General features: G+C 73.2%; 93 protein-coding genes, 2 tRNA genes and 1 pseudogene (1 of these 96 running past the window's edge). 34 read left to right on the top strand and 62 right to left on the bottom strand.

Translation table 11 applies throughout. From position 1 onward, the window contains the following. The 7 genes from K304_RS0110970 to ppdK form a co-directional block, all read right to left on the bottom strand. Positions 1 to 510, bottom strand: partial view of a restriction system modified-DNA reader domain-containing protein gene (locus K304_RS0110970; RefSeq protein ID WP_158687328.1) — the 5' portion only. It extends 177 nt beyond the left edge of the window; 510 of the gene's 687 nt are visible here — the first part of the coding sequence; the start codon lies at positions 508 to 510; its stop codon lies beyond the left edge, outside the window. A 792-nt stretch (positions 511 to 1,302) separates the two neighbouring features. Continuing rightward, a complete protein-coding gene (locus K304_RS28440) occupies positions 1,303 to 4,458 on the bottom strand; it encodes an RHS repeat-associated core domain-containing protein (RefSeq protein WP_051308266.1) in 3,156 nt (1,051 codons plus the stop codon). A gap of 221 nt (positions 4,459 to 4,679) precedes the next feature. Next, the gene (locus K304_RS0110960; protein WP_027763784.1) at positions 4,680 to 5,180 is read right to left on the bottom strand and encodes a hypothetical protein; all 501 of its coding nucleotides are present in this window, start codon (positions 5,178 to 5,180) and stop codon (positions 4,680 to 4,682) included. 652 nt (positions 5,181 to 5,832) lie between these two features. Next, the gene (locus tag K304_RS0110955) at positions 5,833 to 6,828 is read right to left on the bottom strand and encodes an ArsA family ATPase (protein WP_027763783.1); all 996 of its coding nucleotides are present in this window, start codon (positions 6,826 to 6,828) and stop codon (positions 5,833 to 5,835) included. Continuing rightward, the gene (locus K304_RS0110950) at positions 6,819 to 7,103 is read right to left on the bottom strand and encodes a cory-CC-star protein (protein WP_027763782.1); all 285 of its coding nucleotides are present in this window, start codon (positions 7,101 to 7,103) and stop codon (positions 6,819 to 6,821) included. Before K304_RS0110950 ends, K304_RS0110955 begins: the two co-directional genes overlap by 10 nt. Beyond that, entirely contained in the window at positions 7,100 to 8,800 is a 1,701-nt protein-coding gene (locus tag K304_RS0110945; RefSeq protein WP_027763781.1) for a carbon starvation CstA family protein, read from the bottom strand. The genes K304_RS0110950 and K304_RS0110945 overlap by 4 nt, the downstream gene beginning before the upstream one ends. A gap of 502 nt (positions 8,801 to 9,302) precedes the next feature. Continuing rightward, entirely contained in the window at positions 9,303 to 12,074 is a 2,772-nt protein-coding gene (gene ppdK, locus K304_RS0110940) for a pyruvate, phosphate dikinase (protein WP_486591631.1), read from the bottom strand. Between the two features lie 471 nt (positions 12,075 to 12,545). Here ppdK and K304_RS0110935 point away from each other — a divergent pair, with 471 nt between their 5' ends. Beyond that, positions 12,546 to 13,346, top strand: coding sequence for a hypothetical protein (locus K304_RS0110935; RefSeq protein ID WP_027763779.1), 801 nt, complete (start codon positions 12,546 to 12,548; stop codon positions 13,344 to 13,346). 67 nt (positions 13,347 to 13,413) lie between these two features. Here K304_RS0110935 and K304_RS0110930 read toward each other — a convergent pair whose 3' ends face one another. The 5 genes from K304_RS0110930 to K304_RS0110910 all read right to left on the bottom strand — a co-directional run bounded on the left by K304_RS0110930 (position 13,414) and on the right by K304_RS0110910 (position 18,944). Further along, the gene (locus tag K304_RS0110930; RefSeq protein WP_027763778.1) at positions 13,414 to 14,325 is read right to left on the bottom strand and encodes a Gfo/Idh/MocA family protein; all 912 of its coding nucleotides are present in this window, start codon (positions 14,323 to 14,325) and stop codon (positions 13,414 to 13,416) included. Positions 14,326 to 14,337: 12 nt separating this feature from the next. After that, complete coding sequence (locus K304_RS0110925) at positions 14,338 to 15,570, bottom strand: ROK family protein (protein ID WP_027763777.1); 1,233 nt, start codon at positions 15,568 to 15,570, stop codon at positions 14,338 to 14,340. A gap of 91 nt (positions 15,571 to 15,661) precedes the next feature. Further along, entirely contained in the window at positions 15,662 to 16,528 is an 867-nt protein-coding gene (locus tag K304_RS0110920; protein WP_027763776.1) for a carbohydrate ABC transporter permease, read from the bottom strand. Continuing rightward, positions 16,525 to 17,526, bottom strand: coding sequence for a carbohydrate ABC transporter permease (locus tag K304_RS0110915; protein WP_027763775.1), 1,002 nt, complete (start codon positions 17,524 to 17,526; stop codon positions 16,525 to 16,527). Before K304_RS0110915 ends, K304_RS0110920 begins: the two co-directional genes overlap by 4 nt. A gap of 20 nt (positions 17,527 to 17,546) precedes the next feature. Further along, positions 17,547 to 18,944 carry an extracellular solute-binding protein gene (locus K304_RS0110910; RefSeq protein WP_027763774.1) on the bottom strand — a complete coding sequence of 466 codons (1,398 nt, stop codon included), beginning with the start codon at positions 18,942 to 18,944 and terminating at the stop codon, positions 17,547 to 17,549. 139 nt (positions 18,945 to 19,083) lie between these two features. Between K304_RS0110910 and K304_RS0110905 the strand changes: the two genes are divergently transcribed. From K304_RS0110905 to K304_RS0110885, 5 genes are all read left to right on the top strand, one after another. After that, complete coding sequence (locus K304_RS0110905; protein WP_027763773.1) at positions 19,084 to 20,130, top strand: zinc-dependent alcohol dehydrogenase; 1,047 nt, start codon at positions 19,084 to 19,086, stop codon at positions 20,128 to 20,130. 73 nt (positions 20,131 to 20,203) lie between these two features. After that, positions 20,204 to 21,037: a sugar phosphate isomerase/epimerase family protein gene (locus K304_RS28435; protein WP_051308264.1), complete on the top strand. Its 834-nt coding sequence runs from the start codon at positions 20,204 to 20,206 to the stop codon at positions 21,035 to 21,037. Next, positions 21,034 to 22,446 (top strand): MGH1-like glycoside hydrolase domain-containing protein, encoded by a 1,413-nt coding sequence (locus K304_RS0110895; RefSeq protein ID WP_027763772.1) that lies wholly within the window; start codon positions 21,034 to 21,036, stop codon positions 22,444 to 22,446. The genes K304_RS28435 and K304_RS0110895 overlap by 4 nt, the downstream gene beginning before the upstream one ends. Next, entirely contained in the window at positions 22,443 to 24,422 is a 1,980-nt protein-coding gene (locus K304_RS0110890) for a glycogen debranching N-terminal domain-containing protein (protein ID WP_027763771.1), read from the top strand. Before K304_RS0110895 ends, K304_RS0110890 begins: the two co-directional genes overlap by 4 nt. A 176-nt stretch (positions 24,423 to 24,598) precedes the next feature. Beyond that, positions 24,599 to 25,054, top strand: a complete 456-nt coding sequence (locus tag K304_RS0110885) for a PaaI family thioesterase (RefSeq protein WP_027763770.1) — start codon at positions 24,599 to 24,601, stop codon at positions 25,052 to 25,054. A gap of 20 nt (positions 25,055 to 25,074) precedes the next feature. Here K304_RS0110885 and K304_RS0110880 read toward each other — a convergent pair whose 3' ends face one another. Both K304_RS0110880 and K304_RS0110875 read right to left on the bottom strand, forming a co-directional pair. Next, the gene (locus tag K304_RS0110880) at positions 25,075 to 25,452 is read right to left on the bottom strand and encodes a nuclear transport factor 2 family protein (RefSeq protein ID WP_027763769.1); all 378 of its coding nucleotides are present in this window, start codon (positions 25,450 to 25,452) and stop codon (positions 25,075 to 25,077) included. Then, a complete protein-coding gene (locus K304_RS0110875) occupies positions 25,449 to 26,282 on the bottom strand; it encodes a GNAT family N-acetyltransferase (protein WP_027763768.1) in 834 nt (277 codons plus the stop codon). Before K304_RS0110875 ends, K304_RS0110880 begins: the two co-directional genes overlap by 4 nt. A gap of 113 nt (positions 26,283 to 26,395) precedes the next feature. Here K304_RS0110875 and K304_RS0110870 point away from each other — a divergent pair, with 113 nt between their 5' ends. Further along, positions 26,396 to 26,623: a dodecin gene (locus K304_RS0110870; RefSeq protein WP_027763767.1), complete on the top strand. Its 228-nt coding sequence runs from the start codon at positions 26,396 to 26,398 to the stop codon at positions 26,621 to 26,623. A gap of 19 nt (positions 26,624 to 26,642) precedes the next feature. Here the strand turns inward: K304_RS0110870 and dusB are convergent, their stop codons facing one another. Next, positions 26,643 to 27,794 carry a tRNA dihydrouridine synthase DusB gene (gene dusB / locus K304_RS0110865; protein WP_027763766.1) on the bottom strand — a complete coding sequence of 384 codons (1,152 nt, stop codon included), beginning with the start codon at positions 27,792 to 27,794 and terminating at the stop codon, positions 26,643 to 26,645. A 106-nt stretch (positions 27,795 to 27,900) separates the two neighbouring features. Here dusB and K304_RS0110860 point away from each other — a divergent pair, with 106 nt between their 5' ends. Beyond that, the gene (locus tag K304_RS0110860) at positions 27,901 to 28,410 is read left to right on the top strand and encodes a metallophosphoesterase family protein (RefSeq protein ID WP_027763765.1); all 510 of its coding nucleotides are present in this window, start codon (positions 27,901 to 27,903) and stop codon (positions 28,408 to 28,410) included. 237 nt (positions 28,411 to 28,647) lie between these two features. After that, positions 28,648 to 29,571: a carbohydrate kinase family protein gene (locus K304_RS0110855; RefSeq protein ID WP_027763764.1), complete on the top strand. Its 924-nt coding sequence runs from the start codon at positions 28,648 to 28,650 to the stop codon at positions 29,569 to 29,571. 87 nt (positions 29,572 to 29,658) lie between these two features. On the opposite strand, the gene K304_RS0110850 is transcribed toward K304_RS0110855, so the two are convergent. From K304_RS0110850 to K304_RS0110840, 3 genes are all read right to left on the bottom strand, one after another. Continuing rightward, positions 29,659 to 32,073 (bottom strand): SpoIIE family protein phosphatase, encoded by a 2,415-nt coding sequence (locus K304_RS0110850; protein ID WP_037789979.1) that lies wholly within the window; start codon positions 32,071 to 32,073, stop codon positions 29,659 to 29,661. Between the two features lie 132 nt (positions 32,074 to 32,205). Continuing rightward, positions 32,206 to 33,420 carry an MBL fold metallo-hydrolase gene (locus K304_RS28430; RefSeq protein WP_051308261.1) on the bottom strand — a complete coding sequence of 405 codons (1,215 nt, stop codon included), beginning with the start codon at positions 33,418 to 33,420 and terminating at the stop codon, positions 32,206 to 32,208. 145 nt (positions 33,421 to 33,565) lie between these two features. Further along, the gene (locus tag K304_RS0110840) at positions 33,566 to 34,948 is read right to left on the bottom strand and encodes a glycine--tRNA ligase (RefSeq protein WP_027763762.1); all 1,383 of its coding nucleotides are present in this window, start codon (positions 34,946 to 34,948) and stop codon (positions 33,566 to 33,568) included. A 163-nt stretch (positions 34,949 to 35,111) separates the two neighbouring features. On the opposite strand from K304_RS0110840, the gene K304_RS0110835 reads away from it, so the two are divergent. The 5 genes from K304_RS0110835 to K304_RS0110815 all read left to right on the top strand — a co-directional run bounded on the left by K304_RS0110835 (position 35,112) and on the right by K304_RS0110815 (position 39,412). Continuing rightward, positions 35,112 to 36,152 (top strand): metal ABC transporter substrate-binding protein, encoded by a 1,041-nt coding sequence (locus K304_RS0110835; RefSeq protein WP_078528904.1) that lies wholly within the window; start codon positions 35,112 to 35,114, stop codon positions 36,150 to 36,152. A gap of 44 nt (positions 36,153 to 36,196) precedes the next feature. Further along, positions 36,197 to 36,961, top strand: coding sequence for a metal ABC transporter ATP-binding protein (locus K304_RS0110830; RefSeq protein ID WP_027763760.1), 765 nt, complete (start codon positions 36,197 to 36,199; stop codon positions 36,959 to 36,961). Next, positions 36,958 to 37,842: a metal ABC transporter permease gene (locus K304_RS0110825; protein ID WP_027763759.1), complete on the top strand. Its 885-nt coding sequence runs from the start codon at positions 36,958 to 36,960 to the stop codon at positions 37,840 to 37,842. The genes K304_RS0110830 and K304_RS0110825 overlap by 4 nt, the downstream gene beginning before the upstream one ends. Positions 37,843 to 37,924: 82 nt before the next feature. Beyond that, complete coding sequence (locus K304_RS0110820; protein WP_027763758.1) at positions 37,925 to 38,335, top strand: Fur family transcriptional regulator; 411 nt, start codon at positions 37,925 to 37,927, stop codon at positions 38,333 to 38,335. Positions 38,336 to 38,533: 198 nt separating this feature from the next. Further along, positions 38,534 to 39,412 carry an aldo/keto reductase gene (locus K304_RS0110815; protein WP_027763757.1) on the top strand — a complete coding sequence of 293 codons (879 nt, stop codon included), beginning with the start codon at positions 38,534 to 38,536 and terminating at the stop codon, positions 39,410 to 39,412. Between the two features lie 31 nt (positions 39,413 to 39,443). Here K304_RS0110815 and K304_RS0110810 read toward each other — a convergent pair whose 3' ends face one another. From K304_RS0110810 to K304_RS0110795, 3 genes are all read right to left on the bottom strand, one after another. Further along, positions 39,444 to 40,280 (bottom strand): isoprenyl transferase, encoded by an 837-nt coding sequence (locus tag K304_RS0110810; protein WP_027763756.1) that lies wholly within the window; start codon positions 40,278 to 40,280, stop codon positions 39,444 to 39,446. A 66-nt stretch (positions 40,281 to 40,346) separates the two neighbouring features. Continuing rightward, positions 40,347 to 41,105 carry a DNA repair protein RecO gene (gene recO, locus K304_RS0110805; protein WP_027763755.1) on the bottom strand — a complete coding sequence of 253 codons (759 nt, stop codon included), beginning with the start codon at positions 41,103 to 41,105 and terminating at the stop codon, positions 40,347 to 40,349. A gap of 131 nt (positions 41,106 to 41,236) precedes the next feature. Further along, positions 41,237 to 41,953, bottom strand: coding sequence for a TerB family tellurite resistance protein (locus tag K304_RS0110795; protein WP_027763754.1), 717 nt, complete (start codon positions 41,951 to 41,953; stop codon positions 41,237 to 41,239). 338 nt (positions 41,954 to 42,291) lie between these two features. On the opposite strand from K304_RS0110795, the gene K304_RS0110790 reads away from it, so the two are divergent. Then, a complete protein-coding gene (locus tag K304_RS0110790) occupies positions 42,292 to 42,501 on the top strand; it encodes a hypothetical protein (protein WP_027763753.1) in 210 nt (69 codons plus the stop codon). Positions 42,502 to 42,615: 114 nt separating this feature from the next. After that, on the top strand, positions 42,616 to 43,107 hold the full coding sequence (locus tag K304_RS0110785; protein ID WP_027763752.1) for a general stress protein: 492 nt from the start codon (positions 42,616 to 42,618) through the stop codon (positions 43,105 to 43,107). A gap of 100 nt (positions 43,108 to 43,207) precedes the next feature. Here the strand turns inward: K304_RS0110785 and leuA are convergent, their stop codons facing one another. Next, positions 43,208 to 44,998, bottom strand: a complete 1,791-nt coding sequence (leuA, locus tag K304_RS0110780; protein WP_027763751.1) for a 2-isopropylmalate synthase — start codon at positions 44,996 to 44,998, stop codon at positions 43,208 to 43,210. 287 nt (positions 44,999 to 45,285) lie between these two features. Between leuA and K304_RS0110775 the strand changes: the two genes are divergently transcribed. Next, a complete protein-coding gene (locus K304_RS0110775; RefSeq protein WP_027763750.1) occupies positions 45,286 to 46,368 on the top strand; it encodes a M4 family metallopeptidase in 1,083 nt (360 codons plus the stop codon). A 98-nt stretch (positions 46,369 to 46,466) separates the two neighbouring features. On the opposite strand, the gene K304_RS0110770 is transcribed toward K304_RS0110775, so the two are convergent. After that, a complete protein-coding gene (locus K304_RS0110770; RefSeq protein ID WP_051308299.1) occupies positions 46,467 to 47,297 on the bottom strand; it encodes a lysophospholipid acyltransferase family protein in 831 nt (276 codons plus the stop codon). A gap of 334 nt (positions 47,298 to 47,631) precedes the next feature. On the opposite strand from K304_RS0110770, the gene K304_RS0110765 reads away from it, so the two are divergent. Beyond that, positions 47,632 to 47,901 (top strand): protealysin inhibitor emfourin, encoded by a 270-nt coding sequence (locus tag K304_RS0110765; RefSeq protein WP_027763748.1) that lies wholly within the window; start codon positions 47,632 to 47,634, stop codon positions 47,899 to 47,901. A gap of 89 nt (positions 47,902 to 47,990) precedes the next feature. Here K304_RS0110765 and K304_RS0110760 read toward each other — a convergent pair whose 3' ends face one another. After that, entirely contained in the window at positions 47,991 to 49,331 is a 1,341-nt protein-coding gene (locus K304_RS0110760; RefSeq protein ID WP_027763747.1) for a family 4 glycosyl hydrolase, read from the bottom strand. Between the two features lie 223 nt (positions 49,332 to 49,554). On the opposite strand from K304_RS0110760, the gene K304_RS0110755 reads away from it, so the two are divergent. The 6 genes from K304_RS0110755 to era all read left to right on the top strand — a co-directional run bounded on the left by K304_RS0110755 (position 49,555) and on the right by era (position 55,188). Beyond that, complete coding sequence (locus tag K304_RS0110755; RefSeq protein WP_027763746.1) at positions 49,555 to 50,658, top strand: PfkB family carbohydrate kinase; 1,104 nt, start codon at positions 49,555 to 49,557, stop codon at positions 50,656 to 50,658. 129 nt (positions 50,659 to 50,787) lie between these two features. After that, entirely contained in the window at positions 50,788 to 51,876 is a 1,089-nt protein-coding gene (locus K304_RS28425) for a PhoH family protein (protein WP_051308257.1), read from the top strand. 9 nt (positions 51,877 to 51,885) lie between these two features. Next, positions 51,886 to 52,386: an rRNA maturation RNase YbeY gene (ybeY, locus tag K304_RS0110745; RefSeq protein WP_027763745.1), complete on the top strand. Its 501-nt coding sequence runs from the start codon at positions 51,886 to 51,888 to the stop codon at positions 52,384 to 52,386. Beyond that, entirely contained in the window at positions 52,383 to 53,750 is a 1,368-nt protein-coding gene (locus K304_RS28420; RefSeq protein WP_051308255.1) for a hemolysin family protein, read from the top strand. Before ybeY ends, K304_RS28420 begins: the two co-directional genes overlap by 4 nt. 18 nt (positions 53,751 to 53,768) lie before the next feature. Then, entirely contained in the window at positions 53,769 to 54,152 is a 384-nt protein-coding gene (locus K304_RS0110735) for a cytidine/deoxycytidylate deaminase family protein (RefSeq protein ID WP_199779597.1), read from the top strand. Between the two features lie 73 nt (positions 54,153 to 54,225). Beyond that, positions 54,226 to 55,188, top strand: a complete 963-nt coding sequence (era, locus tag K304_RS0110730; protein ID WP_027763743.1) for a GTPase Era — start codon at positions 54,226 to 54,228, stop codon at positions 55,186 to 55,188. A 75-nt stretch (positions 55,189 to 55,263) separates the two neighbouring features. Here the strand turns inward: era and K304_RS0110725 are convergent, their stop codons facing one another. The 7 genes from K304_RS0110725 to hrcA all read right to left on the bottom strand — a co-directional run bounded on the left by K304_RS0110725 (position 55,264) and on the right by hrcA (position 61,625). Then, positions 55,264 to 56,178 carry a ribonuclease Z gene (locus tag K304_RS0110725; protein WP_027763742.1) on the bottom strand — a complete coding sequence of 305 codons (915 nt, stop codon included), beginning with the start codon at positions 56,176 to 56,178 and terminating at the stop codon, positions 55,264 to 55,266. 68 nt (positions 56,179 to 56,246) lie between these two features. Continuing rightward, positions 56,247 to 56,624, bottom strand: a complete 378-nt coding sequence (locus K304_RS0110720; protein WP_027763741.1) for a histidine triad nucleotide-binding protein — start codon at positions 56,622 to 56,624, stop codon at positions 56,247 to 56,249. Positions 56,625 to 56,793: 169 nt separating this feature from the next. Continuing rightward, a complete protein-coding gene (locus K304_RS0110715; RefSeq protein WP_027763740.1) occupies positions 56,794 to 57,315 on the bottom strand; it encodes a pyridoxamine 5'-phosphate oxidase family protein in 522 nt (173 codons plus the stop codon). Positions 57,316 to 57,398: 83 nt separating this feature from the next. Next, on the bottom strand, positions 57,399 to 58,148 hold the full coding sequence (locus K304_RS0110710) for a 16S rRNA (uracil(1498)-N(3))-methyltransferase (protein ID WP_027763739.1): 750 nt from the start codon (positions 58,146 to 58,148) through the stop codon (positions 57,399 to 57,401). Next, positions 58,145 to 59,230: a nitronate monooxygenase gene (locus tag K304_RS0110705; RefSeq protein ID WP_027763738.1), complete on the bottom strand. Its 1,086-nt coding sequence runs from the start codon at positions 59,228 to 59,230 to the stop codon at positions 58,145 to 58,147. Before K304_RS0110705 ends, K304_RS0110710 begins: the two co-directional genes overlap by 4 nt. Before the next feature lie 247 nt (positions 59,231 to 59,477). Continuing rightward, positions 59,478 to 60,608, bottom strand: coding sequence for a molecular chaperone DnaJ (dnaJ, locus tag K304_RS0110695; RefSeq protein WP_027763736.1), 1,131 nt, complete (start codon positions 60,606 to 60,608; stop codon positions 59,478 to 59,480). Then, positions 60,609 to 61,625, bottom strand: coding sequence for a heat-inducible transcriptional repressor HrcA (gene hrcA / locus K304_RS0110690; RefSeq protein ID WP_027763735.1), 1,017 nt, complete (start codon positions 61,623 to 61,625; stop codon positions 60,609 to 60,611). 215 nt (positions 61,626 to 61,840) lie between these two features. On the opposite strand from hrcA, the gene K304_RS0110685 reads away from it, so the two are divergent. After that, positions 61,841 to 62,560 carry an MBL fold metallo-hydrolase gene (locus tag K304_RS0110685; protein ID WP_027763734.1) on the top strand — a complete coding sequence of 240 codons (720 nt, stop codon included), beginning with the start codon at positions 61,841 to 61,843 and terminating at the stop codon, positions 62,558 to 62,560. 22 nt (positions 62,561 to 62,582) lie between these two features. Then, complete coding sequence (locus K304_RS0110680) at positions 62,583 to 63,443, top strand: DUF3097 domain-containing protein (RefSeq protein WP_027763733.1); 861 nt, start codon at positions 62,583 to 62,585, stop codon at positions 63,441 to 63,443. Between the two features lie 139 nt (positions 63,444 to 63,582). Here K304_RS0110680 and K304_RS0110675 read toward each other — a convergent pair whose 3' ends face one another. From K304_RS0110675 to lepA, 4 genes are all read right to left on the bottom strand, one after another. After that, the gene (locus K304_RS0110675; protein WP_051308253.1) at positions 63,583 to 65,181 is read right to left on the bottom strand and encodes an MFS transporter; all 1,599 of its coding nucleotides are present in this window, start codon (positions 65,179 to 65,181) and stop codon (positions 63,583 to 63,585) included. A gap of 233 nt (positions 65,182 to 65,414) precedes the next feature. Next, positions 65,415 to 66,647 carry a radical SAM family heme chaperone HemW gene (gene hemW, locus K304_RS0110670; RefSeq protein ID WP_027763731.1) on the bottom strand — a complete coding sequence of 411 codons (1,233 nt, stop codon included), beginning with the start codon at positions 66,645 to 66,647 and terminating at the stop codon, positions 65,415 to 65,417. 70 nt (positions 66,648 to 66,717) lie between these two features. Then, positions 66,718 to 68,607, bottom strand: coding sequence for an AMP-dependent synthetase/ligase (locus tag K304_RS0110665; protein ID WP_027763730.1), 1,890 nt, complete (start codon positions 68,605 to 68,607; stop codon positions 66,718 to 66,720). Between the two features lie 257 nt (positions 68,608 to 68,864). Beyond that, positions 68,865 to 70,739: a translation elongation factor 4 gene (lepA, locus tag K304_RS0110660; RefSeq protein ID WP_027763729.1), complete on the bottom strand. Its 1,875-nt coding sequence runs from the start codon at positions 70,737 to 70,739 to the stop codon at positions 68,865 to 68,867. A 258-nt stretch (positions 70,740 to 70,997) separates the two neighbouring features. Here lepA and rpsT point away from each other — a divergent pair, with 258 nt between their 5' ends. Beyond that, positions 70,998 to 71,264, top strand: a complete 267-nt coding sequence (gene rpsT, locus K304_RS0110655) for a 30S ribosomal protein S20 (protein WP_027763728.1) — start codon at positions 70,998 to 71,000, stop codon at positions 71,262 to 71,264. Positions 71,265 to 71,518: 254 nt separating this feature from the next. Here the strand turns inward: rpsT and holA are convergent, their stop codons facing one another. After that, entirely contained in the window at positions 71,519 to 72,508 is a 990-nt protein-coding gene (gene holA / locus K304_RS0110650) for a DNA polymerase III subunit delta (protein ID WP_037789973.1), read from the bottom strand. Between the two features lie 79 nt (positions 72,509 to 72,587). Here holA and K304_RS0110645 point away from each other — a divergent pair, with 79 nt between their 5' ends. Together K304_RS0110645 and K304_RS33990 are read left to right on the top strand one after the other, a co-directional pair. Next, on the top strand, positions 72,588 to 72,839 hold the full coding sequence (locus K304_RS0110645; protein WP_027763726.1) for a hypothetical protein: 252 nt from the start codon (positions 72,588 to 72,590) through the stop codon (positions 72,837 to 72,839). 72 nt (positions 72,840 to 72,911) lie between these two features. Further along, positions 72,912 to 73,391, top strand: a complete 480-nt coding sequence (locus K304_RS33990) for a pyridoxamine 5'-phosphate oxidase family protein (protein ID WP_486591630.1) — start codon at positions 72,912 to 72,914, stop codon at positions 73,389 to 73,391. Positions 73,392 to 73,670: 279 nt separating this feature from the next. Here the strand turns inward: K304_RS33990 and K304_RS33985 are convergent. The 6 genes and pseudogenes from K304_RS33985 to K304_RS0110615 all read right to left on the bottom strand — a co-directional run. Then, a pseudogene (locus K304_RS33985) lies at positions 73,671 to 75,320 on the bottom strand (ComEC/Rec2 family competence protein); the annotation flags it as partial. Positions 75,321 to 75,943: 623 nt separating this feature from the next. Continuing rightward, the gene (locus K304_RS0110635; protein WP_486591629.1) at positions 75,944 to 76,831 is read right to left on the bottom strand and encodes a ComEA family DNA-binding protein; all 888 of its coding nucleotides are present in this window, start codon (positions 76,829 to 76,831) and stop codon (positions 75,944 to 75,946) included. 562 nt (positions 76,832 to 77,393) lie between these two features. After that, positions 77,394 to 78,245, bottom strand: a complete 852-nt coding sequence (locus K304_RS0110630; RefSeq protein WP_027763724.1) for a DegV family protein — start codon at positions 78,243 to 78,245, stop codon at positions 77,394 to 77,396. Between the two features lie 80 nt (positions 78,246 to 78,325). Next, a complete protein-coding gene (locus tag K304_RS28410; protein ID WP_486591628.1) occupies positions 78,326 to 79,108 on the bottom strand; it encodes a hypothetical protein in 783 nt (260 codons plus the stop codon). Positions 79,109 to 79,303: 195 nt separating this feature from the next. Then, a complete protein-coding gene (locus K304_RS0110620) occupies positions 79,304 to 82,216 on the bottom strand; it encodes a leucine--tRNA ligase (RefSeq protein ID WP_027763723.1) in 2,913 nt (970 codons plus the stop codon). A 293-nt stretch (positions 82,217 to 82,509) separates the two neighbouring features. Next, positions 82,510 to 82,582: transfer RNA gene (locus K304_RS0110615), tRNA-Ala, on the bottom strand. 158 nt (positions 82,583 to 82,740) lie between these two features. Here K304_RS0110615 and K304_RS28405 point away from each other — a divergent pair. Beyond that, positions 82,741 to 84,102, top strand: coding sequence for a glycosyltransferase 87 family protein (locus K304_RS28405; RefSeq protein WP_486591627.1), 1,362 nt, complete (start codon positions 82,741 to 82,743; stop codon positions 84,100 to 84,102). On the opposite strand, the gene K304_RS0110605 is transcribed toward K304_RS28405, so the two are convergent. The 7 genes from K304_RS0110605 to K304_RS33610 all read right to left on the bottom strand — a co-directional run bounded on the left by K304_RS0110605 (position 84,081) and on the right by K304_RS33610 (position 88,815). Further along, positions 84,081 to 84,314, bottom strand: coding sequence for a hypothetical protein (locus K304_RS0110605; protein ID WP_027763722.1), 234 nt, complete (start codon positions 84,312 to 84,314; stop codon positions 84,081 to 84,083). The genes K304_RS28405 and K304_RS0110605 overlap by 22 nt on opposite strands. Before the next feature lie 249 nt (positions 84,315 to 84,563). Next, positions 84,564 to 84,636 (bottom strand) — tRNA-Ala (locus K304_RS0110600). A gap of 82 nt (positions 84,637 to 84,718) precedes the next feature. Further along, positions 84,719 to 85,333 (bottom strand): histidine phosphatase family protein, encoded by a 615-nt coding sequence (locus tag K304_RS0110595; RefSeq protein ID WP_051308295.1) that lies wholly within the window; start codon positions 85,331 to 85,333, stop codon positions 84,719 to 84,721. 74 nt (positions 85,334 to 85,407) lie between these two features. Beyond that, positions 85,408 to 85,821 (bottom strand): ribosome silencing factor, encoded by a 414-nt coding sequence (gene rsfS, locus K304_RS0110590; RefSeq protein WP_027763720.1) that lies wholly within the window; start codon positions 85,819 to 85,821, stop codon positions 85,408 to 85,410. Positions 85,822 to 85,983: 162 nt separating this feature from the next. Continuing rightward, positions 85,984 to 87,870, bottom strand: a complete 1,887-nt coding sequence (locus K304_RS0110585; protein ID WP_027763719.1) for a LytR C-terminal domain-containing protein — start codon at positions 87,868 to 87,870, stop codon at positions 85,984 to 85,986. Continuing rightward, complete coding sequence (gene nadD, locus K304_RS0110580; protein WP_027763718.1) at positions 87,867 to 88,502, bottom strand: nicotinate-nucleotide adenylyltransferase; 636 nt, start codon at positions 88,500 to 88,502, stop codon at positions 87,867 to 87,869. The genes K304_RS0110585 and nadD overlap by 4 nt, the downstream gene beginning before the upstream one ends. A 136-nt stretch (positions 88,503 to 88,638) precedes the next feature. Then, positions 88,639 to 88,815 (bottom strand): hypothetical protein, encoded by a 177-nt coding sequence (locus K304_RS33610; RefSeq protein WP_037789969.1) that lies wholly within the window; start codon positions 88,813 to 88,815, stop codon positions 88,639 to 88,641. 236 nt (positions 88,816 to 89,051) lie between these two features. On the opposite strand from K304_RS33610, the gene K304_RS28395 reads away from it, so the two are divergent. After that, positions 89,052 to 90,137 (top strand): M48 family metallopeptidase, encoded by a 1,086-nt coding sequence (locus K304_RS28395; RefSeq protein WP_037789967.1) that lies wholly within the window; start codon positions 89,052 to 89,054, stop codon positions 90,135 to 90,137. A 55-nt stretch (positions 90,138 to 90,192) separates the two neighbouring features. On the opposite strand, the gene K304_RS0110565 is transcribed toward K304_RS28395, so the two are convergent. The 5 genes from K304_RS0110565 to proB all read right to left on the bottom strand — a co-directional run bounded on the left by K304_RS0110565 (position 90,193) and on the right by proB (position 95,322). Beyond that, positions 90,193 to 91,287 (bottom strand): SCO2583 family membrane protein, encoded by a 1,095-nt coding sequence (locus tag K304_RS0110565; protein WP_027763717.1) that lies wholly within the window; start codon positions 91,285 to 91,287, stop codon positions 90,193 to 90,195. 129 nt (positions 91,288 to 91,416) lie between these two features. Then, positions 91,417 to 92,037, bottom strand: a complete 621-nt coding sequence (locus K304_RS28390; protein ID WP_051308251.1) for an SCO2584 family spore wall biosynthesis protein — start codon at positions 92,035 to 92,037, stop codon at positions 91,417 to 91,419. Positions 92,038 to 92,128: 91 nt separating this feature from the next. Next, a complete protein-coding gene (locus K304_RS0110555) occupies positions 92,129 to 93,421 on the bottom strand; it encodes a glutamate-5-semialdehyde dehydrogenase (protein WP_027763716.1) in 1,293 nt (430 codons plus the stop codon). 130 nt (positions 93,422 to 93,551) lie between these two features. Then, positions 93,552 to 94,067 carry a hypothetical protein gene (locus K304_RS0110550; protein ID WP_106965570.1) on the bottom strand — a complete coding sequence of 172 codons (516 nt, stop codon included), beginning with the start codon at positions 94,065 to 94,067 and terminating at the stop codon, positions 93,552 to 93,554. A gap of 127 nt (positions 94,068 to 94,194) precedes the next feature. Further along, complete coding sequence (gene proB / locus K304_RS0110545; RefSeq protein WP_027763714.1) at positions 94,195 to 95,322, bottom strand: glutamate 5-kinase; 1,128 nt, start codon at positions 95,320 to 95,322, stop codon at positions 94,195 to 94,197. Between the two features lie 306 nt (positions 95,323 to 95,628). On the opposite strand from proB, the gene K304_RS28385 reads away from it, so the two are divergent. Next, entirely contained in the window at positions 95,629 to 97,860 is a 2,232-nt protein-coding gene (locus K304_RS28385; protein ID WP_486591626.1) for a hypothetical protein, read from the top strand. Positions 97,861 to 97,872: 12 nt separating this feature from the next. Here K304_RS28385 and selB read toward each other — a convergent pair whose 3' ends face one another. Beyond that, the gene (gene selB, locus K304_RS33605; protein WP_486591625.1) at positions 97,873 to 99,753 is read right to left on the bottom strand and encodes a selenocysteine-specific translation elongation factor; all 1,881 of its coding nucleotides are present in this window, start codon (positions 99,751 to 99,753) and stop codon (positions 97,873 to 97,875) included. Between the two features lie 11 nt (positions 99,754 to 99,764). Continuing rightward, positions 99,765 to 101,108, bottom strand: coding sequence for an L-seryl-tRNA(Sec) selenium transferase (selA, locus tag K304_RS33600; protein ID WP_037789964.1), 1,344 nt, complete (start codon positions 101,106 to 101,108; stop codon positions 99,765 to 99,767). Between the two features lie 171 nt (positions 101,109 to 101,279). Here selA and htpG point away from each other — a divergent pair, with 171 nt between their 5' ends. Next, positions 101,280 to 103,220: a molecular chaperone HtpG gene (gene htpG, locus K304_RS0110525; RefSeq protein WP_027763711.1), complete on the top strand. Its 1,941-nt coding sequence runs from the start codon at positions 101,280 to 101,282 to the stop codon at positions 103,218 to 103,220. A 543-nt stretch (positions 103,221 to 103,763) separates the two neighbouring features. Beyond that, positions 103,764 to 104,579: an SGNH/GDSL hydrolase family protein gene (locus tag K304_RS0110520; RefSeq protein WP_027763710.1), complete on the top strand. Its 816-nt coding sequence runs from the start codon at positions 103,764 to 103,766 to the stop codon at positions 104,577 to 104,579. Between the two features lie 102 nt (positions 104,580 to 104,681). Here the strand turns inward: K304_RS0110520 and K304_RS28380 are convergent, their stop codons facing one another. The 6 genes from K304_RS28380 to K304_RS0110490 form a co-directional block, all read right to left on the bottom strand. Further along, positions 104,682 to 106,592, bottom strand: coding sequence for an ABC transporter ATP-binding protein (locus K304_RS28380; protein ID WP_078528922.1), 1,911 nt, complete (start codon positions 106,590 to 106,592; stop codon positions 104,682 to 104,684). 38 nt (positions 106,593 to 106,630) lie between these two features. Beyond that, entirely contained in the window at positions 106,631 to 107,815 is a 1,185-nt protein-coding gene (locus K304_RS0110510; protein ID WP_027763709.1) for a glycosyltransferase, read from the bottom strand. Continuing rightward, positions 107,812 to 108,624 (bottom strand): alpha/beta fold hydrolase, encoded by an 813-nt coding sequence (locus K304_RS0110505; protein WP_027763708.1) that lies wholly within the window; start codon positions 108,622 to 108,624, stop codon positions 107,812 to 107,814. Before K304_RS0110505 ends, K304_RS0110510 begins: the two co-directional genes overlap by 4 nt. A 3-nt stretch (positions 108,625 to 108,627) precedes the next feature. Continuing rightward, positions 108,628 to 108,879: a phosphopantetheine-binding protein gene (locus tag K304_RS0110500; RefSeq protein WP_051308291.1), complete on the bottom strand. Its 252-nt coding sequence runs from the start codon at positions 108,877 to 108,879 to the stop codon at positions 108,628 to 108,630. Positions 108,880 to 108,964: 85 nt separating this feature from the next. Next, positions 108,965 to 113,599 carry a type I polyketide synthase gene (locus K304_RS28375; RefSeq protein ID WP_078528897.1) on the bottom strand — a complete coding sequence of 1,545 codons (4,635 nt, stop codon included), beginning with the start codon at positions 113,597 to 113,599 and terminating at the stop codon, positions 108,965 to 108,967. Then, positions 113,593 to 115,343: SDR family NAD(P)-dependent oxidoreductase (locus K304_RS0110490; protein ID WP_037789961.1), on the bottom strand; the 1,751-nt coding region annotated here is incomplete at its 5' end. The genes K304_RS28375 and K304_RS0110490, both read right to left, overlap by 7 nt.

The following is a 115,343-nucleotide window of genomic DNA, read 5'->3' as shown; positions in this document are numbered from 1 at the left end:
CTCGATGGTGCCGTCGGCAAGCAGCTCGGCGGTGTACGTCTCTCCCTTATACCTGCCGGTCAACGGGCCGGGGACAAGTCGGTCGGCTGCCATCAGGTCGCGGATGGTGAGCTTTGCCTCGATCTCGGAGACCGACCGGTAGGTGGTGGGGCGTGACCGGCGCTGGACACTCCCGGTGCCTGAGGTCCGGGAACCGGCGGACCTGGCGGGCGCAGGCGAGGCTGACCGTGGAGAAGCAGCGGCCCCCTGCCGTTCGAAGGAGATGTGCAGTCGCAGTCTCGACAAGGCGCCCCGCAGCTCGGCGGGGGCCAGGTCCGGCAGCAGTGACCTCAGCAGCGCTTCCAGCTCGTGGGCGACCGGCCCGTTCGTGTCGAAAAGCCTGTGGAGACCCTCTCCCAGTTGCCTGTCGGCTCGCTCGCTCCGTCGGAGTTCCTGCAGAGTGCCCGCCCGGAGAGCGTCCTTGGCGAGAAGGAGCAGCACCTCCGCGGCGCTCTCCTCGTCATCGCTCACGCTGACCACCCGGTACAGACGGTCCTTCCCGGGCTCCGTCGCATGAGCGTCGTACCAGCGCGACCGCGTCCCGCTTGAACTCAGCGGAGTATCGCTTAGTCATGTTGCTCTTGCTCACTGCCTGGCACTGCTTCCTCCGAGACCATCGGTCCCAGTATCAGGCTGTCCAGCTCAGCAGGAGAACTTCAACAGCAGCCTTCACCACCGCATGGCACCACGCGACGAAGCTTTCCGCCGTCACCTGACGGCCGGACCCCGACCCGACGAAGGCCAGACAGGAGGAGCCGCATCACCCCTCGGGCCCGTGGAACCCGACGCCCCCGCAGCGCATGCGACGGCCCCCCGTCCGCACCGGCGAGACGAACCAGGGCAAACCACCGGATCAACTCAAACAGTCAGACCGCAGAATAATCGAGGTGAAAGCCCGAGTAGCGCCCCTACCGAGCCCCGTACGCTGTGGCTCCACGTCGAGGAGCTCCTCCTCCGTCAAGCACGCCGGTATGCCGTGGGCAGGCTTTCGACTTCGAGGCTTCATCACTTTCTCGTATTTCCACGTTGGTGAAATTTGAGGATACCCAGAAGCAAGAGCGCCAAGGTCGTCACCGCCACGCAAAACCACCAGACAACTGGGAGATCAAGCGCGTTGGGCGACGTCGCAATGAGTGCGACTGTTGAGATAGATGCGATGAGAGCGAGGACGCCTACCCAACTTTTCTCCGTCATGGACTCCTTCTTTCCACGCCCTGTTAGGTGGTGTCGGCGACAAAGTCGCCGACACCACCCTCTTGAAAATCAGCAAGCGTTGTCGTCGTAAACTCCGCATGCCACAGCCCCGACAAATGCCGCTTGAGAAACAGCCAGGCTGATTCCTCCCATGATGGTGAGAGAGGCGCCTCCAGTCGGTATCGCCGTAATCAACGCCACTGCCGCGAAGGCCGTTGCCACCGTGTCCCAAGATGTCCACAACCCAGCGGGGTCGGTGAAGTTGGTGGGATCGCCCGCGGCGTAGAGGTAGGGGTTGGTTTCCTGGCCCGAGGGGTCGGGCTGGGTGAACCGGCTGATGTGGGGGTCGTAGTAGCGGGCTCCCATCTTGTAGAGGCCCGTGGGGTCGAGGTACGCGCCGGCGTAGCGGTAGGGCTGCGGCTCCTGTTCGACGGGGGTGAAGCGGTTCTGACCGGTGGGGCTGTAGCCGTACTGATGGGTGTGGTAGCCGCCACCGTCGACCAGGCCGACGACAGAACCGACCGCGTCGGTGAGGTACCAGTACTGCTTCCCGTCCACCTTCACGGAGTTGAGTGTGCCCGAGGGCTCCCGGATGAACCGGGTGGTCTCACCGCCGGTCTGGGTGGCCGTCAGGCCGAGAGCCGTGTGCTCGAAGGTGGTGCCGCCCAGGCGGGTGCGCTCGGCGTTGGTGGTGCCGGCGTAGTCGGCGGAGTACGTGCTGCCGCCTTCCGCGAGGGAGGTGAGCTGGCCGAAGTCGGAGTATGCCTCCGCAGTGCGGGCGTTGCCGGAATCGGCCGCAGTCTCGTTGCCGGCCTTGTCGTAGGACCAGCCGGAGCCGTCGCCGTTCATGGCGGTCAGCTGTGAGGCGTGGTTGTAGGTGAAGGAGTCTCCGGCCGGGCAGTCGGAGGCGGTGCCGGACTTGCGGAGGAGGTTGCCGGCCGGCTCGAAGCACTGCAGCCAGGACGCGGTGCGCTGTCCGTCCTCGGTCTCCTCGGCGTAGGTCATGCGGCCGGCGGAGTCGTAGGTGTAGGCGAGGGCCTTGCCGGTGACGTGGTCGGTGCGCTCGCGAATCTTCGTGCCGTCCACGGTCTCGCCGTCGACGGTGTAGGAGTAGTCGTAGGCCAGGTCGACCAGCGTGTCGTTGCCGGAGGTGGCGGTGATGCGGGTGGGGCGTCCGGAGTCGTCCAGCTCCACGTCCTGGGTCACGTTGCCCGGGTAAGTGGTCTTGGTGCGCTGGTCGTTGGCGTTGTACTCGAACGTGGTCGCGGTCGGCCCGGTGAGCTTCGTCAACCGGTTCGCGGCGTCATAGGTGTAGTCGGTCTTGCCGCCGGCGTCCTGGAAGTAGTCGACGTTGCCGTTCGCGGTGTAGGCCAGCACGGTCTGGGAGCCGTCTTGGAGGGTGCGCACCGTCTCCCGGCCCAGGTCGTCGTAGGTGTATCCGGTAGTACCGGTGACGTCGGTGCGGGAGGTGCGATTGCCGTCGTGGTCCCAGGTGAAGACGACGGGGGCGCCGTTCTCCGGGTCCACCTTGGTGACGCGGTCGCGGTCGTCGTAGCTGTAAGTGAGCGTCTTCCCGCGGCCGTCGGTGACGGTCTTCGTCCGGCCCAGAGCGTCGTACGTGGAGGTCGTGTCACCCTTGGGGTCCGGGGGATCGACCTTGGTCAAGTCACCGGAGTCGTTGTAGGTGAAGTGTGTGGTCGGGGCGGACTCGCCCTCCTTGTGGGGCTGTTCGGCACTGCAGCGCTTACCGTCGAAGCCACCGCAGTCGGTTCCGTCGCCCTGGTAGGTGTAGGTGCGGGTGCCGCCCTCGGCGCCGGTGACGGCGACGGAGAGGGTGTTGCCCTTCGCGTCGTACGCGTAGTCCGTCTTCTGCCCGTCGGGGCTGGTGAGCGTGCCGGGGCGGTCGGCGCCGGCGATGGTCTGGTACTCGGTCAACGAGGCGGTGGCGCCCGTGGGCAGTTCGGCGGTGGTCAGCGCACCACGGCTGGTCCAGCCGAAGGTGGTGGCGTTCCCCGGGTCGGAACCGGTACCCATCGCGTCGGTGGCGGTCACCACGCTGTTGTCCGCGTTCCACTCCCGGCTGCGCTCGTGGCCGAGGGGGTCCTCGGTCTTACGGGTCCGCCAGCGGGTGTCGACCGTCTTCAGGGTGTGTTCCCCGCGGGGGTCGGTGATGCGCACGACGCCTTCAGCGCTGGCCCCGGACTGGGGCAGTATCCAGCGGAAGGCGGTCGTCGGGCCGGTGCCCTCGGCCTCGTCGGTGACGCGCGTGATCGAGGCGACGCGGTCGGCGTCCCAGGTGAAGGTCGTCTGCCGGCCCTCGGGGGTGGTCACCTTCGTCAGCCGGTGGGAGGCGTCGTAGCCGAACCGCGTGGTCTGCCCCGCGACGTCGGTGAACGAGGCCAGTTCGTGCCCGTTCCAGTCGTACGTTGCCTCGCGCCCAGTGTGGTCGGTCGCCTTCACCAGACGCCCGTCCTCGTGGGTGAAGGTCAGCTTGCGACCCGAGACGCCGGTCATGGTGCGGGTGAGTGCACCGTCGTAGGTGAACGTGGTCGCATTGCCGTTGCGGTCCTCGATCTTCGACACCCGCGCGTCACCACTGGTACCTGGGCGGGTGAACGTGGTCTTCTCCCCGGTACGGCGGTCGGTGAGGGTGAAGGACGTGCCGTCCTCTGCCTCGGTGAGGTCCTGCTTGTAGCCACGGGCGGGGGTGAAGCCGTCCCCGTCCCGCTCGAACACGGCGATCGTCGACGTGGGGCCCTGCACATACACGGCGTCGGGCGTCGCCTCGTCGACCAGGTAGTCCGCGCCCGTGTTCGCCGTCCACCTCGACGTGAGTCCGTTGTAGGCGTGGCCGAACTTCAGGCCGCTGCCCGGTCCCGGATCGGCGATGTCGAAGGCGGTGAGGGTGACCAGGAGGTTGCCGCTGCCCAGGTTGGCCTGCGCCGACACCGCATCGGACAACTGCGCCTGGTGGAACTCCGACCAGGGCACCTTGCCGACGCCACGCGCTCGGATGATGGACTGCTGCGCACCGGCGAGCTCGATCGGCTTCTTCGGCCCGGGAGCAGCGGTCGGCGTGCTCTGCCGCGGCTTCGTCTTTCCTGCCGGCACCTGCGGAGGGTCCACGGTGAAAACGGAATCCGCCGGCGAGGTGTCGGCGGCACGATCGGCCGCGGTGGCGGGTACCAGTGCGGCGAGGGTGGCGGTCGCTGCGGTGACCGCCACGGCAGCCAGTCGTACCCGGCGTCTGGGCCGCCGGAGGGTGGGCATGCCCACGTGCATGAGAGGTTCCCCCAAGTACGTCGCGAATGAAGTGGATCAGGACTGTGCGCTTCTCACAGGCGGCGCCCCGTCGGCGCCGCCCGCAGGCGGAGGCGCGGAGCGGGCGAGCCGTCATCGGCTCGCACCCGCCCAGCCGCGCCCGGGTCTCCGGCGGTGAGGCGGCGTCAGCAGCGCTGGGACGAACGCCCCACGTAGTCGACCGGCTCACTGGGCACGGTCAGAACGCCTTCCGCGGAGGTGCACTCGGACGCCGTGTCGGTCCCCGCGCTCCAGAACTCCTGCTCGTGCGTACCGGCGGTGGTCTGTGCGCCGACCACGTACTCCCGCTCGTAGGACCACACGCCCACCGTCAGGTCGAAGGTGATGTCCTTGTCGAGGAAGGACTTCCACACCCACACGTAGCCGTAGTTCTCGTTGCACTCCGGTGAGTAGAACTGCTTCACCGAAGCGATCTCCTCGCCCTGGCGGTAGGCGTAGGACGTCGTGCCGATCTGGTAGGCGTCCGCACACACCCCCGTCGCCTGCGCCCGGACGCTCGCCGGGTTTCCCGCCTCGGTCGCGGCCGACCCCGACGCCGGAGGCTGCTCGGGCTCCGGGCCCGAACCCGCCAGCGCGACGCCGCCGCCCATCAGGGACAGCACCGCGCCCGCGGCGACCGCGGACACGGCCCTCCCCCACGGCAGCGGCCTCCGCCGACGCGGGACCCCGGGGCCACCACCGGCGAACCCCCGCATGCTCGCGGCGCGGGCATGCCGAACAGACGTGCTCAAGGCACGTGTACGCATACGCTTCCCCCCATGGAAGTGTCAGTCGACGGCCTCCCCTGACCGCCTGACCCGCACAACATTCCACACCTCTGCACACCGCGCGCCGCATATACGGCGCCCCAGGCTCGAACGTGCGAGAACAAGCCCCGCCGGGGGACGTCCTCTGCCTGCACTGATTGCCGGGAGGCAATGGTTGCCCGGCGCCACAACGAGCACTGCAGACCGGACAGTTGGCCGAATAGGTCCCCCGGTATGTGAGGGAACGGCACATGTGCGGTGCGGCGCGCCCACCGCTGAAGCCGCCGTCGCGTCGCTGGTCCCGGCCGTCTGTCGTAGCGCCCACGCGCGCCACCGGGCGCTACGACTACCGGCATCGCCCACGCGCGAGCACCGTCGAGCACGCCAGGCGGGCCCTGCTTCCACTGCCGCTACTCCGAGGAGCGCTGGAGCGAGGCGCTGCGCGCGCAGGTGCGTCCGCATGTGGCCTGCGTGCTCGCCGAGATCGACCGGCTGAGCCCTCGGGACGCACGGCCGTAGGACACCTGCGGCCTCACGCCGAGGCGGTCCCGAGATGGTGGGCCAGGGTGGCGAGGGCTTCGGGGCCGACGAGGTCGCCCGGGAGGAGCGGGACGTCGAGGAGGGGGACGTCCGGGAGCCGGTCCCGGAGGCGGGCGAGGTGGGCGTCCTCCTGTTTCCGTCGCTGGGCGAGGAGTTCACCGGCGTCTACCGGGGAGCGGCGGTTGGCGACGAGTGCGGTCACGTCGACGCCGAGGCCGGTGAGCTTCTCCTGCACCTCCAGCGTCTCGGCGATCGGGAGGGGTTCGGCAGTCAGCACGAGCACGAAGGCCGACTGCGCCGGGTCCGTCACCACCTCGCGCAGCCGGGCGAAGCGGTCGCGGCGGCGCAGCAGGATGCGGCGCAGCTCGGCGTCGCGGTCGGGCTCCTCGTCGCCGCCGAGGCCGCGCAGCGCGGCGCCGAACCGTTCGGAGCGGTCGCGGTTGGCGAGCAGGGTCTCGGTCCAGGAGGTGAGCTGTTCGGGCAGGGCGAGCAGCCGCAGCGTGTGGCCGGAGGGGGCGGTGTCGAAGACGACCAGGTCGTAGGAGGCGTCCCCGAGTTGCACCGCCTCGGCGATCCGTTCCAGGACGGCCGACTCGTGGGTGCCGGGGGCCTGCCGGGCGAGGTCCAGGTGGCGGGCGGCGGGTGCGTGCATCCGTTCGGGGAGCAGCCGCCGCATCGTGGCGGAGACGGCGGACAGGTGCTGTGCGACCGTACGGTCCGGGTCGATCTCCAGCCCGTCCACGTGGCCCCCGGTCTCCCCCGCACCGGAGGGTTCGGCGAGGCGTACGGGCTCGTTGCCCACCGGGCGGTCCCAGAGGTGGCCGAGGTTGTGGGCGGGGTCGGTGGAGACGAGCAGCACGCGGGCGCCCGCCCGGGCACGGCCCAGGGCGAGCGCCGCGGCGACGGACGTCTTGCCGACGCCTCCCTTGCCGCCGACGAAGACGACCCGGCGCGCGGCGAGGAGGTCCGGGGCAGGGCCTAGCAGCATCCGACGTGCTCCAGGGGCGAGCGGTCCATGCCCATGCGGCGGTGCCAGGCGTGGAAGTCCTCGTAGAGGGCGGGCATCAGCTCGGCGGTGTAGTACGCCGCCGGGTCGGGCACGCCCAGGGCCTCCGCGAGGACGACCATCCGGAAGAGGTCGTCCTCCTCCCGCCGGGCGCGGGCGAAGGTACGCCGGTAGGGACCGGCGTAGAACTCCTCCAGCCCGGCCCGGAACGCGGACCAGCGGGCCCGGAACGAGGCCCGCCGGGACGTCGTCGTCACCCCTTGATCTCGGCCTTCTGCGTCGCGTCGGCGTCCAGGGCCTCCGGCGGCTCCTGGGATGCCTTGCGCATCGCGACGACCGCCTCGAAGGCGACCCATACGGCGGCGACGATGATGACGAGGTCGATGACCAGCAGCAGCCAGTCCCCGGTGTCGTAGAAGTCGCCGAGCTGCACGAGGGCTGCCCAGAACGCCATCACGAACACGAAGGCGAGCGGCACCAGCGCGGGCACCGGGTTGCGCCGCTTGCGGATCAGCATGACCGCGACGATGGACAGGGTCAGGGAGGCCAGCAGCTGGTTGCTGGTGCCGAACAGCGGCCAGATGCGGAGGCCGCCCTCGCCTCCGGCGCCCTGGCTGAAGGTGAGTCCCAGACCGACGCCGACGGCGATGAGCGTGCCGACGCCGTTGTTGATCTTCACCTTCGCGACCTCGCCGGCCTCCTGGACGACGAAGCGCAGCAGGCGCACGCCGGTGTCCATGGTGGTGGCGGCGAACAGGATCGCCATGGTGGCCAGGACCGTGGCGCTGAGCGAGACCGGCAGGCCCAGGCCGGCGTTGAGGATCGCGCCGCCGCCGTCGACGAACGCCGTGACGCCGCCCTCGCCGAAGGCGCTGTAGACGGCCTCCCAGTCGGCCAGAGTGCGGTAGCCCGCGACGGCCGCGATGATCGCGCCGAGCGCGAGCAGGCCCTCGCCGACCGCGCCGAAGTAGCCGACGAAGCGGGCGTCGGTCTCCTTGTCGAGCTGCTTGGAGCTGGTGCCGGAGGAGACCATGCCGTGGAAGCCGGAGATGGCACCGCACGCGACGGTGACGAAGAGCAGCGGCATGAGGCCCGGAGTGCCTGCGGGCACGGCGTCGTTGAGGGCCGGGGCGACGACCGTCGGGGCGCTGAGCAGCACCGAACCGAACAGGATGCCGAGGCCGACGAAGAGCTGGACGCCGTTGATGTAGTCACGCGGCTGGAGCAGCACCCACACGGGCAGCAGGGAGGCGATGCCGGCGTAGACGAAGAGCGCGAGGATCCAGAAGGTGGCCGGGGACATGCCCAGGATGGGGTCGGGCAGCTCCACCGGGACGGCGTCGCCCAGCAGGATCAGGCTGTAGAGCGCCGCGACGCCGATGACGGTGACCGGGCCGAGGCTCATCTTGTAGCGGTAGACGGCCTGGCCGACCAGCAGGGCGACCGCGACCGCGCCCCAGGCAGGGATCACGGCGGAGGGGGTGGAGATCAGCAGGTTCTTGATGACGACCGCGAAGGCCGCGACGACCATCAGGAGCAGCAGGAAGATCACGACGAGGAAGAGGTTCGCGCCCCGGGCGCCGATGTAGCGGCCGGAGAGCGCGCCGATCGAGCGGCCCTTGTTGCGCGCCGAGGCCCACAGGGCGCCGAGGTCGTGCATGCCCGCGAAGAAGACGGTGCCGAGGGTGACCCACAGGAACGCGGGGACCCAGCCCCAGATCACGGCGACGGCGGGGCCGACGATCGGCGCCGCTCCCGCGACCGAGGTGAAGTGGTGGCCCCACAGCACGAACTTGTTGGTCGGGACGTAGTCGACGCCGTCCTGCATCTCGTGCGCGGGGGTTCTGAAGGACGGGTCGAGCTTGTAGACCCGGTTGGCGAGGAACTTCGAGTACAGCAGGTATCCGCCCGCGAACATCGCGAGGCCGATCAGGAGCAGCGGCAGTGCGTTCATAGGAGATGCCCTCGGGGGTCGGGGGGACGGAGCCGAACGCCCGCGCGGCGTGTGCGCCGGGCAGGCAGACGGCGGGGGCCGGGAAGAGCGGTCCTCACCGGCGGGGGAAGGCCGGGCCGGAACGCCTCGGCGGCACAGCTCCTCCTGTGCACGCCGTGGTGGGTGCCATCACCGCGTCCGCCCTCATTGCCGGATCTGCCGGTGATGACCGAATGAAGGTTCGAGTCATTGCCCGTTCATGCTAGGGACCGAACCCGCAGATGAGGAGACCCCGGGGGCGATCGATGCGCGGTGCAACCAGCATCTCGCAATCCCTTTTGCCCTATTCGCCCTTATTGATGACACTTCATCCGGTATCTCGTCGCCCCGCGATGGCCCGGCGCGGGCATGGCGGAGGGGGCGGTGCCTTCCGCACGAGGCACCGCCCCCTCCTTCGGTCCCGGAACCGGCCGGCGTCGGTGAGGGTGAAGAGAACGCCGACGGCCCCGGAAGCGGGTTCCGGTCAGCCGCCGTCGGCGGCGGCCCGGCCCGCCTCCAGGCGGGCGACCGGGATGCGGAACGGCGAGCACGACACGTAGTCCAGTCCGGCCTCGTGGAAGAAGTGCACGGACTCCGGGTCGCCGCCGTGCTCGCCGCAGACGCCGAGCTTGAGGTCGGGGCGGGTGGCCCGCCCGGCCTCGACCGCGTTGCGGACCAGCGAGCCGACGCCGTCCTTGTCGATGGTCTCGAACGGGGAGACGCCGAAGATGCCCTTCTCCAGGTAGGCGGTGAAGAAGCTTGCCTCCACGTCGTCCCGGCTGAAACCCCACACGGTCTGCGTCAGGTCGTTGGTGCCGAAGGAGAAGAAGTCGGCGCACTCCGCGATCTGTCCGGCGGTCAGCGCGGCACGCGGCAGCTCGATCATGGTGCCGAGGGTCAGACCCAGCGAGATGCCGTAGGCGCCCTCGACCTCGGCGATGACCTCCTCCGCCTCGTCGCGGACGATCTCCAGCTCCTGAACCGTCCCGACCAGCGGGATCATGATCTCGGCGCGCGGGTCGCCCTTCGCCTGGGTCTTCCGCTCGGCGACGGCCTCCGCGATGGCGCGGACCTGCATGGTGAACAGGCCGGGGATGACCAGGCCGAGGCGGACGCCGCGCAGGCCGAGCATCGGGTTCTGCTCGTGCAGGCGGTGCACGGCCTGGAGGAGCCGCAGGTCGTTCTCGTTGTGGTCCTTGCGGGACTCGGCGAGGGCGACGCGTACGGACAGCTCGGTGATGTCCGGCAGGAACTCGTGCAGCGGCGGGTCGAGCAGCCGCACGGTCACCGGCAGGCCGTCCATGGTCTCGAACAGCTCGACGAAGTCCGCCTTCTGCAGCGGGAGCAGCGCGCCCAGGGCCTCTTCGCGCTCGTCGTCGGTGTCGGCGAGGATCAGCCGCTCGACCAGCTCGCGGCGCTCGCCGAGGAACATGTGCTCGGTGCGGCACAGGCCGATGCCCTGGGCGCCGAAGCGGCGGGCGCGGCCGGCGTCCTCGGCGTTGTCGGCGTTGGCGCGCACCCGGAGGCGGCGGACGCGGTCGGCGTACGCCATGATCCGGTGCACGGCCTTGACCAGCTCGTCGGAGTCGTCGGCGCCCGCGTGCATGCGGCCCTCGAAGTACTCCACGACCGGCGACGGCACGACGGGCACCTCGCCGAGGTACACCTTGCCGGTGGAGCCGTCGATGGAGACGACGTCGCCCTCCTCGACGACCGTCCCGGCGGCGGTGGTCAGCCGGCGGCGCTTGGTGTCGACCTCCAGCTCCTCCGCGCCGCACACGCAGGTCTTGCCCATGCCGCGGGCGACGACGGCGGCGTGCGAGGTCTTGCCGCCGCGGGACGTGAGGATGCCCTCGGCGGCGAGCATGCCGTCCAGGTCGTCGGGGTTGGTCTCGCGGCGGATGAGGATGACCTTCTCGCCGGAACGCGACCACTTGATGGCCGTGTACGAGTCGAAGACGGCCTTGCCGACGGCCGCACCCGGGGAGGCGGCGATGCCCCGGCCGATGGTGTCCAGCTCCACGTCGGAGGCGAAGCGCGGGAACATCAGCTGCGCGAGCTGCGCGCCGTTGACGCGGCGCAGCGCCTCCGCCTCGTCGATGAGGCCCTGGTCGACGAGCTGCGTGGCGATGCGGAACGCGGCGGCGGCCGTGCGCTTGCCCACGCGCGTCTGGAGCATCCAGAGCTTCCCGCGCTCGATGGTGAACTCGATGTCGCAGAGGTCGAGGTAGTGGTTCTCCAGCCGCTCCATGATGTCCAGGAGCTGGTCGTACGACGCCTTGTCGAGCTGTTCGAGGTCGGCGAGCGGCACGGTGTTGCGGATGCCGGCGACGACGTCCTCGCCCTGCGCGTTCTGGAGGTAGTCGCCGTAGATGCCCTGGTGGCCGCTGGCCGGGTCGCGGGTGAAGGCGACGCCGGTACCGGAGTCGGGGCCGAGGTTGCCGAACACCATGGAGCAGATGTTGACGGCGGTGCCGAGGTCGTGCGGGATGCGCTCCTGGCGGCGGTACAGCTTGGCGCGGTCGCCGTTCCACGAGTCGAAGACGGCCCGGACGGCGAGGTCCATCTGGTCGCGCGGGTCCTGCGGGAAGTCGCGGCCCGTCTCCTTGGCGACGATCGCCTTGAACGCGTCGACGAGGTTCCGGAGTTCGGAGGCCGGAAGGTCGACGTCGGTGCGGGCGCCGTGCGTCTTCTTCGCCTCGTCGAGGGTGTCGGAGAACAGTTCGCCGTCGATGCCGAGCACGGTCTCGCCGAACATCTGGATCAGGCGGCGGTAGGAGTCCCAGGCGAACCGCTCGTCGCCGGACTGGGAGGCGAGCCCCTGCACGGAGGCGTCGGACAGGCCGATGTTGAGGACGGTGTCCATCATGCCGGGCATGGAGAACTTGGCGCCCGAGCGGACGGACACCAGGAGGGGGTCGTCGGCCTGGCCGAGCTTCTTGCCCATCTTCTGCTCGAGCGCGTCGAGGTGGGCGCTCACCTCGTCCCGGAGCGCCGGGGGTTCGGCACCGGAGTCGAGGTAGACCTTGCACGCCTCGGTGGTGATGGTGAAGCCGGGCGGCACGGGGAGGCCGAGGTTGGTCATCTCGGCGAGGTTGGCCCCCTTGCCGCCGAGCAGGTCCTTGAGGTCCTTGTTGCCCTCGGTGAAGTCGTAGACGAGCTTCTGACCCTGCTGGGGTGGTGTGTTCACCGCGTGTTCCGACACGGGACTCGACTCCTCGCGAACGGTTGCCCTGACGGCGGGGAGCGTACCCATTTCGAAGGCACAGGAGTACGTCCATCGGTACGCCATATGGGTGTGACCACCCGTTCGCCGAGTGATCAAAAGTGACCAGCGAGTAGGAGGACCAAGAGCCTTTCTTCATGAATCAAACGCATCACTGCGGCGCGTCATGCTTCGCACACACTGGGCACGCACTCCCCACTCATTCGCATGGGCAGGCGTTCACCTTCCGAATCTAAGAACGGCAAAGTCGACATCCGCTCCTTGGAGTCTCGTTGCCCACATTTGAGCGCTCATACGAGCGCACCCCTTCTCAGAGTGGCGAGAATCACGCGGTCACGCCGACGCTGCGCCCACGATGCGGACCGTCCGTGGACCCCTGCAGGGGGAGAGTGAGCCATCGCACGCCCGGGGAGTACAACCCCGCCCTCCACCTGCCTGTCTTGCTCACGAGCACCCCCCGCGCCGCATCCGGCCCGGGCACGGACACAGGGAGAAGCACCGTTGCGCACCGCCACCATCCGCCGTACCGCCCTGACCGCCACGGCGGTCTCCTTCGCGCTTCTGGCCACCGCCTGTGGTGGCGCGGAGAAGACCGGCGAGGACGGAGAAACGAAGGGCGCCGGGGCTGCGAAGCCGGCGGCGAAGGCCCTCACGGCCACGGAGCTGGAGAAGCTGGTGGTCTCCCAGGGCGACATCAAGGGCCACGAGGTCACGGAGCTGGAGAAGAAGGATCTCTTCGACCCGGCAAGCCTGACCGTCGACAAGGCCGCGTGCGAACCCGTCGCCCAGGCGCTGTCGTTCCTGCCGACCGGTGACCCGGCGGCGACCGCCCAGCGGCTCGTCGTCCACGAGTCCGAAGCGGCGAAGAAGGGCATGCCCTCCGTGGAGGAGCTCGGGGGTATGACGCCCGAGGAGGCCGAGGAGGCGACGCTCGACTCGCTCGACCTCACCAAGACGTGGACCTCACTGTGGTCGTACGACGCCGAGGGCGCCGAGCAGGCGCTCACGGCGCTGCGGGAGGCGGGCGAGAAATGCGCCGACGGCTTCACCATGACGGTCGACGGAACCGAGCAGCGGGTCACCCAGGTCGGTGCAGAGAAGCTGTCCGTCGGTCAGGGCGCCGTCGCCTGGACGGTCGGGACGAAGCAGGACGGCACGCCCGCCGAGACCAAGGTCGCCGTCTTCCGCCAGGGCACCACACTCGCCGGTTTCTCGTCGTTCAACATCGCGGCGGTCACCCGTGGCGAGGCGTTCGACCAGCCCGCCGCCGTCATCGAAGCCCAGGCGGCCAAGCTCGGCTGACCCCGCGCCACCGGTCGGCCACCGCCGGCCACAACGCAGCCGCCGACGCCTGTGCAGCCCCTCGGCCTCAACCCGTCACGGCCTGCTCCAGGAGTTCCTGGAGGCGGAGGCCGCGGTGGGCGTCCAGCGGGGAGGGGAGGCCGGTGCGGACGGCGGCGGCGAACTCGGCGCGCAGCACCGGCCAGCACTCCTCGTGGTCCAGTTCGGCCGTGTCGTAGACCAGTTCCGGCCCCGGGCCGAGGAGTTCGACGCGGGTGCGGGCGCGCGGGAGGTTCACCGCTCCCGAGAGGGACGCCTGGCTGACGGCGCCGTTCTCGTGCGCGCAGGTCAGCTCGATCCAGCGGCGCGGGTCGCCCGTGCCGCGCACGGCGGTGATGCGGCCGACGGCCTCGTCGAGGAGGTCGAGGAGGTGCGGGCCGAGGTCGAGCAGGGCGCCGTGCTCCAGGCGCCAGGCGGTGGCCAGGTCGCCGCCGAGGAAGGCGCCGTGCAGGTAGCAGGAGCGGGCGCCGGCGACCTCGGTGCCGGCCGCGCGGCGGAGGAAGTCGCGGGTCGCCGGGTGGTACCGCTTGGTGAGGACGAGCTGCGAGACGACGCCCGCCTCGGCGACGGCCTCGGCCACGCCGCGTGCGGTGCGCAGGTCCGGGCCGAGCGGTTTCTCCAGCAGCAGGGCCTTCCCGGCGCGGGCGGCGCGCGGCGCCAGTTCGGCCTGGACGGCGGGCGGGACGGCGAAGGCCACCGCCTCGCACCTGCCGAGCAGTGCGTCGAAGCTCTCGGCGACGTCCGCCCCGTACGGCCCGGCGACCTCCCGGGCGGCCTCCGGCCGCCGTGCCCAGACGGCGGTGAGCGTGGTCTCGGGTCCGGCGGCGAGCATCCGGGCGTGCATGGCGCGCGCCCACGGCCCGGCGCCGACCAGGCCGACGCGTACGGGCTCGGGGGCGCGGGAGGCGGTGTCGGCGGTACGGGGGTGGGTGTCGGGCATGGGTTCCGTTTCCTACCGCCCCAGGTCCGCGAGCCGGGCGTCGGCGCGGTCGGGGGCGTAGAGCTGTTCGACGACCATGGCGGCGGCGCCCGCCAGCCCGGCCCGGTCGCCGAGCTGGGAGGTGACGACCTCCAGGTGGGCGGTGGTGCGCGGCATGGCGCGCTGGTAGAGGAGTTCGCGGACTCCGGTGAGGAACGGCGTCCCGGCGAGTTCGCCGGCGATCATCAGCACGCCCGGATTGAGCACCGTGACGACGGTGACCAGCACCTCGCCCACCCGGCGCCCGGCCTCCCGCGCGAGCCGTACGGCGTCGGGCTGCCCGGCGGCCAGGTGGGCGCTGACGTCGGAGCCGGAGGCGGTGGGGACGCCCGCGGTGGTGAGCCGGCCGGCGAGCGCACGTCCGCTGGCGACGGCGGCGAGGCAGCCGTAGGAGCCGCACATGCACAGCGCGTCGGTGCGGTCGTGCAGGCGGATGTGGCCGATGTCGCCGGCGCCGCCGTCGATGCCGCGGTACATCTCGCCGTCGACGACGAGTCCGGCGCCGATGCCGGTGGAGACCTTCACCAGCAGGAAGGCGGCGCAGCCGGCGTGGCCGGCGCGCTGTTCGGCGTACGCCATGAGGTTGGCGTCGTTGTCGAGGAGCACGGGCAACGGCCCGCCCGCGTCGGTGCCTTCGGGGTCGCCGACGTGTTCGGCGTACGCGCGGCGCATCCGTTCGGCGACGGGGTAGCCGTCCCAGCCGGGCATGATGGGCGGCTGGACGACGAGGCCGGAGGCGTGGTCGACCGGCCCCGGCACGGACAGCCCGATGCCGCACACGCGGGCGGACGGCACGCCCGCCTCGCCGAGCAGCGTCCCGAACCACCGGCCGAGGGTGTCGAGCACGCCGTCCGGGCCGTCCTCGATGAGCAGCGGACCGCGGTGTTCGGCCAGCGTCCGGCCGTTGAGGTCGAGGACGGCGGCGCGGGCGTTGCGCGTCTCCAGGTCGGCGGCGAGCACCACGGCGTGCGTGCCGTCGAACTCCAGGCGGGTGGACGGCCGTCCGCCCGTGGGATGCGCGGCGGTCGCTCCCCCGCTGCCGGGTGCGGCCTCCCGGATCCAGCCTGCGGCGAAGAGCTGGTCGAGCCGGTGGCCGACGGTGGAACGGGACAGTCCGGTGGTGCGCTGGAGCGCGCCACGCGTGGTGGCGGTGCCGGTGCGGATGAGCCGCAGCAGGTGACCCGCGGTCCCCTGGGTGCCGTTCATGCCTGCGTCTCCGTCAGGTGCTTCCCGTGTGCCACGTGCTTCCCGTCCTGCCTCGATCCCCGTCGTGTGCGCCGCAGCGTGCCCGCGCCCGTCAGCTCTTGTCCGCGCCGCTGGTGAGGCCCTCGGTGAGCATGCGTTCCGCTGCGAAGAACAGCAGTACCACGGGAACGGTGAGCACCACGGAACCGGCCATCAGGACGGTCTTGGAGACCTCGATGCCGTCGGAGAGGAGCTGGAGGCCGAGCGAGACCGTCCACTCCTCCGGTTCGGCGGCGAGGAAGAGCAGCGCGAACAGGAACTCGTTCCACGCGATCATGAAGATGTACAGCGCCGTCGCCATGATCGAGGGGGTCGCCAGGGGCAGTACCACGCGGCGGACGGTCTGGAGGCGGGAGCAGCCGTCGAGTGCGGCGGCCTCCTCGATGCTGGTGGGGATGGTGACGAAGTAGTTCTTCATCATGTAGATCGACACCGGCACGGTCTGCGCGATGTAGACGACGGCGAGGCCGACCAGGCTTCCCTGGAGCCCGAGTTTGGCGAACATGACGAACAGCGGCACGGCGAGCAGCGTCGCCGGGAAGAGGTACACGGCGAGGAAGAGCGCGCTGACCTGGCGGCCGCCGAAGAAGCGGAGCCGGCTGATCGCGTACGCGCCGGGCACGGCGGCGACCAGCGTGAGCAGGACGGTGCCGAGGGAGACGACCGCCGAGTTGGCGAGCATCCCGACGAAGCCCTGGCCGCCCTCGGAGGTGGGCCGGAGCACCTCCTCGTAGGTGGCGGTGGTGAACTCCTTGGCCGACACCCACAGACTGCCGGGGTCGAGCAGCAGCGAGTCGATGGACTTCACCGACAGCAGCAGCATGTAGTAGAAGGGCACGATCGTGATGACCGCGAGGAAGGCGATCACGACCCAGCGGGCGATCCCGAAGAACCGCTCCTCGAAGACTGCGCGGCTCATGCGGACTCCTCCTGCACCTTCTTGGCGAAGAACCTGAAGTAGACGCCCAGCAGGACCATGAGGATCACGGCCAGGACGAGCGCCTGGGCGGCTGCGGCGCCGACGTCGTAGCGGGCGGTGAGGAAGTCGTAGACCCGCACCGCGGCGACGTCCGTGCCGGAGCCGCCGCCGGTCAGCAGGTAGACGTCGTCGAACTTGTTGAAGCTCATGATGAAACGCAGCACGCACAGCAGGGCGATGACGGGCATCAGCTGCGGCAGCAGCACGTGGCGGAAACGCTGGGTGAGGGTGGCGCCGTCCACGGTGGCGGCCTCCTCCAGCACGTCCGGCACGGCCTGGAGCCGGGCCAGCAGGAAGAGGAACGCGAACGGGAAGTAGCGCCACGCCTCGAACGCGATGACGGTCAGCAGCGCGAGGGGGACGTCGAAGGAGAGGCCGAGCAGGTCCACCTCGTAGGAGCGGGTGGAGAGGAACGCGATGGGCTCCTCCCAGCCGAGGACCGAGGTGCCCCATTCGTTGAGGATGCCGAACTGCGGGCTGAGCGCGACCTGCCAGACGAACGTGACGGCCACGACCGGCGCGACGTACGGCAGCAGCATGGAGGCGCGCATCAGGCCGCGGCCGGGGAACGTGCGGCGCAGGGCGAGCGCGGCGACCAGGCCGAGGAGGACGGAGCCGACGGTGGCGCCCACGGTGTAGACCAGGGTGGTCCACAGGCTGGTCCAGAAGCCGGGCGAGCCGAACACGGCGTCGAAGTTCTCCAGCGTCCAGTCGCCGAAGAGGCCCATGCCCTGGATGTCGACCAGCCGGGCGTCCTGGAAGGCCAGCAGGACGGTCCACAGGATGGGCAGGATGACCACCACGAGGACGACCAGGAACGTGGGGGACACGAAGGCCAGGCCCGCACGGTTCTCCCGTGCGCGGGCGGTGCGGCGGCGGCCGGTGCTCGGCGGGGTGGGGGCGGCCGGGGGTGCGGCCTCGGGTGCTGTCGTCGTCATGGGTCGGACTTCCTCGGGGATCACTGGAGGGACTCGCGCAGCGCGGTGACTTCCTCGGCCGCCTGACGGGCGGCCTCGCGCGGCGGGATCTGGTCGCTCGCCATGGCTCCGATGGCCTGCGGCACGGGCAGTTCGCCGTTCGTGGCGCCGACGAGGAGCCCCTCGCCCTGCGTGATGCCCCAGCGGCGCATGTTGCCGACGCCCTCGGACATCCGGTCGAGCAGTTCGGAGGGGTAGACCTCTTCGAGGGGCTTCTTGCTGTCGACGCCGATCTCGCCGGCGCGCCAGGCCTGCTGGAACCTGTCCGGGTCGCTCGCGGTGCCCTCGCGGACCGGGATCTTGCCCTCGGGGGCCATCCCGAACCACTCCTCGTAGCCCTCGTCGAGCATGAAGCGGACGAACTTCCCCGACGCCTCCTTCTCAGCGGTGCGGGTCACCGCCCAGGAACTGATCTCGCCGAACTGGGCGGGCTCGGCGCCGTCCGGGCCTTCGAGCGCGGTGACCACGCCGCTGTTCTGGGCGAGGTAGCCGGGGTCCTTCTTGCACGCCGGGCAGCTCGGCAGGGCGTCCTTGCGCAACCCGGCCAGCTCGTCGAGCAGGAAGGAGGACCACATGATGATCGGCGAGCGGCCGGCGAAGTACGTGGCACGGGTGGTGTCGACGGTCTGGACGCCGTCCGCGCCGTACTCGCTCGCCAGCTCGTCGTAGGCGGCGAACGCCGTGCGGCAGGCGGGGGATTCGAGGGCGACGTCGTCGCCCTCGACGAGGCGGCAGTCGTTGGCGAGAGCGAAGCTCTCGAAGCTCTGCTGGGTGAAGAGGTCGCTGGGGTCGGTGGCCAGCGAGATGCCGGTGCCCGGGCCCTCGTCGAGTGCCTTCGCGGCGCGGCGGAGGTCGGCGTAGCTGTCGGGCACCGGGAGGCCGGCCCGCTCCAGCATGTCCTTGCGGTAGACGAGGATCTGCTGCCAGGAGTCGGACGGCACGGCGAGGCGGGTGCCGTCGTCGGAGGCGAGGCCGAGGGCGTTGTCGTTGAACGTACGCGGCCCGAGGTCGTCGACGATCTCGCCGGTCAGCCGGGTGTCGAGCAGTTCGTTGCCGTACATCTGCCAGATCTGGCCCAGCGGTACGGCGCCGATGACGTCGGGCAGGTTGCCCGCGGCCGCCGCCGACATGATGAGCTGCGGCAGCTTGCTCTCGTCGACGCCGACGAGCTTCACCTCGACGCCCGTCTTCTTCTCGAAGCGGGCGACGACCTCCCTCCCGACGGCCATCCGGGGCGGCAGGTTCTCCAGCGACCACACCGTGATCTGGTTGTCGGGCTTCGCCGACGCCGTGTCGCCGCAGCCGGCCAGCAGGCCGGTGCCCAGTGTCAGGGCGAGTGCGGCCGCGGTCGTCCTCGACCCTCGGGTCCGTATGCGCATGCCTAGTCCTTACACCACTTCCGCTTCTTCGGCACGCATCACAGCACCACTTTTGCGTTATGGCAAGACGTATCCTTAAAGTGTTCCAGACACAACGAGCCGGAACACGGCCCGAAGCCCAACCCGAAGCGGAGCGCTCGTGGAACGCGTCGTCCAGTTCACCGGTCCCCGTCAGGTCGAAGTCGCCGAACTCCCGAGCACGCCGCTGCCCCCCGGACACCTGCGGGTCCGCACCCGCTACTCCGGCATCTCCGCAGGCACCGAACTCACCGCCTACCGCGGCACGAACCCCTACCTGACCCGCACCTGGGACGCCGGGGCGCGGATCTTCCGGGACGGCGCGGCCGGCATCGAGTACCCGGTCGTCGGCTGGGGCTACTCCGAGGTCGGCGAGGTCACCGAGGTGTCCCCCGACGTCGCCGGCACACCCGGCACCCCCGCCGTCGGCGACCTGGTGTGGGGCATCTGGGGCCATCGCAGCGAGGGCGTCGTCCCCGCGGAGAAGCTGAACGGGCACACCCTCCCCGCCGGTCTCGAACCGCTGGCCGGCGCGTTCGCCCGGGTCGGCGCCATCGCCTACAACGCGGTGCTGGCCTCCGACATCCACGTCGGCGAGGACGTCGCGGTGTTCGGGCAGGGCGTCATCGGCCTGCTCACCACGCGCCTCGCCCAGCTCAACGGCGCCCGCGTCACCGCCGTCGACGCCCTCGACGGCCGCCTGGAGTGGGCCGCACGGTACGGCGCCGCGCTCACCCTCAACGCCCGCACGGACGACGTCGCCGAACGGGTCCGGGAGGCCACCGGAGGGCTCGGCGCGGACGTCGCCATCGAGATCAGCGGCGCCTACCCGGCCCTGCACGAGGCGCTCCGCGCGGTCACCGTCGGAGGCCGCGTCGTCGCCTCCGGCTTCTACCAGGGCGACGGCACCGGGCTGCGGCTCGGCGACGAGTTCCACCACAACCGGGTCCAGCTGGTCTGCTCGCAGATCGGCGGCGTGCCGCAGCAGCTCGCCGGCCGCTGGACCGTCGAACGGCTGCAGCAGACCTTCCTGCGACTCGTCGCCGAGGGGCGGGTCGACGTGGAGTCCCTGGTCAGCCACGTGGTGCCGGTCGCCGACGCCGCCGAGGCGTACGTCCTGCTGGACGAACGGCCGCAGGACGCGCTGCAGACCGTCCTCGAGTTCTGACCCTCCCCCTCTCCACGCCACGCCGCACGTCTCCACGCCACGCCGCACGGAACCCTCCGGAAAGGCCCCCTCCATGTTCAGAACCGCCTGCCAGGAACAACTCCTTCCCGGCGACACCCTCCAGGAGAAGTGGGAGTTCGCCCTGGCCGCGGGATACGACGCCGTCGAGGTGCGCGGAAAGGGCGACTTCGCCTTCCGCGACCGCCTGCCGGAGCTGCGGCAGGCCGCCGCCGACGGCGTCGTCATGCCGACCGTCTGCGTCGACATGCCGCACTTCCTCGGCGCGTTCGACGACGACCAGCGCAAGGACGCCGTCGCCCAGATGAAGTCGCAGCTCAGCGTCATCGCCGAGATCGGCGGACGCGGCGCGCAGACCCCCGCCTCGTACGGCATGTTCTCGCGCCGGCTCCCGCCGTTCACGCCGCCGCGCGGCGAGGAGGAGGACCGCGCAGTGCTGCTGGAAGGGCTGTCCGAACTCGGCGCACACGCGAAGGCGGAGGGCGTCACGCTCTTCCTGGAGCCGCTGAACCGCTACGAGGACCACATGGTCAATCGCCTCGACCAGGCCGTGGACCTGATCCGGGAGGTCGGCCTGGACTCGGTGCGGATCGGCATCGACAGCTACCACATGAACATCGAGGAGTCCGACCCCGCGGCGGCGATCCTCGCCGCCGCCGCGTACATCGGGCACGCCCAGGTCTCCGACTCCAACCGCTTCCAGCCCGGCGCGGGCCACCTGGACTGGCCGGCCTGGCTGGGCGCGCTGGACGCCGCCGGCTACGCCGGCGAACTGGCCCTCGAATGCCGCCTGACCGGCGACCCGGCGGAGGCCGTACGGTCCGTCCCGCCGTTCCTCACCCGCGCGGCCGGACTGCGGGAGACCGGACTGCGGGAGGCCGACGGATGACCGCGCCCGTCCTCACCCGCCCGCACGGCCCCGCCCACACCCCGCAGGGGCGCACGGCGCTGCGCCGGGCCGCCCGCCGGGTGCTGCTGCACAACTGGACCGGCACCTCCACCGTGCCCTCCCACGGCCTGTACCCGCACCAGTGGAGCTGGGACTCCGCGTTCGTCGCCATCGGCCTGCGGCACCTGTCCGTACGCCGGGCGCAGCGCGAACTGGAGACGCTGACGGCCGCCCAGTGGGGCGACGGGCGGGTACCGCACATCGTGTTCAACCGGGCCGTGCCGCTGGGCGCGTACTTCCCCAGTCCCGACTTCTGGCGTTCCTCCACCGCCGGGGCGGCGGCCGGTGCACCACGAGAGGTGGAGACCTCCGGCATCGTGCAGCCGCCGGTACACGCCCTGGCGGCCTGGCTGGTGCACGAGGCCGACCCGGCCGCGTCGCGCCGTCGCGGTTTCCTCCCCCGGCTCTACCCGCGTCTGGCCGCCTGGCACCGCTACCTGGCCGACCGCCGCGACCTGGGCGGCGGCGGACTGGCCGCCGTGCTGCACCCGTGGGAGCCCGGCATGGACAACAGCCCGTGCTGGGACGGGCCGTTGCAGCGCGTCGAGCCGGTCCCGGCGCACACGTTCCGCCGTGCCGACCTCGACCACGGCGCCGCCTCCGACCGGCCCACCGACCTGGACTACGGCCGGTACGTGCGGCTTGCCGCCGACTACCGCGACCGCGGCTACCGGGACGGCGGCCCCGGTGGGGCGCACGCGTTCGCCGTGGAGGACCCGGGCACGAACGCGCTGTTCGCCGCCTCCGAGTACGCTCTCGCCCGGATCGCGGACGAGGTCGGCGCAGCCCCGGGGCCACACCTCCGGCGCGCGGAGGCCCTGACCGACGCGCTGGTGACCCGGCTGTGGGACGCGGAGACGGGTGTGTTCCGGTGCCGCGACCTGCGGGCGGACGCGCTCGTGCCCGAAATCGGTGTCGGCGGGCTGATCCCGCTGCTCGTACCCGGTCTCCCGGCAGACGTGGTGCGGGCGCTGGTGCGTACGGCCGCCGGGCCGCACTTCGGCCTCGGCGACACCGTGCGCATGGCGCCCAGCTACGACCTCGCCGGTCACGCCTTCGACCCCGGCCGATACTGGCGCGGCCCCGCCTGGTTCAACGTCAACTGGCTGCTGGAGCGCGGCCTGCGGCAGCACGGGTACACCGACCGGGCCGACGCCCTGCGGGACGCCGCCCTGGACGCCGCGGGCGGCTCCGGGTTCGCCGAGTACGTCGACCCGTACAGCGGGGAGGCGCGCGGCACCCGCGACTTCAGCTGGACGGCCGCGCTGGCGCTCGACCTGCTCGCCGCCGCGCCCGCACCCGCCGCGCCCGCGCCCGCTGCCCCCACTCCCGAGGAGGACACCGCGTGACCCCCGACTCCCGACTCCTCGTTCACGACGGCACGTTCGCCGTGCTGGACGCCGCCGGCGACGTCACCGGCCGCAGCGGCGCGTCCCCCGACGGGCTGTTCCTTCACGACGGCCGCCACCTCAGCCGGTGGCGGCTCAGCCTGGACGGCTCGGCCCCGGACGTGCTGGTGCCGCTGAGGGCCGACGGCAGCGGGGGAACGGCCGTGCTGTGCCCGCCGTTCCGCCGCGACCGGCCCCCGGCCTGCACCGTGCACCGTGAGCAGGCCGTGGACTCGGGCGCCCTCGTCGAACGGCTGCGGCTGACGGCCAACGTCGGCCACGAGGTCACCGTCCGCGTGGCGCTGACGGCGGCGGCCGACTTCGCCGACGTGTTCTCGCTGCGCGGCGACCACACCTTCGGCACGCCCGGCGCCGAGCGCAGCGCCGAACCCCTGGCGGACGGCGTCGCGTTCGGCTACCGACGCGGGGACTGGCGGACCGGAACGACGGTCACCGCCCAGCCCCCGCCCGAGTCCGTCACCCCGGTGGACGCGGCGGACCGGCATTCGGCGGACGGCGGCGACGCGCACCGGCTGGAGTGGACCGTCACCCTCCCGCCGCACGGCAGCGCCCGCATCGACCTCCGGGTGACCGCCCGTCCGCACACCGGCCTCGGCCCCGGCGAGCCGGCCTCCTCGCCCGCCGCCGCGCGCGACCGCGTCACCGCCGAGGTGGACGCCTACGTCTGCGCCGACCCCGCGCCGGCACAGCTCACCCGGTGGCCGGAACTGCTGCGCGCCTGCGAGCAGGGCCTCGCCGACCTGGCCGGGCTGCGCGTACCCGCCGCCGGACCGGACGACGAGCCGCTGCTTCCGCCCGCCGCGGGCGTGCCGTGGTTCCTCACTCTCTTCGGCCGCGACTCGCTGCTCACCTCCCTGTACGCGCTGCCGTACCGGCCGGACCTGGCCGCCGCGACGCTGCCGGCGCTCGCCGCCACCCAGGCCACCGGAGCCGACCCCTCCCGGGTCGCCCAGCCCGGCAAGATCGTGCACGAGATCCGGCACGGCGAGCTCGCCCACTTCGGCCAGGTCCCGTTCGGCCGCTACTACGGCACGGTCGACGCCACGCCGCTCTTCCTGGTGCTGCTCGGGGAGTACACCGACCACACCGGCGACACGGCGACGGCCCTGCGCCTGGAGCAGCACGCACGAGCCGCCGTGGACTGGATGTTCCGGCACGGCGGACTGGACGAGCGCGGCTACCTCGTCTACGAGGCCGACGCGGACGGGCTGGCCAACCAGAACTGGAAGGACTCCCCCGGCTCGATCTGCGACGCCGACGGCACCCCCGCGCAGGGCGCCCTCGCCGTCAGCGAGGTGCAGGGCTACGCCTACGACGCGCTGCGCCGTACCGCCCGCCTGGCCCGCACGGTGTGGGACGACGCGGCGTGGGCCGACCGGCTGGAGGAGGCGGCCGGCGACCTGAAGTCCCGTTTCCGGCGTGACTTCTGGATGGACGCCGAGGACTTCCCCGCCCTCGCCCTGGACGGCTCCGGGCGCCGGGTCACCGCGCTCGGCTCGGACGCCGGGCACCTGCTGTGGTCCGGCATCCTCGACGGCCGCGACGCGCGAGCCGTCGGACGGCGCCTGCTGGAACCGGACTTCTTCAGCGGCTGGGGCGTCCGCACGCTCGCCGCGGGCCAGCCCGCGTACCACCCGCTGACGTACCACCGGGGCAGCGTCTGGCCGCACGACAACGCGGTCGTCGCGCTCGGCCTGGCGCGCCACGGCCTGCACGACGAGGCCCGTCGCCTCGCCGAGGGCGTCCTCGCGGCAGCCGAACGCACCGGCTGGCGACTCCCGGAGGTCCTGGCCGGCCACGGCCGCGACGACCACCCGGAGCCCGTCTCCTACCCGCACTCCTGCTCCCCGCAGGCATGGGCGGCCGCGACGCCGCTCGCCCTGCTCACCGCCGTGGGGGCCGCACCGGGCGCCTGACACCCCGGCCCGCCCCCACCCACCGCCCCCGGCCGCACTCCCCCCCCTCGCGGCCGGGGGCGGTCCCGTCCGCAGCGCTTCCAGCACGTGCCCCAATCTCCTCCACAACTCTTGTTAACGCACGTTAACGCATGTCAGGCTGAGTGGCGACACCTGTGGATACGGAGAGGACCACCATGCACGACGCCGACCTGGATCCGGCGCGCGAGAAGCTGATACGCGAGAGCATCGACCGCCAGACCATGCTGGCCATGCTCGGAGTGGAGGTCGCGGAGGTCGGCGCGGGGCGCGTCGTCCTGGAGATGCCCTTCCGCGGCGACATGTGCCAGCAGAACGGCTTCGTGCACGCCGGTGCGATCACGACGGTCGCCGACTCGGCGTGCGGCTACGCCGCGCAGACGCTGATGCCGGAGGGCAGCGACGTCCTCAGCGTCGAGTTCAAGGTGAACCTGCTGCGCCCGGCGGTCGGCGAACGGTTCCGGGCCGAGGCCGCCGTCGTCCGCGCCGGCCGCACCCTCACGGTCTGCTCCGCCGACGTCTTCGCCCTCGCCGCGGACGGCTCCAGCAAGCAGATCGCCCTGATGCAGGCCACCATGACGACCGTTCACCCAGACCCCCGCGCCGCCTCCTGACCCGGTGCCGCACCGTGCGGTCACGCCGCCGGGGTGACGTGGGAGTGGGTGCAGAGCCAGCCGGTGGGCGTGCGGAGGTAGACGTCGGTGGTCCACTCGTCGGCGTGGAACGCCTGGCCGCGGTAGTGGGCGGTGTTGACCACCCGCGCGGTGAGGACGGCGGTGTCCCCGTACACGCGGACCCGGGCCGTGCCCTCGACGGTGCGCATCATCTCGTGCGTCAGGTCGCCGGAGGCGACCAGCGACAGGAACTTCTCCCGGGTGCCGATGCCGTCCTGGTCGACGAGGACCCAGTCGTCCGTCATGTAACGGCCGATGGCGCGCACGTCGTTGGCGACGATCGCGTCCGCCCACGCCTGGGCGAGTGCGAGGAGGCGTTCCTCGTCGGTGCCGTTCATGCCGGAGTCTCGTTCCTGCGGTGGCCGGGCGAGGAGGGAGCGAAGACGTACGGCCTCGTGGTCGTCAGGCGGTGGAAGCCGAGCCGCTCGAGGACCGGGCGGGCGGCGTCGGACGCGTCGACGTGCAGATAGCGGAAGCCGCGCTCGGCCGCGTGCCGTGCGCGGGCGGCGACCAGCGCACGGTACAGGCCGCGGCCGCGCCACTCGGGAAGGGTGCCGCCACCCCACAGCCCGGCGAAGCCGGTGCCGGCGGGTTCCGGCGGGAGGCTCGCCCGGGCGGCGGACACCGGGCGGTCGCCGGCCAGGGCGACGACCAGGTGCACGGTCTCGGGCGCCGTCTCCAGCACGGGCCGCAGCCAGGAGCGCAGTGACGTGCCGCCGGGCCCGAACACCGCGTCGTGGACCTCGTCCAGGAGGTGCAGTTCGGCGGGGTCGGTGACGGTGTGCAGGCGCACGCCCTCGGAGAGCGCGGCGTCGGTCGGTACCGACGTCACCTCGGCGACCATCACGGCCTCGTCCGGCCCCGGCGTGAAGCCGGCCCGGCGAAGGCGTCCGGCGAGGTCGGCGGGGCGGTCGTGCGCATAGACCTTCCACTCGAACGGATGACCGTAGGCGGCGAAGGCGCGGAGCTGGGCGGCGATGGCGGCGTCGGCGGTCTCCTCGTCCAGGTCGGACCAGCACACGCCGTGCCAGCCGCGGCCGTCCGGGACGACGTGGCGGAGGACGGCGCCCGCGCCGTGGTCGCGTTCGAGCCGCGCGCCCGGGCCCTCGGCGGGCGCGTCGCGCCGTACCGCCGCGTCGTAGCGGCGGAGCGCCTCGTGCAGGTCCATGTGTCCATCCCAGCACCGGGGCGGCGGGCGCACCACCGTATTTTCGCGGCGTAGAGCGGCCGGATCGGGGAACTCCGTGAGGCCGGACCGTCCGTGTACGAGTTGGAGGCGCCATGAGCGAGCACACCTACCGGGTGACCGAGATCGTCGGCACGTCGCACGAGGGCGTGGACGCCGCGATCAAGAACGCGATCAGCCGTGCCTCGGAGACGCTGCGGCACCTGGACTGGTTCGAGGTGGCGGAGGTACGCGGACACATCGAGAACGGACAGGTCAAGCACTACCAGGTGGGGCTGAAGGTCGGTTTCCGCCTGGAGGACGGCCAGTCGGCGGGAGCGTAGGCGGGCCCCGCATCCGGAGTCAGCCCCCGGAGGTGTCGAGTTCGGCGTCGGGGGTGACGCAGGCGGCGTCGTAGGGGTCGTCGAGCCAGCCGTCGGGGAGGACGACCCGGTTGCGGCCGGCGGTCCGGCCGCGTGGGCCGTCGGCTCCCGCGGCGGGCCAGGGCTGGTCGAGGTCCAGCTCGGCGAGCAGGTCGCCCATCTCGCTCAGCGAGGAGGCGACGGCCAGGCTGCGGCGCATGTCGGAGCCGACGGAGAAGCCCTTGGTGTACCAGGCCACGTGCTTGCGGAAGTCGATCACCCCGCGCGACTCGTCATCCAGCCATTCGCCCAGCAGCCGCGCGTGCCGCAGCATCGTGTCCGCGACCTCGCGCAGCGTGGGGCGGGCGTAGTCCTCCGCGCCCCGGCCGTCGAACGCGGCGACCAGGTCGCCGAAGAGCCAGGGGCGGCCCAGGCAGCCACGGCCGACGACGACGCCGTCGCACCCGGTCTCGCGCACCATCCGCAGCGCGTCGTCCGCCGACCAGATGTCGCCGTTCCCGAGCACGGGGATGTCGGAGAGGGCGCCGACGGTGTCCTTGAGGCGGGAGATGGCGTCCCAGTCGGCGGTGCCGCCGTAGTGCTGGGCGGCGGTGCGGCCGTGCAGGGCGACGGCGGTGACGCCCTCCTCGACGGCGATGCGCCCGGCGTCCAGGTAGGTGAGGTGCTCGTCGTCGATGCCCTTGCGCATCTTCATCGTCACCGGCAGGTGTCCCGCGCCCGTCACGGCCTCGCGCAGGATGGCGCGCAGCAGGTTCCGCTTGTACGGCAGGGCGGAGCCGCCGCCCTTGCGGGTGACCTTGGGGACCGGGCAGCCGAAGTTGAGGTCGATGTGATCGGCCAGGTCCTCTTCGACGATCATCCGGACGGCCTTGCCGACGGTCACCGGGTCGACGCCGTACAGCTGGATCGAGCGCGGACGCTCGTCGGCGTCGAAGTGCACCAGCCGCATCGTCTTCTCGTTGCGCTCCACCAGCGCCCGCGTCGTGATCATCTCGCTGACGAACAGGCCGCGGCCGCCCGAGAACTCCCGGCACAGAGTGCGGAAGGGGGCATTGGTGATCCCTGCCATCGGGGCGAGGACCACCGGGGGCGAGACGGTGTGGGGGCCGATCTGCAGCGGCTGCGTCGTCATGGCCGGGGACGGGCCTTTCGTCGGGGAGTCGGGGGCCGGTCCCCCATTGTCGCGCACCCGCGCCCGGTGCCGGACCCGGCGGGTGGGCCGGCCGTACGGTGAGGGGATGCGGCTGCTGCTCACCTCCGACACCCACCTGCCGAAGCGGGCCCGGGAGCTCCCCGGCGAGCTGCTGGAGCGGGTGGCGGAAGCCGACGTCGTCGTGCACGCGGGCGACTGGGTGGACACGGCGACGCTGGACCTGCTGGAAGCCCGGTCGCGGCGCCTGATCGGGGTGTACGGCAACAACGACGGCCCCGAGCTGCGGGCGCGCCTGCCCGGGACGGCGTACGCGGAGCTGGGCGGGCTGCGCTTCGCGGTCGTGCACGAGACGGGCGGCCGGCAGGGGCGGGAGCGGCGCTGCGCCCAGCGCTTCCCGGACGTGGACGTGCTGGTCTTCGGGCACAGCCACATCCCGTGGGACACGCGGGCGGCCGGTGGTCCGCGGCTGCTGAACCCGGGGTCGCCGACGGACCGCCGGCGCGAGCCGTACTGCACGTACATGACCGCCGAGGCGGCGGACGGGCGACTGTCCGAGGTCGTCCTGCACCGTCTGCCGCGCCGGGCCCCTTCCTGACGCACGCGCGGGGGCGTCCGGGCCCGCGGGGACGCCGCCCGCGCCCGTTCCGCGCCCGTCTCACCGGCCGGACGGCCGGGCCCTCCCCCGCCCTCGTCCGCGCGGCTACGGTGACAGTGACCCGCACGCCGTCGAGCCGAGAGGCAGCCGCTCACCGTGAACTCCCGACCCGCCGCAGCGCCCGACGCGGGCCTCGCCTCCACGCCCGCCACCGCGCCCGTCGCAGGTCCCGTCGCCGTGCTGGGCGAGTGCGTCGCCGACGCCTTCGTCGAACCGGGTACGGCCCCGCCGGGCGCCCTCCGGATGGAGGTGCGGGCGGGCGGCGGCCCGGCGAACACCGCCGTGGCCCTGGCCCGGCTGGGCACGCCGACCCGCTTCCTGGGCCGGCTCTCCGACGACGTCTTCGGCCGCCTCTTCCGCACGCACCTGGAACGCTCCGGGGTGGACGTGCGGGCGGCCGTACGGGCGGCGGAGCCGAGCACGCTGGCGGTGGCGGACCTGGCCGACGACGGCAGCGCCGCGTACTCCTTCCACGCCCGCGGCACCGCCGACTGGCAGTGGACGGCGGCCGAGCTGAGCGCGGCGGCGGACGGGCCCCTGTCCTGCCTGCACACCGGTTCGCTCGCGCTGGTGCGGCCGCCCGGCGGGCAGGCGGTGGAGGCGCTGCTGGCGGACGTGCGGGAGCGGGCGACGGTGTCGGTGGACCCGAACGTGCGGCCGCTGCTGGTCGACCCGGCCGACTACCGGGAGCGGCTGCCGCAGTGGTGCGCGGCGGCGGACGTGCTGCGGCTGTCGGACGAGGACCTGGCGCACCTGCGGCCGGGTGAGAGCCCCGAGCGGGCGGCCGGGTGGTTCCACGAGCACGGGGTGCCGCTGGTCGTCGTGACGCTGGGCGCGCAGGGCGTGTTCGCATCGCTGGACGGGAAGACGCTGCACGCGGCGACACCGCGGATCGAGGTGGTGGACACGGTCGGCGCGGGCGACTCGTTCATGGCCGGGTTCCTGCACGCGCTGCACGCGGCGGGGGCGCTCGGCGGGCGCCTGGACGGGCTGACGGCGGCCGGGGTCGAGGCGGCGCTGGCGTTCGGCGCACGGGTGGCCGCGGCGGTGTGCGCGGTGCGGGGTGCGGACCCGCCGTGGGCGGCCGACCTGGCCGAGTGACCGGCCGGGCGGGACCGCGCCCGCACCGCGGGCGCGCGCGCCGACGACCCCGTCGCCCGCTGTACCGGAGGCGGACGGCGGACGGGGTCAGCGGGCGGCGGGCGGCAGGGGCTGTTCGGCCCAGATGGTCTTGCCCTGCCGGGCGTAGCGGCTGCCCCAGCGGCCGGCGAGCTGCGCGACCAGGTAGAGCCCGCGGCCGCCCTCCTCGGTGCTGCCCGCCCGCCGCATCCGCGGCTGGGTGTTGCTGGGGTCGGAGACCTCGCAGATCAGGGTGCCGGCGCGGATGAGGCGCAGCTCGATGGGACCGCCCGCGTGCCGGACCGCGTTGGTGACCAGTTCGCTGGTGACCAGTTCGGTGGTGAACACCAGGTCGTCCAGGTCCCATTCCGCGAGCCGCCGCGCGACCAGCTTGCGCGCGTCGGCCACCACCTCCGGGTCGGCCTCCAGCGTCCAGGCGGCGGTGTCGGCGGGCGGCACGGCCCGGGTGCGGGCGAGCAGAAGGGTGATGTCGTCCGGGACCTGCGTGGGGGCCAGCCCGGCGACGACGTCCCGCCCCACCTCGGGGAGCGGGCGCAGGAACGGGTCGGCCGTGCGCAGACCGTGCAGCAGGGCGGCCATGCCGGTGTCCACGTCGCCGTCGCCCCGCTCCACCAGCCCGTCGGTGAAGAGGGCGAGCACGCTGCCCTCGTCCACGGTGGACTCCACCGGCTCGAACGGCAGGCCGCCGACGCCCAGCGGCGGCCCCGGGCTGACCTCCAGGTAGTCGGCGCGGCCGTCCGGGGAGAGCACCGCGAGCGGCGGGTGCCCGGCGCTGGCGGCGGTGACCAGACGGGACACCGGGTCGTAGGTGGCGTACAGGCAGGTGGCACCGAAGGAGTCGTACGGCACCGGCGGCACCGGCGCCTCCGCACCGGTCCGGTGGCCGACCCCGGTGCCGATGCCGCTCGGGGACTCGCCGGACTCGACGGTGAGCTGGGAGACCAGGTCGTCGAGGTGGGTGAGAAGTTCGTCGGGCTCCAGGTCGAGGTCGGCCAGGGTGCGGACGGCGGTGCGCAGCCTGCCCATGGTCGCGATGGCGTGCAGGCCGTGGCCGACGACGTCGCCGACCACCAGGGCGACCCGGGCGGAGGACAACGGGATCACGTCGAACCAGTCGCCGCTGACCCCGGTGGACACCTCGGTGGGCAGGTAGACACTGGCGCTCTGCACCCCGACCGTCTCGCTCTCGGCCGGCGGCAGCAGGCTGCTCTGCAGGCTCACCGCGGCCCGGCGTTCCAGGCCGAAGCGGCGGGCGTTGTCCAGCACCAGCCCGACGCGTGAGGCGATCTCGTCGAGCATCTCGACGTCCTTCTCGTCGAACGGGACGTCGCCGGTGCGCCACACGGTGACGCGTCCCAGCAGCAGGCCGCGGGCGCACAGCAGGGCCGACATGCCGCTGCGGGCGCCCTCGACGGCGGCCTCGTCGTCGAAGCGGGGCCGCGCGGCGGGGTCGCGCTGCCACAGGCCGTGGGTGTGCGGGCCGTCGACGTCGATCTCCACCAGCCCGCCGGAGCGCGGGCGCACCGGCAGGTCGCCGGTGGTCGCGGCGCGGCGCAGCAGATGGGTGCCCTGGTCGTCCGGGGCGGGGCTGCGGTGGCCGAAGACGGCCTCGGCGACGTCCACGGCGGCCACGTCGGCGAGGCCGGGCGTCAGCACGTCGGCGAGGTCGCGGGCCGTGCCGGTGACCGAGAGGGAGGACCCGACGAGGGCTGTGGCCCGGTGCAGCAGGTCGAGCCGGTCCCGGGCGCGCTGCTCCTCGGTGGTGTCGTTGAACAGCGTGGTGACGCCGGCGATCTGCCCGTCGGACAGCTGGAGGCGGAAGGCGGCGACGGCGAAGGTGCGCGCCGCTCGGGGGTCGGTGCGGGTGCGGGCGGAGACCTCCTCGCCGAGCAGGGGTTCGCCGGTGCGCACCACCCCGCGCAGCAGGTCGTCGACCCGTGCGGCGTCCTCCTGCCGCAGGAAGTCCGCGAGCCGCATGCCGGTCAGGTCCTCGGGCACCCCGGTGTAGTCGAGGAGCGGGGTGTTGGTGCGGACGATCCGCAGGTCGGGGTCGAAGACGGCGAGCCCGACACGTCGCTGGAGGAAGAGTTCCTCGATGAAGGCGTGGTTCTGCCGCCAGCGGGTCATCAGCGGCCGTGGCACGGCGAGGACGAGGCACCGGGAGTCGGGGCCGGCGCCTTCGGTGAGGGTGAGCACGGAGAAGGAGACCTCGACGTGGCGGGCGTCGCCGGTGCGCAGGGTGGCCGTCCCCTCCCAGAACGTGCCGTCGTCCCGGACCGGCGCGGCGGGCCAGTCGTCGGGCTCGGTCAGCAGGGAGGGCAGCGGCCGTCCGCGCAGCTCGCGGGCGGGGCGGCGGAGCAGGACTTCGGCTCCGGGGGTGCAGCCGAGCACGGTGGCCTCGCCGTCCACGATCAGCGCGGCCACGTTCGCGGGGTGGAACGGGTCCTCGTCGTTGCGGGCCATGCGTCTGCGCACCTCGCTCGCCTTGCTGCCCTCACGGACATTGTCGGGCGGTGCGGTCGGCGGCGCCCGCCCGCACCGCGGCACCCCCGTCTGAGTCCCCCGTCCGGGCCCGCCTACGCCGCTCGGGGCCCCTCAGCCGCTCTGGGCCGCCGAGGTCTCCGAGGTGCCGCCGCGGCCGTGCGTCCGCTTCCCCGGTCCGCCGTCGGGAGCCGAGCGCCGTACGGCCCCCTCGCCCGCGCGCTCGCCCACGGCCGCGGCGGGCGACGTACGGCCGCCGGCACCTCCGGAGGCGCGCCACCAGGGGGCGTCGGGCAGATCGCGTGAGGACGGCTCGAAGGAGCCGCCCGGCGGCGGCACGGCCAGCCGGACGCCGGCTTCGGAGGCGGCGGCCAGCATCCGCTCGCCGGGCTCGTACCAGGGGTGCGGGGCGAGGTTGAAGGTGCCCCAGTGGATGGGGAGCAGCACGCTCTCGGCGGCGGTGCCGCACAGGTCCAGGTGGGTGCGGACGCCCTCCTCGGGTGTCATGTGGATGTCCGGCCAGTAGTCGCTGTAGGCGCCGACCTGGATCATCGTGGCGTCGAACGGGCCGTGCGCGGAGCCGGTGTCGGCGAAGCCCTGGAAGTAGCCGGTGTCACCGCTGTGGAAGACGCTGTGGTCGGGGCCGGCGACGACCCACGACGCCCAGAGGGTGCGCTGCCGGTTGCGGAGGCCCCGGCCGCAGAAGTGGCGCGCCGGGGTGGCGGTGAGGGTGAGCCCGGCGACCTGGGTGGACTCGTGCCAGTCCAGTTCGGTGAAGCGGTCCGGGCGCAGCTTCCAGCGTTCCAGGTGCGCACCGACGCCGAGCGGGACGACGAAGTGCGCGTCGGACCGGGCGAGGGCGCGGACGGTCGGCATGTCCAGGTGGTCGTAGTGGTCGTGCGAGACCACCACGACGTCGACGCCGCCGAGGGCCGCCAGGGGCAGCGGCGGCGGATGGTAGCGGCGGGGTCCGACGAAGGTGAAGGGCGAGCAGCGCTCGCCCCAGACGGGGTCGAAGAGCACCCGTCGGCCGTCGATCTCGGCGAGCACGGTGGAGTGGCCCAGCCAGGTCAGCCGCAGTCCCGACGCGGGCGGCTCGGCCAGGTCGGGGCGGCGGACGCGGACGGGGGCGGCGGGGCGGCGCTCCTTGCGGTTGAGCATCACCCGGGCCATCTCCAGCCGCGAGCCCTCCGCGCGGGGGGCCGTGGCGGCGTGGACGGGGTTGCGGAAGGTGCCGGTGGCGGCGTCGTAGTGCGGTGAGCGTTCGATGCGGCGAAGGCGCTCACCTGCCGGTTCGGCGCCGAACGACGCGAGCCGTGGTACGGACATGGAACCTCCCGTCAGCAGATGTGAGGAGAAACGCTCCGGTGTGTGTGGATGTTCCTCCCCGCAGGACGCCGTTCGCACGCGGGGTGCACGCGTACGGCCCTGAGGAAGACTCCCCAGGGCCGTACGAGGTTGCCGGTCGGACCGGTCAGCAGCCCAGGAGGCGGCCGGCCAGGTAGCTCTCGATCTGGTCGAGGGAGACCCGGTCCTGCTTCATGGTGTCGCGCTCGCGCACGGTCACGGCGTTGTCGTCCAGGGTGTCGAAGTCGACGGTGACGCAGAACGGGGTGCCGATCTCGTCCTGGCGGCGGTACCGGCGGCCGATGGCGCCGGCGTCGTCGAACTCGATGTTCCAGTGCTTGCGCAGCGTCTCGGCGAGGCCGCGCGCCTTGGGCGACAGCTTCTCGTTGCGGGACAGCGGCAGCACGGCGACCTTGACCGGCGACAGGCGCGGGTCGAGGCGCATCACGGTGCGCTTCTCCATCTTGCCCTTGGCGTTCGGCGCCTCGTCCTCGACGTAGGCGTCGAGCATGAACGCGAGCATGGCGCGGTTGACGCCGGCCGCGGGCTCGATGACGTACGGCGTCCAGCGCTCGCCGGCCTCCTGGTCGAAGTACGACAGGTCCTGGCCGGAGGCCTTGGAGTGCGCGCCGAGGTCGTAGTCGGTGCGGTTGGCGACGCCCTCGAGCTCGGAGAACTCACTGCCGCCGAAGTGGAAGCGGTACTCGATGTCGGCGGTGCGCTTGGAGTAGTGGGAGAGCTTCTCGGCCGGGTGCTCGTACCAGCGGATGTTCTCCTCGCGGATGCCGAGGTCGCGGTACCAGTTCCAGCGCTGCTCCATCCAGTACTCGTGCCACTTCTCGTCCTCGCCCGGCTTGACGAAGAACTCCATCTCCATCTGCTCGAACTCGCGGGTGCGGAAGATGAAGTTGCCCGGCGTGATCTCGTTGCGGAACGACTTGCCCATCTGCGCGATGCCGAACGGGGGCTTCTTCCGCGAGGTCTGCTGGACCTGCGCGAAGTTCGTGAAGATGCCCTGGGCGGTCTCGGGTCGCAGGTAGGCGACGGAGCCGGAGTCCTGGGTCGGGCCGAGGTGGGTGGCGAGCAGGCCGGAGAACTGCTTGGGCTCGGTGAAGGCGCCCTTGTTGCCGCAGTGCGGGCAGTTGACGTCGGCGAGGCCGTTCTCCGGCATCCGGCCGTGCTTCGCCTCGTACGCCTCCTCCAGGTGGTCGGCACGGAAGCGCTTGTGGCAGGAGGTGCACTCGGTGAGCGGGTCGGAGAACGTGGCGACGTGCCCGGACGCCTCCCAGACCTCGGAGGCAAGGATGACCGACGAGTCGATGCCGACGACGTCCTCGCGCGAGGTGACCATGGAGCGCCACCACTGGCGCTTGATGTTCTCCTTCAGCTCCACGCCGAGCGGGCCGTAGTCCCAGGCGGCACGCTGACCGCCGTAGATCTCGCTGCAGGGGTATACGAAGCCACGGCGCTTGCTCAGGCTGACGATGGTGTCGATCTTGTCGGCGGCCACGGTGCTCTCTTCATCAACGACGACGGAATACCTCAGATTACCGGCGGGACAGGGTCCCGGATCAAATCGGCGACCGCCTCCGGCGGTCGGGCGGGCGGGGCCTCCCGAGTGAGCGAGATCACCCGTTCGGGGCATTTGACAATCATTTCCACGTGGCGTGAAAATGACTGTCATGAACGCTCGCTCCGCCTCCCCCGGCCGCTCCCCCGGCCGCCCCCTCATACGCACCGCCGCCCCGGCGGTGGCGGCCGTGCTGGGCCTGCTGCCGCTGACCGCCTGCGGCGGCGACGCGGGCGCCGACGACGGCCGGGTGGACGTGGTCGCGTCCTTCTACCCGATGGAGTTCCTGGCCGAGGAGATCGGCGGCGAGCACGTGGACGTCACCGGCCTCACCTCGCCCGGCGTCGAGCCGCACGACCTGGAACTCGCTCCGAAGCAGGTCGGCATGCTCGGCGACGCCGACCTGGTCGTCTATCTGAAGGGTCTCCAGCCGGCCGTGGACGAGGCCGTCGAGCAGGCCGAGGCCGCGCACGTCGCCGAGGCCACGGCGTACACCTCGCTGGAGAAGCACGGAGGCCACGAGGGCCACGACCACGGCGGCGAAGAGGAGCACGGGCACGAGGACGATCGCGCCCACGAGGAAGGCGGAGGCCACGAGGGCCACGACCACGCCACCGAGGGCGGCGGCGACCCGCACGTCTGGCTCGACCCGGTGCGCTACGCCGAGATCGCCGAGGGCGTCGGGAAGCAGCTCGCGAAGGCCGACCCCGAGCACGAGAAGGCGTACCGGGAGAACACCGAGGACCTGGTCGGCCGCCTGAAGACGCTCGACGACGACTTCCGCACCGGTCTCGAGGGCCGGAAGACCGACACGTTCGTCACCACCCACGCCGCGTTCGGCTACCTCGCCGACCGGTACGGGCTGCACGAGGAGTCGCTCTCCGGCGTCGATCCGGCCTCCGGCTCCATCAGCGCCTCCCACATCAAGGAACTCCACGAGATCGTGAAGGAGGACGACGTGAGCACCGTCTTCTTCGCGAGCCGCGCCAGCGACGACGCCGCGGACACCCTCGCTCAGGACCTGAACCTGCGGACGGGCGTCCTCTCCTCGCTGGAGTCCGTCGAGGACACCGGCACCCAGGACTACCTCTCCGTCATGCGCCAGAACCTCCAGGCCCTGCGCACCGCGCTCGGCACCCGGTGAGCCCGCCGCTCCCGCAGACGCAGCACACCACCGAAGGAGACGCCGTGACGCAGCAGCCGGAAGCCGCCATCTCCCTCCGCGAAGCCACCGCCGTGCTCGGCGGCCGCCAGGTGCTGCGCGGCGTCGACCTGACCGTCGGACGCGGCGAGGTCGTCGCGCTGCTCGGCGCGAACGGCTCGGGCAAGTCCACCACCGTGCGCGCCGTCCTCGGGCGCACCCCCCTCGCCTCGGGCTCGCTGGACCTGTTCGGCACCCCGCTGCGCCGCTTCCGCGACTGGCGCCGCGTCGGCTACGTCCCGCAGCGTTCCACCGCCACCGCAGGCGTCCCGGCCACGGTCCGCGAAGTCGTGTCCTCCGGCCGCCTCGGTCGCCGCCGCTTCCTGCCGCTCGGCGGCGGCGACCGGGACGCGGTCGACCGCGCGCTGCACGTCGTGGGCATGGCGGGACGGGCCGGGGACGCCGTGGGCGCCCTGTCCGGCGGCCAGCACCAACGGGTACTCATAGCCCGCGCCCTCGCGGGCGAACCGGATCTGCTGATCATGGACGAGCCGCTGGCCGGCGTGGACCTGGTCAGCCAGCGCGTGCTGGCCGAGGCGCTGCGCGAACAGGTCGGCCGCGGCACCTCGGCCCTGCTGGTGCTGCACGAACTGGGCCCGCTCGCCCCGCTCATCGACCGCGCGGTGGTGCTGGAGGACGGCCGCGTCCAACGCGTCGACGACCCGGACCGGCTGCACGACCTGGCCTGCCACCCGCACGACACCCCGGCGGCCGAACCGGCCCCGGCGATCAGGACCGGACTGCTGTCATGACCGAGATGCTCTCCTACGACTTCATGCAGCGGGCGCTGCTCGCCGCCCTGCTCGTCGGCGTCACCGCCCCGGCCGTCGGCATCTACCTGGTGCAGCGCCGCCAGGCGATCATGGGCGACGGCATCGGCCACGTCGCCCTCACCGGCGTCGCGCTCGGCTTCCTGCTCTCCACCAGCCCGGTGTGGACGGCCGTGCTGGTCGCCGCGCTGGGCTCGGTCGGCATGGAACTCATCCGCTCCTACGGCCGGACGCGCGGCGACGTGGCGCTCGCCCTGCTGTTCTACGGCGGCATCTCCGGCGGCATCATGCTGATCAACCTGACGCCGGGCGAATCCAACGCCAGCCTGAACACCTACCTCTTCGGCTCCATCACCACGGTCTCGGAATCCGATCTGGTCACCATCACCGTGCTGGCCGTGCTGGTCGTCCTCGTCGCGTTCGGCCTGCGGCGGCAGCTGTTCGCCGTGTGCCAGGACGAGGAGTTCGCCAAGGTGACCGGACTGCCCGTGCGGTGGCTGAACCTGCTGCTCGCGGTCACCGCCGCGGTGACCGTCACCGTGGCCATGCAGGTGGTCGGGCTGCTCCTGGTCAGCGCGCTGATGGTGGTACCCGTCGTGGCCGCGCAACAGCTCACCCGCGGCTTCGCGGTGACGCTGGCGCTGGCCGTCGGCTTCGGAGTGCTGGTCACCCTGTCCGGCACGGTGACCTCCTACTACGCGGCCGTCCCGGCGGGGGCCGGCACCGTGCTGCTGGCCATCGCGCTGTTCGGCCTGACCTCGGTGGCCGCGGTGCCGCTGGCCCGCCGGCGGGGGGCGCGGGCCACCGAGGGGGAACCGTCGGGCACCCTGGAGGGAGAGCACGCCACGGCAGGCGTCCGCTAGCTCGCTGCGCGGGCCGGTCGGAGCCACCTGGCACAATGGCGAGCCGACCCGCACGGCAGCTCGACGAGTGGAGGAGGCAACGGTGGCGACCGCAGGTCCCCCCGTCCGCGGACGGTCGACCCGGCAGCGCGCAGCCGTGGCGGCCGCGCTGGCGGAGGTCGAGGAGTTCCGCAGCGCACAGGAGCTGCACGACATGCTCAAGCACCGCGGCGACTCCGTGGGGCTGACCACCGTCTACCGGACGCTCCAGTCCCTCGCCGACGCCGGCGAGGTCGACGTACTGCGCACGGCCGAGGGCGAAGCCGTCTACCGCCGCTGCCACAGCGACGACCACCACCATCACCTGGTGTGCCGGCACTGCGGCAAGGCCGTCGAGGTCGAGGGCCCGGCCGTCGAACGGTGGGCCGAATCCGTCGCCGCCGAACACGGCTTCGTGGACGTCGGCCACACCGTCGAGATCTTCGGCACCTGCGGCGACTGCGCCAAGGACTGACACTCCCGGCCGCCCCGCGCCTCCCCGCCCGCGCGGCTCCCGGGTCTCCGGCTCCCCCGCCCGGCCGGATGAAGGAGTGACACCGGCCCCGCACCCGGCGTGCCGGGCCCGTCCCCGCTCCGCCGCGCGACCACCCTGGCCATGCCGGGCGGAACGTGCCGCTCCGGTCCTGCGGCGCGGATCGTGAGGAGCGGAACGATGACGACGGACTGGTCCGCGGTGGGCACCGTCCGCATCGGCCCGGACCTGGAGGTGCGGCGACTCGGTCTCGGCGGAGCGTGGCTGACCGGCCCCGGCACCTACGGCCCGCCCGCCGATCCGGACGCGGCGCGGGCGGTGGTGCGCCGCGCCGTCGAGGCGGGTGTGCAGCTGGTCGACACCGCCGACTGCTACGGGCCGGAGATCAGCGAGACGCTGATCTCCGAGGCGCTCACCCCGTACCGGGACCACGTGGCCATCTCCACCAAGGGCGGACGACGTGCGCTCGGAGCCGGCTCCTGGCAGGCCGACGGCCGCCCGGAACACCTGCGGCGCGCGTGCGAGGGCAGCCTGCGGCGGCTGCGGCGGGACACGATCGACCTCTACCAGCTCAACGCCGTCGACCCGGCGGTTCCCCTGGAGGAGTCACTGGGAGCCCTGGTGGAACTGCGCGAGGCGGGGAAGATCCGGCACATCGGCGTCTGCAACGTGACGGTCGCACAGCTGGAGGCGGCGCTCTCCGTCACCGCGGTCGCGTCGGTGCAGGACCGGTACGACCTGACGACCCGGGGCCACGACGACGTGCTCGACGCGTGCGCGGCGCGGGGCCTCGCCTTTCTCCCCTGGTTCCCGCCGGCGAACGCGCTGCGCGCCGCACCGGGCTCCGCGCTCGCCCGGATCGCCCGGTCCCACGAGGCGTCCCCCGCCCAGGTCGCGCTGGCCTGGCTGCTGCGGCGGTCACCCGTGACCCTGCCGCTGCCGGGGACCACGGACCCGCAGGGCTGGGAGGAGGACCTGGCGGCTCTCCGGCTGCGGCTGTCCGAGGCCGAGGTGGACGCGCTGGCGGCACCCGTCCCGCCGCCCGGCGGGCGCCCCTGATCCGCTGCGGGACCCGGCCGGGGCGGCGGGTTCAGCCCTGCTGCGGGGCGGTGGGCACCTCGTTGGGCCGGGCGCCGCCGAAGCGGCGGTCGCGGCGGGCGTACTCCAGGCAGGCGTCCCACAGATTGCGGCGGTCGAAGTCCGGCCAGAGGACGTCCTGGAAGACCATCTCCGCGTAGGCGCTCTGCCATATCAGGTAGTTGGAGGTCCGCTGTTCCCCGGAGGGGCGCAGGAAGAGGTCGACGTCGGGCATGTCCCGGTAGTAGAGGTACTTCGCGAACGTCTTCTCGCCGACCTTGTCCGGGTCCAGGCGTCCCGCGGCCACGTCCGCCGCGATCGCCTTCGCGGCGTCGGCGATCTCCGCACGGCCGCCGTAGTTGACGCAGAAGTACAGCGTCATCGCGTCGTTGTGCTTCGTCTGCTCCTGCGCGACCTGGAGCTCCTGGACGACGGACTTCCACAGCTTCGGCATCCGGCCCACCCAGCGGATGCGGATGCCGAGGGCGTCCATCTCGTCGCGGCGGCGGCGGATGACGTCCCGGTTGAAGTTCATCAGGAAGCGGACCTCTTCGGGCGAGCGCTTCCAGTTCTCGGTGGAGAAGGCGTACAGCGACAGGTTCTTGACGCCCATCTCCAGGCAGCCCTTGAGCACGTCCAGCACGACGCCCTCGCCGACCCTGTGGCCCTCGGTGCGCGGCAGGCCGCGCTCCTTCGCCCACCGGCCGTTGCCGTCCATCACGACCGCGACGTGGTTCGGGACCAGCTCGGCCGGGATCTGCGGGGGACGGGCTCCGGAGGGGTGCGGCTCGGGGAGGGCGTAGGCGGCTGATCCGCGACGCTGCCGGGACAGCATTCCGCGACGGGCCATGGGTCTCAGCTCCATCGGATCGTGCGAGGACTTCTCCCCGGGAGCCTAGTCCACCCCGGGAGACCCCTACGCCGGGCCGCCGTTCCGCACGTAGCGCAGGGAGCGCAGGCCGCGCTCCAGGTGCCAGTGCAGGTAGGCGGAGACCAGCCCGTTTCCCTCGCGGACGTGCCGGGGCTCGGCGGCGTCCGCGGCCGGCCAGTCGCCGGTCAGCAGTGCCCCCAGCAGCCGTACGGCTTCCGGGGACGGCACGACGCTCCCGGGCACCCGGCAGTCGCCGCACACCGTGCCGCCCGCCGCGACGGAGAAGAACCGGTTGGGCCCGTGGATGCCGCACTTGGCGCAGTCGTCGAAGCTGGGCGCGTAGCCGTTCACGGCGAGGGAGCGGAGCAGGAAGGCGTCCAGCACCAGACCCGGGGCGTGCTCGCCGCCCGCCAGCGTGCGCAGGCCACCGACGAGCAACAGGTACTGCTGCACGGCCGGTTCGCCCTCGTGGTCGGTGAAGCGTTCCGCGGTCTCCAGCATCGCGGTGCCGGCGGTGTAGCGGTCGTAGTCGCCGACGATGCCGCTGCCGTACGGCGCGATGGTCTCGGTCTGCGTGCACAGCGGCAGCCCGCGACCGATCAGGTCGCTGCCGCGGGCGAAGAACTGCACGTCGACGTGGCTGAAGGGTTCCAGCCGGGCGCCGAACTTGGACTTGGTGCGGCGTACGCCGCGGGCCACCGCCCGCACCCGGCCGTGACCGCGCGTGAGCAGGGTGATGATCCGGTCCGCCTCGCCCAGTTTCTGGGTGCGCAGCACGATGCCGTCGTCGCGGAACAGGCTCATGGGGTCATTCTCCCGTACGGCCCGCCCCGTCGGCGTCGCCGGGTGCGATCAGCCCGGACTCGTACGCCGCGATCACCAGCTGCGCCCGGTCCCGCACCGCGAGCTTGCGCGTTCACGGGGAGGCAGGGCCGTCAGGAGGGGGTGCGGGCGGCGGCCAGCAGGCGTTCGGTGTCCGCGGGGCGCAGCGCGAGTGCGCAGCCGACGGATTCCAGCATGTCGCGTTCGGCGGGATCGTACGGGCCGTCGGCGAGGGCGATGGCGGCGCCCTGGAGCAGCAGCGCCTCGCGGCCGGCGGCGGCGAGGTGCGGGGCGAGGGGTTCCAGCGCCTCGCACAGTTCGATGTGCACGGCCATGTGGTGGTCGGCGGCGGCGAGGGCGTCGGAGAACTCCGGCCCGCCGGGTTCGTGGGCAGCCGGGTCGTACAGCGGGTCCGCGCAGAGCGCGGCCAGCCTCTCCAGCAGGGAGTCCTCGTCGCACTCGGGGTAGCCGGCGGCACGTACGGCCTCCACGGCCGCCTCCAGGGTGGCCCGGGAGTCGGCACCGGAGGCCGCCAGGACGGACAGCGCGACGGAGTGCACGGCCTCCCGCAGCATGGTGGCCAGCCGGTTGGTGGTGGGGTGGTCCAGCACCCCGGTGTCGTCGTGGCGGCGGCAGGCGGCGCACTCGACGACCGGCGGCACGTCGCCGCGCGGTAGGAGCGGGATGCCGAGCACGGCGAAGCGGCGGCGTCCGGCCCGCAGCCGGTAACTGCGGTCGCCGCCGCAGCCGGTGCAGAAGAACTCACCGTCGTCGAGGGTGCGCCAGCTGGTGCGGACGCCTGCGAGGGCCGCGAGGCGCGGGCCGGCCACCGGACGGTCTCTCGGGTCTCGGGAACGCACCACGCACCTCCATCACACTTCGGCAGCGCTGCCGGGTCGAGTGATGTTAACCACAGTCCCGAACCCCCGTCAGCCCCTTCGCAGAGCGGAATGTGCTCGCCGCGCGGAAACCCGCCGTGGACCTGCATGCCTTGCGCAAAGCGGAATGCAGCTCTCGGTGGCCGTCGGGTGACACGGGTGGACGGTGGAGCGGCAGGGCGGGCACCGGGGCCGCTCCGCACACCGAGCCAACCGGGCCTTTTGGCGCCACGCCCGGGCGGGAATGCTGTGACCATGACATTTCCGGCGAGACGGAGGGGGCTTCTGACATGACGACTCTCATCGTGGCGGTGGGCGGGACGGCGGTGCTCATCGGCTGGCTGCTGTGGCGCATCGTGCGCCGGGAGCAGCGGCGCATCAAGCTGGGGCACGGCTTCCGGCCGGAGAACAAGGGGCTGGCGGACATCCGGGAGGCGCGCCGCTCGGCACGGACGGTGCGGGAGGTGGGCGCGCTCCACCCGCCGCGTGACCGGGGCTGACCTGGACCGGGCCCGAGCTGACGGGCGGCGTCCGGGCCGGGGGAACCTCCCGGCATGGAGCGGCGGGACCGGGATACCCGTGGGCCCGCAGACGCCCCCGAGGGAGGTCCCGGCATGTCCACCATCGATCCTCAACCCAGAAACCCGGTCAGCGACGCCTGGAACACGGTGGCGAGCTACGACTCGTACGAGAAGGCGCAGACCGCCGTCGACACGCTGTCGGACGCGCACTTCCCGGTCGAGCACATCGACATCGTGGGGTCGGACCTGCGGCTGGTCGAGCATGTGACCGGACGGCTCACCAAGGCGCGCGCGGCCGGGGCCGGCGCGGCGACCGGTGCCTGGTTCGGCCTGTTCATCGGCCTGCTGGTGGGCCTGTTCACGCCCGGTCCGACGTGGCTCGGGCTGATCGTCGGCGGGCTGCTGATCGGCGCCCTGTGGGGCGCGGTCTTCGGCTTCGTCGGGCACGCCGCGACCGGTGGCCGGCGGGACTTCTCCTCGACCCGCTCCCTGGCCGCGTCCCGCTACGACGTGATCGCCCGCGGCGGACGGGTGGAGGAGGCGCGGGGCATCCTCCAGCGCGAGGGCCTCTCCGGCGCGGCATGACCCGGGGCGCGTGCGTCCCGCCCGCCGGTGAGCCCGGCGGACGGGACGTTCGGCCGCCCCGGCCTGCGGCAGGTGGCGAAGCGGCCGCGGGGCGGGCCGCTCAGTGCCGGGACGCCCGGTTGACCGCGGAGACGACGGCCTGGAGCGAGGCGCGGACGATGTTCGCGTCGATGCCGACGCCCCACAGCACCTTGTCGCCGATCGCGCACTCGATGTACGAGGCGGCCTGCGAGCCGGCGCCCTCGCTCATCGTGTGCTCGACGTAGTCCAGCAGGCGCACGTCCACGTCGACGGCCTGGAGGGCGTCGAAGAACGCGGCCAGCGGGCCGTTGCCGCTGCCGGTCAGGACTGCGTCCTCGCCGTCGACGACCGCCTGCACGGTGAGCGCGGTGGCCTCCTCGCCACCCCCCTCGCTGGAGGTCGCTGTCTGCACGCCGTGCAGCGCCACACGGCCCCAGCTCGCCTCCGGGGTGGGCAGGTACTCGTCCTGGAAGACGGACCAGATCTCGGCCGGAGTGACCTCTCCGCCGTCCGCGTCGGTGCGGGCCTGGATGATCTTCGAGAACTCGACCTGCATCCGGCGCGGCAGCGACAGGCTGTGGTCGTTCTTCAGGACGTAGGCGATGCCGCCCTTGCCGGACTGCGAGTTGACCCGGATGACCGCCTCGTAGGAGCGGCCGACGTCCTTGGGGTCAATCGGCAGGTACGGGACCTCCCAGGTGACCTCACAGGTGGGCTTGCCGGCCCGCTCGGCACGCGCCTCCATGTCCTCGAAGCCCTTTTTGATGGCGTCCTGGTGGGAGCCGGAGAAGGCGGTGTAGACGAGGTCCCCGACGTACGGGTGCCGGGGGTGGACCTCCATCTGGTTGCAGTACTCGGCGGTGCGCTTGATCTCGTCGATCCGGGAGAAGTCGATCTGGGGGTCGACGCCCTGGGAGAAGAGGTTCATGCCCAGCGTCACCAGGTCGACGTTGCCGGTGCGCTCGCCCTGGCCGAACAGGCAGCCCTCGACGCGGTCGGCGCCGGCCATCAGGGCCAGCTCGGCGGCGGCCACCGCGGTTCCGCGGTCGTTGTGCGGGTGGACGGACAGGCAGACGTGCTCGCGCCGGGACAGGTGGCGCGACATCCACTCGAACCGGTCGGCGTGCGTGGAGGGCGTGGAACGTTCCACGGTGGCGGGCAGGTTGAGGATGATCTCGCGGCCGTCCTCGGGCTGCCAGACGTCCATCACGCCCTCGCAGACCTCGAGGGCGAAGTCCAGCTCGGTGTCGGTGAAGATCTCGGGGCTGTACTGGTAGCCGAAGACGGTCTCGTCGGTGAGGATCTTCTCGGCGTACTCCGTCACCAGCCGGGTGCCGTCGACCGCGATCTGCTTCACCTCCTCGCGGGAGCCGCGGAAGACGATGCGGCGGAACGCGGGCGCCGTGGCGTTGTAGAGGTGAACCGTCGCGCGGTGGGCGCCGCGCACCGACTCCACGGTGCGCTCGATCAGCTCCTCGCGCGCCTGGGTGAGGACGGAGATCGTCACGTCCTCCGGGATCGCGTCGTCCTCGATGATCGAGCGGACGAAGTCGAAGTCGGTCTGGCCGGAGGAGGGGAAGCCGACCTCGATCTCCTTGTAGCCCATCGACACCAGCAGGTCGAACATCGCGCGCTTGCGGGCCGGCGACATCGGGTCGATCAGGGCCTGGTTGCCGTCCCGCAGGTCGGTGGACAGCCACCGCGGAGCTTCGGTGATGCGCCGGCCCGGCCAGGTGCGGTCGGGGATGTCGACGGTCTCGTACCGGCCGTACCGGTGGAAGGGCATCCCGGAGGGGCGCTGGCGCACGGTGGCGGCGGTGATCGGCGTGGCGGGCCGTACGGAGGTCGGCTCCGGCTGGGAAGTGGTCATGTCGCGCGGGGCTCCTTGGCTTCAGGCTTCGGGACCGACGGTGGCAGCACCGGACTCCGCGGGGAGGGGGTCGGCCGTGAAGACTTACGAACCCTCGCCGCGGCAGCTAAGGAGAAGCAGCCCGCAACGCATGATGGCGCCACGTTAGCGGACCCCCGGCCGGTCCGCCGGGGGCGTATCACCATGCGGACCGCCACCGGGGGCGGCGCGCGGGCGGTGCAACTCCTTCTCGCGAATCATGACAGCAGCCGGTGACAATCCCGTGACCGAATGCCACATTGCTGGTCATGAACCCTCACACGGACGTTCACCCGCCGCTTCCTCCCCGCTGCGGCATCGTGCCGCCCCACCTTCTGGACCGGCTCGCCCGGTCGGACGACCCGGTGCTCGCCGCGCCCGCGCGCCGCACGCTGGAGCGGGACGCCGCCCAGCGCACCCGCCGCCACCTCGTCGCGCGGGCCACTCCCGCCCAGCCGCTGCCGCCGCGCCCGGCGGCCGAGCCCGCGCCGCGCCGCGCCGTGTACGACGCGCAGAACCGCGAGGAGCTGCCAGGGCGGCGGGTGCGGTCCGAGGGCGAGGGCCCGGTGCAGGACGCCTCGGCCAACCGCGCCTACGCCGCGCTGGGCGCCACCTTCGCGCTGTACCTCAGCGCCTACGGGCGGGACTCGATCGACGGTTCGGGCCTGCCGCTGGACGCGACCGTGCACTACGGCGAGCAGTACGCCAACGCGTTCTGGGACGGCGGACGGATGGTGTTCGGGGACGGCGACGGCGAGGTCTTCCGCGATTTCACCCTCGCGGTGGACGTCATCGGGCACGAGTTGACGCACGGGGTGACGCAGTACACCGCCAACCTGCACTACAGCGGCCAGTCGGGTGCGCTGAACGAGTCGGTGTCCGACGTCTTCGGCGCGCTCATCAAGCAGTACGAGCGGGAGGAGAGCGCGGCGGACGCGGACTGGCTGATCGGCGCGGAGCTGTTCACCGACCGGGTGCAGGGCCGGGCGCTGCGGTCGATGAAGGAGCCCGGGACGGCGTACGACGACGACGTGCTGGGCAAGGACCCGCAGCCGGGCCACATGGACGACTTCGTGCACACCACCGACGACAACGGCGGCGTGCACATCAACTCAGGCATCCCCAACCGGGCGTTCCAGCGGTTCGCGGTGACGCTCGGCGGCCGGGCGTGGGAGCGGGCGGGGCAGGTCTGGTACGACACGCTGACGTCCGGTTCGCTCAGCCCGGACGCCGACTTCGCGGACTTCGCGGCGGCGACCCTGGCCGCCGCCCGGGAACAGCACGGGCCGGGCGAGGTCACCAAGGCGCTGTCCCAGGCGTGGACGGACGTGGGCGTGCCGGTCTCCGGCTGACCGCGGCGGTGTGTGCGCCCCCGGGGCCCGGCCGCCCCGGGGACTCCCTCCCGCCGCTCACGCGACGGGAGGGGAGGCGGAGCTGCGGCGGGTGCGGGTCAGAACAGCGAGTCGCGCTGCCGCACCATCTCGTTGAGCCGGTGCTGGATGGTGTCCCTGACCTCGCCGGCGAGCTTGTCCACCACCAGCCCGTCGTCCGCCGCGCCGGGCGGGAAGGTGTCGGTGTGGACGGGCGGGTCGAAGCGGATGGTCCACTTCGTCGGCAGCGGGACCAGCCCGAGGACGCCCAGCAGCGGAAAGGTGGGGGTGATCGGGAAGTACGGCAGCTTCAGCATCCGGGCGAGGGTGCGGGACTCGCCGATCATCGGATAGATCTCCTCGGCGCCCACGATCGAGCAGGGCACCATCGGCCGCCCGGTGCGCAGCGCCACCGCGGCGAAGCCGCCGCGGCCGAAGCGCCGGAGCCGGTAGCGCTCGTCGAACGGCTTGCCCAGGCCGCCGTAGCCCTCCGGCATGACGCCGACCAGCGCGCCCTCCAGGAGCAGGCGTTCGGCGTTCTCCGGGCAGGCCCGCACGTGTCCCAGCTTGCGCGCCAGGTCGCGGACCACGGGGAGCTGGAAGGCGAGGTCGGCGGCGAGCATCCGCAGGCGGCGGTGGTCCGGGTGATGGTCGCGCAGGCAGAGCTGGAGCATCAGCGCGTCCAGCGGGAGGGTGCCGGAGTGGTTGGCGACCACCAGCGCGGAGCCGTCGGCCGGGACGTGTTCCAGGCCCTCCACCTCGACGCGGAAGTACTTCTCGTACAGGGGCCGCAGGACGGGCATCAGGGCGTCGTCGACGAGGTCGGGGTCGAACCCGAAGTCGTCCACGGCACCGTCGTCGGAGGTGAGCCGACCGTAGAGCTCGACGCCGGCGGCGACGAGTTCCTGCATCAGCTGGGTCGCCAGGGATGGCCCGCCCTCGAAGGGCTTCTCGTCGTTCGGCACGGCCTCGACTCTCCTCGGGTGTCGGTGAAGCGCGGCACGGCGGGGCCGGGCAGGTCCCACCGCACCGCGTACTGCTGGTCGTGAGGTGGCCGCGTCCCGTGGCAGTCGGGGCTCCCGACCCGTGAAGCAGTCAGTCTTTCCTCCATCACCCTCCGTGTCACCGACCAACTTGCTGTTCTCTGCCGTGAACAGATGGGGGGTCGGTGTGTCCACCGTTCGTTGAGACGCGCTCGAGTCGGGCCTACCGCGCCTCACGCGGGCGGTGGGGGAGGATGGAGGCATGCGTATCACCGTCATCCGCACGGGCGGCTTCGGGGGCCTGACCCGGAGGGCCACGCTGGACACCGGCGACCTCCCGGACGCCGGCGAGGTGGCCGCCCTCGCCGGCCAGGCCGTGGCCGAGGGGCACCGGGACGAACGCCCGGTCGGCGTCCCGGACGGCTTCCACTACGAGATCGAGACCGACGGCACCACGGCCTACTGCGCCGACCCCCGCCTCACCGACGCCCAGCGCACCCTCATCACCCGCGTCCTCAAGGAAGGCGCGTAAGCGCCTGCCGGCACGCCTTCACCCGGCATCCCGCCGGACCCGCGCCCGAAAGAGCGGGCACACGGCAGAGCGCGGGCCCACAGGGGCGGTCACCCGGCGCCGAAGGCGCCCTGCGCGGCCAGGATGCGGGCCGCGACGGCCGGGGAGTCGACCAGGGGGTGGAGCCCCAGCGCCCGCAGCGCCGCACGCCGGGAACCGGTGTCGGCGGCCTCGATCGTCGCCCGCTCCACCGCCTTGAGCTGGAGCATCAGCCCCAGTTCGGCCTCCCCCGGAGCCGTCACCGCGTCCCACCGCGGCCGTACGCCGTCCGCGTCCGCCGCGCACACCGTCTCCACGACGGCGTCGTCCGGCAGCCCGGTCACCCTCCCGCCGCCGCGCACGTTGAGGATCAGGTCGGCCCGGGTGTCGCCCGCGAGGGCGTGCATCAGAGCGAGCGCGACCCGGTCGTAGCCGCCACCGTCCAGGTCGCAGGTGTCGCGCTCCCAGCCGCCGCTCGCCTCGCGGCTCTCGGCCATGTACGTCTCCTCGCGCTGCAGGCGCGTGCGTTCCCACAGCTCCAGCGCGCGTTCCGGTGCCCGCCCGGCCGCCGCGAAGAACGCGCGCTGCTGCCGGTCGAGGAAGGCGCCCCGCGTCTCGGGGGCCTCCCGCACGGCGGCGAGCGTCTCGCGGCGGAAGTAGTAGTAGTGCAGGTACTCGTTGGGCAGGCTGCCGAGCGCGCGCAGCCAGGGGCCGCCGAACAGGCGGCCCTCCTCGAAGGAGGCCAGTGCCGCGTCGTCGGAGAGCAGCCCGGGCAGCAGGTCGCGGCCGTCGGCCGTGAGGGACCGCAGCCAGCCGAGGTGGTTGAGGCCGAGGTAGTCGTAGCGGACGGCCGCCGGGTCGGCGCCCGCGGCGCGCGCCGCGCGGCGCACCAGGCCGACCGGCGAGTCGCAGATGCCGACGACCCGGTCGCCCAGCACCCGCGCCATCGCCTCGGTGACGATGCCGGCGGGGTTGGTGAAGTTGATCACCCACGCCCCGGGGGCGGCGGCGCGGACGCGTTCCGCGATGCGCATCGCGACGGGGACCGTGCGCAGCGCGTACAGCACGCCGCCCGCGCCGACCGTCTCCTGTCCGAGGACGCCCTCGGCGAGCGGAACGCGTTCGTCGCGCACGCGTCCCTCCGTGCCGCCGACGCGGATCGCGGAGAAGACGAAGTCGGCGCCGCGCAGCGCGTCGTCCAGGTCGGCCTCCACGCGGACGGGCACGGGGTGGCGTTCCTCGCGGGCCTGTGCGGCGAGCACCGAGGCGACGACGCCGGCGCGGGCGGCGTCGGTGTCGTGCAGGACCAGTTCGGTGCAGCGTCCCGCCGCGTCCCGGTGTGCCTCTGTCAGCAGGGCACGGTAGACCAGAGGTACGCGGAATCCGCCGCCGCCCAGAATCGTCAGCCGCATGCTGCGGAACGTACCGCACTGCGGCGGGCGCACGGGCGGTGTCGCCGGCGGGGTCGGCGCGGGACACTGACCGGGAGGAGCACGAGGAGAGACGGTGAGCACGGCAGGCACGGACGGCACGGCAGGCACCACCGGCGCGCACGGCACGACCGGCGGGCGCGGCACGCACCACGAGGACGGCGTCCCGGACCGCCCCGACGCGCACGGGGACGCCACCGAACGGCTGGACCCGCTCGCCGCGCTGCGCCGCCCGGACGATCCCGCCTGCGACGTCTACCTGACGGGCACGGTCTTCCTCGACATCATCTTCACCGGCCTGGACGCCGCCCCGGTCCGCGGCACCGAGTCCTGGGCGCGCGGCATGGGTTCCAGCCCGGGCGGGGTCGCCAACATGGCGGCCGCGCTGGCCCGCCTCGGCCTGCGTACGTCGCTGGCGGCCGCCTTCGGCGACGACATGTACGGCGACTACTGCCGGGACTCCCTCGAACGCGGCGAGGGCATCGACCTGTCGATGTCGCACACGGTGCCCGGCTGGCACTCCCCGGTGACGGTCTCCATGGCGTACGAGGGCGAGCGGACGATGGTCTCGCACGGCCACGTGGCGCCGCCGCGTGATCCGGCGCTGGAGGGCGACCGCGAGTGCCCGCCCCGGGCACGGGCCTGCGTGGCGTCGCTGGTGCCCGGGGAGCCGCAGGAGTGGGTGGCGACCGCCGCCGGGCGCGGCAGCCTGGTGTTCGCCGGGGTCGGCTGGGACGACTCGGGCCGCTGGGACCTGGCGGCCCTGCCCGAACTGGGCCACTGCGAGGCGTTCCTGCCCAACGCGGTCGAGGCGATGCGCTACACCCGCGCGGAATGCCCGCTGCGGGCCGCGCGGGCGCTCGCCGAGCGGGTGCCGCTGGCGGTGGTCACCCTGGGCGCCGACGGCGCCTACGCCGCGGACGGCCGCACCGGTGAGACCGCGCGGGTCCCGGCCATCGCGGTGGAGGCCCTGGACACCACGGGCGCGGGCGACGTGTTCACCGCGGGTTTCCTCACCGGCACCCTCGCGGGCTGGCCGCTGGAGGACCGGCTGGCCTTCGCGGGTCTGACGGCGGCGCTGTCGGTGCAGGAGTTCGGCGGTTCGCTGTCGGCGCCCGGCTGGCCGGAGGTCGGGGCCTGGTACGAGGGGGTGCGGCAGTACACGCTGTCGCCGGAGGCCGCGGCCGCGGCCGGGCAGGACCCGGAGGCGCTGCGCCGGTACGCGTTCCTGGACGCGCTGCTGCCCCGCTGCGGAAGGCCGGGGCCACTGCGCCGGGCGGTCCCCACGATCGGTTTCCGCCGGGCGTGAGCCCGCCGGGGCGAACGGCAGTGCAGCCGTGCGGCGGAAATCCCCTCGGGCGTGTCGGTGGGTCGGCGTATTCTTGAGGAACCAGTCGTCGCAGCACGGAGAGGGATGAGCAGGCCCCAGAGGCCGCCCATGACGCAGACAACCACGAACCAGGACACCGCCCGTTTCGCCGTCCCGTCGAAGCACCCGATGGTGACCGTGCTCGGCTCCGGCGATTCCCTGCTGCGTGTGATCGAGGAAGCCTTCCCCGAGACCGACATCCACGTGCGGGGCAACGAGATCACCGCCACCGGTGCGCCCGACGAGGTCGCGCTGATCCAGCGGCTCTTCGACGAGATGATGCTGGTGCTGCGCACCGGTCAGCCGATGACCGAGGACGCGGTGGAGCGCACCATCTCGATGCTCCGCAAGGCGGAGACCGGCGAGGGCGGCGGACACGCCGCGCCGGCCGAGGTGCTGACGCAGAACATCCTGTCCAACCGCGGCCGCACCATCCGCCCGAAGACGCTCAACCAGAAGCGGTACGTCGACGCGATCGACCAGCACACCGTCGTCTTCGGCATCGGCCCGGCCGGCACCGGCAAGACCTATCTCGCCATGGCCAAGGCGGTGCAGGCCCTCCAGTCGAAGCAGGTCAACCGCATCATCCTGACCCGGCCGGCGGTCGAGGCGGGCGAGCGGCTGGGCTTCCTGCCCGGCACGCTGTACGAGAAGATCGACCCGTACCTGCGCCCGCTGTACGACGCGCTGCACGACATGCTGGACCCGGACTCGATCCCGCGGCTGATGGCCGCCGGGACGATCGAGGTGGCGCCGCTGGCCTACATGCGCGGCAGGACGCTCAATGATGCGTTCATCATTCTGGACGAGGCGCAGAACACGAACCCGGAACAGATGAAGATGTTCCTCACCCGGCTCGGTTTCGAGTCCCAGGTGGTCGTCACCGGCGACATCACGCAGGTCGACCTGCCGGGCGGCACCAAGAGCGGCCTCCGCCAGGTGCGGGACATCCTGGACGGGGTGGAAGACGTGCACTTCGCGATGCTGAACAGCTCGGACGTCGTCCGGCACAAGCTGGTCGGCCGCATCGTCGACGCCTACGACCGGTACGACGAGCAGAACGGCACGGAGAACGGCGGCCCCCCCGAAGGGGGTTCTGGCCGCCGGAGTGGCAAGGACCGCGCGCACGACCGCGCCCGAGGCAACGGGAAACGCTGAGCACCGCACATGTCCATCGACGTCAACAACGAGTCCGGGCGCCCCTTCGACGAGGAGTCCGTGCTCGACATCGCCCGCTACGCCCTGAACCGGATGCGCATCCATCCGCTGGCGGAGCTGTCCCTGATCGCCATCGACACCGACGCCATGGAGCAGCTCCACCTCCAGTGGATGGACCTGCCCGGACCGACGGACGTGATGTCCTTCCCCATGGACGAACTACGGCCGCCCGCCCGGGACGAGGAGGAGCCCCCGCAGGGCCTCCTCGGTGACGTCGTGCTGTGCCCGGACGTCGCGTCGAAGCAGGGCGCCGACGCACCGACCCGGCACTCGATGGACGAGGAGCTGCAACTGCTCACCGTCCACGGCGTGCTGCACCTGCTGGGCTACGACCACGAGGAACCGGCCGAGCGGGCCGAGATGTTCGGCCTCCAGTCCGCGATCGTGGACGGCTGGCGCGCCGAACGCGGCCTGGAAGGCCCCTCCCCGGCCCCCACCACGACCTCATGACCGCGCAGCTGCTCGTCGGCGCCGGGGCCCTGGTGATAGTGGCCTGGCTCGCGGCCTGCGCCGAGGCGGGTCTGGCACGCACCACCAGCTACCGTGCCGAGGAGGCCGTACGCTCCGGCCGGCGCGGCGCGGCCAAGCTCGCCACCGTCGCCTCCGACCCGACCCGCTACCTCAACCTCGCCCTGCTGCTGCGGGTGGCCAGCGAGATGGCCGCCGGCGTGCTCGTCACCTACGCCTGCCTGCGGTCCTTCGACCGGACGTGGGAGGCGCTGACCATCGCCATCGCGGTGATGGTGCTGGTGTCCTACGTCGCCGTGGGCGTCTCGCCGCGCACCATCGGCCGGCAGCACCCGCTGAACACCGCCACCGCCGCGTCGTACGTCCTGCTGCCGCTGGCCCGCATCCTGGGCCCGCTGCCGCAGCTGCTCATCCTCGTCGGCAACGCGCTGACGCCGGGCAAGGGCTTCCGCAAGGGCCCGTTCGCCAGCGAGGCGGAGCTGCGGGCGCTGGTGGACCTCGCCGAGCAGGAGTCGCTGATCGAGGACGAGGAGCGGAAGATGGTGCACTCCGTCTTCCAGCTCGGCGACACGCTGGTGCGCGAGGTGATGGTGCCGCGTACCGACCTGATCACCATCGAGCGCTTCAAGACCGTCCGCCAGGCGCTGACCCTGGCGCTGCGTTCCGGCTTCTCCCGCATCCCGGTGGTCGGCGAGAGCGAGGACGACGTTCTGGGCATCGTCTACCTCAAGGACCTCGCCCGGAAGGTGCACATCAACCGGGAGAACGAGAGCGAGCTGGTCTCCACGGCCATGCGGCCGGCCGCCTTCGTGCCCGACACGAAGAACGCCGGCGACCTGCTGCGCGAGATGCAGCAGGACCGCATCCACGTCGCCGTCGTCATCGACGAGTACGGCGGCACCGCGGGCGTGGTCACCATCGAGGACATCCTGGAGGAGATCGTCGGCGAGATCGCCGACGAGTACGACAAGGAGCAGGACCCGGTGGAGGACCTGGGTCACGGCCGCTACCGCGTCACCGCGCGGCTGGACCTCGGCGACCTCGGGGAGCTCTACGACCTGGTCGGCTGGGACGACGAGGACGTGGAGACCGTCGGCGGGCTGCTCGCCAAGAGCCTGGGCCGCGTCCCGATCGCCGGTGCGACCACCACGGTGGACGTGACGGAGGACCACTCCGACCCGACGCTCACCGCCCTGCGCCTCACCGCGGAGTCCCCGGCCGGCCGCCGCAACAGGATCACCACGGTCCTCGTCGAGCCGATACGGTCGGTGGAGGCCCCCGCCCCCGCCGGGGCGAAGGTCCCCGCCGACCGTCACGACCACGACCACGACCACCACCCGGCGTGACGACCGCGGCCGGCGCATATGCTCGCCTGCATGAGTGAGCAGGGTGAGCAGGCGGCCGCGCGGGACATGGACCCGGAGGACCGCAAGATCGTCACGCTGGCGCGGTCGGCGCGGGCGCGGAACGGCGTGCCGGAGGGCGCGGCCGTGCGGGACGAGACCGGGCGGACGTACGTGGCCGGCTCGGTCGCGTTGCCGTCGCTGCCGTTGAGCGCGCTGCGCACGGCCGTGGCGATGGCCGTGGCGTCCGGCGCGAAGAGCCTGGAGGCGGCGGCCGTGGTGACCGAGGCCGGGCGGCTTCCGGACGAGGACCTGGCGGCCGTGGGCGACCTCGGCGGCGCTGGCACGCCCGTGCTGCTGGCGGGCCCGGACGGCGTGCTGCGCGGCACGCTGCGGACGGGCTGACCGGCGCCGTGGGGTGTGGCTCCGGGGCCGCCGCGGCGGGCGCTGGTAGGGGCCGCCGCTGCGATCGGGGAGAATGGTCGCCATGAGTGACCCCTCCCCCTCCTCCCCCGCGGCGGCGGACGCCGCGCACCGTTCGGGCTTCGCGTGCTTCGTCGGCAGGCCGAACGCCGGCAAGTCGACGCTGACCAACGCACTGGTGGGCACGAAGGTCGCGATCACCTCCAACCGCCCGCAGACCACGCGGCACACCGTGCGCGGCATCGTGCACCGTCCGGACGCGCAGCTGGTACTGGTCGACACCCCGGGCCTGCACAAGCCGCGCACGCTGCTCGGCGAGCGGCTCAACGACGTGGTGCGCACCACCTGGGCCGAGGTCGACGTGATCGGCTTCTGCCTGCCCGCGGACCAGAAGATCGGGCCCGGCGACCGTTTCATCGCCAAGGAGCTGGCCGGCCTGAAGCGCAAGCCCAAGGTCGCGATCGTCACCAAGACCGACCTGGTCGACTCCGAGACGCTGGCCGAGCAGCTCATCGCGGTGGACCGGCTCGGCAAGGAGCTGGGCTTCGAGTGGGCGGAGATCGTGCCCGTCTCGGCGACCGCGGGGAAGCAGGTCGAGCTGCTCGCCGACCTGCTGGTGCCGCTGCTCCCCGAGGGGCCCGCGCTCTACCCGGACGGCGACCTCACCGACGAGCCGGAGCAGGTCATGGTCGCCGAACTGATCCGTGAGGCGGCCCTGGAGGGCGTGCGGGACGAGCTGCCGCACTCCATCGCGGTGGTCGTGGAGGAGATGCTGCCGCGCGAAGGGCGGCCTGCGGACCGCCCGCTGCTGGACGTGCATGCCAACATCTTCATCGAGCGGCCGAGCCAGAAGGGCATCGTGATCGGCCCCAAGGGGCGCCGCCTGAAGGAGGTCGGAACGACGTCCCGCAAGCACATCGAGGCGTTGCTGGGTACTCCGGTCTACCTCGACCTGCACGTGAAGGTCGCCAAGGACTGGCAGCGCGATCCCAAGCAGCTCCGCCGCCTGGGCTTCTGACGCCCGGGGCTTCCGGGCGGACGAGTCCGGTGATCCGTCGCGGCGCGGCGCGGGCCCGGGGCACGGACGGGCGCTTCAGGCGCGGCGCTTGGGCAGGGGGACGCGGTCGAGGTCGCGGGCGGTGGTGAGTTCGCCGTCGAAGCCGGCCGCGCGGGCCTGCGCGGCGAAGGCGGCGGGGTCCGGGTAGCGCTGGCTGAAGTGCGTGAGCACCAGGTGCCGCACGCCGGACTCCGCCGCGACGCGGCCCGCCTGACCGGCGGTCAGGTGCCCGTACTCCTCGGCGAGCGCGGTGTCCTCGTCCAGGAACGTCGACTCGATGACCAGCATGTCGCAGCCCTCCGCCAGCGCGTACACGCCGTCGCAGAGCCGGGTGTCCATGACGAACGCGAACCGCTGGCCGGGGCGTGGAGCGCTGACCTCCTCCAGGGTGACGCCGCGCAGGGAACCGTCGCGCCGGAGCCGGCCCACGTCCGGGCCCGTGATGCCGTGCGCGCGCAGCCGTTCCGGCAGCATGCGGCGCCCGTCCGGCTCGGCGAGGCGGTAGCCGTACGCCTCCACGGGGTGGGAGAGGCGGTGCGCGGTGAGGGCGTAGGCGGCGCCCTCGTACAGCACGGCCTGCTCGGCGTCGGGGACGGGCTCCGTGCGCAGGGGGACGGTCTCCCGGTAGGCGGTGGCGTGACGCAGCCGGTCGAAGAAGTGCGTGCCGGACGCCGGGTAGTGGGCGGTCACCGGGTGCGGCACCCGGTCGAGGTTGATGCGCTGCAGGACCCCCGCGAGGCCGAGGGAGTGGTCGCCGTGGAAGTGGGTGACGCAGATGCGGTCGACGTCGTGTGCGGCGACCCCGGCGTACAGCATCTGCCGCTGGGTGCCCTCGCCCGGGTCGAAGAGCAGGCCCTCGCCGTCCCAGCGCAGCAGATAGCCGTTGTGGTTGCGGTGCCGGGTCGGCACCTGGCTGGCGGTGCCGAGGACGACGAGTTCGCGGACGGACATGGCCGGGTCCTGTCGGGGCGGGCGGCGGCGGGCGGCGTGGGCGGCTCAGCCGGGCGGGCGTGGGCGGCTCAGCCGGGCGGCCAGTTGAGGCCGCGGCCGCCGAGCACGTGGGCGTGCGCGTGGAAGACGGTCTGGCCGGCACCCGTGCCGGTGTTGAAGACGACGCGGTAGCCCGTGCCCGGGCCGCCCTCGGCGACCGCGATGCCCTCCTCCTCGGCGACCGCGGCCGCTTCGCGCAGCACGTCGGCGGCGATCTGCGGCGCCTCCACCGCCAGTGTGACGGCGTCCTGGTGGTGCGCCTTCGGGATCACCAGAACGTGGGTGGGGGCCTGCGGGTTGATGTCGCGGAAGGCGAGAGTCGTCTCCGTGTCGCGTACGACGGTCGCGGGGACGTCCCCCGCGACGATCTTGCAGAACAGGCAGTCGGCCTGCGGTTCTCCCGCCACGGTGGCGCCTCCGGCTGTGCGTCGTCGGTGTACCCAGCGGATCGTACCGCCCGGGCGGCTGCCGGGACGTGCGCACGCCCCGGCAGGGTCGCGCGCATGCGTGTGCGGGCCGCTCGTGCGGCCGCTGCACGCCCATGGGTGTCCGGCGCGGGCGATGCTCTGACGGATGTCAGGCGGGGGCCGGGAAGCGGTAACGGGTCTGGCCGTGCGGGTCCTTGGCGAACGCGAGCACCTTGACGGGCTCGACGCGGAACACGGCGGCCGCGTCGTCGCCGGAGCCGAACACCCCGTCGCCGACGTCGAAGTGCCAGTCGTCGCCGTACTTCGCCTCGTAGGCGTCGGCGATCTCCCGGAGTGCGGCGCGGCCGGTGACGGGGACGGCGACGCCCTCGACGACGACGTCGAGGCCGCGGTTCCAGGCGTTCGCGCCGGTGGTCAGCGCGACCCGGCGGCCGTGCCCGAGGTTGCGGGCCTTCTGTTCGCGCAGGCCGGTGCAGAAGTGGATCTCCTGCCCGGCGCCCCCGGTCACGCCGATCAACGGCGTCACGTGCGGGCGGCCGTCCCGCCGGACGGTGGTCAGCCAGTACAGCTCGGCCTCCCGGAGCGTCCGGGCGACCTCCGCCCACGGTGTGGCGACGGCTTCCGGCGCGCCGAACCGGACGTCGATCTCGGGCGCGGGGACGAGGGGCATGGCGGACCTCCTGCGGGACGGGGTGCTCTCACAGGGGACGACTCCTCGCACCGGGCGAAATCATCGCGACCCGGCGCGGGCCGTCAGGACCAGCGGCCGGTGCGGGTCAGCAGCAGGGAGGCCGCGGCGGTGCCCGCCGTGGAGGTGCGCAGCACCGTGCGGCCCAGCCGGTACGGCTCGGCGCCCGCCTCCGCGAACGCGGCCAGCTCCTCCGGGGAGACGCCGCCCTCGGGGCCGACGACCAGCACGACGTCCCCGTCCACCGGGAGCGGAGCGGTGGCCAGCGGCGCGGCGCCCTCCTCGTGCAGCACGGCGGCGAACGCGGCACCGGACAGCAGCGGCGCCACCTGCGCGGTCGTGGCCGGTTCGGCGACGTGCGGAAACCGCAGGCGCCGGGACTGCTTGCCCGCCTCGCGAGCGGTGGCACGCCACTTCGCCAGCGACTTGGCGGCGCGTTCGCCGCGCCACTGCGTGATGCACCGGGACGCCGCCCACGGCACGATCACGTCCACGCCGGTCTCCGTCATCGTCTCCACGGCCAGCTCGCCCCGGTCGCCCTTGGGCAGCGCCTGCACGACGGTGATCCGGGGACGGGGTACGGGCTCGGACCGGACGTCGGTGACGGCGACCTCCAGCCGGTCCTTGCCCTCGACGGCGGCGACCGTGCCGTGGGCACCGGTGCCCGCGCCGTCGGTGAGGACGATCGACTCGCCCACGCGCATGCGCCGCACGGAGACGGCGTGCCGACCCTCCGGACCCGTCAGCCACACGCTGCCGGCCCCGGTGAGGGGCGGCGCGTCCGGCCCGTCGAGCAGGAACACGGGAGCGGTCACGCCTCCACCTCCCGTCCCGTCGACGCGGCGCGGGCGAAGGCCAGTTCACCGGCGAGCACCTCGACGAGCCGCGCGGCGGGCATCGTACGGGCCAGCCGGTGGCCCTGGCCCGCCCACAGCGCCAGCCCCTGCGGGTCGCCGGCCTTCGCGGCGGCACGGCGCAGGCCGGCGGTGAGGTGGTGGACGTCCGGGTAGGCGGCGGGAGCGTGCGGACCGTGCTCGCGCACGAAGCGGTTGACCAGGGCGCGTGCCGGCCGCCCGGAGAAGGCGCGGGTCAGCTCCGTGCGGTCGTACAGCGGGTCCGTCAGCGCCCGCTTGTGCTCGGCGTGCGCACCGGACTCGGGGCACACCAGGAACGCGGTGCCGAGCTGGGCGGCGCTCGCACCGGCAGCCAGCACCGCGGCGATCTGCGACCCGCGCATCAGCCCGCCGGCGGCGACCAGCGGCAGGCGCACCGCCTCGCCGACGAGGGCGAGCAGCGTCAGCAGTCCGGTCGCGCGGCAGCCGCCCTCCTCCGCCGGGTCGTCGTGGTGGGTGCCCTGGTGGCCGCCGGCCTCCGCGCCCTGCACGCACACGGCGGCGGCGCCGCGGTCCTGGGCGGTGAGCGCCTCGTCCACGGAGGTGACCGTGACGACCGTCGACGTGCCCGCCTCCGCGAAGCGGCGCAGCACGCGCTCCTCGGGGCAGCCGAAGGTGAACGACACCAGCGGCACGGGGTGTTGGAGGAGGACCGCGACCTTCGCGTCGTAGGCGTCGCTCCCGCCCACGTCGGTGTCGCCGAGTTCGGCGTCGTAGCGGGCGGCCTCGGGGGCGAGCCGGTCGCGGTAGGCGGCGAGCGCCGCCGCCTCGGCGGCCGGCGTCTGGGGCAGGAAGAGGTTCACGCCGAAGGGGCGGGGAGTGAGCCGGCGCAGGTGGCGCGTCTCCTCGTACATGGCCTCCGGCGTCTTGTAGCCGGCGGCGAGCATGCCGAGGCCGCCGGCCTCGCTGACGGCGGCGGCGAGTTCCGGGGTGGAGGCGCCGCCCGCCATGGGTGCCTGAACGACCGGGTGACGGAGGAGGGCGAGGTCGAGGTCGGGGGCCATGTGACCATCCTGTCACGCCCCGTACGCCGCCCCCGGCGGGGGCCGCAGCCGTTCCGCGGTCGCCGCGCGGCACGGCCGCCCCGGCGGGTCACCGCGGCGGACGGCTCAGACGCCCACCACCGCGAGACGCCGCCGGACAACGACGCGCGGACCCCGCGGCTGCCGCGCAACGGTACGGCGCGGCACCGCACCCCGGCACCGTGCGCAGCGCGCGGAAGGCACGCCGCGCAGGCGGGCCCGGCGGGGGTCAGCGGCCGTTGAACGCGTCCTTGAGGCGGTGGAAGAGGCCCTGCTGCCCCGGCTGGAACTGGCCCTGGGGCCGCTCCTCCCCGCGCAGCGTCGCCAGGCGCCGCAGCAGGTCCTCCTGCTCCGGGTCCAGCTTGCTCGGCGTCGTCACCTCGACGTGGACGATGAGCTGGCCGCGGCCGCCGCCGCGCAGGTGCGTGATGCCGCGCTCGTGCAGCGGGATCGACTGGCCGGACTGCGTGCCGGGCCGGATGTCGACCTCCTCCATGCCGTCCAGCGTCTTCAGCGGCACCTTCGTGCCCAGAGCGGCGGCCGTCATGGGGATGGTGACCGTGCAGTGCAGGTCGTCGCCGCGGCGCTGGAAGGTGGAGTGCGGGGTCTCGTGGATCTCGACGTAGAGGTCGCCCGCCGGACCGCCGCCCGGGCCGACCTCGCCCTCGCCGGCGAGCTGGATGCGCGTGCCGTTGTCGACGCCGGCCGGGATCTTGACCGTGAGGGTCCGCCGCGAGCGCACCCGGCCGTCGCCGGCGCACTCGGGGCACGGCGTGGGCACGACCGTGCCGAAGCCCTGGCACTGCGGGCACGGGCGCGAGGTCATGACCTGGCCGAGGAAGGAGCGGGTCACCTGCGAGACCTCGCCGCGTCCGCGGCACATGTCGCAGGTCTGCGCCGACGTGCCCGGTGCGGCGCCCTCACCGGAGCAGCTGCCGCACACGGTGGCGGTGTCGACCTGGATCTCCTTGGTGGTGCCGAACGCGGCCTCGTTCAGGTCGATGTCCAACCGGATCATCGCGTCCTGGCCGCGCCGGGTACGCGAGCGCGGGCCCCGCTGGGACGCCGTGCCGAAGAAGGCGTCCATGATGTCGGAGAAGTTGCCGAAGCCGCCGCCGCCGAAGCCGCCCGCGCCGCCGCCGGGACCCGCGGGGTCGCCGCCGAGGTCGTAGACCTGCTTCTTCTGCGGGTCGGAGAGCACCTCGTACGCGGTGTTGATCTCCTTGAACCGGTCCTGCGTCTTCGGGTCCGGGTTCACGTCCGGGTGCAGTTCGCGCGCCAGCCTGCGGAAGGCCTTCTTGATCTCGTCCTGCGAGGCGTCGCGCTGCACGCCGAGGACGGAGTAGTAGTCCGTCGCCACTTAGCTCTCCGCCAGGATCTGTCCGACGTAACGTGCCACTGCGCGTACCGCTCCCATCGTTCCGGGGTAGTCCATCCGGGTCGGCCCCACCACGCCGAGCTTGGCGACCGCCTCGTCGCCCGAACCGTAACCGACCGAAACCACGGATGTGGAACTCAGCCCCTCGTGAGCGTTCTCGTGACCGATTCGCACGGTCATGCCCGAGTCGGTGGCCTCGCCGAGCAGCTTCAGCAGGACGACCTGCTCCTCCAGCGCCTCCAGCACGGGCCGGATGGTGAGCGGGAAGTCGTGGCCGAAGCGGGTGAGATTGGCGGTGCCGCCGATCATCAGCCGCTCCTCGGTCTCCTCGACCAGCGTCTCCAGCAGGGTGGCGAGAACGGTGGAGACGGTGCCGCGGTCGTCCGCGTCGAAGGAGTCGGGGAGGTCCTGCACCAGCCGGGGCACGTCGGTGAAGCGCTGGCCGGCGGTGCGGCCGTTGAGCCGTGCGCGCAGGTCGGCGACGGTGTTCTCGCCGATCGGCGCGGGGCAGTCGACCATGCGCTGCTCGACGCGTCCGGTGTCGGTGATCAGCACCAGCATCAGGCGGGCCGGCGCGAGGGCCAGCAGCTCCACGTGCCGCACCGTCGAGCGGGTCAGCGACGGGTACTGCACCACCGCGACCTGCCGGGTGAGCTGCGCGAGCAGCCGCACCGTGCGGCCGACGACGTCGTCCAGGTCGACGGCGCCGTCGAGGAAGTTGTGGATCGCGCGGCGCTCCGGCGAGGACAGCGGCTTGACGCCCGCCAGCTGGTCGACGAAGAGCCGGTAGCCCTTGTCGGTGGGGATGCGTCCGGCGCTGGTGTGCGGCTGCGCGATGTAGCCCTCGTCCTCGAGCGCCGACATGTCGTTGCGCACGGTCGCCGGGGAGACCTTCAGGTTGTGTCGCTCCGTGAGCGCCTTCGAGCCGACGGGCTCCTCGGTGCCGACGTAGTCCTGGACGATGGCGCGCAGCACCTCGAGTCTGCGTTCACTGAGCACGCGCACACCTCCGTCCCAGGGCCGTCCGCCGTGCTGCCCGGCCGCTGCTGGCCTGGCACTCTCCTTGGTCGAGTGCCAGCGGTTTCCCAGCAAGTGTACGGCCGGGGGACGTGGCCGGGGCAAGGGCGGCTCCACTGCGGGTCGGTAGCGATTCCGTGGCGGTCGGAGCGGGTCGGCGCGAGGACGCGGGGTACGCCCCGTTAGCGTCGGGAGACATGGACATCGGTTGGGAAGAGCTCGCGCCGGGCGTGCTGCGCGCGCGGCTGCCGCGGTGGGACGCCACGGTGGGCGCCGTGGCCGCTGCGGACGGGGCGCTCGTGGTCGACACCGGATCCTGTCTGGCCGAGGGCGCGGCGGTCCGTACGGCGGTGCGTGAACGGCTCGGGCTGCCGGTGACCCGGGTCGCACTCACCCACGCGCACTTCGACCACGTGCTGGGCACCGCCGCCTTCGCGGGCGTGCAGGTGTACGGCGCGGTGGGGCTGGAGCGCGTCCTGCGGCACGACCGGGAGGCGATCCAGCGGGACGCGGTGCGGCACGGCCTGGACCCGGCCGCCGCCGCGCAGGCTGCGGACGCCCTGGTGCTGCCCCAGCACGCGGTGAGCGGCGAACTGACACTGTCCCTCGGCGGCGGACGACAGGTGCTGCTCGCCAACGTGGGGCCCGGCCACACCGGCCACGACCTGGCCGTACTGGTGCCGGGGCGCGAGCCCGGCGCGCGGGAGGTGGTGTTCTGCGGCGACCTGGTGGAGGAGTCCGGAGAACCGCAGGCCGGGCCGGACGCCCTGCCGGCCCGCTGGCCCGCCGCGCTGGACCGGCTGCTGTCCCTCGGCGGCGAGGACGCCGTGTACGTGCCGGGGCACGGCGCGGTGGTCGACGCGGCGTTCGTCCGCGCCCAACGTGACGCACTGGCACGGCGTTTCGCCCGGCCGTGACGCCTGCGGCCAGAATGGGCGGATGCGCAGTCGCCGGTACGACCCCGACCTCACCCCGCCCTGGAAGCGCCGCACGGCCGCGGTGCCCGAGGTGCCCGCCGACCCGGACCTCGTCGTCGAGGAGGCCGCGACCGGCTTCTGCGGCGCGGTGGTCCGGTGCGAGAAGACGGCGCAGGGGCCGACGGTGACGCTGGAGGACCGGTTCGGCAAGCACCGCGTGTTCCCGATGGAGCCGCGCGGCTTCCTGCTGGACGGGGAGGTCGTCACCCTGGTGCGGCCCGCGTCCGTCGCCCCCGCGGCGCCTGCCGCCGCCGGGCGCACGGCCTCCGGCTCGGTCGCCGTGCCGGGCGCACGGGCCCGCGTCGCACGGGCGGGACGGCTCTATGTGGAGGGGCGGCACGACGCGGAACTGGTGGAGAAGGTCTGGGGCGACGACCTGCGCGTCGAGGGCGTGGTGGTCGAGTACCTGGAGGGCGTCGACCACCTGGCGGGGGTGGTGGACCTCTTCGACCCCACCTCCGACGCACGGCTGGGCGTGCTCGTCGACCACCTGGTGCCCGGGTCGAAGGAGTCCCGGATCGCGGCGGACGTGACCGCGACGTGGGGCGCGGAACGGGTGCTGGTGGTGGGCCACCCGTTCGTCGACATCTGGGAGGCGGTCAAGCCCGCGGCGCTCGGCATCGACGCCTGGCCGCGGGTGCCCCGCGGGCAGGACTGGAAGACGGGCGTGTGCGAGGCGCTGGGTTGGCCGGCGAACACCGGGGCCGCGTGGCGGCGCATCCTCGGCGCCGTCCACTCCTACCGCGACCTGGACCCGGGCCTGCTCGGCCCGGTGGAACACCTCATCGACCACGTCACCGTGGGCGGCCCGAACGGCGGCTGACCCACCTGACGTGACCGGCTCACGTCAGGGTCCGGAACCGTAGTCGGCCGTCGGCCGCCTCACCCTCGCCCGCCGGTTCGGTGAACAGCACGCAGCAGCCGGGCAGCGGGTCGGCCAGCAGGTAGGCGCACCGGTCGGTTCACTTGTTCGAGTGACGGGTGGGGTCCTCGCGGTCACCGACCCGGCCACCGGGATGCAGGTGGGCGCAGACGAAGGCGAGAGCCATCGCCCCGGCCATGCAGGCGAACACGACCTGGGTGGCCTCGGCGAAGTCCATGCGCACGGCGTCCATCGTCTCCCGCATGAACGACGACACCGGACCGCTGCCGCCGGGCTCCGACTCGTCGCCGTGGCCCGTGACGGACTCCGCCACGCGGCGCGCGACCTCGGCGGACCGCTCCCCCGTGAAACCGCGGCGCTCGAAGGTGTCCAGCACCCGGTCCGTCGTGACATGGGTGAGCACCGTGCCGAAGACCGCGAGCCCGACGGCGGCCGCGAAGTTGCGCAGGGTCTGCGTGATGCCGGTGACCTCGCCGTACGAGGCGGAGAGGGCGCGGTTCACGGCGTCCGTCGAAGCGGGCGACAGCAGGAACCCGATGCCGGCGCCGGCCATCACGATGTACGGCCACTGGTCGTTCAGCGACAGCTCGGTCGCACGGTGCGCCCACAGCGCGAACCCGGCGGCGCCCAGCGCGGTCCCCAGAAGCATGGGGTGCTTGGCGCCCCGGGTGTCGAGCATCCGGCCGCCCAGCTGCGACGCCACGCCGAAACCGGCGAAGAACACCAGCATGTAGATCCCCGCCTCGTTCGGCGACGCACTGAGTGACACCTGCGCGTAGACCGAGGCGAAGAAGAAGACCGGCACGAACGCGGTCATCGCAAAGAACAGCACCAGGTTGTCCGCGACGAACGCCCGGTCGCGGAACACCGCCATGGTGATGAGCGGATGACGCGTGGTGCGCAGCTCCACGCGGACGAACAGCGCCAGGATCAGCAGCCCGCCGGCGATGCACGCCCAGGTGGCGACGCTGCTCCAGCCCCACGCGGACGCCTGCATCAGCCCCAGGACGCTCAGGCCCATGCCCGCGGCCACGAGGACGGCGCCAGTCACGTCGAGGGTCTCGCGACGCGGCTCGTCGCGGATGCGGGCGAGCAGCGTGAGCACGATGGCGATCACGGCGACGGGGATGTTCACCCAGAAGATCGCCCGCCACGTCCACGAGGTCAGCCAGCCGCCGAGGATCGGGCCCACGGCGGTCAGGCCGCCGGACAGCCCGAAGAACAGCGCGAGCGCGCTGCCTCGGCGCTCCAGGGGGAAGACGGCGACCACGACCGCGAGGGCGGCCGGGAACATCAGCGCCGCGCCCAGCCCCTGCGTGGCACGGAAGCACACCAGCCACGCCTGGGCGAAGGAGTCGTCGGGGACGAAGCCGCACAGCGCCGAGGAGACGACGAACAGGACCGTGCCGATCAGCATGACGCGGCGGTGGCCGTAGAGGTCGGACAGCCTGCCGCCGAGCGCGAAGAAGGCTGCGAGGGAGAGCAGGTAGGCGTTGACGATCCACTGCACGCCGGACGACGACAGCGCCAGCTCGTCGGAGATCTCGGGGGCCGCGATGGCCACGATCGTCTGGTCGATGAAGGTCATCGACACGGCGAAGAGCATGGCGGCCAGGGTCAGCCCCAGGCTCCCGGTACGGCGTGCCTCGGAGGGCGTGCCGGCGGTCTGTCGGCCCATGTCTGGCATGCTCGCCCGGCCCGGGGCGTGGGGCACCTCGCCCCGGCCGTCCGGGTGACTCCTGGGCACCTCGCCCACGCCACGACCGACCGCCGCCACGCCGGGCGGGAGGCGTCCGCCGTGCGGGAGGCGCGGTGCGGACGCCTCCCGCTCCGGGCGAGCGGGCAGCGGGCAGCGGGCAGCGGGCAGCGGGCAGCGGGCAGCGGGGGAGGCTGCCCGCCCGGCCCGAGGGGTCAGTCCGTGAGGGCGCGGACGACCGCGTCCGCGAGGAGGCGCCCCCGGAGGGTGAGGACGGCGCTGCCGGCGGCGTAGGGGCCGGGCTGGAGGAGGCCGTCGTCCAGCGCGCGGCGCGCGCCGGCGAGCCCGGCGGGGGTGAGGAGTCCGAGCGGGCACCCCGCCGCGAGCCGCAGCTCCAGCAGGATGCGTTCGACGCGCCGGTCCTCCGCGTCGAGCACTTCGCGCCCCGCACCGGGCGACCGGGACTCCCCCAGCGCCTGGGCGTACGCGCCGGGGTGCTTCACGTTCCACCAGCGCACGCCGCCGACGTGGCTGTGCGCGCCGGGGCCCGCACCCCACCAGTCGGCACCGGTCCAGTACAGCTCGTTGTGGCGGCACCTCCCGGGCTCCGAGGCCGCCCAGTTGGAGACCTCGTACCACGCGAACCCGGCTGCCGTCAGCGCCTCCTCGGCGATGAGGTAGCGGTCGGCGTGCACGTCGTCGTCGGTCGTCGGCACCTCGCCGCGCCGGATCCGGCGGGCGAGCTGCGTACCCTCCTCGACGATGAGCGCGTACGCCGACACGTGGTCGGGTCCGGCACCGATCGCCGCGTCCAGGGAGGCCCGCCAGTCGTCGTCGGTCTCGCCCGGCGTGCCGTAGATCAGGTCGAGGTTGACGTGGTCGAACCCGGCGGTGCGGGCCTCGGCGACGCACGCCTCCGGACGGCCCGGGGTGTGGCTGCGGTCCAGGACGCGCAGCACGTGCTGCCGCGCGCTCTGCATGCCGAAGGAGATCCGGTTGAAGCCGGCCTCCCGCAGTTCCGCGAGGTAGCGGGCGTCGACCGACTCCGGGTTGGCCTCGGTGGTGATCTCCGCGCCGTCGGCGAGGCCGAATGCGTCCCGGACCGCCGCCAGCATCCGGCCCAGGTCGGCGGCCGGGAGAAGCGTGGGCGTGCCGCCGCCGACGAAGACGGTCTCCGCGGGGCGGGGGTCGTCGCCGAGCACCTTGCGCGCGAGGCGGATCTCCTCGGCGAGGGTGTCGGCGTAGTTCTCGCGGGAGGCCAGGGCGCCGCCGGAGCCACGCAGCTCGTTCGCGGTGTAGGTGTTGAAGTCGCAGTAGCCGCAGCGGGTCGCGCAGTACGGGACGTGCAGGTAGAAGCCGAGCGGACGGTCGGCCGCACCGGCGGTCGCGGAGGCCGGCAGCGTGCCGTCGTGCGGCACGGGCTCGCCGTCGGGGAGTGCGGAGGGCATGGGGCCATTGTGGCCCGCCCGCGCCGCGTTCCCGTCCCCGAGCCCGTGCCGCCCGCCGGGGCGGGCCGGGTCAGACCTCGCGAGACCCGGCGTACATCTCCTCGATGAGGTGACCGAACTCACGCTCCACGGCGGGCCGCTTCAGCTTGAGGCTGGGCGTCAGCTCGCCGTGCTCGACGTCCAGGTCCCGCGGCAGGATGCGGAACTTCTTGATCGTCTGCCAGCGCTGGAGGCCGGAGTTGAGCTGCTCGACGTAGTCCTCGACCATCTTCCGGACCTGCTCGGAGGCGACGACCTCGGTGTACGGCCTGTCCTTCAGCCCGTCCTGATCGCCGGCCCACTGCATCAGGGACACCTCGTCGAGGGCGATGAGGGCCGTGCAGAAGTTCCGGTCGGCGCCGTGCACCAGGATGTTGGAGACGTACGGGCAGATCGCCTTGAACTGGCCCTCGACCTCGGCGGGCGCGATGTACTTGCCGCCGGAGGTCTTGATCAGGTCCTTCTTGCGGTCGGTGATGCGCAGGTAGCCGTCGGTGGAGAGTTCGCCGATGTCGCCGGTGTGGAACCAGCCGTCCTCCTCCAGCACCTCGGCGGTCTTGTCGGGCAGCTGGTGGTAGCCCTCCATGATGCCGGGGCCGCGCAGCAGGATCTCGCCGTCGTCGGCGATGCGGACCTCGGTGCCGGGCAGCGGCTTGCCGACGGTGCCCGTGCGGTAGGCCTCGCCGGGGTTGACGAAGCTGGCCGCGCTGGACTCGGTGAGGCCGTAGCCCTCGAGGATGTGGATCCCGGCGCCGGAGAAGAAGTAGCCGATGTCGGGGGCGAGGGCGGCCGAGCCGGAGATGCAGGCGCGCAGGTTGCCGCCGAACGCCTCCCGGATCTTGGCGTAGACCAGCTTGTCGGCGACCGCGTGCTTCGCCTTCAGGCCCGCCGGGGCGGAGGCGACGCCGGTGCGGCGGAAGTTGTCCTGGGTGACCTTGCCGTACTCACGGGCCACGCCGGCGGCCCACAGGAAGATCCTGTACTTGACGGGGCTGCCGGCCTTCGCCTTGGCGGCCACGCCGTTGTAGACCTTCTCGAAGATGCGCGGCACGGCGGCCATGTAGCTGGGCTGCACCACAGGCAGGTTCTCGATGATCTTGTCGATCCGTCCGTCGACGGCCGTGACGTGACCGACCTCGACCTGCGCGGCGGTCAGCACCTTGCCGAAGACGTGCGCCAACGGCAGCCACAGGTACTGCACGTCGTCCCGGGTGACCAACCCCGTCTGAGCGATCGCCTTGGCCATGTACGACCAGCAGTCGTGCGGCAGCCGTACGCCCTTGGGCTTGCCGGTGGTGCCGGAGGTGTAGATGAGGGTGGCGAGCTGGTCGGCGCGCAGCGCGGCGACCGTCTCCTTGACACACTCGGGGTGGGTGTCCAGGTAGGCGCGTCCGCGACGGGCGAGTTCGGAGAGGGAGAGGACCCAGTCCTCCGGGTCGCCCTCGGCGGACACGGCGTCCGCCTCCTCGATCACCACGACGTGGCTCAGCTCGGGCAGTTCGCTCCGCTTCTCCCGCGCCTTGGCGAGCTGGGAGGCGTCCTCGGCGATCAGCACGCGGCTGGAGGAGTCGGCGAGGATGTACGCCGTCTCCTCCGCGTTCGTGCTCGGGTAGACGGTGGTGGTGGCCGCGCCGGAGCAGAGGATCGCGAGGTCGCTCAGGATCCAGTCCACGCGGGTGTTGGAGGCGATCGCGACGCGCTCCTCGGGGCGCACACCGAGGGCCGCCAGGCCGGCGGCGACGGAGAAGACGCGGTCGGCCGCCTCGCCCCAGCTGTAGGACCGCCACTCGTCCGGGCCGCCGTCGGCGGACGGCACGGGGTAGCGGTACGCCTCCGCGTCCGGGGTGGCCTGCACCCGCTCCAGGAAGAGCGTCGCCACGGAGGGCGGCCGGTTCTCGATCAAGGGCTGTGTGTCGCTCACGACATCCTCCGGGCGCGCGTGAAGTACATGCTCGGTGACTCTCCCTTGTGACTCGCGAGTAACCGGGGAGACGCGCTCAGACTAAGCGCCACGGACCTCCCGCGTAAGGGGTCCGGGGCCGTGTCGATACCGGAGCGTGACCGAGGGCGCGGCGGAACGGGCGGGCTCTCACATGATCGCCACACGCTTCACGGCGTGCCCGGAGGCACGCCGTGAAGGGGAACGGGCGGCGCCGGTCCCACGACCGGCGCGCGCGGCTACTTCTTCGCCTTGGAGTCGCCGCTCTCGTCGGAGGACAGGGCGGCGATGAAGGCCTCCTGCGGGACCTCGACCCGGCCCACGACCTTCATCCGCTTCTTGCCCTCCTTCTGCTTCTCCAGCAGCTTCCGCTTACGGGAGATGTCACCGCCGTAGCACTTGGCGAGAACGTCCTTGCGGATGGCGCGCACCGTCTCACGGGCGATCACCCGGGAGCCGACGGCCGCCTGGATGGGCACCTCGAACTGCTGGCGCGGGATCAGCTCCCGCAGCTTGGTCGCCATGCGCACGCCGTAGGAGTACGCCTTGTCCTTGTGCACGATCGCGGAGAAGGCGTCGACCTTGTCGCCCTGCAGGAGGATGTCGACCTTCACCAGGTCGGCGACCTGCTCGCCGGTCGGCTCGTAGTCGAGCGAGGCGTAGCCGCGGGTCTTGGACTTCAGCGCATCGAAGAAGTCGAAGACGATCTCGGCCAGCGGCAGCGTGTAGCGCAGTTCGACGCGGTCCTCGGAGAGGTAGTCCATGCCCTGGAGGTTGCCGCGCCGCGCCTGGCACAACTCCATGATCGCCCCGACGAACTCGCTGGGGGCCAGCAGCGTGGCCCTGACCATCGGCTCCTCCACCTCGGCGATCTTGCCGGCGGGGAACTCGGTGGGGTTGGTGACGGTGTGCTCGGTGCCGTCCTCCATCCGCACCTGGTAGATCACGTTGGGCGCGGTGGCGATCAGGTCGAGGTTGAACTCGCGCTCCAGCCGCTCCCGGATCACCTCCAGGTGCAGCAGCCCCAGGAAGCCCACGCGGAAACCGAAGCCGAGCGCAGCGGAGGTCTCCGGCTCGAAGCTCAGCGCGGCGTCGTTGAGCTGCAACTTGTGCAGGGCCTCGCGCAGTTCCGGGTAGTCCGAACCGTCCAGCGGGTACAGGCCGGAGAACACCATCGGCTTGGGGTCCTTGTAGCCCGCCAGCGGCTCCTCGGCGCCCTTGTGCTGCTGGGTGACGGTGTCGCCGACCTTCGACTGGCGGACGTCCTTCACACCGGTGATCAGGTAACCGACCTCGCCGACGCCGAGGCCGTCGGCCGCCGTCATCTCCGGCGCGTTCGTCCCGATCTCCAGCAGCTCGTGGGTCGCGCCGGTGGACATCATCCGGATGCGCTCGCGCCGTCCGAGCTTGCCGTCGACGACCTTCACGTAGGTGACGACGCCGCGGTAGGCGTCGTAGACGGAGTCGAAGATCATCGCGCGGGCGGGCGCGTCCGCCACGCCGACCGGGGCCGGCACCTGGCGCACGACCTCGTCCAGCAGGTCCCCGACGCCCTCGCCGGTCTTCGCGGAGACCTTGAGTACGTCCTCGGGCTCACAGCCGATGAGGTGCGCCAGCTCGGCCGCGAACTTCTCCGGCTGCGCGGCGGGCAGGTCGATCTTGTTGAGCACCGGGATGATCGTGAGGTCGTGCTCCATCGCCAGGTAGAGGTTGGCGAGAGTCTGGGCCTCGATGCCCTGGGCGGCGTCGACCAGCAGAACGCAGCCCTCACAGGCGGCGAGGGAACGGGACACCTCATAGGTGAAGTCGACGTGGCCCGGGGTGTCGATCATGTTCAGGATGTGCGGGACGGCGGCTGCGTCCGCCTCCTCCGTCGGCTTCCACGGCAGCCGTACGGCCTGGGACTTGATCGTGATGCCGCGCTCACGCTCGATGTCCATCCGGTCGAGGTACTGGGCGCGCATCTGGCGCTCCTCGACGATGCCCGTCAGCTGGAGCATGCGGTCGGCGAGCGTCGACTTGCCGTGGTCGATGTGCGCGATGATGCAGAAGTTGCGGATCAGCGCCGGGTCGGTACGGCTCGGCTCCGGCACGTTCGATGGGGTCGCGGGCACGCAGGGTCCTGTCGGGTCTGGATAAGAGTCGGCTTCGTCGCTTCGGAGAACGCTAGTCGCCCCCATCGTCCCATGCACATGCCGTGCGGACGGCACCGGCGGCCGTACGCGCCCGTACGCGGACCCGGCGAGCGCACGGCTCAGGGCGATTCGGCGGGCCGGGCCGCTGCTGGTAGCCTGGGCCGCTGTGCCTGCGTGCACGCTCGTGCACGTCCGGACACACCCAGAAGACCGTACTGAACCCGCAAAGGCTCATTCGTGGCGAACATCAAGTCCCAGATCAAGCGGATCAAGACCAACGAGAAGGCCCGCCAGCGCAACAAGGCGGTCAAGTCCGAGCTGAAGACCGCGATCCGTCGCACCCGCGAGGCCGTGGCCGCCGGTGACCTCGAGAAGGCCACCGAGGCCGCCCGCGTCGCCTCGCGCAAGCTCGACAAGGCCGCCAGCAAGGGTGTCCTGCACAAGAACAACGCCGCCAACAAGAAGTCGGCGCTCGCGCAGAAGGTCGCCTCCCTCAAGGGCTGACCTCTTCTCGGTCGGACCGCTTCGACGGACCGGTACGGCCCCGGCGGGCCCTCTCACTCCGCCGCGTACCGGAACCGAGACTCGGCACCGCGCCGCACGCGGCCTGCGTTCGCCACGCGGGTGCGGCGCACCACAAAGATCGCACCGAAGCCCCCGCGCACGGCCTTTCCCCAGGCCGCGGCCGGGGGCTTCGGCGTGCGCGGGGGCCGACGGGACGACCGCGGGCCGGCGGGGGAACGGCCTCCGCCGCGGTGTCAGCGGGAGCGGGCGGCGCGGGAGACGGCGATGACGGCCTGTTCCAGGGCGTAATCCGGGTCGTCGCCGCCGCCCTTCACCCCCGCGTCGGCCGCGGCGACGACGCGCAGCGCCGAGGAGACGCCGTCCGCGGACCAGCCGCGCATCTGCTGGCGCACCCGGTCGATCTTCCACGGCGGCATGCCCAGCTCGCGGGCGAGGTCACCGGGGCGCATGCCGCGCGGCGCCGACGCCAGCTTGCCGATCGACCGCACACCCTGTGCGAGGGCGCTGCTGATCAGCACCGGGGCCACGCCGGTCGCCAGCGACCAGCGCAGCGCCTCCAGCGCCTCCGCCGTGCGTCCCTCGACCGCACGGTCGGCCACGGTGAAGCTGGACGCCTCCGCGCGGCCGGTGTAGTAGCGGGCGACGACCGCGTCGTCGATGGCGCCCTCGACATCGGCGGCCAGCTGCGCGCAGGCGGAGGCCAGCTCGCGCAGGTCGCTGCCGATCGCGTCGACCAGCGCCTGGCACGCCTCCGGCGTCGCCGAACGGCCGGCGGTACGGAACTCGGCACGGACGAAGGCGAGTCGGTCGGCCGGCTTGGTGAGCTTCGCGCAGGCCACCTCGCGAGCGCCGACCTTGCGGGCGGCGTCCAGCAGGCCCTTCCCCTTGGGGCCGCCCGCGTGCAGCAGAACGAGGGTGATCTCCTCGGCCGGCGAGGCGAGGTACGCCTTGACGTCCTTGACGCTGTCCGCCGCCAGGTCCTGCGCGGACCGCACCACCACGACCTTGCGCTCGGCGAACAGCGACGGGCTCGTCAGCTCCGCCAGCGTGCCCGGCTGGAGTTCGGGGGACGCCAGATCGCGCACGTCGGTGTCGGGGTCGGCGGCGCGGGCCGCAGCAACCACCTGCTGCACGGCGCGGTCGAGGAGCAGTTCCTCCTGCCCCACGGCCACCGTGACGGGCGCGAGCGGGTCTTCGGACGTCTTCTTACGGGTACCGGCCATCGCGCACCAGCATCCCACGCCCCACCGACAGCGCCCGCCCCTCCTCTCCGGCGTTCCCCGGTACCCGGACAATGGCCGGGTGACGCAGCACGTACGACACATCCTGGTCCTTCCCGACCGCGACGCCGCCGAGGAGGTCGCCGACGCACTGACCGAGCACTTCGGTGCCGGCCCGGACGAGCCGCAGCTCGTGCGGGAGGCGCTGGCGGGCGAGGACGACGCGGAGGACGCCCAGTGGCTGGTCGTCCTGGAGGACGGCGACGGCTCCTACGACGCGGAGGCGCTGGCCCTGCTCGCCGAGGAGTACGAGGGCTGGCGCGAACGGGAGTAGGCCCCGGGGCGGAGAGCGGCTCGGGCCGCCGCCCGATGTGGCGCGGCACACGCCATCCCTACGGTGCCGGTCATGACGACGACACGCCCCGCACCCCGCCCGGCCCACCAGCGCAGAGAGGCGGTCCTGGAACGTCTGCGCACGGAGGAGGACGTCTGGGTGGCCACGGCCGGCTCAGAGGGCGTGCCGTGCCTGGTGCCGCTGTCCGTGCACTGGGACGGTGCGGCGGTGTGGCTGTCCACGCGGGGCGCCAACCCCACCGGGCGCAACCTTCTGGAGACGTCCGCGGTCCGGATCTCGTTCGGCGACACCCGGGACGTGGTGCTCATCGACGGGTCCGTGGAGGCGTTCTCGCTGGACGAGGTGGACCCGGCGGACGCCCACGCGTTCGCCGCGCGCTGCGGCTGGGACCCGCGCCGCGCCAAGCGGCCCGGCTCGCCCTATCTGTACTTCCGCATCACCCCCACGGACGTGCAGGCGTTCCACGGCGAGCACGAGCTGACGGGGCGCCACCTGATGCGCGGCGGCGTGTGGACGGTCCCGGCGGGCTGACCGCACCGGAGGTGCGCGGGCCGAGGTGACGGACGGGGTGCCGTCCGGCATGACGGCGACGGCGAGCGCCCCGGCGGTGTCCGTGCGGCGCACCAGGGCGCCGTGGCGGTGCAGCAGCCGGAGAGTCTGCGGCGCGGGGTGGCCGTACGGGTTCCCGGCGCCGGCGGACACCAGGGCGACCTGCGGGTCGAGGCGGGCGAGGAGCGCCGGGTCCTGGTGGGCGGAGCCGTGGTGGGCGACCTTGAGGACGTCCACCGGGCCGAGGCCGGGGCGTGTCTCCAGCAGGCGGCGCTGGGCCGGGGGTTCGAGGTCGCCGGGGAGCAGGACCGTGAGCCCGGCGACGCGGACCAGCAGCGTGACGCTGGCGTTGTTGGCCGCGTCCTCGTCCTCCCCCTCTGCCGGGGGGCCGGTGTGCCGCGGCCCCGCGAGTGGCCACAGCACCTCCCAGGAGAGCGCGCCGAGGGTGCGTCGCTCGCCCGCCGGGGCACGCACCAGCGGCACTCCCGCCCGTCCCGCGACGCGGTGCACGAACGCGGCCTGGCCGGCGGGTTGCTGCACATGGGTGGCCTGGATGGCGCCGACCTCGCGGCCGCGCAGCGCGCCGGGAAGACCGGCGACGTGGTCGGCGTGGAAGTGGGTCAGGACGAGGAGCGGGATGGCGGTCACGCCGAGCGTGGTCAGGCAGGCGTCGACCGCGTCGGGGTCCGGTCCGGCGTCGACGAGGACGGCGGTCCCGTCGCCCGCCGCGAGTACGACGGCGTCCCCCTGGCCCACGTCGCACACCACCAGCCGCCAGTGCGGCGGCGGCCATCCGGACAGGCTGCGGGTGAGCGGGGCGGGGCGGGCGAGCGCCGCCAGGAGGAGCAGGGCGACGGCGGCGCAGAGCCAGGGACGGCCCGGCAGGCGGCGTGCCAGGACCGCGAGGGCGAGGACGAGCAGGCCCAGGAGGAGCGCTCCCGGCCAGGTGTCCGGCCAGGGGACGGTGGCGCCGGGCACGGACGCGCCGGTCCGGGCGATGCGGGCGATCGCTGCGGTCGGCCAGCCGCCGAGCCAGGCCAGCCCTTCGGCGAGGGTGGGCGAGAGCGGCGCGGTCAGGAGCGCCGCGAAGCCGAGGACCGTGGCGGGAGCGACGACGAACTCGGCGAGCAGGTTGCAGGGAACGGCGACCAGGCTGACGTGGGCGGCGAGCACGGCGACGACGGGCGCGCAGACCGCCTGTGCGGCGGCGGCCGCGGCGAGGGCTTCGGCCGGCCGGCCCGGGACTCCGCGGCGACGCAGCGCGCGGCTCCAGCGTGGGGCGAGGGTCAGGAGCGAGCCGGTCGCGAGAACGGAGAGCAGGAAACCGGGATCGCGCGCGAGCCCCGGGTCGTGGAGCACGAGGAGGAGGACTGCGGCGGCGAGGGCGGGAAGCAGGGAACGCCGGCGGCCGGTGCCGATGGCCAGGATGGTGATCAGGCCGCAGGCGGCGGCCCGCATCACGCTGGGCTGGGGACGGCACACGAGGACGAACCCGAGGACGACCAGAGCGGCGAGTACGGCGGTGACCCGCAGCGGGATGCCGAGCCGGGGCGCGAGGCCGCGACGTTCCGCGAGGCCGGCTCTGCCCGGCGGTCCGATGAGCAGGACCAGCAGGACGGTCAGGTTTCCTCCGCTGACGGCGAGCAGGTGCAGCATGTCGGTGGCGTGGAAGGCGGCGTCCAGGTCGTCGGGGATGCGGGAGGTGTCGCCGACGACGAGGCCGGGAAGCAGCGCCCGGGGGTCGGGGTCGAGAGGGTCCGTGGCGCGGCGGAGACCTGCGCGCAGGTCGTCGGCGAAGCGTTGCAGGGCGGTCGGCGGCCGTACGACGGTGGGTGGTTCGGAGCCGCCCGTGCGGAGGACGGCCGCGATGTCCCGCCCGCCCGCCGACGCGCGCGGCGGGGCCAGACGCACCTCGGCGCGGAGGCCGGTGGAGGGCAGCAGGCGACGCCAGCCGGAGGCGGCGCCGTCGTCGCCGTCGACCAGCAGGAGCGCCGGAGTCCGCACGGCGACGGGGTCGGGCACAGCGGGGGCCGACACCCGGGTGACGTCGACCGGCACGACGAGGACGCCGGGGACGCGCCGGGTGCCGTGGACCCGGGCGTCCGTGCGGTGCGGGTCTCCGGTCACCGTCAACTCGACGGTGGCGTGGGAGTAGTCGGCCGCCAGCTCGGGGACGGGGCCGCGTCGGGCGTCCGCGGTGTGGAGCGTGGCGGAGGCGGCTCCGGCCGCCGCGCAGACCAGGGTGAGGGCCAGGGCGAGCCGGTTGCCGTGACGCAGGTGCCGGTGCGGGGTGGCCAGGCGGCGGCGCGGACGGAGGAGGACGGTGGCGAGGAGTCCGCAGAGGGCGGCGGCGCCGAGCGCGGTCGCAGAGCCGGGGAGTGCCGGGGCGAGGGCGACTGCCGCCCATGCGGCGAGGGCGGGTGGCAGGAGCCGGAGGTCGGGTGGGCCCTCCTGGCGGGGGTCCGCGGCACCCAGTGGGTTGCGGGACGCCCTGTGCGCGGGACTGCGGGCGGTGCCGGCGGTGGGTCCCCGCGTCACGGCCCGACCCGGGGCCGGAGGTCCGCGAAGCGGGCGGGGCCGATGCCGTCCACCTCGCGGAGCTGGTCGATCGAGGTGAAACCCCCGTGCTCGGTCCGGTAGTCGACGATGTGGCCGGCCAGCACGGGGCCGACCCCGGGCAGCGTCTCCAGTTGTTCGGTGGTGGCGGAACTCAGGCTGATGCGGGCGGGTGTCGCGCCTGCGCCCGGGGGCACACCGGCCGCGGGAGCGGGCACCGGCCCGCCCACGGCGCGCGCGGCGGGCTCGCCGACCAGGATCTGCTCGCCGTCGACCAGCCGTCGCGCCTGGTTGAGCCCGCCGAGCTGCTTCGGGTCGGTGCCCGGCCGGACTCCCCCGGCCGCCTTCAGGGCGTCCGCGACGCGCGACCCTCGCGGCAGCCGGTGGACCCCGGGCTCCCGGACGTCTCCCGCGACGTCCACGACGACCGGGCCGCCGACGCCGGAGGACGCCGCGTCCGGTGAGGCGGACGGCGGCGGCAACGGCTCGGCTGCGGCGGCGGCTCGCGGTGCGGCGACGGTCTGGGGGCGGCCGGAGAGGAAGTGGTGGACGGCGAAGCCGAGGGCGACGAGGAGCACGAGCCCCAGTGCGGCGAGCGTCTTGGGCTCGACGGCGCAGCGGAGTTGCACCCACAGCGGGAGACGTTCGAGAAGCGCCTCCCGCAACCGCCCCGCGAACGACGGAGATACGGTCTCCGGGACCTCCGGAACCTCCGAGTCGTCGGCCCCGGAACGGTCGGGCGCGGCACGCCGGGTCGGCGGGCCCGCGTCCGTGGCGTGCGGACCGGCGCTCGGGGCGACGGGTGGAGCGGCGTCGGGCCGGGCCGGCGGTTCCGGGGGACGGCCGCGCTCCCGGGCGGCGGCCACGGCCGCACGGGCGACGGCGATTGCGACGGGCCGGGGCAACGGGGACGCGAGAGCATCAGCCCCGCTACCGGGTGGCGTGGAGGTGGCGGTGGTCGCCCGTCGGACGACGCGGGCACCCCGGCATGCCCGGGAGCGCGCGGGCCACGGCGGTGGCGGGGCGTCGTCCGGGGGCTTCCTCGGCGAGGGCACCTCGCGCAGCGGCCTGCCGCCGATCGGCGACAGCAGGGCGTCCGCGCGGCGGCGGACGGACGGGTCGGTGGGGTGCGGTGGTCCGGAGCGGCCGCCGGCACGCGAGCGGTGCCGGCCCCCTCGCCCCGGACCGCGGGTGTCGTGGCGGCTTCGAGTCGTCATGCCACAGGACGCTAGAAGGCGCGGGACGTTCGCGACGGATACGGCCGATTCCGGTGGATGACACCCCAGTTGTGGACAACTTCGCCACCCCTGCGGGTGCATCCCAAGACGGCGGGACGCACGACACAGACGTGTCAGCAGTCCTTGCGGCAGGGCAGGCCATCAGACGGACAGGCACGCAGACGGACAAGCCGACGGACCGGCAGGCCCTTCAGCGGCGGGAGAGTACGACGCCGAGGAGGCCGGGGCCGGTGTGGGCGCCGATCACCGCGCCCACCTCGCTGACGTGCAGGTCGGTCAGGCCCGGGACGCGCTCGCGGAGCCGCTGGGCGAGCTGGTCGGCGCGTTCGGGTGCCGCCAGGTGGTGGACGGCCATGTCGACCTGGGCGTCCGCCGAGTGCTCGACGGCGATCTCCTCGAGCCGGGCGATGGCCCGGGACGCGGTGCGCACCTTCTCCAGCATGCCGATGCGGCCGTCCGCCAGCTCCAGCAGCGGCTTGACGGCCAGCGCGGACCCGAACAGCGCCTGCGCGGCGCCGATGCGGCCGCCGCGCCGCAGGTAGTCGAGCGTGTCGACGTAGAAGTACGCCGCCGTCCCCTCGGCGCGCTTCTCGGCAGCCGCCGCCGCGTCGTCCGGTGTCCCGCCCGCCTCGGCGGTCTCGGCCGCGGCCAGGGCGCAGAAGCCCAGCGCCATCGCGACCATGCCGGTGTCGACCACGCGCACCGGCACCGGCGCGTCCCGGGCGGCCAGCACGGCCGCGTCGTAGGTGCCCGAGACCTCCGCGGACAGGTGGAGCGACACGATGCCGTCCAGCCCGGGCTGGGACTCGGCGAGGGCGCGGTAGGTGGCGGCGAAGGTCTCCGGGCTGGGCCGGGAGGTGGTGACCGGCCGGTGCTTGCGCAGGGCCTCCGCGAGGGCGGGCGCCGAGATCTCGGTGCCCTCCTCCAGCGCCTCCCCGTCGAGGACGACCGTCAGCGGTACCGCGGTGATGTGGTGCTTCTCCAGCAGCTCCGGGGGCAGGTACGCCGTGGAGTCGGTGACGACAGCGACATGACGGGCCATGTCGGGGAGGCTAGCGCCGGAGCGGGCCGACGTGTCGCACCGGCCCGGTGGTTCGCCCTCCCTCGTGCTCACGCCGTCGCTCACCGCGGGTTCTGCGGGCCGTCCCGGTCGACGCCGGGAAGCGTCTGTGCGTCCGACCAGTGCTGCTCGGGCGCGGACTTCTCGGCGTGCTGCGGCTCCGGCCAGTGCGGCTTCTGCGGGGGGTTCGGCTGCTGGGAGTGCGGCTTCTCCAGGCGCGCCGGCTCCTGGGCGGCGGGGGGACCGTGCACTTCGGCGGGCTGCGGCCCGGCATCCACGGCTCCGCCCAGGGGCAGGGGTGCGTCACGGAAGCCGCGGAGGGCCCCGGACTCGATCTCGATCTGATCGCGGAGCGCGTCAAGGCCGTCGTCGTCGTACTGGCGGGCACGGTCCTGGGCCGCGAAGCGGAGCGAGTCGGCGGACTTCTTCAGCGCCGCCGCGCGCTCCCGCGCGTCCGGCAGCCGGGCGGCGATGCGCTCGCGGTCGGGTTCGCGCTCCATGAGGAGGCGCAGCTCGCCGTCGAGCCGCTGGGCGTGGTCCTGGAGCTGGTCGAGCAGCGCGGCGGCCTCCCGGAGCGCCGGGTCGTCGGAGGCTCCCGAGGTCAGCGCGGCGCGGGTGCTGTCGAGCGACGTGCGCAGCTCCAGCCGGAGCCGGGCGGCCTCGCCGACCGGGCCCGGCTGGGCGGTGCGCGCCTTCAGGGTGGTGTCCTCGACGGTACGGCGGACCTGGGCGCTCGTCCGCTCCACGCCGCGGCGGACGGCGCGGGCGGTCTTGAGGGTGACGATCACGCCGAGGGCGGTGAAGAGGACGAAGAGGACGACCAGGGCCCAGATGACGAACTCCACGCCTTGCTCCTTCGGGGTGCGCCGACGGTTGATGGGGGCCGGGTGTGGCGGTGTGCGGCTCCCCTTCAGCGTAAACGGGCGGGGTGCGGTCGGTGGTTCCTGACGGCGGACGGGACGGTGAGCGCGCCCCGCACCGCCCCCGCCCCGTCCGGGACGACGGTGGGGGCGGGGGCGGGCGGCAGGCGCCGCGCCGGGTCAGGCCGGGACGATGTTCACCAGCTTCGGGGCCCGGACGATGACCTTCCGGATGCCCGCGCCGTCCAGCGCGGACACGATCGCCGGTTCGGCCAGCGCCGCCGCCTCCAGGTCGGCGTCGGTGACGGAGGGCGAGACCTCCAGGCGGGCCTTGACCTTGCCCTTGACCTGGACGACGCAGGTCACCGTCTCGTCGACCACGTACGCCGGGTCGGCGACGGGGAAGTCCGCGTGGACGACGCTGCCCTCGTGGCCCAGCCGGTGCCACAGCTCCTCGGCGACGTGCGGTGCCAGCGGGGCGACCAGCAGCACCAGGTGCTCGGCGACCGACCGCGGCACCCGCGCCACCTTGGTGACGTGGTTGTTCAGCTCGGTGACCTTGGCGATGGCGGTGTTGAACCGCAGGTCGGACAGGTCCTGGCGGACTCCGTCGATCGCCTTGTGCAGGGCGCGCAGGGTGTCCTCGTCGGGCGCGTCGTCGGTGACGACGACCTCGCCCGTCGTCTCGTCCACGACGTTCCGCCACAGGCGCTGCAGCAGACGGTACTGGCCGACGACGGCGCGGGTGTCCCACGGCCGGGAGACGTCCAGCGGGCCCATCGCCATCTCGTACAGGCGCAGCGTGTCGGCTCCGTACTCGGCGCAGATCTCGTCCGGGGTCACCGCGTTCTTCAGCGACTTGCCCATCTTGCCCAGCAGCCGGGAGACCTTCTCGCCCTGGTACCAGTAGGCCCCCTCCTGCTCCTCGACCTCGGCGGCCGGAACGGCGATGCCGCGCGCGTCGCGGTAGACGTACGCCTGGATCATGCCCTGGTTGTACAGCTTGTGGAACGGCTCGGCGGACGAGACGTGGCCCAGGTCGAACAGCACCTTGGACCAGAAGCGGGCGTACAGCAGGTGCAGCACGGCGTGTTCGGCGCCGCCCACGTACAGGTCGACGCCGCCGGTGGGCATGCCCTCGCGCGGGCCCATCCAGTACCGCTCGACGGCCGGGTCGACCAGCTTCTGGTCGTTGTGCGGGTCCAGGTAGCGCAGCTCGTACCAGCAGGAACCGGCCCAGTTGGGCATGGTGTTGGTCTCGCGCCGGTAGCGGCGCGGGCCGCGGCCGTCGCCCAGGTCCAGGGTGACGTGCACCCAGTCCTCGTTCCGGGACAGCGGGGTCTCGGGCACCGTGTCGGCGTCGTCCGCGTCGAAGGTGCGCGGCGCGTAGTCCTCGACCTCCGGCAGCTCCAGCGGCAGCATCGACTCGGGCAGCGCGTGCGCGATGCCGTCCTCGTCGTAGACGATCGGGAACGGCTCGCCCCAGTACCGCTGCCGGCTGAACAGCCAGTCGCGCAGGCGGTAGTTGACGGTGCCCTCGCCGATGCCCTGCTCGGCCAGCCACCCGGTGATCTTCGCCTTGGCCTCGGTCACGCCCAGACCGTCCAGGGCCACCCGCGGGCCGGAGGAGTTGACCAGCGCGGCGTCGTAGGAGACGAACGCGTCGTCCCAGGTCGCCGGGTCGGTACCGCGCCCGTCGGTGGGCTCGACGACGCAGCGCATGGGCAGCTCGAAGGCCCGGGCGAAGGCGAAGTCCCGGCTGTCGTGGGCGGGGACGGCCATGATGGCGCCGGTGCCGTAGCCCATCAGCACGTAGTCGGCGATGAACACCGGCACGCGCTCGCCGCTGACGGGGTTCGTCGCGAACGCGCCGGTGAAGACGCCGGTCTTGTCCTTCGCCTCGGCCTGCCGCTCCACGTCGGACTTGCCGGCGGCCTGTGCGCGGTAGGCCTCGACGGCCTCGGCGGGGGTGGCGTGGCCGCCGGTCCACGCCGCACGCGTGCCCTCGGGCCAGGCATCGGGGACGACGGAGGCGGCGTGGCCCTCGCCCGACACCAGGTCGTGCTCGGGCGCCAGCACCATGTACGTCGCACCGAACAGCGTGTCCTGACGGGTGGTGAAGACGGTGATCGCCGCGTGTTCCTCGCCGTGCGCGGTGTCGACGGGGAAGTCGACGCGGGCGCCCTCGCTGCGGCCGATCCAGTTGCGCTGCTGCAGCTTGATGGCCTCCGGCCAGTCCAGGCCGTCCAGGTCGTCCAGCAGCCGCTCCGCGTAGGCGGTGATGCGCATGTTCCACTGGCGCAGCTTCGCCTTGAAGACGGGGAAGTTGCCGCGCTCGGAACGGCCCTCGGCGGTGACCTCCTCGTTGGCCAGCACGGTGCCCAGGCCCGGGCACCAGTTGACCGGGGCGTCGGAGGCGTAGGCCAGCCGGTACGCGCCCAGCAGATCGGCGCGCCCGGCGGCGTCCAGTTCGGCCCAGGGCGCGCGCCCTTCGGGCGTGGGACGCCGGCCCGAGGTGAACTCGTCGACCAGGTCGGCGATCGGGCGGGCCCGCTGCGCCTCCGTGTCGTACCAGGAGTTGAAGATCTGCAGGAAGATCCACTGCGTCCACTTGTAGTAGGACGGCTCGATGGTGGCGAACGACCGGCGCTGGTCGTGGCCCAGGCCCAGGCGGCGCAGCTGGGCCTTCATGTTGACGATGTTGGCTTCGGTGGAGACCCGCGGGTGGGTGCCGGTCTGCACGGCGTACTGCTCGGCGGGCAGGCCGAACGCGTCGAAGCCCAGCGTGTGCAGGACGTTGTGGCCGGTCATCCGCTGGTAGCGGGCGAAGACGTCGGTGGCGATGTAGCCCAGCGGGTGACCGACGTGCAGGCCGGCACCCGACGGGTACGGAAACATGTCCATGATGAACTTCTTGGGCCGGGCGACGGTCTCCTCGTCGCCGCCCAGCGCGCCGCCACCGGGGTTGGGGGCCTCGTACGTCCCCTGCTTGTCCCAGAAGTCCTGCCAGCGTGCCTCGATGTCGGCGGCCAGCGCCGCCGTGTAGCGATGGGGCGCCGTGTTCTGTGCGGCTGCGGTCGTGGTCTCGCTCATCGTCCTCAAAGCTCCATCGGTCGTCTCTGCTCAGGAAACGAAAAATCCCCTCGCACAGGAGGGGACGCCGCGCCGATTCCGACCCTGCCGTTTCCACCACGGCCCTGGGGTCGGGACTGATCAGCGCGGCCGGCTAAGCAGAAGGCGTACGGCACGCATGCGCACAGGATACCGCACGACACAAGGGGCTTCCGGTGCGATTCGGGCATCCGGACGAGGTGCAGGAGGCGCCGGGCGACGCAGGGCGAACAGCGAAGAGGGCCGCCTCTGCGAGACGGCCCGTCGCCTGTGTGTGGAGCTAAGGAGAATTGAACTCCTGACCTCTTGCATGCCATGCAAGCGCTCTACCAACTGAGCTATAGCCCCGAGTCTGGTCCGACGCGTGAGATGTGAGCAGATCCCCTGCGGTATCCCCGCGACGGCGATGCCTACTGTACACGGCCGACGTGGTGCTCCGCCAAATCGGTTCTCGGCCCGCGGGCGTGGCGCCGGGGAGGCTCTGCAGGGCGGTACCGTCGTCCGCCGTGTATCCGCTGCGTCGCCCCCTCCTCGCGAGCGGCCTGCTGTGCCTGGCGTCCTTCACCCTGTTCTGGGCGGCGCAACGGGCGGCGGACGTCTCGCTGATCGACGTGATGGTCTACCGCGCGCAGGGCGAGGCGGTGCTGCGCGGCGAGGACCTGTACGCGCTGAGCGCCACTCACGCCGAGCTGCCGGCGACCTACCCGCCGTTCGCCGCCCTGCTGTTCGTGCCGCTGGCCCTCCTGGAGACCGGCACCCTGCGGACGGTCGCCACGGCGGCGAACCTGCTGCTGCTGGTCCTGGTGGTCCACCTCTCACTGCGGCTGACGGGCCGCCCGCGGAGCGCGCCGACGGCGGCCGCGGCCCTGGCGGTGTCCGCCCTCGCCGTGTGGTGCGAGCCGGTGTGGACCACCTTGCGCTACGGGCAGGTCAACCTGCTGCTGACCGCCCTCGTGCTGTGGGACCTGTCACGTCGCTCCGGGCACCGCTGGGCGGGGATCGGCATCGGCGTGGCGGCGGGGGTGAAGCTCACCCCGGCGCTGTTCGTCGTGCTGCTGGCGCTGGCGGGCGTGGTGGAAGCCTGGCGCCGGCGGGACGGGACGGGGCTGAGCGGGCCCGTCCGCGTGGGAGGACCGGCCGCCGTCCGCACGGCACTCGCGGGGGCGTGGAACGCGCACCTGCGGCAGGCGACGGTCGCCGCCGGCGCCTTCCTCGGGACGGCCGGACTGGCCGCCACCGTGCTGCCGGGCGACTCGCACCGCTTCTGGACGGAGATCCTTTTCCGCGCGGACCGCGTGGGAAACGCCGAGGACACCGCGAACCAGTCGCTGCACGGCGTGCTGGCCCGCGCCCTGCACACCGGCGATCCGGGCGCGGCGGCGACCGCGCTGTCGGTGGCCGTGGCGGTGGCGGGGCTGACCGTGGCGGTGGCGGCGCTGCTCGCCGGCTCCCGGCTGCCGCGGTCGCGCGCCTGGGCGGGGACGGCCTGCGCGCTCACGGCGCTGCTGGTCAGCCCGGTCTCCTGGTCGCACCACTGGGTGTGGTGCGTGCCGGTCGCCGTTCTGCTGGGCGCCGAGGCGCTGCACCGCCACGACGACCGGTGGTGGTGGGGTACGGCGGCCTGCACGGCGGCGTTCTGCACGTACGCCCTGTGGTGGGTGCCGCACAGCCCCGACCGCGCCGAGCGGCTGGAACTCCGGCAGGGTGCCGGGGAGATGCTGCTCTCGGCCGTCTACCCGCTGGCGGGTGCGGCCTTCCTCGCGCTCGCGGCGGCGGTGGCCGTGCGCGCAGCCGGGCGGGCCGGCCCGTACGCGGGCGCGCGGGTGGTGCGGGCGCGGAGCGAGCTTCAGGCCGTGGCGAAGGAGTAGAAGCGCTTGAGGGTGCAGTGCTCGTCGAGCAGCCGTCCGTAGATGGGCTCGCCGTCCAGCTCGCGGTAGGTCTCGATGGGGTCGCCGCGTATGATCAGCGCCCGCGCGCAGTCCTCACACCAGTACTGGTAGCGCTCGTTCGCGGGTTCCATGTCGCGCACGACGGGCGTGCCGCTGCCGCACCAGTCGCATTTCCTGCTGTGCGCGCCCATCCGTCAGCTCCAGGTGTGGCCGCAGGCCGTGCACACGTAGGAAACCCCTCCATTGTCGCCGAGCACCACGGCGACGTCCGATGATCCGCAGGCGGGGCAGCTGAGAGACGCGGTCGGCATCGGTCCTGCCTCCCTCGCCGTGCCTCCTTCACCCTGGCGGCGATTCTGCCACGTTACCGGCGCCCGCAGGAGAGGGGACAAAGCAACGATCCCGCCCTGGTGAGGACGGGATCGCGGTGGACCGAGCTGTGGAGCTAAGGAGAATCGAACTCCTGACCTCTTGCATGCCATGCAAGCGCTCTACCAACTGAGCTATAGCCCCGCGTTCCCGGCGCTCGCGCGCCGTGAACGAGTAGAAGCTTAACCGGTGGCCTGCCGGATTGAGAAATCCGCGCCGCCCCGGTTCAGTCGTCGTCGCCGAGGACCGGTTCCGGCAGGGTGCCGGCGTTGTGCTCCTGCAGACGCCAGCCGCGCAGGCTCTCGCCCAGCACCGACCAGCAGCAGTTGGAGAGGCCGCCGAGCGCCTCCCAGGTGCTCGGGTGCAGGCCGAGCAGCCGGCCGATGGTGGTACGGATGGTGCCGCCGTGACTGACGACGACCAGAGTGCCGCCCTCGGGCAGCTTCTCCGCGTGCCGCTCGACGACGGGTGCGGCCCGGTCGGCGACCTCGGTCTCCAGCTCGCCGCCGCCGCGCCGGACGGGTTCCCCCCGCTTCCATGCGGCGTACTCCTCGCCGTGACGCTCGACGATCTCCTCGTGCGTGAGGCCCTGCCAGACGCCCGCGTAGGTCTCCCGCAGGTCGGCGTCGTGGGTGACCTCCAGGCCGGAGAGGCGAGCCAGCTCGGCAGCGGTGGCGCGGGTGCGCTGGAGGTCCGAGGCGATGATCGCCTGCGGCCGGAGGGCGGCGAGCAGCCGCGCGGAACGGCGGGCCTGCGCCACCCCCTCCTCCGTGAGCGCGATGTCGGTGGAGCCCTGGAAGCGGCGCTCGAGGTTCCATGCGGTCTGGCCGTGCCGCCACAGGACGACGCGCCGCCCGGTGGGGGCGAGACGCCCGTCGGGGACCGGGCCCCCGGCCGGGGGCGGGGTGGCGGCGGTCACGGGGCCTCCTCCGCCTCCGCCTGCTCGCCCTTGCCCCGGGTCGCCTTGGCGTCCTCCGGCAGATCCAGCTCCGGGCAGTCCTTCCAGAGCCGTTCCAGCGCGTAGTAGACACGCTCCTCGCTGTGCTGCACGTGCACGACGATGTCGACGTAGTCCAGCAGCACCCAGCGGCCCTCGCGCTCGCCCTCCCGGCGGGCCGGCTTGACGCCGTGCTCCTTCAGCAGGCGCTCCTCGACGGCGTCGACGACCGCCTTGACCTGGCGGTCGTTGGGGGCCGAGGCGAGGAGGAACGCGTCGGTGAGGGTCAGGACGTCGCTCACGTCGTAGGCGACGACGTCGTGAGCCAGCTTGTCGGCGGCGGCCTGGGCGGCGGCGTTGATCAGCTCGACGGAACGGTCGGTGGCGGTCACAGGCAGTGCTTTCGGTCGCGGGTGGGCGGGATGGTGCCGTCCCTCAGGATCTCACGCCTCTCCGACGGCCCCGCCGAGGCCCGGGTGGGGCCGACGGCAGGGCGCGACGGAGCGGTGTGCGGGGCCGGAGCGGTGTGCGGAGCCACGTGCGGGTGCCGCGGCTCAGCCGTCGTAGTCCTGGCCGAGCACGACGGTCACGTCCGCGTTGCCCGCCGCGTCGCCCTTCCCTACCGCGTCGTCGGGGAGGCCGAGGGTCTTCGCGACCGCCTGGGCCCGCTCCTTCTGCTCGGCGTCCGCGTACAGCACCTTCGAGGTCTTCTCGGTCCCGTCGGCCTCCGAGGCGCCCACGACGCTGAAACCGCCGTTGACGAGCGTCACACGCGCGGCGTCGTCGGCGCCCTCGTCGCCCGCGGCGTTGCGCAGGGAGACGCGCGGCGCGGCGTCGGGGTCGGAGTTCTGCACGGTGCCGCCGAGCACGTCCTTGACCACGCCGTCGCCGGTCTCCGCGCTGAGCGTGCCGTCCGGCTCGGCGGGCAGCACCCGGGTCTCGTACGCGTCGGCCTGGGCGCGCGCCGCCAGCGAGGCAAGCGACGCGCCGAGGGACGCCTGGGAGAGCGACGGATCCAGGATCTGACCGAGGGCCTCGACGGTCTTGGTGGCGGATGCCTTGTCCGTGGACATCTGGTCCAGCACGGCCTCCATCACCTGGCCGAAGCGCTCCAGCTGGGCAGTCCTGGGCTCGGCGTCCTCACGGTGGGTCGCGTAGGCGACGGCGGCGCGGCCGTCCAGCTCGCGGTCCCGTCCCTTCTCGACGAGCGGGTCGTCGCCCTTCTTCTCACCCCGGACGGTGGCGTCGACGTCCAGGGTCACGCCGCCGACGGCGTCCACGAGGGTCTCCAGGAAGGGGGTGTCCAGGCGCCAGGTGCCCTTGATGTCGGCACCGAGGAGCTGGCTGAGGGCGTCCCGGGTCGGGGTGGCGCCCTCGGACTCGACCGACTTGCCGAGGGTGGTGGTCGAACCGTCGGACGTGGTGACGGCGAGGTAGTTCGGGAGGAGCAGGGTGGTGCCCTTCTCGGTGGTGGCGTTGTCGACCAGCAGCGCCGTGGCGTTGGCCTCGCTGTCCGGGTCCCGCAGGTGCACCACCAGCACGTCGCGCTGCTGTCCGGCGGCCGGGCCGCCCGCTCCGGGGCCGCCGTCGAGTCCCGGCAGCTTGCCCGCCCACCAGAGGTAGCCGACGCCGCCGAGCAGGGCCAGCACCAGAAGGATCACCAGCGCGCGCTTCCGATTGCGACCGCGCCGTTTGGCCTCTTCCCTGCGCTCGGTGCGGCTCTCGCTGAACTTGAGCCAGTCGATGACGTCCTCGGACTCCTCCGCTTCCTCCTCGACGAACGAGAACTGGTCGGTGTCGTACGCGTCGGCGTCAGGGCCGGTGTCACGGCGTGCGGCGCCCGTACGTTCCGCCGCGGGCGGCGGGGACTGTGCGGGCACGGTCCCCGTGCCGGTGTCGGCGGCGGGGCCGTACGGGTCGTAGCTCTGCGGGGCCGCCGGGGCGCCGTACGGCCGGCCGGCGTACGGATCGGTCACCGGAGGCATCGAACCGGTCTGCGTGCCGTACGGATCCGTCACCGGAGGCATCGACCCCGTCTGTGTCCCGTACGGATCAGTCACCGGAGGCATCGACCCCGTCTGTGTCCCGTACGGATCAGTCACCGGAGGCATCGACCCCGTCTGCGTGCCGTACGGATCAGTCACCGGAGGCATCGACCCCGTCTGCGTGCCGTACGGGTCGTAGGCGTCGAAGGTCCCGGTGTCGTACGCCCCGGTGTCGTACCCGCCGGTGCCGTACGTCCCGGCGCCCCCGTAGCCGCCCGCGTCGTAGGGCTGCCCGTAGCCGTACTCCTGGGTGCCGGTCTGCTGCCTGCCACCGCCCTGTCCGGCGGGGTCCTGGGCGTAGACGGGGCGGCCGTACTCGTCGTATCCGAGGATCTGCGGCTGCTGCCCGTCGTACGGGTTCCACCCGTGGTCGTCGCTGTCGTGGGGTTGGCTCACGTCCCGGCCGCCTCCTCTCCCCCGTCTCGGTACAACTGCCGCTTGTTGATGTAGCGCACGACGCCGTCGGGCACCAGGTACCAGACGGGGTCGCCGGCCTCGACGCGGGCGCGGCAGTCGGTCGAGGAGATGGCCAGCGCGGGCACCTCGATCAGCGAAACGCCGCCGTCCGGCAGCCCGGGGTCGGCCAGGGCGTGACCGGGCCGGGTGACGCCGATGAAGTGGGCGAGGGAGAACAGCTCCTCGGCGTCCCGCCAGGTGAGGATCTGGCCGAGCGCGTCGGCGCCGGTGATGAAGAACAGCTCTGCCTGGGGGCGCCGGGCCCGCAGCTCGCGCAGGGTGTCGATGGTGTACGTGCGGCCGGGCCGGTCGATGTCGATCCGGCTGACGGAGAACTGCGGGTTGGACGCGGTGGCGATGACCGTCATCAGGTACCGGTCCTCGGCCGGGGACACCTGCTGGTGGCTCTTCTGCCACGGCTGTCCGGTGGGCACGAACACCACTTCGTCCAGCTCGAACCGCGCTGCCACCTCGCTGGCGGCGACCAGGTGGCCGTGGTGGATCGGGTCGAAGGTCCCGCCCATCACCCCCAGCCGTCGTGCGCCGGTGCCGGGCACTATGTGCTCTCCCATGCGAGCCGACCCTAGCCTCTCTTCTCCTCGCGGCCCATCCTCCGCCTGGCGGGGTGCGGCGCCGCCGCGGTGGCCGGCCGCGGCCCCGTCCGGACGAGCGCCGGGCGGGAGGCCCGGCGACCCGGTCGGGGACGGGTCAGCGGTCGCGGTTGAAGCGGGTGGTGATCCAGAGGAGGAGCAGCAGGGCGAGCAGCGCGCCGCCGCCGGTGACGTACGGGCTGAGGCTGGAGTGCTCGCCACCGTGCTCGGCGCCGGTTCCACCGCCGGAGGCGAGGACGACGAGGGTGCTGTGCGCGGAGCTGATCAGAGTCATGGCTGCTTCGAACCGTCCCGGTGAGAGTGTGCAGGGGCGTGCGGTCTTCCGCGCCACATCGTATGCGTCCGCCCCCCGCGGGCTCACGCCGACCGGTCCCCCGGACCTCCCGGTGGCCACTGCGGGGGCGAGGCCGGCCCCGGCGGGGGCGCGTTCGTCGCAACCCGGGAACAGTCCCGGCCGCTCGCGGGCCGTTCGGACTACGCTGGGTGTTCCAGCCGACGAGGGGGAGCACCATGACAGAAGGCAACGACAGCGCCCGGCACCTGCCCGGACGGGAGCGGCGGCGTTTCCCCGGGATCTCGTCCCGGGCCTACGAACACCCCGCTGACCGCTCCGCCCTGGTGGCGCTGCGCAAGCTCAGCGGCTTCGACACCGTCTTCAAGGCGCTCAGCGGTCTGCTGCCCGAGCGGAGCCTGCGGCTGCTGTTCCTCTCCGACTCGGTGCGGGTGGGGGACGAGCAGTTCGCGTACCTCCATCACATGCTGCGGGACGCCTGCTACATCCTGGACCTGGAGAAGGTCCCTCCGATGTACGTCAACCAGGACCCGAAGCCGAACGCCATGTGCATCGGCATGGACGAACCGATCATCGTGGTGACGACCGGGCTGGTCGAACTGCTCGACGAGGAGGAGATGCGGGCGGTCGTCGGGCACGAGGTCGGTCACGCGCTGTCCGGTCACTCCGTGTACCGCACCATCCTGCTGTTCCTCACCAACCTGGCGCTGAAGGTCGCCTGGATCCCGCTGGGGAACGTGGCGATCATGGCGATCGTGACCGCGCTGCGCGAGTGGTTCCGCAAGTCCGAACTGTCCGCGGACCGGGCCGGTCTGCTGGTGGGCCAGGACCTTCAGGCGTCGATGCGCGGCCTGATGAAGCTGGCCGGCGGCAACCACCTGCACGAGATGAACGTCGACGCGTTCCTGAAGCAGGCCGACGAGTACGAGGCGGGCGGCGACCTGCGGGACTCCGTTCTGAAAATCATGAACGTGCTGCCGCGCAGCCACCCGTTCACCACCGTGCGCGCCGCCGAGCTGCGCAAATGGGCCGCGACCCGCGAGTACCAGCGGATCATGGACGGGCACTACGACCGGCGGGAGGACGACGGCGACACCTCGGTCGCCGACTCCTTCCGGCAGTCCGCGAACCACTACTCCGAGACCGTGCGGAACAGCAAGGACCCGCTGATGGGGCTGGTCCGCGACATCGCCGGGGGCGCCGGTGACCTGGGCGGGAAGCTGCGGGACAGCTTCACCGGCCGTCGGCAGAACGGCTCCGCGGGCGGCCAGGGCGGCCAGGACGAGACCGGCAGCACCTCGTAGCCGACGTCCTCCCCCGGCCCCGGCCCCGGCCTGCCGCGGCGGGCCGGGGAGGGCGTCAGCCGGTGCGGGCCGGGTCGGGCATGGCGCTGCGCGCCAGCACTCCGCAGACGGCACCGCGGGAGTCGTCCCTCGCGTACGGGTCGGTGCCGGCCGGGAGGTCGTCGCCGGCCCGCTCCCCCGCCAGCAGCGGGACGAGGGTGTCGGCGTGGCCGGCGGAACAGGCCATCGGCCCGGCCCGTACCGACACGCTCCGCACCTGGAGCTGGTGCTCGGTGAGGTCTTCGCGGTGGAAGTGGAACCGGACCTCGCGGCGGACGGTGAACAGCGAGGCGCCGGAGGCGCCGGCGCTTCCCTGCGGGTGCAGGGCGTACACGAAGACGTGGTCGGCGGTGACCTCGAGCGCGTTGCGGTGGATCTCCTCGACCGACAGCGTGCCGTTCACCCGCACCTCCGGAGCGGCGAGGGCCACCCGCCCGGGGTCGAACCGCACCATCCAGCCGGTGAGGGCGTGCCGGCCGTCGCTGCGCGGCCGGTCGACGCTCCGCTCGAACTGGGCAGCCTGGCCGGGGTCCAGCATCAGCCGCACGGACCGCACCTCCCCGCCGGTGAGCACCGCCGGGTCCAGGGAGCTGGCGACGACGTAGTCCTTGGCCCCGGTGAGCGCGGCCAGCACCTGGTTCTCGCTGAAGTGGTCCGTGCGGTACGTCGAGGGCAGGGTCACGCCGTCCGCTCCGGTGCGGTACGTGGCGGCGGGCGAGTGGGCGAACAGGTCCTCCGGCGTGGAGCCGGGCACCGCGTCGCGCGGCGCGAGCGGCACGGTCGCCATCCGGGCCGGCTGGGCGGGCGGCGGGGCGGGGTCCGGCAGCGGATTGCGCACGCCCATGTACACGGCGGTGCCGAAGGCGAGCACGATGAGCAGGACGAGTACCAGGCCCTGCCGCGATGCGCTGCGGGCGGGCGGCTCCTCGCTCGGGGGTCGGCTGCGGACGGCGGCGTGGTCCTCGTCGTCCATCCGCTCCTGGGCGGAGTACTCCTGCAGCCGCGCGGCATCGACGAACGACTCGTCGAAGACGACGGAGCGGTATTCGTCGTCTCCGCCGCCGGGGACGCCCTCGACCGGTCCCTCCGGAGGCTTGCCACGACCTGCCATATGAAAAGGGTAGGTCGCGGCGGGGCTCGGTAAACGCGCGCCGGTGGGCGACTTCGGCCGGCATCACGGGCCGGGAAGAAGTCGCCCGCTGTTCACCCGTTCGAGTGATCGCCGCCCTGGAGGGCCCGTTCAGGAACCCGGCCCGGCCTCGCCGACACGGTGCTCGACGCGGTCCTCGACGGGGAGCCCGACGCCGCGGCTCGGCGGCGGCGGGGCCGGCTCGTCGCGCTCGCCCGCGGCGCCCCGGTAGACCGCCGCGAAGGCGAGGGCGACCATGCCCACACCCATCACCACGGCCAGCACCCAGGCGACCGGCCGCTGCCAGCGCACGTGCCCCCGGTACGGCCGCGGTCCGGCCGCCGCGTCGTACGGACCGTCCCCGTCTCCGTACCCGTGGCCGTCATCGTCATCGTCGCCGTGGGTTCCGGGGTCGTACCCGCGGCGGTGACGACGGCCGTAGCCGAAGCCGTAGCCGTGGGTGGTGTCGTCCGCGTCCGGGTCGTAGTGGAGGTCGTCTTCGCGGGGCGGGCCGTAGACGTAGCCGTCGTCGTACGGGCGAGGCACTTCGGACTCGGCGTGCGACTGGGCCGCGGCGAGCATCCGCTCGGCCGCACTCGGCTCGTGGATCCCCGCCGCCCGGACGAAGTCCTCGTCGAGGACCACGGCCGCGAACTCCTCGTCCGCGGTTCCGTGGTCGTCCTCGGGTTCCTGGCCATCCGGGAACGGCTGGCCCCCCACATCCTCCGGCACGTCGTCCAGCGTAGTGCGAATCGGGCGATGTGGGCAGGGAGAACGGGAATCCGGCGGGAACCGGACAGTGCGCCGGGACTCCGGCCGGGCCTCAGTCGCGCACGTGGCCGGAACCGGTCACCACGTACTTGGTCGACGTCAGCTCCGGCAGGCCCATGGGACCGCGGGCGTGCAGCTTCTGGGTGGAGATGCCGATCTCGGCACCGAAGCCGAACTGGCCGCCGTCGGTGAAACGGGTGGAGGCGTTCACCATCACCGCGGTGGAGTCGACCAGTGCGGTGAACCTGCGGGCGGCCTCGGTGTCGCCGGTCACGATGGCTTCGGTGTGTCCGGAGGTCCAGCTGCGGATGTGGGCGACCGCGTCGTCCAGGGAGGGCACGACGGCGGCGGCGATCTCGTAGCCCAGGTACTCGGTGGCCCAGTCCTCGTCGGTGGCGGGGACGACCGCGGTGTCCGCCTTCTGCCAGGCCGCGTCCCCGTGCACGGTCACCCCCGCCTCGCGCAGCGCGGCGAGCGCGCGCGGCAGGAACACCTCCGCGACGTCGGCGTGGACCAGCACCGTCTCGGCGGCGTTGCACACGCTGGGGCGCTGCGTCTTGCTGTTGACCAGGATGCGCAGCGCCATGTCGAGATCCGCGCGGGCGTCGACGTAGACGTGGCAGTTGCCGACGCCGGTCTCGATCACCGGGACGGTCGACTCCTCCACGACGGTGCGGATCAGCGAGGCGCCGCCGCGGGGGATCAGCACGTCGACCAGGCCGCGGGCGCGCATCAGCTCCCGTACCGCGTCGCGGCTCTCGCCGGGCACCAGCTGCACCGCGTCGGCGGGCACCCCGGCACCCGCCACGGCGTCCCGGAGCACGGAGACCAGCGCCGTGTTGGAGGCGTACGCGGACGAGGAGCCGCGCAGCAGCACGGCGTTGCCGGACTTCAGGCACAGGGCGGCGGCGTCCACGGTGACGTTGGGCCGGGCCTCGTAGACGATGCCGACGACGCCGAGCGGGACGCGTACCTGCCGCAGCTCGAGCCCGTTCGGCAGCGTGGAGCCGCGTACGACCTCACCCACCGGGTCGGGCAGCGCGACGACGTCCCGCACGTCGGCGGCGATGGCCGCGATGCGCTCGGGGGTGAGGGTGAGGCGGTCGACGATCGCGTCGGCCGTGCCGGCGGCCTGCGCGCGGGTCACGTCCTCCGCGTTCGCGGCGACGATCTCCGCACTGCGGGCGACCAGCGCGTCCGCCACCGCGAGCAGCGCGGCGTCCCGGGCGGTGCGCGGCAGCGGGGCCAGCGCGGCGGCCGCCTCGCGGGCGCGGCGGGCGGTCGCGGTGACGGGCGTGTCCGGAGGGGTCTCCGGGGACGCGGCCCCGGCTGCGCTGGTGCTCATGCGTGCAGCCTAACGAGCCTGCGGCGGCCTTCCGGCCGTTCGTCCACCGTGCGAGACGGCCCCGGCACGGCGGGTGAGGCCGGGCACCGGACAGGTCCTGGAAGGCGCCGGACAGGCCCGGGAAACGGCCCTAGAAGGGGTGGACACCGACCGGGGTGGCGGGGGCGGGCCCATGACCCTGCGCGACGCGCTGGCGGTAGGTGTCCCGGCCGATGACCTCCAGGCCGACGATCTCCCACGGCGGCAGCTTCGCCGTCGAGCGGTGCTCGCCCCACAGCCGCAGCGCGACGGCGGCGGCGTCGTGCAGATCCCGCGCCTCCTCCCAGTAGCGGATCTCCGCGTGGTCGCCTGCGTACCGGCTGGTCAGCAGGAACGGATGGTCGTGCGCGAGCTGCTCCAGCCCCCGTCGCACCTCGCGCAGCGGGGCCTCCACGCCTGCGACGCTGAGGGTCACGTGCCACAGCCGGGACGTCCCGGGCTGCTCGACCGGCGTACCGGGCCCGGGCCCCGGGAGGGGCCGACGGCCCACCGTCTCGACGCTGGCGAGTCGTCTCACCGGGCCTCCTGTGGGGTGCGCAGTCCTGCGAGCGTCTGCGGGGGGCGACGTCCGGCGGACCGCGTCCTTCGCACGGCCCTCCCTCGGCAGTCGACCAGCCCGCGAGCGACCGCGTGGCCTTTTTACCGAAGCCGACCGGTCGATGACGGGACTTTCGCCGATCCCGCCCGTACGTGGCCGCTCCGCGACGTCCTCAGGACCGCCCGGAGGGAACGGTTCACGAACGCAGCAGCACCAGGTCGTCCCTGTGTACGACCTCGCGTTCGTACGCCGGGCCGAGCTCGCGGGCGAGTTCGCGGGTGGAGCGGCCGATCAGCCGGGGGATCTCGCGGGCGTCGAAGTTGACCAGTCCGCGTGCCACGGCGCGCCCCGCGTCGTCCCGCAGCTCCACCGGGTCGCCGGCGGTGAAGTCGCCCTCGACGCGGGAGATGCCCGCGGGGAGCAGCGAGGAGCGGCGGTGCACCACCGCGTCGACCGCACCGTCGTCCAGCACCAGGGCGCCGCGCGGGGTGCTGGCGTGCGCCAGCCAGAGCAGCCGCCCGGCGGTGCGGCGGCCGGTGGGGTGGAAGTAGGTGCCGGACTCGCGGCCGGCGAGGGCGTCGGCGGCCCGGCTCGCCGAGGTGAGCACGACGGGCACACCCGCGGCTGCGGCGATGCGGGCGGCCTCCACCTTGGTGACCATGCCGCCGGTGCCGACGCCGGCGCCGCCCGCCGAGCCGATCTCCACCCCGGCGAGCTGCGCCGGGCCGGTGACCTCGGCGATCCGTCGGGTGCCTGGGGTGGCCGGGTCGCCGTCGTAGAGGCCGTCCACGTCGGAGAGCAGCACCAGCAGGTCGGCGCGCACCAGGTGGGCGACGAGGGCGGCGAGCCGGTCGTTGTCCCCGAAGCGGATCTCGTCGGTGGCGACGGTGTCGTTCTCGTTGACCACCGGTACCGCGCCCATCGCCAGCAGCTGGTCCAAGGTGCGGTAGGCGTTGCGGTAGTGGGCGCGGCGGCTGGTGTCGTCCTCGGTGAGCAGCACCTGTCCGACGCGCCGGCCGTGCCGGGCGAACGAGGCGGTGTAGCGGGCGACGAGGAGCCCCTGGCCGACGCTGGCGGCGGCCTGCTGGCGGGCCAGGTCGCGGGGGCGGCGGTCCAGGCCCAGCGGCGCCAGTCCGGCGGCGATCGCCCCGGAGGAGACCAGGACGATCTCCCTGCCCCTGTCCGCGCGGCCGCCGTGCGGGGCGTCCAGGTGCCGGGCGAGGACGTCGACGAGAGCGTCCACGCGGTCGGCGTCCAGGCCGCCGGCAGCGGTGGTGAGCGACGAGGAGCCGACCTTGACCACGATCCGGCGGGCGTCCGCCACCTCCTGCCGCAGCCCTGTGTCCCGTACCACCCTCGGCCCTCTCCACCGTTGTCCCGACCTGCCACAATCTACGGCAGGCCGACCGCCGCCGACGCCGCCGTCCAGCCTCCGGACGGGGCCCGCCTCCCGCTCACCGCACAGCGCCGGGACATCCCTTTCAGGCGTTTCGTGCGCATCGGGCGGGAGCGGAAATTGTCACCGTGCCCGTCTCGTCATACGGTCGGTGGTCAGCCCGAACCAGGCCCGGCCGCCCCCGCGACTTCGGCCGGTCCTCATCCCAACGCCTCCTGCCAGGAGCTCAGCCCCGTGCCCTCTGCCGGACTCCCCCTACGCCGCGTCGTCCAGGTGGCGGCGCTCTTCACGCTGCTGGTCCTCTTCGCGGCCCAGCTCGCCGGCGCCCTGCTGGCGTACGTGCCCCTCTTCGTCGTCGCCTCCGCCGGCGGCGTCGCGCTGGACCTGTACCTCCAGCAGCGACAGCCCGGGCTGATCGCGGTGCTCGGCAAGGTCCGCTTCGAGGCGGTCAGCCGGCAGCTGCTCCGCGACATGCTGATCGTGGTGGCGCTGGTGCGGCTGCCGAAGGTGAACGCGATGGAGGAGCGCGCGCTCGTCCTGCTGCTGCTCGGCTGCTACGGCCTGCACTTCCTGTGCCAGGCGGTGTCCGTGCTCGTGCGGCGCAACCGCACGCTGCCGATCCTGACGCGCAACATCGACACCTCCGGGCTGCGCCTGTCCCCCGCCCCGCCGCGGGTGCTGGCCCGGCTGCAGAGCCGGCGCCTGCTGACCTTCATGCTCCCGGCCACGGCCGGCCTGCTGACCACCAGCGCCACCGCGCAGAACGTGTGGGCGCTGGCCGGTCTCGCGGCCAGCCTCGCACTGTTCGTCGGCGGCACGGTCTACCTGGGCACCTGGCTGCTGCCGAAGAAGCGCACGCCCGGCGAGGCGCGGGTGCTGAACTGGCTGAACGCCTGGCTGGCCGACTACCGGCCGACGGTGGGCATGTACTTCTCCGGCGGCGCGACCTCCGCCTACCAGGCCAACATGTGGCTCGGCACGCTCGCGGAGCTGGATGCCAAGCCGATCATCGTGCTGCGCGAGCGGTTCATGGTCCAGAAGATCGACGCCACGGACGTGCCGATCATCTCCATCCCGAAGGTCGCGCACCTGATGCACCTGGAGCAGTCCACGCTGAAGGTGCTGCTGCACCCGGCGAACTCCGGGAAGACCTCGCAGGTGCTGCGCATCCCCACCATCAAGCACGCCTTCACCAACCACGGCGAGAGCGACAAGCTGTCCTCCTGCAACCCGTACGCCAAGGCGTACGACGAGGTGTGGGTGGCCGGCCCGGCCGCCCGCGACCGGTACCAGCTCGCCGACATCGGCATCGACGACCGCGACGTGGTGGAGGTGGGACGGCCGCAGCTCGCGCCCATCACCCCCTACGCGGGTCCCCCCTCGGACGGCACGCGGACGACCGTGCTGTACGCCCCCACCTGGGAGGGCTGGACCGACGACCCGGGCAACACGTCGGTGATCCTGGCGGGGGAGAACATCGTCCGCGAGCTGCTGGCCGACCCCGGCGTGCGCCTGCTGTACAAGCCGCACCCGATGACCGGCTCCGTCGACCCGCGGGCGGGCGCCGCGGACCACCGCATCCGGGCGATGATCGCGGAGGCGAACGAGCGGCGCGGCGAGGGCTCTGCGGCCGCGCCGGGCGCCGCCGCAGAGCTGGCGCGGCGCACGGCCGCACTGGACGCACTGACCACGACCTCGTTCCGCGGCAGCGCCGACGAGACGGAGCGGATGCTGCTGCAGTCCCGCCCGGAGGAGGGCCGCGCCGAGGCCGTGACGGCGGCGACCGCCGCCTGGGAGGAGGCGTACTGGGCGTCGTTCCCGGAGGACGAGCACCTGATCGTCACGGCGGCCCGCCCCGGCATCTACGGCTGCTTCAACCAGGCCGACCTGCTCATCAGCGACGTGTCCAGCGTGGTCTCCGACTACCTGAGCAGTGAGAAGCCGTACGCGGTCGCGAACACCAGCGGCCGTTCCGAGGCGGACTTCCGGGCCAACTTCCCGACGGTGCGGGCCGCGACGATCCTCAGCCCGGAGGCCAAGGAGATCCCCGGCCTGCTGGCCGCCGTCCGCGACCCGGGCAAGGACGACTTCGCCGCCGCGCGCGGCGAGTTGAAGCAGCACCTGCTCGGCCCGTCCGACCCGCCGTCGCTCGCCCGCTTCAACCGGGCCGCGCTCGACCTGTGCGACGCCGCCGACGCGCGCAACCGCCGGGCGGCGGCCCGCGCGGCCGCCGAGTTCCCCGAGCAACGCGCCGTGGAGGAGACCGCCGACCACGAGGTGGTCGTGGACGACGAGGCCGAGGCGACCGCGGAGGCGGCGTCCGACGCGGCGGAGGCCACCGAGCTGGTCGAGGTCTCCGAAGGGCCGGAGGCCGGCGAGGCCCAGCAGCGCACCGCCGACGCGTCCGAGACCGCCGACGACGAGGAGGCGGGCGCGGAGACGGGATCCGAGCAGGTCAGGAGCTGACCGAGGACTCGCCTACGACCCTTCGGCGGCCGCCGTCCCGTCCACGACGAGACGGCGGCCGTCGGCGTCGCGGCGGGTGAGGCCCGCGCCGTCGAGGTGCTCGAGCAGGGGGATCGCGACACGGCGGCTGACGGCCAGGATCCGGCAGCAGTCGCCGACCGTGAACGGCCGCGGCGCGGCGTCGCGCAGCGCGGCGGCGGCGCGGCGGGCGCTGCCGCCGGGCAGATGGACGGCGCCGGTACCGGTGCCGTGGCGCTCCAGGACACCGTGGCGGACCAGCACCGCGAGCGCCTGCGAGGTGACGCCGAGGGCGTCCAGTTCGGGCCGTGTGGGGGCGTGGAAGGCGCTTCCGGCGTCGCGGCCCGCCTCCTCCAGACGGCGCGCCACGGCGGTCAGGGCCTCGGGCAGCGTCTCGTCTCCCGCCCCGAAGACCTTCCCGTCCCGCACCACCAGATCCGGTGGAGGCTGCTCGGGTCCGCCGGGTACCGGCGCCGGGGCGGGGGGCGTGGCGAGGGCAGGGACGAGGTCCGGTGCGGGCAGGCCGAGCCGGTGCGCGGCGGCGGCGAGGGGAAGGCCGGGGTCCGCGGGGCGGGCGCGGCCGTGGGCGTCGACCTCCGCGCGGAGCGCGGCGCGCAGCCGCTCCGCATGGGCCGGATCGAGCAGCCACTCCCCGGCCCGTACGGCGCCGGGCGGGTGCGGCAGGCCGGCGGAGGCGAGTTCACCGGCCCGCACCAGGCCGCGCAGGCCGAGGTGGACGGCGGGGTCCCGGCCGTCGGCGGGCAGGTCCGCCAGGGCGCGTACGCGGGCTGCGGCTGCACCCCGTCGGGTGAGGCGGGGCGGTGCCACGTCGAGCACCCGTGCGCCGGTCAGCCGCCGGCTGCCGGGGTCGCGCAGCAGCAGCCGGTCGCCGATGTGCAGGTCGAGCGGGGTGTGCAGGCGCAGGCGGGCGTACGGGCCGCCGAGCGGCCGCACCCGGGCGCCGGTGAGCGCCGTGCCGCAGTGGACCAGCGGTTCGCCCGGCAGTGCGCGCGCGTCCGCCGCGCCGGGGAGGCCGGGCCCGTCGGCCCCGGACGGGTCCGCCGGGTCGGCGAGCCGGACGTCGACGGTGTCCGTGCGCCGCCACCGACCGGGCGTGACGAGCGCCTGACCGCGGCCCACCACGTCCGCGGAGACGCGGCGCAGGTTGACCGCCACCCGGGCCGGCGCCCGTACGCCGTCCCGCGCGGTGCCGAAGCACTGCAGGCCGCGTACGGTGACCTGCCGTCCCTCCGGGGCGAGTTCGAGGGTGTCGCCGACCGCGAGGGTGCCCGCCGTGAGGGTGCCGGTGACGACCGTTCCCGCGCCGCGCACGGTGAACGCGCGGTCCAGCCAGAGCCGTACGGGCGCGTACGGGTCGGGCACCGGCGCGCCGTCGGCCAGGGCCGCCAGGTGCCGGCGCAGGACGTCCAGGCCGGCGCCGGTCCGGGCGCTGACCGGGACGGCGGGTGCGTCGTGCAGGGTGGTGCCGGCGACGCGCGCGCGGGCGTCGGCGGCCACGGGTGCGGGGTCGGCCAGGTCGGCGCGGGTGACCACGACGATCCCGGCGCGGATGCCGAACGCGTCGAGGGCCGCGAGGTGTTCGGCGGACTGCGGCTGCCAGCCCCGGTCCGCGGCGACCGTGAACAGCACGGCCGGTGCGGTGGCGATGCCGGCCAGGGTGTTGGCGAGGAAACGCCGGTGGCCCGGCACGTCCACGAAGCCGACGGCACCCCCGTCGGGGAGCCCGGTCGCGGCGAAGCCGAGGTCGACGGTCAGGCCGCGCCGCTTCTCCTCGGCCAGCCGGTCGGGGTCGGTGCCGGTGAGGGCGCGGACCAGGGTGGACTTGCCGTGATCCACGTGCCCGGCGGTCGCCACGACGTACACGGTCAGCCCTGCCCGTCGTCGGTGTCGGGGACGGTGGCCGTACGCGGGGTCCGCGCCGCGGCGGCACGTACGGCGCCGGCGAGCCGCTCGTCGTCCCCGGCCGGGACGGTGCGCAGGTCGAGCAGCAGCCGGCCGGCGTGCACCCGTCCGACGACGGCGGGCCGGCCGTGGCGCAGCGGGGCGGCGAGGGCGCGGGCGACGGCGACGGCCGCGCCGGGCAGTTCCACCTCGGGTGCTCCACCGCCGCCCACCCGGGCCTGGGACGGGACGGCCTCGGCGGGCACGCCGGCTGCACACAGGCAGGCCGCCAGCGCCTCGGCGCGGGCGACGAGCGCGGACCCGGCCAGGCCGAGCGCGGCCGGCACCGGCGGTTCCGGTCCGCGCAGGGTGGCCTCCAGCGCGGCGAGGGTGAGCTTGTCGACGCGCAGGGCGCGCGCCAGCGGGTGGCGGCGCAGCCGGGCGACGAGGTCGGCGTCGCCGAGCAGCAGCCCGGCCTGCGGACCGCCGAGCAGTTTGTCCGCGCTCGCGGTGACCAGCGCGGCGCCGTCCGCGAGGGCGCCTGCGGCGTCCGGCTCGCGGGGCAGCGCCGGGTGCGGGCGCAGCAGTCCGGAGCCGATGTCGTACACCACGGGCACGTCGAGCGTGGCGAGTTCGCGTACCGGGGTGTCGGCGACGAAGCCGACGGTGGCGAAGTTGGAGGGATGCACCTTGAGGACGAAGCCGGTGTCGGGGCCGACGGCGGCGGCGTAGTCGGCGCGGTGGGTGCGGTTCGTGGTGCCGACCTCGCGGAGCCGGGCGCCGGTGGAGGCGAGCAGCTCGGGGAGTCGGAAGCCGTCGCCGATCTCCACCATTTCGCCGCGGCTGACGACGATCTCGCGGCCCCGGGCGAGGGCCGTGGCGGCGAGGACGAGGGCTGCGGCGTTGTTGTTGACCACGTGTACGCCGCCGGCGGCGGGTACCGCTTCGGCGAGCGCGGCGAGCGCACCCGTACCGCGCGGGCCGCGGCGGCCGGTCGCCAGGTCGAGCTCCACGTCGGTGCACCCGGCTGCGGAGTCCACGGCCGCCCGCGCGGCGGCGGACAGCGGTGCCCGGCCCAGGTTGGTGTGCACGAGGACGCCGGTGGCGTTGAGCACCGCGTGCAGGCTCGCCGCGGTGGGCGGCAGTGCCGCCACGGCGGCGTCGGCGGCCCGCTCCGGGGGCAGTTCGCCGTCCCGCACCCGCTCCAGCGTGCGGGTCACCACGCCGCGGACCAGGTCGCGGCCCAGTTCCCGGGCGGCCGCGGCCAGCCGCGCGTCGCCGAGCACCGCGTCGGTCCGCGGCACCCGGCTCCTGCGGTCCCGGTCCATCGGCTGCTCCCCCACGGCGTACGAAGTTCCCGGCGATTGTCCCACCCCCGGCGGCGGGGGCCGGGAGCGCGGACGAGCGGCGCCGGCCGTAGCGGGTACCGCGGTGCGCGAGCCCGGCGCGGGTCCTTACCATCCATTGCGCACCGTACGTCGCCGCACACAGGGGAGCACGTGAGCACGCAGACCGAAACCCATGAGTTCCAGGCGGAGGCCCGCCAACTGCTGCGCCTGATGGTCCACTCGATCTACTCGAACAAGGACATCTTCCTCCGGGAGCTCGTCTCCAACGCCTCCGACGCCCTGGACAAGATCCGCCGGGCGAAGCTTGTCGACTCCGGCCTGCGGGCCGACGTCGAGGACCTGCACATCCGGATCGAGGCGGACCCCGGGCAGCGCATGCTGACCGTCCGCGACAACGGCATCGGGATGTCCCGGGACGACGTCGTGGACCTCATCGGCACCGTCGCGAAGTCGGGGACGGCCGAACTGCTGGAGCAGCTGAGGTCCGCGGAGGACGCCGAGGGGTCCCGGGAGCTGATCGGCCAGTTCGGCGTCGGCTTCTACGCCACCTTCATGGTGGCCGACCGGGTCACCCTGGTCACACGCCGGGCGGGCGAGGACACCGGTACCCGGTGGGAGTCCGACGGCGACGGCACGTACACCGTGGAGCCCGTGCAGGACGCCCCGCAGGGGACCGCGGTCACCGTGCACCTGAAGCCGAAGGACGAGGAGGACAGCCTCTTCGACTACACCGCCGAGTGGAAGATCCGGGAGATCGTCAAGCGGTACTCCGACTTCATCGCCTGGCCGATCCGGATGGAGGTCGAGCGGAGGGGCGACGGCGGAGACGGGGACGGCGCAGGGGACGACGACGGGCCGCAGCGTGAACTCGCCACGCTGAACTCCATGAAGGCGCTGTGGTCCCGGCCGCGCTCGGAGGTCGCGGAGGAGGAGTACAAGGAGTTCTACCGGCACGTCAGCCACGACTGGAACGACCCGCTGGAGACCGTCTCCCTGCGCGCGGAGGGAGCGTTCGAGTACGAGGCGCTGCTGTTCCTCCCCTCCCACGCACCGCTCGACCTGTACACCCGGGACAGCCGGTCCGGGGTGCAGCTGTACGTCAAGCGCGTGTTCATCATGGACGACTGCCAGGAGCTGATGCCCGAGTACCTGCGGTTCGTCAAGGGCGTGGTGGACGCCCAGGACCTGTCGCTGAACATCTCCCGTGAGCTGCTCCAGCAGGACCGGCAGATCCACCTGATGCGCCGTCGCCTGGTGAAGAAGGTGCTCTCGACGGTCAAGGGGATGATGAGCTCCGACCCGGACCGGTACCGCACCTTCTGGCGGGAGTTCGGCGCCGCCGTGAAGGAGGGTCTGCTCAGCGACACCGACAACCGGCGCACGCTCCTCGACATCGCCTCCTTCGCCTCGACCCACGACCCGGAGGAGCAGACCACGCTGGCCGCGTACGTGGAGCGGATGAAGGAGGGGCAGGAGGAGATCTACTTCATGACCGGTTCCTCCCGGTCGCAGATCGAGAACTCGCCCCACATGGAGGCGTTCCACGCCAAGGGCTACGAGGTGCTGCTGCTGACCGACGCGGTGGACGAGATGTGGGTCGAGGCGGTCGCGGACTACGACGGGAAGCGACTGCAGTCCATCGCCAAGGGCCAGGTGGACCTCGACGACGCGGCGGCCGAGGAGGACGAGAAGCAGGAGGACGACCAGCGCCGGGAGGAGTTCGCCCCGCTGCTGTCCTGGCTCGGGGAGTCGCTCGGCGAGCAGGTGAAGGAGGTCCGGCTCTCCACGCGGCTCACCTCGTCGGCGGCGTGCCTGGTCAACGACGCGCACGACATGACGCCGGCGATGGAGCGGATGTACCGGGCCATGGGCCACGCCGCGCCCTCGGCCAAGCGGATCCTCGAGATCAACCCGGACCACCGGCTGGTGACCGGGCTGCGGGAGGCTCACCGGAAGGAGCCGTCCGACGCGGTGCTGACGGAGACCGCCGAGCTGCTGTACGGCACCGCGCTCCTCGCGGAGGGTGGTGAGCTGGACGACCCGGCCCGCTTCGCCCGCCTCGTCTCGGAGCGCCTGGCCGGCACGTTGTAGACCGCCGGTGCGGACGGGCCGGGTCGCCCGGGAGGCGACCCGGCCCGTCCCGCCGACCGGCACGGAAATGCGTGGCGGAAAAAGCAGAGAAACCCCTGGAATTTCCGCGCGCCATATTGCGCGAGTCGCCGGAATGTGCCTCTCGGAGTACCCGGCCGAAACCCGTTATGCCCGTTTTACGACATCGGCCCCGTGGAATCCCGGAAGCGTTCCGGAATCATCCGGACTAAACCCCTCCGCATGCTCCGGGTGACACGCGGACGGCGCCGCGTTCTCTGCGCACGGCATCCCGCGGAGTCCGGCTTTCCGCACGCCGCGGAATCGATGCGCACACGAGGGTGATCGTCCCGGCGGAGCCTTGGCGGGAGCGGGGATTCGGCCTGGATCGAACAACCCGGGCAGCGCGACGACGGGCCTCCTCGGCGACGCGCCTTTCCCGCATGCGCGCGGTGCAGAATTTCCCCCGGCAGGGCTGTCGAATCCGCATTTCTCTGCTATTCCTATAGGGTCCCTCACCCCCACCATTCGGAGACGACACCTTCCATGCGTTTACTCAGAGTACTCGTCGCCGCCGTCATGGCGCTCGCCGCCACGATGACGGTCGCCGGAACGGCTCAGGCGGCAGACGAAACGGCACTCGCCGGCAAGTACGTGGCGCTCGGTGACAGCTATGCGGTCGCTCCCGGCACCTGGACCTACGACGACCCGGACGACCCGTGTCGCCGTGGTCCGCTGACGTACCCCCGGCTCTGGGCCGCCGCCCACCCGTCGGTCGACTTCGTGGAGGCCTCCTGCTCGGGAGCCACCACGGCGGACATCCTCAACACCCAGGTCGGTTCGCTCACCGCGGACACCACGCTGGTCACCCTGCAGGTGGGCGGTAACGACGTCGGCTTCGTCGAGGTGCTGACCAACTGCATCCTCACCATCGACGACCAGGACTGCCTCGACGGGGTCGCCCTCGCGAAGCAGGCCGCCAACGGCGTACTCTCCCCTGCACTCCAGCAGACCTACGCCGCCGTCCGTGCGAAGGCTCCCAACGCCCAGGTGATCGTGGTCGGTTACCCCCGGCTCTACACCATCGGGGGCAACTGCGGCATCCTCGGGCTCAGCGACCGTGAGCGTACGGCGCTGAACTCGGCCGCGGACACCCTCGCCGGGATCATGTCGTCGCGGGCCGCCGAGGCCGGTTTCACCTTCCTCGACGCCCGTCCGATCTTCGACCCGCACACCCTGTGCTCCGGCAACTCGGAGTGGGTCACGAGCCTGGAGTGGGAGAAGCTGAACGAGTCGTACCACCCCAACACCGCGGGCCACCGGGACGGCTACCTGCCGGCCATCACCAACATCACCGGCTGACCACCGGTCGATGAACCCGCCGCGGGGGCGTCCTCCACTGGAGGGCGCCCCCGCTTCGTGCGTCGCCCGGCGGCGCTGACACTCCGCGCCGCCGGACCGCGTTCACACCTGGACCGGGCCGTGCGCGACGCCTTCTTCCTCGTCCGCCGCGTCGTCCGCACCGCTCTCCTCCTCGCCCACCAGGAGCTGGGAGGCGGCCAGTTCGCGGTACAGCGCGTCGGACTCGACCAGAGCCCCGTGGCCGCCGAGCGCCCGCACCCGGCCGTGCTCCATCACCACGATCTGGTCCGCCTCGGTGACGGTGGACAGCCGGTGGGCGATGAGCAGCACCGTGCAGCGCAGGGAGGCCTGGTCGACGGCTTCGCGCAGCGCGTGCTCGTTCCGTGCGTCGAGCTGGGCGGTGGCCTCGTCGAGCAGCAGCACTTCGGGTTTGCGCAACAGGGCCCGGGCGATGGCGAGTCGCTGGCGCTCGCCGCCGGAGAGCGTGACCCCGCGGTTGCCGACCGCCGTCCGCAGACCGTCGGGGAGCCGTTCGACCAGCGTGTCCAGCCGGGTCACGCGCAGCGCCTCCGCGATGTCCGCGGCGGACGCCCCGGTCGCGGCGTACCGCAGGTTGTCCTCCAGGGTGCCCGCCATCACGGGTGCGTCCTGCTCGACGTACGCGATCCGGCGGCGCACCTCGGCCCGGGGCAGGGTGGCGATGTCCACGCCGTCGATGAGGATGCGGCCGGACGACGGCTCGTGGAACCGCTGCAGCAGCGCGAACATCGTCGTCTTGCCCGCTCCGGACAGCCCGACCAGCGCGGTCTGGGTTCCGCCGGTGACGGTGTAGGAGACGTCGCGCAGCGCGGGCCCCCGGCCGGGGTAGGAGAACCCGACGTTCTCGAAGGCGACGGCCGGGGGCACGGCCGGGCGGGGCGGCGCGGAAGCCGGCGGGGCGTCCACGTCCTCCTCGATCGGCATCCGCTTGACCTCCTCGATACGGCCGACGGCGCCGAGTCCCTGCTGCAGCATTCCGAGCCCGGCCACCAACGACCCGATGGGGCTGGCCAGGTAGAAGACGTAGAGCAGGAAGGCGATCAGGGCGGGCGCGCCGAGTTCGCCGGCGGCGACGAGCGCTCCGCCGACGCCCAGCACCGCGAGGAAGGCGGCCTGCAGGGAGACGCCGGACAGGATCTTCACCCATGCCGCGTAGCGGGCCCCCACCAGACCGGCCTGGTACGCGCCCTCGATCGCCCGTCCGGCGTCCTCGGTCTCGCGTCCCTCGGCTCCGTTGGCCTTCACCGTGCGCGCGGCGCCGAGCGTCCGCTCCAGGGAGGCGCTCACCGCGCCGATCGACTCCTGTGCGCGGGTCACGGCCTGCCGGATGCGGGGCAGCAGGTACGTCATCACCAGGGCGACCGACAGCAGGACGCCCACGGTGACCCCGAGGAGTCCCAGGTGGACCACGCCCATCAGGACGGCCGCGCCGGCGATGGTGAGCACGCCGTTGGCGACCATCACCAGCCCTTCGGTGGCGGCGTTCTGCAGCAGGGTGCTGTCGGAGGTGACCCGGGCGATGAGGTCACCGGTGGGGCGGCTGTCCAGTTCGGGGACGCGCAGCCGCACCAGCCGGAACACCGTGTCGCGGCGCACCTGGCGCACCACCCGCTCGGAGGTCCGCTGCTGCCACCACGACTGCATGCCGGTCAGCGCGGCGCCGATCACCACCAGCGCACCCAGCAGCAGCACCGCGTTCGTCACGTCGCCGCCGTCGCCCAGCACCTCCAGCACGTGCTGCGCCACCAGCGGCTGCACCAGGCCGGAAGCGCTGGCCGCCAGCACCAGCAGCAGCGTGGCGAACAGGACGGCGCGGTGCGGGCGGGCGTAGCTCAGCAGGGTGCGCAGGGGCGCCCGTTCCTGGGGAGGCGGCGCCTTCTGCGGAGCGGCTCCCTCGGGAGCGGCCCCGTCCGGGGCGGGCGCGTCCGGGGCGGCCGCGGGGGTGGTCGCGGGGGTCTGGGATGTCGTCGTCATGGAGAGGTCCTGGAGTCCGTCGCGGCGCACCGGGCCGGTCAGCCCGGTGCGGTTACGTGGGAGGGCCGTTCCGCGGCCCGTTCGAGGTGATCCGCGGCGGCCACCGCGCCGCCCGCCGCGCGCAGCCGGGCCCCGATGGCCTCGGCCGCCGCCCGGTGTCCGGCCCCGGGGTCGAGCACGGTGGCGATCGCCGCGCCCAGCCGGTCGGCGCGCACCCTGTTGAAGCGCACCCGGACTCCGGCCCCGGCGTCGACCACCTGCCCCGCCACGATGGGCTGGTCGTCCCGGATCGGAGCGACGACCAGCGGCACCCCGTGCCACAGCGACTCGCAGACGGTGTTGTGCCCGCCGTGGCACACCACGGCGTCCACCTTCTCCAGGAGTTCGAGCTGCGGTACGTGCGCGCGCTTCACCATGCCCGGCGGGACGTCGCCGAGGTGCCCGCCCGGGTCGACGACCACGCCCTGCACCCGGTCGCCGAGCGCGTCCAGCGCGGCGACCGCTTCGGTCAGGAAGGGGCCTCCCGCATCCGTGTTGGCGGTCCCGAGGGAGACCAGCACCGTGCTCCGGTCCGGGTCCAGGGCCTCCCAGGGGAAGTCCGACTCCCCGGCGCGCGGGGCGATCGCCGGCCCCACCAGGTGCACCCTGTCGTGCGGGAGCGGCGCGTCGCCCAGCAGGTCCCGGCCGGTGAAGGCGAGGACGCCGTGCGGCGAGAACCGGGGGTCCCCGGTCGCCCGGGGATCCCCGATCCGCGACCGCAGTTCCGTCAGCAGCCCCTGGAGCCAGGCGCCCACCTTCGGCAGACCGTCCAGCGGTTCGGCCAGTTCGGCGGAGGTGGTGGCCGAGGAGAGATGCACGACTCCGCGCCGTTCGGCGACCAGGGCGCCCGCCACCGCGTGCTGGTCGGTGATCACCACGTCGGGGCGGAACGCCTCGATCGCCGCGTCGACGCCCGGGGCCATCAGGTCGGCCAGCGGCAGGAAGAACTCCTCCCACAGGAACCGGAAGGCGGCCGGCCCGGTCAGCTTCGGGGGCCGGCTCAGCCCCCCGTCCGGCATGGCGCAGTCGAACACCTCGGCGGCGGGTCCGGCGAGCCGGCGGATCTGGTCCCCGTAGCCCGCCCAGGCGACCTCGTGTCCGCGCCGAGCCAGTTCGTCCGCCACCCCGACCAGGGGGTTGACGTGCCCGACGAGCGGCGGCACCACGCAGAGGAACCGGCTCACCGCACCGCCCCGGTCAGTGCGTGGTGTTCGCGCACCCAGTCCAGCACCAGCTTCCGGGTCTCCTCCGTCCGTTCCACCAGTACGGAGTGGCCCTGGTCGGGAAGGACCACGGTGCGGCAGCGCTCCACCAGCGCCTCCAGCCACGGCACCTGGCGGTTGAGCCCGGAGCCGTCGCCGAAGATGGCCAGCAGCGGAGCGGTGAGGGCGCCCAGGTCGTCGTCGATGACGCTGCCGGAGGCCACGTCCTCGGCGAGCGTGGTGCGCTGCAGGATGCGCCCGGCTCCCCGGGAGAGCCTGGCGGTGTGGGCGCCGTACCGGTCGGAGATCCAGCCGATGACCTCGTCGCGGCCCAACTGCTCCTTGGCGTCGGCGAGTCCGCCCTTCATGTGTCCGGTCCAGCGCTCGACCGGCGGCTCCGCCTCGATCATGGTGACCGTGGCCACGCGGTCCGGGTGCCAGGCGTCCAGTGCCGAAGCGATCGTGCCGCCGAAGGAGTTGCCCACGACGTGCACCCGCCGCGTCTCGCCCAGCGCGTCCAGCAGGGCGACCAGGTCGTCGACGAAGTCCTCCAGCCGGTATCCGGTCGCGGGCCGGTCGCTGCGGCCGTGACCACGCAGGTCGTACATGATCACGTCGACCCCGGCCTGGGCGAACGCCGGGCCGAGGGTGAAGTAGTAGCTGGCCAGGCTGTCGGTGAGCAGCCCGTGCACGAACACCACGACGGGCGGTTCGCCGGTGTCGTCCGGGCTCCGCTCGGCGTGCAGCCGCTGCACGTGGGTGGTGATCGTCGAGGTCGCGAGCTTGGTCATGTCTCAGCTCTCCGTCGCCCGGAGCGAGCTGACGATGTAGTCGACGAGCTGGCCCACCCTGAGGGCGATGATCTCGTCCAGCTCGAGGTCGGCGATGAACTCCGCGAAGTTGACCCGGTCCCCGTAGTGCTCGCGCAGCGAGCCGGACAGGGACACCAGGTCGATGCTCTCCATCTCGAGATCGTCGTGGAACGTGGTGTCCCGGCCGATCTCGGCGTCCTCCAGCCCGTACTCCTCGAGCATGACGCGCAGCATTCCGGTGAGGTCCGCCAGCACCGCGTCGGAGTCGGCCGCCAGGGCGGCCCTCCCCCGCTCCTGAGTGGTGGTGGCCCCGCTGGTCTCAGTGGTCAACGTGCTCTCCTGTCCTCTCGTCACTGGTCGTCCACGCGAGCACGTATCTGCGCTCGGGCAGCGTGGACGGGTTGGCGGTCAGCCGGACGGACACGTCGTACGTCGTGCCGTCGACCGCCACGCGGACCTGGTCGGGGTCCGCGGCGACCACCCGGAAGGCGGCGGGCCGGCCGGCCAGGCCCGTGCCGCGTGCCTTCGCGACGGCCTCCTTGGCCGCCCAGAACCGGGTGAACCAGACGGGCTCGTCGTCGTCCCCCGACGACACGAGCGTGTCGAGCAGCTCCCGTTCCCCGGGGCCGCAGGCGGCCTCGACGGTGGCGCGGGGCCGTTCGGTGATCTCCTCCACGTCCACGCCGCAGGGCCCGCGCCGGGCGAGGGCGACCCCCACCTCCGCGCGGTGGGCCAGCGACACGGTCAGCTCGCCCAGCGTGCGGCCGTGGACGCCGGTGGCCAGCGGCCGTCCCGAGGCGTCGTTGTGCAGGGCGATCTCGGCGGGATAGACCTCGCCCTCGCCCTCCCGCCACAGCAGTCCGCGTACCGCGTCCTTGGCCGCGATCCGGCCGAGCAGCCACTGGCGCCGGCGGATCGGGGGCAGCTCCTCGTAGCGGGCTCGCTCGGCGCTGCCCAGCATGTTGTGCATGATCAGTTCCCGGGTCGCCAGGTCGGGCCAGCGCTCGTGCACCACCGCCGGGCCGTCCGGCTCCAGCGTGGAGAGCGTGTTCTCGCCGGGGAAGCGGTCCACCGCACGGATGCCGGGGTCGGTGTCGAACCGGCGGTCGGCCCAGCCGGTGAACTCGGCCCAGACCCGGCCGTCCCGGGCGAGCTGCATGTCCGCCACCAGTGCCCGCTCGGTGAGTTCGGTGATCCGCACGTGGCAGGTGAGCCGTTCGCCCCCGCGCGGCTCCGGACCGTGGAAGCGGATGTGCTCCATCCGCACCGGGAACACGGTGGTGCGCTCGGTGAGGGAGGCCATGATCCAGTAGCCCAGCAGCTGGCCGATGTTGTCCATCAGCGCGCCCGGGGCCGCGGGTGCGGTGAGCACGCCGCGCACGTGCCGCTCCCCGATGGCGGTCAGCTCGCTCACGCCCTGGAACCGGGGGCCGTGGAACATCCAGCGTTCGCTGTAGAGCTGTTCGGCCGCCATCTCCGGTTTCCGCTCCGCCGCCGGGTCGACCGGCCACGGCCGGGGCGGCTGCGGGTAGGCGGGCGCGAGTTCGACCACGGCCCTGGCCGAGCCGTCCAGGGAGACCTCCACCCGGTCCGGCGCGGGCCGGCGCACCGTCACCGGCACGTCGACGGCGGGGAGGGCCTCGATCCACTTCATCAGCCGCACGTCGTGCACGGCGACCGCGCGCATCCCCGGCACCGCACGCTCGGCGATCTCCATCATGTGGGTGATCACCGTGGTCGCGGGGACGATGGGCCAGCGGTCCACGTCGTCCGGCCAGCCGGGCCGCTGCCGGAAGAAGCAGTGGTCCAGCAGGTACGGCATGGTCCGCACGTCGACGCGCAGCACCTCGGGCACCGGCGCCCTCTGCGCGGGGGCGGGGGCGGGGGCCGTCGGCGCCGTCGGCCGAGGCCGCGGCGCGGCAGCCCGCGGCACGGCGGGCCGGGCGGCGGTCGGCCCGCGCCACGCCCCCTCGGCGCCGATCAGCTCCGTCGCGACCGCCGCCGTGTCGTGCAGCAGCGCGGCCAGTTCGGAGGCCGCCGGGAACCGGTCGCTCGCCTGCTCCAGCCGGGCCAGCGCGCCGTTGTGCTCCGCCGGGCCGGCCGACGCCGCGGGGCGCAGCGCCCGGCGTACCTGGGGCGGCAGGGAGACCAGCGCGCCCCCGAGGTCCAGTCGGACTCCGGGCCGCTCCGGCGGTGCGCCGGCGGGTGCGGACGCCGTGCTCCGGGTGGGCGCGGCAGCCGCTCCGGGGCCGGAGGCCGCCGCCCGGTCGAGCAGCGGCACGGCGTCCGGGGTGCCGCCGTCCACCCAGAGTGCGGTGACGACGCGGCGCAGTTGGGCCAGGCTGTCGCGCGATCCGGCGTGGGCCGAGACCGTGAGGTGGTCGCGTCCGGCCAGGATGTCGTCGATCAGGGAGCCGAGTTGCCCGGCGCCCAGCTGCACGAAGGCACGGAACCCCGCGTCGTGCAGAGCCAGCACGGTCAGCCGGAAACGCACCGGCTCCAGCAGGTGGCGGACGAACAGCGCGCGGACCGCGTCGGGCTCGGTGGGGAAGGGCGCGGCGGTCGTCGCCGACCAGACCTCGGTGGTCTGCGGGTGCAGGGTGTAGGTCTCCGCGGCACGCCGGATCGGCTCCAGGTACGGCTCCAGCATCGGGGTGTGGAAACCCGACCGGAACGGCAGCACCTGCCCGATGACGCCGTCCGCCCGCAGCCGCAGCACCAGGGCCTCGACCTCTTCCTCGGGGCCGCAGACCATCGACTGGTTCGGAGTGTTGTCGTGCGACAGCACCACGTCGGTGCGGTCGCCCAGCTCCTCCAGCACCCGCTGCGCGGGCAGCCCCAGCACGGCGAAGACCGCGCCCGGCACCTGGAGTGCGTCCGGGTCGAAGCCCGCGAGGAAACGGTCGACCTCGTCGGCGGCGTGGATGCCGCCGCACGCCATGGCCGTCCACTCGCCGACGCTGTGCCCGGCGACCGCGTCCGGCACGACGTCCAGCCGGCGCAGCGCCGTGTCCAGCATCCGGCCGAGCTGGAACACCGCCGTGCCGTGGCGGCCCACGTCGCCGACGCGGGCGTCCTCGCCCGGCGACCAGGGCAGGGCGAACCACTGGGCCAGTTCGGCGACCCGGGGGGTGAACTCGGCCTCCAGGCCGGGGAAGACGAACGCGGTACGTCCGCCCGCCGGACCCAGCAGCGGCTGCGGGCTGAACCAGACGTCGCTGCGCCCGCGCCACGCCCGGCCCTTGGCCACGGCCTTGCGGGCCAGGGCGAGCCGCCGCTCGGTGGGGTCGACGATGCCCAGCCGGACCGGCTCGGCCACGGGGTCGCGTTCGTCCAGGGAGGCGGTGAGGACGGCGGAGTCGTCGGCGTCGAGCAGCGCCGCGAGCGAGGCCGGGTCCGGCGCGGCGAGCCGCAGCACCCGCTCCGGTTCGCTCACCTCGACGCGGGGCGTGTCCCCGCCGGGCACGGTGCGCGCCTGCGCGGCGGACGCCCCCGGGGCCGCGACGGTCGCCGTGGGCGCGGATGCGGCGGGAGCACCGGCGGGCTGCTCCAGCACCACGTGGGCGTTGATGCCGCCGAAGCCGAAGGCGTTCACCCCGGCACGGCGCGGTGTCCCCGAGTGCGGCGCCTCCCACGGCCGGGCCTGCGCCAGCGGCGCGAACCGGGTCTGGGCGAGTGCCGGGTGGGGGTCCTCGCAGTGCAGTGTGGGCGGGAGCACGCCGTGGTGCAGCGCCAGGGCCGCCTTGATCAGTCCGGCGATGCCGGCGGCCGGCATGGTGTGGCCGATCATCGACTTGACCGAGCCGATGGCCGCCGGCGCGTGGTCGCCGGCGGGTCCGAACACCTCGGCGATGGTGGCCAGTTCGGCCTTGTCGCCGGCCGGGGTGGCGGTGCCGTGCGCCTCCAGCAGCCCGACGGAGTCCGCCGCCCGAGGGTCCAGTCCCGCGGCGTCCCACGCCTGGCGCACCGCGCGTACCTGGCCGCCGGGGTCGGGGTTGAGGAGGCTCGCCGACCGGCCGTCGCTCGCCACGCCCGTACCGGACACCACCGCGTACACGCGGTCGCCGTCGCGTTCCGCGTCGGCCAGCCGCTTGAGGACGACGATCCCGGTGCCCTCGCCGATGAGCACGCCGTCCGCGCCGCGGTGCAGCGGCCGGATGCGCTGGCTCGGCGACAGCGCGCCCAGCTGGCTGAACACGCTCCACAGCGTGATGTCGTGGCAGTGGTGCACGCCGCCGGCCAGCATCACGTCGCACCGGCCGGCGTCGAGCTCGCGCACCGCCTGGTCGACCGCCACCAGCGAGGAGGCGCACGCCGCATCGACGGTGTAGGCGGGGCCGCGCAGGTCCAGCCGGTTGGCCACCCGGGAGGCCGCCAGGTTGGGCACCAGGCCGATGGCCGACTCCGGCTGCTCGGGGCCGAGTTGCTCGGCGAAGGCGGCGCGGACCTGCTCCACCCGGTCGTCGTCCAGCTCCGGAACGAGTTCGCGGAGGGTGCGCGCCACCTGGTGGGCGGTGCGCACCCGCTGGTCGAGCCGTACCAGGCCCGGGGTCAGGTAGCCGCCGCGGCCGAGCACCACACCAACCCGCTGCCGGTCCGCGGGCAGCACCACCTCGCCCCCCGCGTCCACCAGCGACCGGTGGGCCACCTGGAGGGCGAGCAGCTGGTCCGGCTCGGTGCCCGGCACCGACGCGGGCATGATCCCGAAGCGGGCCGCGTCGAACTCGGCGTCCTGGTCGACGAACCCGCCCCGCCGGCAGTACACGCGGTCCGCACGGCGCGGGCCGTCCGGAGCGTAGTACTCCGGATCCCAGCGGGCGGCCGGTACGTCCGTGACGGAGTCGACCCCGCCGACGATGTTCCGCCAGTACGCGTCGAGGCCGGAGGCGCCCGGGAAGAGCGCCGACATGCCGACGATCGCAACGGGGGTGCGCGAGGACACCGGCGTCACCATCCGGACGCGGTGTAGACCACCGCGTGCGCCGACGGGGCGCCGTAGGCGAGTTCGCGCAGCAGGCTGAGCGGCCCTTCTTCGGGGTCGATCAGCTTGATGCCGCGGGAGACGTAGGAGCGCATCAGTTCCGGGGTCACCATCCCGCCGTTGGTCTCGGCGGCGGCCCACGGCCCCCAGTGCACGGTCAGTCCCCGCCGGTCCGGGGTGGACCAGCGGCGTCCCAGCTCCTCCAGGGCGTCGTTGGCGGCCGCGTAGTCGCTCTGGCCGCGGTTGCCCAGTGCCCCGGCGATCGAGCCGAAGAGCACCGCGTACCGCGGGCCGCCGGGCAGCGCGCCGACCGCGTCGAGCAGGACCCGTGCGCCGTCCACCTTGGTGGAGAACACCCGGTGGAACGACTCGGGCGACTTCTCCGCGATCAGCTTGTCCTCGATGACCCCGGCCGCGTAGACGACGCAGTCGAGGCGGCCGTACTCGGCGTGCACGTCCTTCACCGTGGCCCGGACGGCCTCCTCGTCCAGCACGTCCACCGCGTGGTAGCGCACGGTGCTGCCGAGGGCCCGCAGGTCGGCGACGGTGCCGCGGACCTCGCGCGCCGCCAGTACGGCGCCCGTGGCACGTTCCACCTCGGCGGGCGAGGTCATCCCCGAGGCGATGAACGCGGACCGCAGCGCGTCCCGGTCGGGTGCCGAGGCGGTCCCGGGCTCCTCCTGCTCCGCGGGCACGGGGGTGCGGCCCATCAGCTCGATGCGGCAGCCGGCGGTGGCGGCCAGCGTCCGGGCGAAGCGGGCCGTGATCCCGCGTGCTCCGCCGACCAGCAGCACGACGGAGTCGCGGTCGAGCCCGGCGGCGGCCGCCTCGGCGGCGCCGTCCCCCGCAGGGCCCGCGCCGGTGGCGCCGAGAGTGCCCAGGTCGGTGGGGGACAGCTGGAGGGTGTGCCGTCCTCCGGCGCGGGAGAGCACCACCGGCTCGCGGTCGGTGGCGGCCAGTTCGGCGGCCACCGCTTCGGCCACCGCCGCGGGTGCGTCGTCCGGTCCGGTCTCCAGCAGGGTCGCGGCGAGGTCCGGGTACTCCCGGGCCACCGAGCGGAAGAAGCCCCGGAGCCCGTCGACCGACCCGGTTTCCCTGCCCGCGACCGCGAGCAGGCGCTGCGGAGTTGCGGCGAGCACCGCCTGGTACAGCCCGAACGCCTCCGGCAGCCGGCCGCCGTCCTCGTCCGTGCCGTGCAGGACGACGACGGTGTCGCCGAGCTGCTCCGGCCGCGCACCGTGCGGGTGCTCCGTGACGTCGGCTCCGGCGTCGCGCAGCCGCGCGGCGACGGCCTCGGCCGTCGTTCCGCCGCCGATCAGGGTGACGGAGCCGCCGTCCAGCGACGCGGGCTGCGGCACGGCGAGTTCCACTTCGGTGAACTCCAGGCGCTGCGGGGGCAGCACGCTGTCGGCCGGGGTCGGCGAGGCCGGCTCGGCGGCCGGAGCGGAGGCGGCGCCGGAGGGGGCGCCGAGGCGGTCCAGCAGCAGGTCCGCAATACCCCGCGCCGTACGCGCCGTACTCAGCTCCTCCACATCCGTCGACGCGTCCGTGGGCAACCCCAGACGAACCGCCAACTCCCCCGCGATCTCCGCCCGCTTGATCGAATCCACACTCAGATCCGCCTCGAGATCCAGCTCAGGATCGATCATGTCCACCGGATAACCCGTACGCTCCCCCACCACAGCCAGCACCGCATCCAGCACCGCCGCCGGCTCCG

The organism is Streptomyces sp. CNS606 (genome assembly GCF_000426325.1).
Note: the sequence above shows the minus strand (reverse complement) of the source record. Positions and strands in the feature narration are given on the sequence as shown.

Bases quoted from the DNA above. Each gene is read 5' to 3' on its own strand.
- K304_RS0110955 (WP_027763783.1), bottom strand. From the start codon at position 6,828: ATGCTGCTAGGCCCTGCCCCGGACCTCCTCGCCGCGCGCCGGGTCGTC.
- K304_RS0110945 (WP_027763781.1), bottom strand. From the start codon at position 8,800: ATGAACGCACTGCCGCTGCTCCTGATCGGCCTCGCGATGTTCGCGGGC.
- ppdK (WP_486591631.1), bottom strand. From the start codon at position 12,074: ATGGGTACGCTCCCCGCCGTCAGGGCAACCGTTCGCGAGGAGTCGAGT.
- K304_RS0110930 (WP_027763778.1), bottom strand. From the start codon at position 14,325: ATGCCCGACACCCACCCCCGTACCGCCGACACCGCCTCCCGCGCCCCC.
- K304_RS0110925 (WP_027763777.1), bottom strand. From the start codon at position 15,570: ATGAACGGCACCCAGGGGACCGCGGGTCACCTGCTGCGGCTCATCCGC.
- K304_RS0110920 (WP_027763776.1), bottom strand. From the start codon at position 16,528: ATGAGCCGCGCAGTCTTCGAGGAGCGGTTCTTCGGGATCGCCCGCTGG.
- K304_RS0110915 (WP_027763775.1), bottom strand. From the start codon at position 17,526: ATGACGACGACAGCACCCGAGGCCGCACCCCCGGCCGCCCCCACCCCG.
- K304_RS0110910 (WP_027763774.1), bottom strand. From the start codon at position 18,944: ATGCGCATACGGACCCGAGGGTCGAGGACGACCGCGGCCGCACTCGCC.
- K304_RS28435 (WP_051308264.1), top strand. From the start codon at position 20,204: ATGTTCAGAACCGCCTGCCAGGAACAACTCCTTCCCGGCGACACCCTC.
- K304_RS0110895 (WP_027763772.1), top strand. From the start codon at position 21,034: ATGACCGCGCCCGTCCTCACCCGCCCGCACGGCCCCGCCCACACCCCG.
- K304_RS0110885 (WP_027763770.1), top strand. From the start codon at position 24,599: ATGCACGACGCCGACCTGGATCCGGCGCGCGAGAAGCTGATACGCGAG.
- K304_RS0110880 (WP_027763769.1), bottom strand. From the start codon at position 25,452: ATGAACGGCACCGACGAGGAACGCCTCCTCGCACTCGCCCAGGCGTGG.
- K304_RS0110875 (WP_027763768.1), bottom strand. From the start codon at position 26,282: ATGGACCTGCACGAGGCGCTCCGCCGCTACGACGCGGCGGTACGGCGC.
- K304_RS0110870 (WP_027763767.1), top strand. From the start codon at position 26,396: ATGAGCGAGCACACCTACCGGGTGACCGAGATCGTCGGCACGTCGCAC.
- dusB (WP_027763766.1), bottom strand. From the start codon at position 27,794: ATGACGACGCAGCCGCTGCAGATCGGCCCCCACACCGTCTCGCCCCCG.
- K304_RS0110860 (WP_027763765.1), top strand. From the start codon at position 27,901: ATGCGGCTGCTGCTCACCTCCGACACCCACCTGCCGAAGCGGGCCCGG.
- K304_RS0110850 (WP_037789979.1), bottom strand. From the start codon at position 32,073: ATGGCCCGCAACGACGAGGACCCGTTCCACCCCGCGAACGTGGCCGCG.
- K304_RS28430 (WP_051308261.1), bottom strand. From the start codon at position 33,420: ATGTCCGTACCACGGCTCGCGTCGTTCGGCGCCGAACCGGCAGGTGAG.
- K304_RS0110835 (WP_078528904.1), top strand. From the start codon at position 35,112: ATGACTGTCATGAACGCTCGCTCCGCCTCCCCCGGCCGCTCCCCCGGC.
- K304_RS0110825 (WP_027763759.1), top strand. From the start codon at position 36,958: ATGACCGAGATGCTCTCCTACGACTTCATGCAGCGGGCGCTGCTCGCC.
- K304_RS0110815 (WP_027763757.1), top strand. From the start codon at position 38,534: ATGACGACGGACTGGTCCGCGGTGGGCACCGTCCGCATCGGCCCGGAC.
- K304_RS0110810 (WP_027763756.1), bottom strand. From the start codon at position 40,280: ATGGCCCGTCGCGGAATGCTGTCCCGGCAGCGTCGCGGATCAGCCGCC.
- recO (WP_027763755.1), bottom strand. From the start codon at position 41,105: ATGAGCCTGTTCCGCGACGACGGCATCGTGCTGCGCACCCAGAAACTG.
- K304_RS0110790 (WP_027763753.1), top strand. From the start codon at position 42,292: ATGACGACTCTCATCGTGGCGGTGGGCGGGACGGCGGTGCTCATCGGC.
- K304_RS0110785 (WP_027763752.1), top strand. From the start codon at position 42,616: ATGTCCACCATCGATCCTCAACCCAGAAACCCGGTCAGCGACGCCTGG.
- leuA (WP_027763751.1), bottom strand. From the start codon at position 44,998: ATGACCACTTCCCAGCCGGAGCCGACCTCCGTACGGCCCGCCACGCCG.
- K304_RS0110775 (WP_027763750.1), top strand. From the start codon at position 45,286: ATGAACCCTCACACGGACGTTCACCCGCCGCTTCCTCCCCGCTGCGGC.
- K304_RS0110770 (WP_051308299.1), bottom strand. From the start codon at position 47,297: ATGCAGGAACTCGTCGCCGCCGGCGTCGAGCTCTACGGTCGGCTCACC.
- K304_RS0110765 (WP_027763748.1), top strand. From the start codon at position 47,632: ATGCGTATCACCGTCATCCGCACGGGCGGCTTCGGGGGCCTGACCCGG.
- K304_RS0110760 (WP_027763747.1), bottom strand. From the start codon at position 49,331: ATGCGGCTGACGATTCTGGGCGGCGGCGGATTCCGCGTACCTCTGGTC.
- K304_RS28425 (WP_051308257.1), top strand. From the start codon at position 50,788: ATGACGCAGACAACCACGAACCAGGACACCGCCCGTTTCGCCGTCCCG.
- ybeY (WP_027763745.1), top strand. From the start codon at position 51,886: ATGTCCATCGACGTCAACAACGAGTCCGGGCGCCCCTTCGACGAGGAG.
- K304_RS28420 (WP_051308255.1), top strand. From the start codon at position 52,383: ATGACCGCGCAGCTGCTCGTCGGCGCCGGGGCCCTGGTGATAGTGGCC.
- K304_RS0110735 (WP_199779597.1), top strand. From the start codon at position 53,769: ATGCTCGCCTGCATGAGTGAGCAGGGTGAGCAGGCGGCCGCGCGGGAC.
- era (WP_027763743.1), top strand. From the start codon at position 54,226: ATGGTCGCCATGAGTGACCCCTCCCCCTCCTCCCCCGCGGCGGCGGAC.
- K304_RS0110725 (WP_027763742.1), bottom strand. From the start codon at position 56,178: ATGTCCGTCCGCGAACTCGTCGTCCTCGGCACCGCCAGCCAGGTGCCG.
- K304_RS0110715 (WP_027763740.1), bottom strand. From the start codon at position 57,315: ATGCCCCTCGTCCCCGCGCCCGAGATCGACGTCCGGTTCGGCGCGCCG.
- K304_RS0110705 (WP_027763738.1), bottom strand. From the start codon at position 59,230: ATGGCCCCCGACCTCGACCTCGCCCTCCTCCGTCACCCGGTCGTTCAG.
- K304_RS0110685 (WP_027763734.1), top strand. From the start codon at position 61,841: ATGGACATCGGTTGGGAAGAGCTCGCGCCGGGCGTGCTGCGCGCGCGG.
- K304_RS0110680 (WP_027763733.1), top strand. From the start codon at position 62,583: ATGCGCAGTCGCCGGTACGACCCCGACCTCACCCCGCCCTGGAAGCGC.
- K304_RS0110675 (WP_051308253.1), bottom strand. From the start codon at position 65,181: ATGGGCCGACAGACCGCCGGCACGCCCTCCGAGGCACGCCGTACCGGG.
- hemW (WP_027763731.1), bottom strand. From the start codon at position 66,647: ATGCCCTCCGCACTCCCCGACGGCGAGCCCGTGCCGCACGACGGCACG.
- holA (WP_037789973.1), bottom strand. From the start codon at position 72,508: ATGGCCGGTACCCGTAAGAAGACGTCCGAAGACCCGCTCGCGCCCGTC.
- K304_RS33990 (WP_486591630.1), top strand. From the start codon at position 72,912: ATGACGACGACACGCCCCGCACCCCGCCCGGCCCACCAGCGCAGAGAG.
- K304_RS0110630 (WP_027763724.1), bottom strand. From the start codon at position 78,245: ATGGCCCGTCATGTCGCTGTCGTCACCGACTCCACGGCGTACCTGCCC.
- K304_RS0110620 (WP_027763723.1), bottom strand. From the start codon at position 82,216: ATGAGCGAGACCACGACCGCAGCCGCACAGAACACGGCGCCCCATCGC.
- K304_RS0110605 (WP_027763722.1), bottom strand. From the start codon at position 84,314: ATGGGCGCGCACAGCAGGAAATGCGACTGGTGCGGCAGCGGCACGCCC.
- nadD (WP_027763718.1), bottom strand. From the start codon at position 88,502: ATGGGAGAGCACATAGTGCCCGGCACCGGCGCACGACGGCTGGGGGTG.
- K304_RS33610 (WP_037789969.1), bottom strand. From the start codon at position 88,815: ATGACTCTGATCAGCTCCGCGCACAGCACCCTCGTCGTCCTCGCCTCC.
- K304_RS28395 (WP_037789967.1), top strand. From the start codon at position 89,052: ATGACAGAAGGCAACGACAGCGCCCGGCACCTGCCCGGACGGGAGCGG.
- K304_RS0110565 (WP_027763717.1), bottom strand. From the start codon at position 91,287: ATGGCAGGTCGTGGCAAGCCTCCGGAGGGACCGGTCGAGGGCGTCCCC.
- K304_RS0110555 (WP_027763716.1), bottom strand. From the start codon at position 93,421: ATGAGCACCAGCGCAGCCGGGGCCGCGTCCCCGGAGACCCCTCCGGAC.
- selA (WP_037789964.1), bottom strand. From the start codon at position 101,108: ATGGACCGGGACCGCAGGAGCCGGGTGCCGCGGACCGACGCGGTGCTC.
- K304_RS0110520 (WP_027763710.1), top strand. From the start codon at position 103,764: ATGCGTTTACTCAGAGTACTCGTCGCCGCCGTCATGGCGCTCGCCGCC.
- K304_RS28380 (WP_078528922.1), bottom strand. From the start codon at position 106,592: ATGACGACGACATCCCAGACCCCCGCGACCACCCCCGCGGCCGCCCCG.
- K304_RS0110505 (WP_027763708.1), bottom strand. From the start codon at position 108,624: ATGACCAAGCTCGCGACCTCGACGATCACCACCCACGTGCAGCGGCTG.
- K304_RS0110500 (WP_051308291.1), bottom strand. From the start codon at position 108,879: ATGCTGCGCGTCATGCTCGAGGAGTACGGGCTGGAGGACGCCGAGATC.
- K304_RS28375 (WP_078528897.1), bottom strand. From the start codon at position 113,599: ATGGTGACGCCGGTGTCCTCGCGCACCCCCGTTGCGATCGTCGGCATG.